Origin of the sequence: Pseudomonas sp. NPDC087614 (assembly GCF_044743485.1) — a bacterium.
Lineage (GTDB): Bacteria > Pseudomonadota > Gammaproteobacteria > Pseudomonadales > Pseudomonadaceae > Aquipseudomonas > Aquipseudomonas baetica_A.
Genome location: NZ_JBIUWN010000005.1, coordinates 1 through 111,239 on the forward strand (window position 1 = coordinate 1; position 111,239 = coordinate 111,239).

Genomic DNA, 111,239 nt, shown 5'->3' on the forward strand with positions numbered 1-111,239 from the left:
CTCGGCAACCCCTGCCTGATACAGGTTCATCGCCAAGTGGCGCGACCACGATCAGAAAGGGGTTGCCGAGCAGCGGAATGAAAGCCTGGCTGCCCAGCGGATGGCGTTCCAGCATGCAAACGGTCAGCGGCATGTCCTGCGCGTCGGCGCGGAAGATGCTGATGATCGCGTTGTCCTCAGGCTGGGCGGTTTCGACCGTCGAACCGTTGTTGATCATGAAGTGATCGCTGCCGTCGGTTTCGATCACGTCACCGAAAGGGGCGAAGGCTTCTTTGGTCAGCGGTTCAATCGTCAGTGTGCGCATGCTGTTCTTCTTATCCGAATACTATGTTGACTGTTCTGACGCCTTTGCGAGCAGGCTCGCTCCCACATTTGGAATGCAATCCCCTGTGGGAGCGAGCGTGCTCGCGAATGGCTTCACTGCTTACTTAGCGACCTTGCCCAGTACGCGCAGGCGACTCACACCACCATCAGGGAACACGTTCAGACGAATGTGAGTGATCGGGCCAAGTGCCTTGATCTGCTCGACGAAGGTGTGTTCGGCGTGCATTTCCAGCTTCTGGCTTGGCAGCAGTTCGCGCCAGAACAGCGACTGGGTTTCGATCTGGCTGTCGGTGCCGCCTTTCACGAATGCGCCCTGGATCGAGCAGGTGTCCGGGTAGTTGCCCTTGAAGTGCAGGGTGTCGACGATGATTTTTTCGATCTCGCCCGGGTGACCCAGCGCAACGATGACCCAGTCATTGCCCGGAGTACGACGACGTGCAGTTTCCCAGCCGTCGCCCATGTTGATGCCACGGCCCGGGTTGAGGATGTTGCTCATGCGGCCGAAGTGTTCATCGGAGCAGGCGAGGGCGCGGCCACCGTTGAGGGCTGCAGCCAGGTCGACTTGCTCGTTGTCGCCAACAGCAGACCAGTCGCGGAACGGCACGCCATACACGCGTAGACGGGCTACGCCGCCGTCCGGGTAGATGTTGAAGCGCAGGTGGCTGAACGCTTGATCGTGGCTGATTTCGTGGTAGTGGTGGCTGTTGCCCTGCAGCTCGACGGCCGACAGCACTTCAGTCCACTGGGTGTTTTCGTCAGGCTCGCCCGAGGCCAGGAAGCACGCTTCCAGCGAGGCCGATGGCGGGAAGTTGCCGGTGAAGAATGAAGTGTCGATGTCCACGCCTTTGATCGAGCCCGGTACGCCCAAACGAATCACCGCGCTGTCGTAGCCTTCAAAGCGCTTGCGACGCGATTCCCAGCCGTCCATCCACTTGCCGTTGTCATCGAACACGCCCTCCTTCCACACGGCCGGGGTCGGTTGGAACAGACGATTGGCGTCTGCGAACCAGTCATCGGTGACCGAGATGATTTTGGTGCCCAGACGGGCATCGGCCAGGTTGACGAACTTCTCGAAAGGTACGGCGTAAGCTTTCATTCTTCTTGTCTGCCTTTAATAAGTTGGCTGGGGATGCTTGCGAGGCCCTGGGCATTCTCCGCGTCTGACATGCTCGGGCCAGGCTTGCTAAAGAGTCAGTAAACGGAACAGGGCGATCTTGTTGATCTGCGCCAGCGCGCATTTGAATTCGGTGTCGACCGAGTTGTGAATGCGCGTTTCGAACGCTGCGAGGATCTGATGCCGGTTGCTGCCTTTTACCGCCATGATGAAGGGAAACTTGAACTTGGCTTTGTAGGCGTCGTTCAGCTCGGTGAAGCGCTGGAACTCTTCGGCCGTGCATTGGTGAATCCCCGCGCCCGACTGTTCTTCAGTACTGGCCGCGGTCAACTGGCCCTGAACGGCAGCTTTGCCGGCCAGGTCCGGGTGAGCGTTGATCAGTGCCAGTTGGCTGGCATGATCGGCGCTCAACAGGATGTCGCTCATGCGCTGGTGCAGGGTTTCGATCTCGTCGATCGAAGCGTCCGCGCCCAGGTCATAGGCCTTCTCGGCCACCCATGGCGAATGTTCGTAGATGTCGGCGAAGGCTTTGACGAAGGCGTCGCGGCTCAGGGTCGACGGTTGCAGGGTTTGAAAGCGGCTCATTGGGCGGCCTCTTGGTACGGGTGGGTTTCGTGCCAGTGACGTGCGATGTCGACGCGGCGGCTGAACCACACCTGTTCATGACTTTTGGCGTATTCGATAAAGCGTTTGAGCGATGCGAGGCGACCCGGACGGCCGATCAGACGGCAGTGCAGACCGATCGAGAGCATCTTCGGTGCTTCGGCGCCTTCGGCGTACAGCACGTCGAACGCGTCTTTGAGGTATTCGAAGAAATCGTCACCCTTGTTGAAACCCTGCACTTGGGTGAAGCGCATGTCGTTGGTGTCGAGGGTGTACGGGATCACCAGATGCGGCTTGCCGGTCGGGTTGTTCGGTTCCCAGTAAGGCAGGTCGTCGTCGTAGGTGTCGCAGTCGTAGAGGAAACCACCTTCTTCCATCACCAGGCGACGGGTGTTCGGGCCGGTGCGACCGGTGTACCAACCCAGTGGGCGTTCGCCGGTGATTTCGGTGAGGACGCGGATCGCTTCGAGCATGTGCTCGCGTTCCTGCGCTTCATCCATGTACTGGTAGTCGATCCAGCGATAGCCGTGGCTGCAGATCTCGTGGCCGGCATCGACCATCGCACGGATCACATCCGGATGGCGCTGGGCGGCCATGGCAACGGCGAAGATGGTCAGCGGAATGTCGAATGCCTTGAACAGCTTGAGGATCCGCCAGACGCCGGCGCGGCTGCCATACTCGTAAAGCGATTCCATGCTCATGTTGCGCGCGCCTTGCAGCGGCTGAGCGGCAACCATTTCAGACAGGAAGGCTTCGGATTCTTTGTCGCCGTGCAGAATGTTGCGCTCGCCGCCTTCTTCGTAATTGAGTACGAACGACAGGGCGATGCGGGCATTGCCCGGCCAGTGTGGGTGAGGAGGGTTACTGCCGTAACCGATCAGGTCGCGTGGGTAGTCAGCGCTCACTGCAGTCTTCCTTCTTATTCGTTGACAGAGTTGTGTGGCGGCCTGGCAGGCTGGCGTCACAGCGATGGGCTGATTGTATACAACTTTATTCTCAATTTGTAAGCCTGATTTTTTGCATTTTTCACCGACTGTCATCTTTTACGGCCAATGGCGTGAGCCTGCAAGAAACCTGCCTGGTCAGTCAGCTAATGGATCGCAGGCTCAATAGATAAGTGCGTAGGGGGCAGATCCTGGGCAAACGCCCGAGTGTCGGGGGTGAAGTGAAAAATGTCGTTTTTATTGTGTACAATTTTTTTGAAAAGTGTCTTAATCAGTCGCTCGCCGCAACTTTTCGTGCTCCGAATCGGTGCGGTCCCCTTTTCACCTGACTTCGGGAGGCGCGAAGTCTGACTGCTCTTTGCGGCCAGGCGCGCAGAATCAATGGGACGTTTGACAACTCACGTATTGGACGCTGCACACGGTTGCCCGGGCAGCTCGATCAAGGTCGAGCTCTACCGCGTTGAAGGTTCGCACCTGGAATTGGTCGCCAGTGCACTCACCAACAGCGATGGCCGGGTTGATGCGCCGCTGCTGCAAGGCGATGACTATCGTAGCGGGGTTTATCAGGTCCAGTTCCATGCGGGCGACTACTACCGCGCCCGTGGCGTTCAGTTGCCTGAGCCGGCATTTCTGGACGTGGTCGTGCTGCGCTTCGGCATCTCAGCCGAGCAGGATCACTACCATGTGCCATTGTTGATTTCGCCTTACAGCTATTCCACCTATCGGGGCAGCTGACCCCCAAGCAACTGCCCCTACCGGGAAGCGACTGCGCATATAGCTTCTTTGGTCTTTTGCCCGCTCACACTGCGGGCTTTTTTTCGCCAGGTGAGTGCAATCGTACCGCTCACCTGACAGCACCCTTTGAGATATTCTGAATGTTCTCCCAGCGACGCGCCGGAAGAACATCAGTATCAATGATCAGGCAGTGAAATCTTGAATAGATCTGGAGTCTGATGGGGGCATTGATTAAATACTTTCAGGTCGGAGTAACTTATTTTTCGAGACTTATTGCTGTCTAGAATCCACTTGCGCTCCGGTATGTTGAATTTTAGTTTTCCGGTACTGCCATCATTCATTGCAATGTGCTTGACCGGGAGTTCGCGTTGTTTAATGGCAGAAAGTTCCTTGGGAAGCTCGGTTTCAGCATCGACTGGTGGCACAAAAAAACGAGCGTCCAGACCGATAATGGAAAAATTTTCAAAAATGAGATTGACGGTATAAATGACGCCCATTGGCGCAATCACGAGGATTTCGTCAATAAGGTCTTCGGGATGCGAATATTGAGGTACATGAATCGTAGTCGTTCCAATATACAGTTTGTTATTTGCCAGGCTGATTGTGAATTCGCTGAGTTCAGTGGCATCAAGTTCCCAGGTCGTCGAGTTTCTCAACCTGTCTTTGGCGTTGGCCAGCCCGCCGGGAGTCGAAACTCGTAAAACTCTATTGTCAGACAGATGAAGAATATGGACGCCTCCCGCACCCTCTATGTTGTCGATGGCTATCTGTTCGCTCACAGGTAGTACCGTGGCGCAACGAACCAAACGGTCCACCTCCAGCGTCTCGGTTTCGGGGAGTTCAAAAACTGCATCGTCTTTCATTCGTAACGGAAAACGGTAGTCGTGGCTGGTAAGCGTATTTCCGCTGACGCTATGCTTATAGTGTTTCGGTGGGATGGCGTATTGTTTCTCAAGGTTAAGGGTGTGGGCTTTTTCATCCCTGAACACCAGCATGTATCCATGAGTGGACACTTTTTCCATGGCTTGTTTGAGTGCGGCGTCGAGTGTGGTTTCCGTATATTGTCCAAATCCGGAAATCTGCAGCAGATTTTTTCCAAAGTAAAACAGGAAATCACAGGAAACGTTGACTTTGTTTTTGTCGGCTGCCTTGTTCATCTCTGTGGATGGTGTTGTCGCAAATGCCACATGGGCGCTCGTCAATTCGGAACTGTCATAGTCGAGGAATATACGAGTGCCGTAATAAGAGCTGGGGTTGCGTTCGGTTACGAATTGAGTGTGTGAGTTAAAACGCTGAACGTAATAGTGTGTGTTGCGGTCGGTAGGAACACTGCACAGGGATTTGTGGAGGATGACCGTGTTCTCCGGGCGGCCGGCTTTGATGATTTCGGCTTTGATTTCAATGGGGTTGTAGTGTTCTATTGTTTCAGGAAGGTCAGGCTTCAGATAATAACCATCCCTGGTAATAATGGTCAGTTTGTTGTTTTTCAGGGCTCGATGTTCGCCAGACTCTTTGTAAACGTCATCGATGCATACCTTGTAGCGGCGCCCATAATGAAAATCGAACTTTAATATGATAATGAGACGGTGCCTGCGCAATTCCCATTTCTCAATATGATCCATTCTCCAGCCCAGCGAGATAATACTTTCCTCAACACCATCTTCTGTAATGCCTACTGAGCCCTCCGCCAGCGCCACATAATAAAAATCCGCTCCGGATTGGCCGAATGCGGACCCACCACCCTGCAGGTAAATTTGGTCATTACCCGCACCGGCGTAGATTTTGTCATTGCCTCTGGACTTGATTACATTGGATTCATCTGTGCCAGTGACAATACTCGTTCCGCCTGGCAGGGTTTCCACATTTTCAATACTGTCGAGTTGTGCTTTCAAGGAATATTTTTTTGAGCCTTCAATCCACGGTTCCGGACCGGGTGTGAAGACCCGCAAGGTGCCCGCCGACAGGTCGACATCGATGCCCCGACCGGATGTACGAAACAACTGTTCGCCCTCAAGAATCAACGTGTCGCTGCCTGCACCACCCTTAAGTGTGGAAAACTCAGCACTTTCGATATTGCTTTCGAGCACTTGAGCCGCATTCTCGGCGACGAATTTGTCATCTTTATCACCCCCTGTCAGATTCTTTGTCCCCGATCCGTAACAAAAGGTATTGGGTTTTTTCTCGACCCCGATAATCGTGTCGTCTCCCTCACCCATCAGCCAGATAACACCTTTATTTTCCCCTGGGGAGCCGAGTACTGCGCCGGGCGTTTGCGCGGTGACGCCGTTTCGTGCATCAATCGTATCGGCCAGACCCACTACTTCAGGTACGTAGACGATCGGCATGATATCCAGCCCCCATTTTCTTGCTTGCACTCTTCTTTTCTTCAGTCTGTCTTCGTAGTTGCCATGTACGATGGCCTCAGTGGTGTCCTTATGTGTCTGGTCAAGCATGTTTCTGGCTGCCGTATGCAACCGCTTGGCAGTTTCGATTTTTGCTTTGGCAAGTTCGTAGCGATTCTTGATGTCTTGATCGATTTCCATCAACGGCACAAACGAGAACCATCCGGTACGCAAGCGCTCCTCAGCGGTCAGCTCAATGTAGTCGTCGATTTCGTCAACCACACGAACTGCCCCGTAGATTTGTGAGCCGATGGCCATGAATAGACCACATGCAAGGCCGACGGGGCCTGCGGCAGAGAAGCCGGCCATGGCGGCGGCCCCCAGAATGACGGTCATGGCAGCACTGGCAACATTCAAACCTCCGCTGACGTAATGATCCATGGCTTCTTTGCCGGTTTTATTGCTGGCGGCATTGAACTCTTTGACTGCGCTATAGATATCGAACGGTAACGTCAGCGCTCCCCCAGCAAGCCCGCCTGAGCGGCTCAATCTGATTCCGGATCTGGTTTTGACGAAGTCCTTCATCGCACCATTGCCAGCCTCAAGCATGCGCTGCCCGGCTTTGGTGAGGGCAATGTCCGTGACAATCGACCCGACTTCCACCCCGACACCGACACTGTTGAAAATGATTTCATCCTTCTCATTCTTCTGGACGGCATCGTAAATACCCCGAATGCCCATGAAGATGCCGAAGGCCTGAATACCTACGCTTGCGCCGACGGTGGAATGATTTTTGATGATGATCCAGCTTGGACTGCTTTTCTTTTTTGAGTAAGCCACTCGCAGATCAAGATTTTGGGCGGAGTTCAGAAGCCGAGACATTTTTTTGTGGTAGCCACCTTCCTCGACTTTCACACCGGCTTCTTCTCTTATTACCGGAGGAGCAGTGGGCGGGCGCAAGTTGGCCATCTCGAACAGCAGTGAGGGGAGTAGATAGTCACCGCCGAAAGTAGAAATTTTCATGCGTTTCTCGATTTCGGGGTAGCTCAGTTGCAGGGAGTTTACGAATGATCGAGGGGGTGTACGAAACTGAGTGTTATGGCCAGTCAGCGGTTGACCATCAATAGTCGCACCCAAAGCATCCAGGCCGCGTCGAGTTATTGTGTAGGGGCCTATTTTAAAAGGGCCGAACAGATCGTCGAGCATCTTGAGTTGACCGGGTTTACGTCGACTGTTCTCGGGCGCCGTATTATTACCATCGTTGTCGATGTCAGCTTCGAAGTCCATCGTCGAGGCGGTTCGTTCGTTGGCATGAATTCCCATATCGAAAACGGCGATAGCGTCATCTTGTGGGTAGGTTTTTTCAACCGGGATGGGCGTTGACATCTAAACTTCCTTGTTGGTGATGTTTAACTTGAAAAGTATCGCTGGGCGCTGCTGCGGTAAAGCTGGTATTTGATGCAATAAGTTTTTTTGTTTTTTGTTTTTTTCGCAGCAGCTGACGATCGTGCGCTGTTTTTCGCAAGCGTGGTCTGGAAGGATATGACGCAGAGTTAGTGTTATGTGTTTTCTGCCGGGCGGGTCGCTTAATCGTTCTGATCAGCGCTCTCTTATGATGAACAGCGTTGTTTGCCCCAGAGCATCAGTTTGAACACCTCCGAGCAGATAGACAATTTTGTTTGCATCCATGTAACTGGCCAGAGGGTGCTGTTGCTGACCGATCCGGGTCTGCAACATGGCAGAGGTCAGTGTCAACCCCGGGGCGATGGGGCGCTTTAGCCTCCCACCGATAATGTCGGGAAGGTTCAATACGAATGCCGCGTCTATTGTTTCCCGGTGAAACAGCAAAACATCCTCGCTGTGCGGCTCAAATGTGGAACTGATGACATAACCGTCATCCTCCAGCACATGGCTGAACAGCAATCGCAAGCTGGATATTGCAGGCGCCTTTGCATACGCGTTCCAGTGGTGGGGGAATCGTCCTGGATCGAGATCCAGACGCTGCAGGCCCTCTCCCAATACCGCAGGAATTGCCAATGATGTACCGTGGCCTCTGCCTTGTTCGCTGAAGAGGTCGCGCAACATCAACAAGGGGTCAGCGAGTTCGCGTCGCGGGGGTTGCAGGAAGCTCCTGTCCGTCCAGTAGCTAAATGTCTGGTTCAAGACGGCCAACCCATGAGCGGTGATGATTTCGGATCGATTTGCCTGATTGAATATGGCCCGGGCAAGAAAACTTACAGACTGATCCGACAAGTATCTGAACGTCCGGGAAATATATTGAGTGATGGGCATTTCAAAAGGGAAACGCCGGTCCAGGACAATCCACCGATCATTTCTTTTGATCGCCCACTTTGGTTGCAAAGACGGATTGTCGCGGAGCATGTATTCGAAGGCGTCATACAACGCGGGCGAAAACAAAGGATGTTGCAAATAGGCGAGCCGCGAGTCGGAATTGAGCGTCTGCTGGACAATGCGATAATAAAGCTCGTCTATCTCGATGTGTTGGCCCAGTTGCGGTTGAATTCTTTTTCCCCAGTTGCGCCACAGCCCATAAGACAGATTAATGGCTTGCGGGTTGGCTGACAGCAGGCGCTCGGTCAACGTTTGTGTCTGGTGAGGGGCATCATCCAGATGCGGTGGCTTACTTGGGCCCGGTATCGGTTCTTCAGTGTCGGTTGGAAGGCGACGCCTGTCTTGCTGCGAACGCTCTGGTACGGGATCGGTTTCAGGGGCTTTGCGACGCCAGATTTTCGTTCCGGGGATCTGTTCAAAATAGATATCCGGCGAGTAGGTTGTCGTCGCGAATGCTTGCTGATACTCATCGGCGGCGTTTTTACGCACCATGACCGTTCCGTCTACCGTGTCAACGTAGGTTTTGCGATGTTTGTCATGTCTGATTCCGTCCGGCGTGTTCTCTGCGGGAGAGAGTTGGGCCGCGTCCCAAGGGTTCAGGAATACCGGTGCTTCTGGCGGCCGGGGGGCATCAGCGGTGGTATGTGGTCTGTCCGCCTCGGAATCTTTGGTCAGCCAGTCCGGGCGTTCGAAGGTCCAGGTCGGCTGGCGCTCGGATTTGTTCAGGAAAGGGCCAGGCAGCGTCGGCATGAAGTCGAAAGGCACTTGGTATCGGCCGTCGCCTTGGCGCTGGACAAGGATATGCCCCTCATTTTCGACGTGAGCATAGAGCTTGCCATCCGGACTGGTGAAAAGACCGCTGTCAGATCCGAGAGGATTCAACATGTGCAACCGATCGGCAGGCCACGTAATCGAGCGTAGAACGGTACTAACGGTTTTCGGGCGGGTATCAGGCATTTCGCTGACCCTTACAGAAGGCGGCGGCGAAGAGCTCCCGGTATAACCATGAGAGGGAATTGTGGGCGTTTGATTGTCCCCCGGCACTCTCCAGAACGCGCTATCGAAGTTCAGCCGATTACTTTCCAGAGTGCCCGGCGAAGGACTTCTGGGCGTTGGAGGTGTATGGGGCGCAGCTATACCGTGCACAGGCTTCGGTGGTTTGGCCATTAATATATTCTCTCTATTTAAATATAAGGTGCGTATTGTTCGATGCGGCGCTGAGGGCTAGCGCCATAAAGCGGCCACTAAAAAATAATCAAGACGTTTGGCCGATTGCAGTAAAGCATTCGCGCTAAATAGCGAGTTTCATCCCTCCCTCACGACAAAGAGCGTTGGTGTGTAAGGGGTTGATTCTTGTACGCCGCCGATTAAATAGACGATTTCGTTTTGTGCAAGATAACTGTCCAGTTTTTCTTTCTCCGGCGACTTTAGTTTGTTTCGAAACACTGGATTAGTGAGTTCTGAACCAGCAGTCGTGCTACGAGGAACAGTATCGCCGGTGAAGCGCGGAAGTTTTAATACGAACACCGCGGCAACACCTTGCCGGTGAAATATCAAAGCGTCTTCGCTGTGCTGCCGCGTGGAAGGGTTGATGCTATAGCCGCTCTGTTGCAGGACGAAACTGAACAAGTTATGCAAACCGGCGCTGGTCGGTGCGGCCGTGTAGGTGCCCCATTCCTGGGGAAAGCGCTGTGGATCAAAGTCCAAGCGCTGCAGAAGATCGGAGCCTTGGGCAGGCAGAGTTAGCAATCCGCCCGGCACGAGAGGGGAGGGCTGTGTTTGCAGCTTTGGCAACATCACCAACGGATCGGAAAGACTGTGCAAGACTTTCTCGTTAGTGACCCGGTCTGTCCAGTGACGGAGTGTCAGGGCCATCACCGAGATTCCATGGGCGTTGATCCCTTCAGGTCGGCTGGCTCGCGTAAATACGCCTCGGGCGACAGCGCTGGCCGAATGTTCCGACAGATAGTTGAAAGCGTCGCAGACGTATTGCGTCAAGGGTTTGGTAAACGGCGGATGGTTATCCAGAACTTTCCATTGGCCATCCCGTTTCAGCGCCCATTTTGGTTGGCGCGAAGGCTCATCGCGCAACATGTTTTCGAATGCGTCGAAGTGATCAGGTACGAATGCTGGATGTTGCAAATAGACCAGTCCGGTCTCTGGGCGTAAACCTTGGCTTACGATCACATAGTGCTGTCCGTCTATTTCGACAGACTCGCCTGTTTCCGGTCCTATGGATTTTCCCCAGTTTTTCCATTGGCCCAAGGACAAGTCCAGTGCGCTCGATTGTTGATGAAAAAGATTCTGCACCAGTGCACCGGCATCGGTCGCGACATGGGTTTCATCCGACACACGGAAGCGTTTACTTGGGCCCGCCGTTACTTCGGGCGTGTCGGCAAGGGCTTGATCAATCTCAGGGAGAGGGCGTTTCGAGGGGGTGTTGACAGGTTCAATTTGGCGCCAGAGGGTTGTATCGGGAATTTGTTCAACCCATTCACCGGACGGGCTCGATTCCCCTGCGTGGGTCTGGCGGTAACCGCCCTTGTCTTTGCGCACCATGACGATTCCTCCTTCCATTTCGACATATGCCTTTTTGAACTTGTCGTAGCGGATGCCTTCCGATGTGGCTGGATTTCTTTTCAGGTGGGCGGCCGATTTGTCATCGATGAATACCGGATGCTTTGGCCTGTCGCCAAGCGATGTATCGACAACCGGAACCTGATGGGGGGGTGGTGTGTCCTGGGTTCGCGCCACGGTTGCAGTGTGCCGCGAGGGCTGTGGATCTGGCAGGCGATTGATGATGACACTGGCGCGCGGGATGGATGTCCCTGGCGAGGCGATGGATGAGTGGGCAGTCGATATCGGATCCCCACCTACAGCGCCTGAGACGGATAAGGTGGGGTCGCTGTGGGTACCTGTAAGCGGCGACGGGCTTCTTGGTGTTGTCGTAGACGTCTGCGGCGAAGGCGAGCCTGGCGTTTTCTTGGATGGCTTTAACATTGCGTTGCTCCGATGAATTGTGGATTCATTTATCCGAAAGGACGCGCCGGGCAATAGAAGCGCAACTGCGAGGTTGCCTGCGGCGAGTCTTCAAGGGAGCGATGTTCAGTAAAATGGCGTCAGCGCGTGCGGTATATATGTCTTGATCCAAAAACAATGATGCAAGGCATTACCGGTTTGTAGAGGGCCGATATGACGCTCCCCTCGCCGTTGGCGGGCGAGGGGAGAACGACAGTCAGCGCTCTCTTATAATGACCACCGCTACCGGATTCGACGCAACCTTCGCCACCCCGCCTACCAGCCAGACCACTTTGTTTTGGGCCTCGGCGGTCTGAAGAGCGAGCAAGGCGGCACTGCCGATTCTTTGTGGCAAATTCGGATCAGCGAGTTCGTTGCCCGGGGTATGCGATAGACCTGGATCTCCGACCGTTCCCAGTTTGAGATAAAAGACCTCTTGATGATTTGTGCGTCTGAATACCAACGTAGGACTGCGGTGTTCATATGTCAGGGGAAAGATGTCGTAGCCGCTGCGAACCAGCAATGCGCCGACGAGGCGTCTGAGATTGAGGTCGCTTGGATAGGTCAGGTAGTGACGCCATTCGACCGGAAAGTGTGTTGGATCGAAGGTCAGCCGTTGTAAATCTCCATCACCCTGGGGGCGCAGCGGAAGGATCCTTTTGTTTCCGATATCCACGGATGTCACCACGGGCAGCATGTTCATCGGATCTGCGTAAGCGGGTGCGGTGGGAAACGGTTTTTGGTTCCACTGGTGCAAGACAGCCTGAATGTTGATCAGTCCGGTGCCTGTGATGGTGGGCGAGTTATCGGAGAGTTCAAACAGTTTCCTGGCGACGGCCCGCGAAGTGAAATCAGAGAAGTCCGGAAATGTATCGGCTACGGATTGCGACAGGGGCTTTTCAAAAAAACGTTTACCGGGACGGATTTCCCCCGGCTCGGTACCGATACGAAACGTTGCCACCGGTTGGCGTTCGGGATTTGTTTGCAGCATCTGCTCAAAGGCATCGAAATGTGTCGGAACAAATTCGGGGTGCTGTAGAAAGTACACTTTGGGCAGGCTGTTGGGGGCAGAGCCGATGGGCACGATGGGATAATGGAGCCAGCCGAGCTGGATGGAATCTGCGGATGATGGTGGGTTCAGATCGCCCCATGGTAACCAGAAGTAGGGTGTCTGGACCGATGAGGCACTGTTGTCGTTCACCGGCGGTGTAGAGTCCTCGGGCTCATTGAGTCGCGGTCGCTTGCTCGGGCCGGGCGAGGGTTCGTCAAATTCGGCGACGGCGCGAAGAGGGTCTGGTGCGAAGCTTTCGTCTGTTGTCGTGCTCTGCGCTTTTCGGCGCCAGAGTTTTGTCCCGGGAATGTGTTCAAAAAAAATGGCGGGTGAGTCACTTGTCGTGGCAAAGGCTTGCTGATATTCGCCATCGGCGTTTTGACGCACCATGACGGTTCCTTCTGCCGTATCGACATAGGTCTGTTTGAGCTTGTTGTAGCGGATTCCGTTCGCTGAGAGTTCAGCTTTGCTCAGCTTTGCTGCGTTTTCTGGTGAAAGGTAGGACGGTGTTTGCGGTTTTACGGCTTCAGCGCCCGAAGTCCGAGTAAGTTGCCAGCCCGGTTGTTCGATGCGCCAACTGGCCTGGCCTTGATTTTTCGTCAGAATCGGGCCTGGAACGCCCGGTGCAAAGGAGAGTGGAACGTAATATTGTCCTTGCCGATTCTGTTCTACAACGAACTGGCCCTCTGTTCCGATCTGGGCGTAGGTTCGCAGATCCGGCCCAGTGAACAATCCTGTGTTGTCTGCAAGCGGCACCAACTCGTTGAATCGGCTTTGAGGCCAGGCAATCTGGCTGCGAGCGGTGATGTAGCTATCAAGTTCGGCACCAGGCATCCTGCTCACTGTGACGTTGGCTACACGAGAGGTGGCGTCTTGAGAGATATTCGGAAAGTGCTGTGCGGACGTTGAATCGATGCCAGGCAGGTATACGTCCGGAAGGTGTGTTGTACCGCGGTTATCTGAGAGATAGTCCACAGATCGGGTCGTTGTACTTGTTGTACTTGTTGTACTTGTTGTACTCGTTGTACTCGTTGTACTCGTAGTACCGGATCCAGTTGTAGTAACAGGCGCTTTTTTTGTTGGCTTGATCATATAGGTTTATTCCATCCATTGGATTTTTTGAAAGCGGGAGAAACTGCCTTTTCGTGGCGTTCAGGCGCAGCCGATCAACGCGCGGTAATGCCTGAGCGCTTCAACCGCCGAGTGCGCAATAAGTTGTCGGTTTTAAATCGATTTTTGTGTGTTGGTGGGGCAGGCTAATTTATGGCGAAACCTGGCGTTGATAGACCCGGTGTCTGATGGGTGCAGCGATTCAAGACCTGCAGTTTCGCGTAATCAACAACTTCGCTGTCCAGCAGCCAACGGCGTCTGGCAAAGCTATAGCTGAGTATTCCGGCTCGATTGTCGATCACACTGATATGTCTGACCCTGATGTCCTTGTCGGCAATGGCGATGAATTCTTCGGGCAACGCTGTGGCCCAGTCGTCGGGGGCTTCGAAAAATCTGGCATCGAGGCCATCGAAATAAATTGTGTCGAAGGAGAGGTCGACAGTTTTGACAATGCCTTTCGCAGTGACGACACGCACTTGATCGACAAGATCTTCACTGTCGTAGTCTGGTAGATAGACCGTACACGTTCCAATCTGCAGTTGATTTTTCTCCAGTTTTATTTCGACATTGCCCAGTGCGCTGGCATCGAACTCCCACGTGGACGAAAAGCGCAATCTGTTGTTGGCCTTTGCCAGTGCGCCTGGCGTAGCGATTCTGATTATTAGGTCTGCCGCGAGATGGATCAGATATGTCGCCCCGTCACCTAGCAGACTTTCGATCGCGGTTTGTTCAGGATAAGACGTCAGCGTGGCGCAGGCGGATCTGGCGCTCAGTTGATAGGCTTCGTTCACGGGAAGTTCAAACAGGTACAGACCTGCGCGGTATTGCTCTGGAAGAGGGATCCGGGTTTTCCACTTCGTGAATGCGTACACCTTATAGTTTGCAGCCACGGGAGGCACGTCAGTTTTCAGTGTGAGATGAGCATTGAAAGCGACGCCGTCACTGAATGCAAAAACATATTGATGATCGGGGTAGAGCGCCATGGTTCTTAGCGTTTTCACGCTATTCATTGGATCGTTTCCACCCCTTGCCTGCGCGAACAACTTGATTGTTAATGTCTTTTTCCCAAAGTAATAGACCAGATCGCAACCCATTAACAGATCATGTTTTTTTGCCGATATTCTCGCCAGGAAGTGTGCTTCTGATTTAGTCAGTTCATCACTCGCGAAGTCCAGAAAAATTCTGGTGACAGCGTTGGTACGCTTTACTGCGTAAAACCGGGTGTGTTGTTGAGTTCTTGGAATGTAATAGCTGGCATCGTTGTTGTGCCGGATTATGCAATCGGATGTGTAAAGAATGACCGGACTTTGCGGTCGTCCTTTGCGGGTGATGACCACCTCGACGTCGATGGGTCTTTCGCTTTTGATTGATTCAGGAAGCTCAGGTACCAGATAAAAGCCGTCCTCGGTAATGAAGGTGAGTTTGTTGTTCTTTAATTGATAATCGTCACCGAGCCGTTTGTAGATGTCACGGATGATGACCTTGCTTCTGGGCCTGTCGTGGAAATCGAATTTCGAAGTGATGACCAGCGCGCTCTTCTCGATGATCCAGCTTTCAATCAGATCCATTCGCCAATTCAAGACAATGACGCTTTCTTGCTTACCGTCTTCGATGATGCAAATGCAGCCCGCTTCATGGGCAATGAAATACTCGTCTGCTCCGGATTCACCCGATGCCGTTGCACCTTTGTGAATCAAATGAATCTGGTCGTTTCCTGCACCAGCTCTGATGGTGTCGATGCCACGGGACTTGATGATGTTGCGTTGTGCTGTACCGGTGACGGTGCTTGTGGCATGCGCGACGGTTTCAACATTCTCGATACTTTCCAGAACGCTGTGGAGCGTACGTTTTTTTCCGCCTTCGGCCGATGGATCAGGGGTGATTACCTGGAGCCTCCCCGCCACCAGGTCGATGTCATACCCGGGTTGCTCCGCAGCACTAAGGTTATAAAGGCCGCCAAGGGACAAAGTGTCGTTGCCTGCTCCGCCCTTCAATGTCGAATAATGGTCATCCCTGGAAACATTCTTGAGTCGATCGGCAGCGCCTTCGAAGACGAATCGATCGTCTTTGTCCCCCCCTGTCAGCTCTTTTCTTCCGGTCTTGTAAAAAAAGGCGTTTGGTTTTTTTTCAACCCCTCGGATTGAGTCTTTACCGTCACTGATGAACCACAGGACCGCTTTGTGCTCTGCCGCGGAGCCCAGTTGCGCGCCCGGAGTGGCACCGCTAACACCTTCGCGGGCGTCAATGGTGTCATCGACTCCTGTTATTTGTGGAAGATTGACGGTTTGCCACCGGTCTTGTTTAGTCCACCAGTTACGTGCCCATATCCGAGTCGGCTTGAGGTTGACCTCAAAAGCACCATGAACGATGGCTTCGGTGGTGTCCTTCAGCTCGCCATCCAGCAGTTTCTTTGCCGCGTCCTTCATTTTCCTGGAGTGCTCGACCCTGGTTTTGGCAATGCTGTAGCGATCCTGCACATCGGCGTCAGGATCCATGAAACAGAACGAGAACCAGCCTGTGCGCCAGCGCTCATTGGTGGTGAGTTCGATGTAATCGTCAATATCGTCCACCAGTCTTACGGCAGCGTAAGCCTGAGCGCCAATGGCCAGAATCGCTCCCGCCGCGAGTCCGACCGGACCTGCAAAAGAAAAGCCTGCCATCGCTGCGCTGCCGAGTATCAGGGTCATGGCGGCACTCGTTAGGCTCAAACCGGCACTGATGTAATGATCCAGCGCTTCTTTCCCGGTTGCATTGTCTGCAGCGGTCAAGGATGTGACCGCGGCATGTAAATCGAAAGGCAGCGTCAGCGCTCCCCCGATCAACCCACCGGAACGACCCAATCTCACGGCGAATCGGGTTTTGGCGAAGTCCTTGTAGGCAAATTGGCCAACCTTGATCATTTGCGTGGCCATTTTAGTCACGGCCATGTCTACAGTTATGGAGCCCACTTCAGAGGTGATGCCCGCGCTATTGATTACGGCTTGCGCGGTGTCACTGTTTCTGACCGCATCGACCACCCCGCGCAAACCCATGAATATTCCAAAGGCTTGAATCCCGACACTTGAGCCGAGCAGGCAGTCGCTCTTGATCATTGACACCCAGCGAGGGCTGCTCTTGGACAGGTAGGCATGACGCAAATCGAGTTTTTGCGCGGAGCCTAGAAGTTTCGCAAGTGTGCTGTGGTATGTACCCTGATCAACATCGCTCGTGGGATTGTTTCCAAGCATCGGCGGGGCGTCTAATGGACGTCGGCTGGCAATTTCGAACAGCAGCGACGACAACAGGTAGCCCTCCGTGACCGTAGTTGATTTCATTCGGGTTTCTATATCGGGCGAGCTGAACTGTAACGAGTTGATGAAGGAGCGCTTGGGCGTTCGAAAGAAAGTGTTCTGACCATTCAGGTGTTGTCCGCCCGTCGTTGCGCCCAAAACGTCCAGGGAAACTCGTGTAATTGAAATAGAGCCGATATGAAGTGGACCGAACAGATCGTCGACGATTTTCAGCTGTTGTGTTTGGCGTTTGTTCGCGGTGGCGATTTCGCCATCAAAATCGATGGTCGAAGCTGTGCGCTCATTGGCATGAAAGCCTATATCGGTGATTACTACGGAGTCAGTTTGCTGGAACGAATCCGGTGTAAAAGTGGCCATTTGAACATCCTTGTTCTGCCCAATTATTTGTCGAATAGCGCGGTTATATTAGGTTTTGTTTTTTAGAGTTGTACATCCATGGGTTGTTGCGTTGTATTTCGCCCGACGCGGCAAGTTGAAATGCCCTTTAAATATCTCAGTGGCTGCTGAGTAACGATACGGCTCCTGCACTACCGAACAAACCGGCGCTGATCCGGTTGAACCAACTTTGTCCCTTGCCGCTGCGCAGATAGCGCGCAGCACCATGGGCGCCCAGTCCGTAGGCCAGTTTGCACAGCAGGTCCAGCAAGGTCCAGGTTGCAATCATCACCAGTAACTGCGGCAGGAAAGGCTGTTCGGCGCTGAGGAACTGTGGCAGAAACGCGGCGAAGAACAGAATGTCTTTCGGATTGCTCGCGCCCAGCACGAACGCGCGCCCGAACAGTGCACGAAAACGTGGGACAGCCGTCGCTTGTGGCACTTCGGCGCCTGTCGAAGGCTGGCGCGACTGCTGCCAGCTCTGCCAGGCAAGATAGAACAGGTAAAATGCGCCGATGATTTTCAGCGCGCTGAACAACTGTTCCGAAGCCAGTAGCAGGGCCCCCAGGCCAAGCGCGGATGCGCTGAGCAAACAGATCGAAGCAATCACGCCGCCGAGAAACGCCGGGTAAGAGCGCCGCAAACCGTAATTCAGGCTGTTGCTGATCATCAGCAACGACAGTGGCCCCGGAATCAGGATCACCACCAGTGCAGCGCCGCTGAACAGCAGCCAGGTTTCCAGACTCATCACTTTCCTCCTTTTTTGTTGTACTCAAGAATGTGCAAAAGCCCCACCCGCCAGGGTGAGGCTGTTTTGAAGCCAGAACCGCTTAACGCTTACAAGAAGATGAACTTGGCGATGAAGATCGCGCAGAGCACCCACAGGCTGACGGAAATTTCCTTGTACTTGCCGGTACCGGTCTTCAGCGCCACATAAGTGATGAAGCCCAGCGCAATACCGTCGGCGACCGAGAAGGTCAGCGGCATCATGATCGCGGTGACGATGGCAGGAATCGCGTCAGTGGCTTCGTCCCATTCGATGTGGGCCATGCCGCCCATCATCAGCATCGCAACGTAGATCAGTGCACCGGCGGTGGCGTAAGCGGGAATCATGCCAGCCAGTGGTGCGAAAAACATTGCCGCTATAAATAGCACACCTACGGTGACGGCGGTAAGACCAGTCCGACCGCCAGCGGCCACGCCGGCAGCACTTTCTACATAGCTGGTGACAGGCGGTACACCGACCACGGCACCGAAAACGCTGGAAGCACTGTCGGCTTTCATGGCGCGGGAGAGGTTTTCGATGCGACCGTCAGCGCCGACCAGATTGGCACGCTGGGCAACGCCCATCAGGGTACCTGCGGTGTCGAACATGTGCACAAAGAGGAAGGCCAGCACCACACTGATCATGCTGACGTTAAACACGCCAGCAACGTTCATCGCCATAAAGGTCGGCGCCAGGCTCGGCGGCGTCGACATGATGCCCTCGTAATGCACGATGCCCAGGCCCCAACCGGCCAGCGTCACGGTGATGATGCTGATGAGGATCGCGCCAAAAACTTTGTGGTAGCTGAGGATGGCGATCATCAGGAAGCAGATGGCGGCGAGCAGCGGGCCCGGTTCACGCAGGGAACCGAGTTTGATCAGCGTGGCCGGGCTGTCGACGACGATGCCTGCGGTTTTCAGGCCGATCAGGCCAAGGAAAAGACCGACCCCTGCGCCCATCGCAAAGCGCAGGCTCACAGGAATACTGTTGAGCAGCCATTCGCGAATCCGCGAGAAGGTCAGGATCATGAACAGCACGCCTGAGACGAACACTGCGCCCAGCGCCGTTTCCCAGTTGTAGCCCATGGTGCCGACCACGGTGTAGGTGAAGAAAGCGTTCAGGCCCATGCCCGGCGCCAGACCCACCGGCCAGTTGGCGTAAAGGCCCATCAACAGGCAGCCCAGCGCAGCGGCGATACAGGTGGCGACGAATGCCGCACCATGGTCAATCCCGGCATCGGCCATGATGTTCGGGTTGACGAAGATGATGTAAGCCATCGTGATGAAGGTTGTCAGACCGGCAATCAACTCGGTCTTCACCGTGGTGCCATGCAAGCTGAGTTTAAACAGGCGCTCCAGCAGGCCATTGCGTAACGGCGGCGAGAGATCCAGCGTCGATGCTTCGGATTTGCGGCTTTCCACAGCGAGTACTCCTCAAGAGTTTTATTGTTATTTCCAGGGCCGGACCCATGAGGGGTGGCAGCGGCCCTTTGAGGCATACGCGAATTTGTTGACCGTAAGGTCAGAAACTCGCACGCTGTGGATTATGCTTTTGTGTACAAATAAAGCAAATATTGTTTTTGATTTTGTTTACGAACGGTCCGACGATAGCGATATATCGCCACTGCGTGCCCTTCGCGAGCAAGCCAGACGATTCAATGGAGATGTGCCTGACTCTCACCCAAGGCCAGATTCACCGCCAACCACCCATTCACCGCTGTCTCCCCAGCCTCGGCGAACACCCGCTCCAGCAACTTCACCTGCTCACGGCGCAACGACTGTTCGAACTTCCTCCCTTCGGCCGTCAATTCCAGCAGGCGCTTACGCTTGTCAGCCTGCGATGCCACGCTGTCGACCAGATGCATTTCCTGCAACTGGCGCAGCGGCATGTTCAGCGCCTGCTTGCTCACCCCAAGCAAGGCCAGCAACTCCTTGACGCTCAAATTTGGATAACGAGCGATGAAAAACACAATCCGTTGATGCACCCGAGACAACCCGCGGCGCTCAAGCATTTCATCAGCCTTGGCGGTGAAGGCCTGATAACCGAAGAAGAACGCTTCCATGGCCTGTTGCTGACTGGTTGGGTTTTTAAGGTCAATCATGTTGACGTACTCGCTCGGGTTATCGTAATTTCAGTCAATAAGTTTGACCATTTTTCACATGCCTCGCTACCGGTGATTTCCATGGCTTTTTCCGAACGTGTCTCGCGCCTTAAAAGTTCTTTGATCCGTGAAATCCTCGCCGCCGCTCAGCGTCCGGAAGTGATGTCATTCGCCGGCGGCCTGCCTGCCGAGGCCATGTTGCCGAAAGTCGAATGGGGTGACATGCCGCTGTCCCTCGGCCAATACGGTATGAGCGAGGGTGAGCCGGCGCTGCGCGAAGCCCTGGCCGCAGAGGCGAGGGCGCTAGGCTTGGCGTGTGAGGCGAGTCAGGTGCTGGTGGTCAGTGGCTCCCAGCAGACTCTTGATTTGGCGGCCAAGCTGTACATCGACAAGGGCACCGAGATTCTTCTGGAAGCACCGACTTATCTGGCCGCTTTGCAGATATTCCAATTGTTTGGCGCCGAATGCCTGACCGTGCCGCAGGAGTCCGATGGCCCGAACCTGGCGCAATTGCGCAGTCGTCTGGAGCAACACCGTCCGGCGTTCATCTACTTGATCCCGACGTTCCAGAACCCATCCGCCGTGCGCTACAGCGAGGCCAAGCGTGCAGCCGTCGCCGCATTGCTCGATGAATTCGGTGTGACATTGATCGAAGACGAACCCTACCGCGAACTGACGTTCGACGGCGCCAGCGCCAAGCCGATTGCCGCACGGCTGCGCAATTCCAGTTGGATTTACACCGGCACGGTCTCGAAAACCTTGCTACCCGGTTTGCGTGTCGGCTACCTGATCGCCAGCCCGGATCTGTTTGCGCCTCTGCTCAAGCTCAAGCAATCGGCGGATCTGCACACCAATCGCATCGGTCAGTGGCAAGCACTGCAATGGATCGGCACTGAGCAATACCAGCAGCACTTGAGTGAGTTGCGCGGTTTTTACCGAGAACGGCGCGATGCCTTTCAGTCAGCGCTGGAAACGCACTTTTCGGATCTGGCGGACTGGAACACGCCGCAGGGTGGGCTGTTTTTCTGGTTGACGCTGAAACAGCCGCTGGACACGCGCACGTTGCTTAACGAGGCGTTGGCCAATGATGTGGCGTTCATGCCAGGGGAGCCGTTCTTTCCCGATCCCGATAAAAATCTCGGACATTTGCGTCTTAACTTCAGCCACATTGACGCGGCACGGCTGGATGAAGGGCTCAAGCGATTGGCGGCGGTGGTGCGTCAGGCGCAACGAGACAGGGCGGCCTGAACATTTTTGTCTGGATTTTTGTGCTGACTGGGCGGTCTTTTTCGCGAGCAACCCCGACCCCAAAGGGGAAATACTTTGAACGATGTGCGGGCTTGCTCGCGAAGGCGTCAGTCAGAACGGCACAAAAACTTCAGGCCGCAGCAAACCGCTTATCCAGATAATCAATGATCACCTTGGACTCATACATCCAGGTCGTCTGGCCATTCTCTTCAATCCGCAGGCACGGCACCTTGATTCGGCCACCCTGTTCCAGCAGTGTCTGGCGATCCTGCTCGTTGTTTTTCGCATCCTTGAGCGCCACCGGTACATTGAGGCGACGCAAAGTGCGACGGGTCTTCACGCAAAACGGGCAGGCGTGGAACTGATACAACGTCAGGTCCTTCGCAGCCGCTTCCACCTGTGCCTGAGCGGCGGCGGGGCGGTTTTTCTTGCCAGGGCGGGTGATGAAATCGATGAAAATGATCAGTTGGCCGAGGCCAACACGAAGTGCTTTAACGAACACGTTACAAGCCTCACAGAGATATTGAAGAAGGCGCGCAGCTTACCCGATTTTTCACGGGCGAAAAAAAACCGGCGATCAACGCCGGTTTTTTACTGTTGCCAATTACTTGATCAAGCTGAGGAATTCGCTGCGGGTGGCTGCGTTTTCACGGAACTCGCCGAGCATCACCGAAGTGATCATTGACGAATTCTGCTTCTCGACACCGCGCATCATCATGCACATGTGCTTGGCCTCGATCACCACGGCAACGCCCAGCGCGCCGGTGACTTGCTGCACCGCATCGGCGATCTGGCGGCTGAGGTTTTCCTGAATCTGCAGGCGGCGGGCGTACATGTCGACGATCCGTGCGACCTTCGACAAGCCCAGCACTTTGCCGCTCGGGATATAAGCAACATGCGCCTTGCCGATGAACGGCAGCAGATGGTGTTCGCACAACGAGTACAACTCGATGTCCTTGACCAGCACCATTTCGCTGTTATCGGAGCTGAACAGGGCACCGTTGGTGACCTCTTCGAGCGTCTGTTCATAACCGCGGCAGAGGTACTGCATGGCTTTGGCGGCACGCTTTGGCGTGTCGAGCAGGCCCTCGCGGGAGACGTCCTCGCCCAGTTGGCCGAGAATCGCGGTGTAGTTCTGTTCCAGTGTCACAGAGGCTGATTCCATAAGGGTTTCAGAGGGGTACTGTTTCTGTCTGTACCAATTTTGTACCAATCAAGCTGATTTCGAGCTGTCCGAGTTAACCCCAGTCGGTGCTGGAGTTGATCCATCGGGCGCAGGTCGATAGCAACTACTGAACGCTATGACCGAGCTGAGTGGCAATAAACGCAGGGTTCATACCCGCCATGAGGCACATGGTAGCGTAAGTGTGTCGGCAGTTGTATTGCCGGCGGGCGCGAATCCTCAAATCGGCCGGTGTGAACCTGAAGCCTTTGCCGAGCCCCCGGGACTGTCAGGCAAATTCAAAGAGACGGAACCGATCGGCATCAAATCGCACAACGGGGCCGGTAGTTCGACGAATCGCCGTCAAACGGTTTTCCTAGCTTGCGACCGGTTTTCCAAACAGGACTATACCGATGGCGATCAGCAACCCCACGGCAAATAGCGCCGCTTTGCCAGGTTCTTTACGGTCCAGTGACGACAGCAGCGCCTGTAGCGATTGCAACGCGTAGAAAATCACAAACGCCTTTGATGCATACGTGATGATTTCGTAAATACCAGCACTCCAAGTGATGCCGATTGCCACAAGCGCAGTCACGAGGCTGCCCACATTCACAGACAGGCGCTTGTGCGTCGCTTCAGCGAGCAGTCCGCTAGCGCCATTCATATCGGCAACGGCTGCCGATGATTGGGACGCAAGGGCTGCCGCGATCAATAGTGGGGTGACGGCGGCACCGACAGGGGCAAGCATGTCGATAATCGCCGTTTCCCCGCCTTCGGCGGAGGGGCTGCCGTGAAATAAATGCGTCAGGAGAAAAACGAACCCGACGTAGATAAATGTTGATATCCACTGGGCATAGCGCATTGTCCGCAGCCGGGTTTGTGTGTCGTATTCGGCGCCCAAATAACGGGATGTTTCAAAGCCTTGGACCAGTACGATCAGTCCCAATAGAACCTGGAGTTTTCCGAGTCCTTCCTGTGGCTCAACAGGCGAAGAGATTGTATGGCCGGTGGTTGTGAACAAAATCAGCGCAGCGAAAATTCCGAGAATGACGCAGAGCTTGAGGCCGACGGCGTAGACCTCGATACGCTCAAGCGCCCTGAGCCCGCCAGATAGTCCAATCACGCCAACAGTGGCAATCGCGATTGAAGCGACAATTTGCACCGCCAGTCGGCTTTCTACCTCCACGATTCGCATGCCGAAGGCAGCGAACAGATTCAGGTAGTAAGCGACAGATACGAAATAGGCGAGTGACAATGCGAAATCAGAAGCTCGCTCAATGAAAACAGACGTTGGAGGCAACGACTTCAAACCGGGTTGCACATAACGAATGTTATGGCGCATCACCGCCCCGTAGAGGTAACCCAAAGAGCAAAGCGCCGCCATGGCGAGCCAGGCCGCGCTACCAAACGTGTTTGCCAGAATTGGACCTACGACCAGAAACCCAGATCCAATAATCGAGGCCAGAGGAGTGACCGTGGCACGCCACAGTCGCATTCTGAGTACGCGAGGGTGGAAGAAAACACAGGCGACCAGAATTGAAACAAGAATAAGGCCGGCATTGCTGATCACTAACGTTGCTCCAGAATGATCAAGTGCTCACTTGGAGCCTGATCGTCGTCATTTCCAGTGATGTCGATCGAATGAAGGGTAGCTCAAGGGGTTTTCAGGGCGGTCATGCCAGGCGTTTTTCTTATCCTTGCCTGGCTAGGTGACGACTTAAAAAATGCCAAGCGAAACAGGGTGTTTGATTGGCGTCAGCGAGGGAGCGAATGATCAGATGGTTTACTGGTCTGGCTGGAGCGATGTCCCTTTCGATGAGCCGGTGTAACGGTTTTATTCGTCGCGACCTTCCATCATGGTGCGTTTAAGCATCACATAAACTGCGCCGGCCCCGCCGTGTCTGGCCTGGCACGAGCAGAAACCAAGCACTTGTGCGTGCTGGCGCAGCCAGGTGTTGACGTGGCTTTTGATCATCGGCCGCTTGCCGTCCAGGCGCACGGCCTTGCCGTGGGTGACGCGAACGCAGCGGATTTCGAATTTGGTCGCTTCGGCAAGAAACGCCCAGAGGGTTTCCCGGGCCTTTTCCACGTTCATGCCGTGCAGGTCGAGGCTGCCCTCGAACGGAATCTGCCCGACCTTGAGCTTGCGCATCTGACTTTCCTGCACCCCGTCGCGGGCCCACATCAACTCGTCTTCCGGGCCGACGTCAATCACGAACTGATCGGACAGGCCATCAACGGTGGTGGTGTCGGTGCGCACGGTAGCGGACTGGCGCAATTTGGCGATCTGCGCGCGGTCAGCTTTGGGTTTGCCGGTGTCGGCGCGGTCGTGCTTGATCGGCTTGACGCCTTGGATCGCACTTTTGAACAGGGAAAAATCGTCGTCTTGCATGTCAGCCTCCGCGAAGGGCGGCCAGTTTACCCAAGTCGAAACAAAACGGCCCGGCAAAAAGCCAGGCCATCGAGTCAGTCGTGTTTTTTCATCAGGTGCGGGGACATGTTCAATTCCCGCGATTGCCGTGCACGACGGCGGCAGCGACGCCACAGGGCGACACCGAAATACAGAAACAGCAAACCGACTGCCAGAATGATCGCGGAGCCCATTGGCGTGGCGTTCAAGTCGCCGAGCGCTGGCGGGCGCCCCAGCAGGCTGGCGGCCCCGGCCATTGCCAGCAGCACGCCGAATGTCGCCAGAATGGCTGCAATCGCCGCGCCGAATCGAAAACGCCAGTTGCTTTGGCCTTTGGGCCGCAAGCGGCGTGCGTCAAATCCATCGGATAACTTCATTCCGACCTTCCTCAATGGGTATCGGCCCTTCGACCGGGAGTTGACCGGGTTGTTCCTGAGGCTATGGCATTTGCGTCAAATGAGAGGCTTTTGTGGATGAGCGGCGGTGTGGGCCGCTCATCAGGGCGCGATCAGATGAGATCTTGTGTTTTGGCGAGGGTGGCAAAGTTGTCGGCCATGATCGCCATTTCCGCTTCTTGTACCACTTCGGCGCTGAGTACCCGGCCTTTGAACGGCAGGTCACGGGTGGCGCAAGCATCTTCAACGAGGGTGCAGCGAAAACCCAGGTTTTTCGCCGCACGCACGGTGGTGCTGACGCTGGAGTGGCTCATGAAACCGCAGACGATCAGGTCCAGCGAGCCAAGGTTTTGCAAGCGGTCGAGCAGTTCGGTGCCATGGAAGGCGCTCGGCAGCAGTTTGCCGATGATGGTTTCATCGCCCTGCGGTTCGAGGCCGGGGATGAATTCGCCGCGTTCGCCCTGTGGGTCGAACAGGCCACCGACGGTGCCGAGATGACGCACATGCACGATCGGCCGACCGGCTGCACGGGCCGCAGCGATCACTTGTTTGATGTTCGCGACGGCCGCATCCATGCCGCTCAGGGCCAGTGGGCCACTGAGATATTCTTTCTGGGCATCGATGATGACCACGGTGGCATGGCTCAGTGTGGCCGCTGCGTAACCGCGACCGCTGAGTTGAAACATCGTTTTTGGAACGGACATTCTGGGGCTCCTTGGGGTGGGGCTTTTGCGACATTGTCCTCTGGCTGAGCGGTTCTGTGAATCGCTACCATCGTAGGCACCGTCGTTGCTGGCTTGCAGCCTTGTCAAGTTACACGTTCTGTTCAATAGCTGATGCAAAAAACAGAAAACCCCTACCGCTGTGGCGGGATTTTTCCTGCGTCGTCGTGGCGCGTTTTGGCTGTTAGAATCGCCAGTCGTTTTTTCTGGAGTTCTGCCCCGTGATCACTTCCCGACTTCGTACCCTGCGCGACCACATCCGTTGGGCCGTCAGCCGCTTCCATGGGGAGGATCTGTTTTTCGGCCATGGCACCGACAATGCCTGGGACGAAGCCCGGCAACTGGTGCTGGGGGCATTGCATCTGCCGTGGGAAATCGCCGACAGCTATCTCGATTGCGCACTGGAAGATGACGAACTGGTCAATCTGCAACGCCTGCTCAAGCGTCGCATCGAAGAGCGTATCCCGACCGCTTACCTGTTGGGTGAGGCGTGGTTCTGCGGCATGTCGTTTATCGTCGACGAACGTGTATTGATCCCGCGTTCGCCGATTGGTGAGCTGATCGAAAACCATTTTGCGCCGTGGATTGGCAATGACCCTGCGCGAATTCTTGATCTGTGCACCGGTTCCGGTTGCATCGGCATTGCCTGCGCCTATGAGTTCCAGAACGCCGAAGTGGTGCTGGCGGATCTGTCGTTCGAAGCGCTGGAAGTGGCCAATCAGAACATCGAGCGCCATGGCGTCGATGAGCGTGTCTACACTGTGCAGGGCGATGGTTTCGAGGGGCTGCCGGGTCAGCGTTTCGACCTGATCGTGTCGAATCCGCCTTACGTCGATGCGCAAGATTTCGCCGACATGCCGGACGAATACCAGCACGAGCCGGAGCTGGCCCTGGCGTGCGGTGATGATGGTCTGAACCTGGTTCGGCGGATGCTCGCCGAAGCGGCGGATCACCTGACCGAGAAGGGGTTGCTGATTGTCGAAGTGGGTAACAGCCAGGTTCACGTCGAAGCGTTGTACCCGGAAGTCGACTTCGCCTGGCTCGAGTTCGAGCGCGGTGGGCATGGCGTGTTCATGTTGACGGCGCAGCAGTGCCGCGATCATCAAGCGCTATTCGCTTCTCGCGTCTGACCCCTGAACGCTTCGCGAGCAGGCTAGCTCCCACCTTTGGAATGCATGTTCCTGTGAGAGCGAGCCTGTTCGCCAATGGCAGCGCCGCAGTTTGAAGTTATCAGCGGTGCGTAGCAATCCAGATCAACAACCCCGCCTGAAACACCGCAAACGCCACCAGACAGGTAATAGTGAAGCGCAACCCGGCGTCTTCGCGCTTGAACTTGCTGACCTTTTCTTCCTGCTTCTGGAGCTTCACTTCCTGCTCGGCCAGATTCTGTTCGGCCTGCTGAAGCATTTGCGCGGCTTCAAGAATCTCGACGATCTGCAGCTTTTCGCTGTTCCAGTCGCCAATCAGATCACCGACCTGAGCATCCTTGATGCTGCCCTTCAAATGCTGGGCGTCGGCGTAGACCACATCAAATCCGTGCACCCGCAGAAAATGATCGCGGCGCAGTCGAGTGTCTTCGTTCAGCGCGTCCTTGTTGTTCAAGTCCATGCCGTCGACGGTGTAGGCGGGCCAGTGTTTTTTCGCCCAGGTAATGCCATTCGCGGCCATGAAGCGGCCGATGCCACGGTTTAACGGTTCAATCTGCAAGCCGCTGTCCGGGCCGAAACTCACACGTTTGGTGGTGTGATTGACCCACACGTCGAGATGATTTTGCTCTTTGCGAACACGCTGGCTCGGCAGCTTGATCGCCATGCGCATCAGGCTGTGTTCTTTGCTATTGCGCTCGGCATAGCCGAATTCGACAAAACGCAATGGCCGGCCACCGGTGTGGCGGTCGGTCTTCAACGGGGCCAGGCGGAGCATCTTGTGGTGCTCGACGTGGACATCCGCCCACGGCAGCTCGACCGCTGGCGGTGCGTCTTTTTCAGCGGTGGTGTCGGGTGAAGTCTGGGTATCAGTCATAACGGCGAGATCCTGTCCAAGCCCTGCTTGCCGCCAGCCAGTACGCTGGCGACAAAGGCTTATCGGCCGTTTCTTGCAAGACTGGAGGGCAAACAGCGCTTATCGGGTGCGAAGTCCGTCAATAAATTCGATGATTTTCGAGCCGAGTTCCGCTGCCAGAGGCAAATTCGGGTCTTTGTAGGAGGCCAATTGCCGCTTCACGTCGTTAGGCACGATGCGCATGACGTGGTTCATGCCTTCGATCACCACCAGTTCGGCGTCCGGTTTGGCGGCTTTGAGCAACTTTGCATCATGGACACCGACCTGAATGTCGTTGCTGCCCTGAACGATCAGTGCCGGCATCTTCAGTTGCGCGAACGCTGCGGCCGGATTCTGTCGGAATAGCGAGATCAGATACGGCTGCACGCTTGGCCGGAAAATCACCTGCAACGGCCCCGGTACATTGTCGTCGGTGCGGCCGGCCTTGAGGTTGTCGAGCAACTCGTTGCTGCGCAACATCAGCGGTGGTGGCAGGCTGCGCGCCAGTTGCTGGCGGATCACCTGATCGACCGGCCGCGCGCTGCCAGACAGGGAAATCACCGCCGCGGCATCCAGCTTCGGCGCGGCAAGGCTGGCAATCAGTGCGCCTTCACTGTGGCCAAGCAGGATGAGCTTGCCAAAACGCGGGTCGGCCTTGAGCTTCTGCCCCCACGCCACGGCGTCTGCCGCGTAGGCCTCCACCGACAGGTTGCGCTCGTCCGGCGTGGCCGCAAGGCTGGCGGCCACGCCGCGCTTGTCGTAGCGCACACTGGCAATGTGGTGTTTAGCCAGCACCCAGGCCAGCCGTTTAAGGCTGTCATTGCGCCCGCCGTCGGGGTTGTTTCCGTCACGATCCGTAGGCCCCGAGCCGGAAATGATCAGGACAACCGGTACAGGGTTGTCGGATTTTGGCAGCAACAGCGAACCGAAAAGCTCGCCGCTCCCCGTATCCAAAGTTACCGGGCGTTGTAGGACCGTCGCTTGGGCAAAGCCCGTAAACAGGGTAAGACTCAAAATCAAAACTCGCAGCATCATCACGCCATCATTCGCCAAGGTGCCGGTTGGACTCACCAACACCGCTAAGGTTCGAGGATGAACTAGTCGGTTAGCCTGCGTATACTGGCGCGCATTACGAATTTGGGTTTGATTTCACGGAGCGTCCTGCATGTCCGGCAATACCTACGGCAAGTTGTTCACTGTCACCACCGCTGGCGAAAGCCATGGTCCGGCGTTGGTCGCCATTGTCGACGGCTGCCCGCCGGGCCTGGAAATTTCCCTCGAGGACTTGCAGCGCGACCTCGACCGCCGCAAGCCCGGCACCAGTCGACATACCACCCAGCGCCAGGAAGCCGATGAAGTCGAAATCCTCTCCGGCGTGTTCGAAGGCCGCACGACCGGCTGCTCCATCGGTCTGCTGATCCGCAACACTGACCAGAAGTCCAAGGACTACTCGGCAATCAAGGACCTGTTCCGCCCGGCCCACGCCGACTACACCTACCACCACAAATACGGCGAGCGCGATTATCGTGGCGGCGGCCGTAGCTCGGCCCGCGAAACCGCCATGCGCGTGGCGGCAGGTGCAATTGCCAAGAAGTTTCTGGCCACCCAGGGCATTGTCATTCGCGGCTATATGAGCCAGCTCGGCCCGATCGAAATCCCGTTCAAGACCTGGGATTCGGTTGAAGAAAACGCGTTCTTCTGCCCGGATCCGGACAAAGTCCCGGAGCTGGAAGCCTATATGGATCAATTACGCCGTGATCAGGATTCGGTCGGGGCGAAGATCACCGTGGTCGCCGAAGGCGTCATGCCGGGTCTGGGCGAGCCGATTTTCGACCGTCTCGACGCCGAACTGGCGCACGCGCTGATGAGCATCAACGCGGTGAAGGGCGTGGAAATCGGCGCCGGTTTCGCCTGCGTTGCCCAGCGTGGTACCGAGCATCGCGATGAAATGACTGCGCAAGGTTTCCTCAGCAATAACGCCGGCGGCATTCTCGGCGGCATCTCGTCCGGTCAGCCGATCGTTGCCCATCTGGCGCTCAAACCAACGTCGAGCATCACCACCCCGGGCCGTTCGATTGACGTCGAAGGCAACGCGGTCGACGTGATCACCAAAGGTCGACACGACCCCTGCGTGGGCATCCGCGCCACACCGATTGCCGAAGCGATGATGGCCATCGTGCTGATGGACCACCTGCTGCGTCACCGTGGGCAGAACGCCGATGTGCGCGTGAGCACCCCGGTGCTGGGTCAGCTTTAATGGCAGACCACAAAGCCGTCGCGGCCTGACCGTGGCGGCGCTCCCTTACTGGCGGCTGTCCAGTTTCTATCTGTTCTATTTCGCCTTGCTCGGCTCGACGGCGCCGTTTCTGGCGCTGTACTTCGATCACCTCGGATTCAGCGCCGCGCGCATTGGCGAACTGGTCGCCATCCCGATGTTGATGCGCTGCGTGGCGCCTAACATCTGGGGCTGGCTTGGCGATTACACCGGCAGACGCCTGGCCATCGTGCGCTTCGGCGCGGTGTGTACGCTGCTGACCTTCTCGTTGATATTCGTCAGCAAAACCTACGCCTGGCTGGCGATGGTCATGGCGTTGCACGCGTTCTTCTGGCACGCGGTGTTGCCGCAGTTCGAAGTCATCACGCTGGCGCATTTGCAGGGGCAGACCTCCCGTTACAGCCAGATTCGCCTGTGGGGCTCAATCGGCTTCATCATCACCGTGGTTGTGTTGGGGCGCCTGTTCGAGTGGCTTAGTCTGGACATCTACCCGGCAGCGCTGGTGCTGATCATGGCGGGGATCGTGCTCAGCAGTTTGTGGGTACCGAACGCGCAACCGGCGCAGGGCAACCGGCCGACCGGGGAAGGTTTTCTCAAGCAACTGCGCCGTCCTGGCGTGCTGGCGTTTTACGCCAGCGTGGCACTGATGCAGATGAGTCACGGCCCGTATTACACGTTTTTGACGTTGCACCTTGAACGACTCGGCTACAGTCGCGGCGTGATCGGCATGCTCTGGGCCGTCGGTGTGGTCGCTGAAGTGCTGATGTTCATGGCCATGAGCCGGATTCTTTCACGCTTCTCCCTGCGCCGAGTCTTGATGGCAAGTTTTCTGCTGGCGGCGCTGCGCTGGGTGCTTCTGGGTTCGTTCGCCGAGTTTCTCTGGGTGCTGTTGTTGGCGCAGGTGCTGCACGCGGCGACCTTCGGCAGTTTTCACGCCGCTGCCATCGCGTTCGTGCAACGTAGCTTCGGCGCGCGCCAGCAAGGACAGGGCCAAGCGTTGTACGCCGCGCTGGCCGGCACCGGAGGCGCGCTCGGCGCACTGTATGCCGGTTACAGCTGGAATACCCTCGGCCCGGCATTGACCTTTAGTATTGCCAGTCTCGCGGCGCTCGCGGCTGCCGTTATCATTGCCACACGCATGCAAGAGGACAGCCTGTGAGCCTTGCGCGTGAACAACTCGCCCGGCCAATCGTCGACGCCGGGTGTTTTCTTTATGGTCGAGGCTGGTCTCAGTGGTATCTGAATTTTGTTTGAATGCGAGTTGAAGACCCGCAGCGTCATGAACCGCCAAGGCTGACTTCGCCAGAAGTCGCCCATTTACCTGATGAATTGCTGTGCCCGACCGGTCTGAAAGAGCCGGACGGCAAGGCCGATACCGAGGAATTGCCCCAATGAGCAGCCTGTTCGTTTATCACGTCTCAAGCCCCGACATCCCGAACAAAGTGTTGACGCATCTCGAAGACATCGCCGCGACTCTGGCCGAGCAGGGCGTGCGTTTCGACCGCTGGCAAGCCGCCACGAAGATCCAGCCCGGTGCAAGCCAGGAAGAAGTCATCAGCGCGTACCAAGAGCAGATCGACAAACTGATGACCGAGCGCGGTTACATCACGGTCGATGTGATCAGCCTCAATAGCGATCACCCGCAGAAAGCCGAACTGCGCGCCAAGTGCCTTGAAGAACACTGCCATGGCGAAGACGAAGTCCGTTTTTTCGTCGCCGGTCGTGGACTGTTTACCCTGCACATCGACGATTACGTCTACGCCGTACTCTGCGAAAAAAACGACCTGATCTCGGTGCCGGCCGGCACTAAACACTGGTTCGACATGGGTGAACATCCGCACTTCGTGGCGATCCGTCTGTTCAACAACCCCGAAGGCTGGGTCGCCACCTTCACTGGCGAAGACATCGCCGGCCGCTTCCCGCGTCTTGAGGACTGAGCCGAAGACGATAAACGTCATCCATAAAAAAACAGGCCGTGAAGCGCATCCTTCGCGGCCTGTTTTGTTTTACAGGGTCGAATCAATTACAGCGAGTGATACGTCGGCAGGGCAAAACGCTGCTGGCTCTGCAGCATTGCGATTTGTGGCAGTTCGCTGGCCTGTTCAGCCAGATCACGACGAATTGCGCTGATCGCCCACGACAATTGGTCGCCGGCATGCAGTTGCTGATACGTCAGCGCACGCTTGAACACTTTGCCGTCGCTGCTGCGCAGAGTCAGCAGGATCCCGCCATCGGGACGTGGCGCAGTGGTGACTTCGAAGTTGGAGAACAGGGAGGTAAATTTTTCTTGGATCAGGCTCATGTTTTTCAGCTCCGTATGCACTTGAATGGCAAGCATGCAGAGGAGGTTGCAGTGATTGTGCCAGCATGGTTTTTTTTAAAAATACTTATAAATCAATAGTTTATAAAATCGTGAATTTAAACGCGTCGTGCAATCTGCATGAACGGCCATCGTGCATCCTGCATTTTGCGGGATCGCTTGCGAATAAACGGAACCAAATCGCCCCCACAGGATCGCGGCTGCCGGCCAAGGTCCTGCGGATACAAAACATTGCAAAAACCGCGTGTACAGCTTGAGAAGCGCTGGCGTACTTTCGCTCTCGACCTTCGCCTGAAAGTGTCGGTCGCAGCCATCGATTGCCCGAAAAATAAGAATGCCGGCCAGCAAACCAGGGCCGAACGGGAGCTTCCATGAGTCACGCGCCAAGCGACACGATTACCTGGGGCATGATGCTCCGCAAACTGCCGATGATTGCCAAAGCCATTCCGCGAGTGGTCAAAGGCATGAAGGTGGCCAACGTCAAGGATCCGACCCAAAGCTGTGGCCTTGGCTGGACGTTCGAACAAGCGGCTCTGCGTAATCCCGATGGCCTGGCGTTATTGCAGAGCGATGTCTTGCTGACCTATTCGCAGGTCAACCAGTGGGCCAATCGCATCGCCCACTATCTGAACGGGCAGGGGATCGGCAAGGGTGATGTGGTGGCGGTGTTCATTGAAAACCGTCCGGAACTACTGGTGACGATTCTGGCATTGGCCAAGGTCGGCGCCGTCAGCGCACTGCTCAATACCTCGCAGACCCGCGATACGCTGATCCACAGTGTGAATCTGGTGGCACCGGTGGCGATTGTGGTCGGTGAAGAGTTGGTGCCGGCGTTTGCCGCGGTACGTGATCAAGTGACGATTACGCCAGAGCGCACCTGGTTCGTGGCGGACCACGACACTTACAGCCATCCGGGCATTGCGCCCCAGGGTTACGTCAACCTGATCAGCGCCAGTGTCGACGCTCGCAGCGATAATCCCCCGAGCAGCCAGCAGGTGTTTTTCGACGATCCGTGTTTCTACATCTACACCTCTGGCACGACTGGCCTGCCCAAGGCTGGTGTGTTCAAGCACGGTCGCTGGATGCGCAGTTCGGCCAGCTTCGGCATGATCGCCCTCGACATGGGCCCCGACGATGTCCTCTATTGCACCTTGCCGCTCTATCACGCGACCGGCCTCTGCGTGTGCTGGGGCTCGGCGATCAACGGCGCATCGGGTTTCGCCATCCGCCGCAAATTCAGCGCCAGTCAGTTCTGGAATGACGTGCGCCGCTATCGCGCCACCACTATCGGTTACGTCGGCGAGTTATGCCGTTATCTGGTCGATCAACCGGCCAGCGTCGATGACAATCGCCACGACGTGCGCAAGATGATCGGCAACGGCTTGCGTCCAGGCGCGTGGGCCGAGTTCAAGACGCGGTTCGCGGTCGATCATATCTGTGAACTGTATGCCGCGAGCGACGGCAATATCGGTTTTACCAACATCCTCAACTTCGACAACACCATCGGGTTTTCGCTGATGGCCTGGGAATTGGTGGCCTACGATCATGACAGCGGCGAGCCGATTCGCAGCGACGACGGTTTCATGCGCAAGGTCGGTAAGGGCGAGCAAGGTTTGCTGCTGGCGCGAATCGACGAGAAGGCGCCGCTGGACGGCTACACCGATCCGCAGAAGACCGCCAAAGTCGTGGTACACGATGTGTTCACCAAGGGCGACCGCTTCTTCAACACCGGTGATCTGTTGCGCAACATCGGTTTTGGTCATGCCCAGTTTGTTGATCGCCTCGGCGACACCTATCGCTGGAAAGGTGAAAACGTCTCCACCACCGAAGTTGAAAACCTGTTGCTGCAACATCCGCACATCTCCGAGGCCGTGGCCTACGGCGCGGAAATCCGCAACACCAACGGACGCGCCGGGATGGCGGCGATCACACCTGCCGAATCCCTCGCCACCCTGGACTTCGCCGAACTGCTGACGTTCGCCCGGCAACGCATGCCGGCCTACGCCGTCCCTCTGTTCCTGCGGGTGAAAGTGAAAATGGAAACCACCGGCACCTTCAAATACCAGAAAACGCGGTTGAAAAACGAAGGCTTCGACCCGGGCCTGACGGGAGATGACCCGATCTTCGCCTGGCTGCCTGGCACGCAGACGTATGTGCAGGTGACCGATCAAGTGCTGGCCGACATTCACCAGGGCAAATACCGCTATTGATTCTGGCTATAGCCTTTCTTGAGAAAAAGGGGGTGACAGCTATCGCCGCGCTCGGGAAACTGTCGGCTTTGCGATTAACCGAAAGTGGAGTTGCCCCATGTCCGACCAAAGCCGCCAGATGACCCCTGAAGAGGCTGCCGAATTCACCGAGCAGGTTTTCAACAAGGCGCGCGACGGTGATGCAGTGATGCTGGATCGACTGATCAGCGCCGGCCTGCCGGTGAACCTGAAAAACGCCAAAGGCGACACGTTGCTGATGTTGGCCAGTTACTACGGCCATGTGGAGGCGGTGCAGGTGCTGCTTAAACACAAGGCTGACCCGGAGATGCGCAATGGCAACGGCCAGAGCCCGATTGCCGGCGCAGCGTTCAAAGGTGATCTGGCCGTGGTCAAGACACTGGTGGAAGCGGGCGCCGAGATCGAAGGTTCGTCGTTCGACGGTCGTACCGCGTTGATGATGGCGGCAATGTTCAACCGCGTTGAAATCGTCGATTACCTGATCAGCAAAGGTGCCGATCCGCAAGCCAAGGACGCCAACGGCGTGACAGCACTGGACGCGGCTCGCACCATGGGTGCGGTCGACACCACCGCGCAGCTGGAAAAACTGTTGAGCTGAAATCAGCTCTGTTGAACTGTGGTGAGGGAGAGAATGCGCTATCCTTCGCGCCCTCGAAATTCACCTTCGCCACAGGATCTGCCCTCATGAAAGCCGCACTCGTCGAACTCATCAGCAAAATCAGCTCCGGCTGCATGGGCGAGGACGAGATCCTGAAAGTTGCCGACGAAGCCGCACAGGCCTACGCCGATGCCGGCGCTTTTCTGACGGCCAACCCGGACATCAACTACGACGACACTTTTCCGATCACGTTGGGCGAGTGGGTGGTGGTCGGCAGCCTGCCGGAAACCGTACTGTTTCAGGCCGACACCTACGTCGATCTGTTCGCGCAGATCGTTGCCTCGTTCGGTCCAGGGGTCGATTTCAACCTCAAGCCCAAGCAACTGGCCAAAACCGAAGCACTGACTGCGCTCAATCGCATTCAGGTGCAGATGAGCAGCCTGAACAAGGAAAACGGCGGTTACACGCTGATGAACTTCAGTCAGCTGCTCGACGACGAGCTGCAAGTCGTACTGGTTTACGGCAACGACGTGCCACGGGTGCTGGCGTTGTGCGCCGAAGTTGGCATCGCCGCTGCGCCATCGCTGGAGGCCTTGAAGGTCGCTGTCCACGTCTGAGGGCAATAAAAGGGAACCCTTCGCGCGACCGTCTATCCTAAAAGTGCATGCCACTATTCTGGAGCGACACCATGGGTTCGACGTTTAACGGTCTGATCGGTCTGATCATTCTTGCCCTCGATATCTGGGCCATCATCAACGTACTTAAAAGCGGCGCCGAGACCGGGATGAAAGTCCTCTGGGTGCTGCTGATCGTCCTTCTGCCGGTGCTGGGCCTGATCATCTGGGCGATTGCCGGGCCACGGGGGAATGTGCGGATCTGAGCCATTCTCGCGAACAACGCAAAACCTGTGAGGTTGTGTTAAGCCGATGGGGGCGCGAAGCGTCCCTTGAACCGGTGGGTGCGGTCTGACAGAAAACCCGTGATCTACGACTGCTTCTAAGTCGATCGGGAATAAATCCCCTTGCCACAAAAGCCTGCTTGCGCATTGGGTGTATTTTTTTTCATGTTCGCCCGATGCAATCCTTTTGAACGATCAATCCGGCCAAAAGTCGAGATAGAGGTAAGCCCATTTGCGGGTTTGATCGAGGAGGCACCGATGCAAAAGTGGAAAATCACTTTCGTGGACGATCATGGTGAAACTGTTGTTGAGGTCTTCGAGCGCGCCGAATGTCCCAGCGACGATGAGGCCGCTCGACTGATCAAGCAACGGCTCCTGCCTGTTGCCGCCGCACTGGATTTGAACGATCTGGAAGGCCGCACCGCCGATGCGGGTGTCAAAAGTCTGAAAACCCAGAACAGCATCGAAATCCGCAGCATCACCCCCATCTGAAATTCTTCCATCATTATCACGCCAGGCCTTGGCAGCAGCTCTATCTTGGGGCTACTCTGCAAGCGAGATCAGCGAACGGATCGCTAAGGTCTGGTCTTGTCAGCTACATGCTTGTTTCCCGCGTGCAACCAGTTTGCCGAAGTACTTAGGCCCAAGGCCCGGGGCGGGAATACGGAAAGTCTATCCATCATCCGAGGGGGACGATTCATGAGCACAGCCTATCAAGAAGACATCAGCAGCAACGTGCTGCGCCGCATGAAAGAAGGCGGTTTCGATTTTTCCCGATTCCATCCCATCGAGTTCTACGCCATTTTCCCGGACGAGGAGCGGGCGCGCAGGGCGGCAGGCAAGTTTCGCGGTGAATCCATCAATGCCCAGGTCAGTGCGCGCGACGACGGCGCCTGGTCTCTGGAATTAAGCAAAGTGATGTACGCGACTTATGACGATATTGGCGATTTCGAGCAGGGCTTCTCCGCCGTGGTCGAACCGTTGGGTGGCATCATCGAGGGCTGGGGCGTCAAGCAGGAGGTACGCAACCGCTACCGTTTGAACTGATCTCTGGTGTTTTTTGTTGAGCAACGGCTGACCTTCGGGTTGGCCGTTTTCATTTATGGATCTCTTTTGCTTTCAAAACGTTTCACGCACGCAAAAAAAAGCCACCGGAGAGGGTGGCGAAAAGGGAAGACCGATAAATCGATGAAACCGTTCAGGGCCAAGGCTTTAAGGGCTGCACTGACAGGCCGGATCAATTGAGCTGAAGACCTGCGCGTGGCAGCTCTTTCAGCGGATGCGCGGATTATTCGCCGCTCATGCCGAGCAGTGAAATCAACTCTGACTATGCTGGTGATAGACGACAACACTGCGTCGCAATGAGGCGGGGGCAATCAGGTTGGGGCATTTGTTGCACAGGAATGGTGCGGCACCTGCGGCGTGAATATCCAACTGATTGAAATCAAAGCGTTTATGCCGATGGCACGGGCCTTGCGAAGGCCTGTATGTCCGGGTGACAAGGAGTACGGCATGATCCGCACTTATTTTGATGAAATGTACGATGCCGGCGGCCAGATTCGCCCGCATTACCGGGAGTTTGCCCGGTGGTTGGCCGACACGCCTGACGAGCTGCTGGCCCAACGGCGACGCGAGGCCGATCTGCTGTTCCATCGTGCCGGGATTACCTTCACGCTCTACGGGGACGAGCAAGGCACAGAGCGCCTGATTCCTTTCGATACCATTCCGCGCAGCATCCCCGCCAGCGAATGGCGGATCGTCGAGCGCGGCTGCATCCAGCGGGTCAAGGCGTTGAACATGTTCCTCGCCGACCTTTACCACGAGCAGCGCATCATCAAGGCCGGGATCATTCCCGCCGAGCAGGTGCTGGCCAACGAGCAATATCAGTTGGCGATGCAAGGGCTGGATCTGCACCGCGATATTTATTCGCACATCTCTGGTGTCGATCTGGTGCGCGACGGCGACGGCACCTATTACGTGCTCGAAGACAACCTGCGCACACCGAGCGGCGTGAGCTACATGCTCGAAGACCGCAAGATGATGATGCGATTGTTCCCGGAGCTGTTCGCCGCGCAGCGCATCGCGCCGATCGACCACTACCCGAACCTGTTGCTCGACACCCTGAAAAGCTCAAGCCCGATTGATGACCCGAGTGTGGTGGTGTTGACGCCGGGGCGCTTCAACAGTGCATTCTTCGAGCATGCTTTTCTGGCCCGGGAAATGGGCGTGGAGCTGGTGGAGGGCGCCGATCTGTTCGTGCGCGACGACAAAGTCTTCATGCGCACCACCGATGGGCCAAAAGCGGTCGACGTGATCTACCGCCGTCTCGACGACGCGTTCCTTGATCCGCTGGCGTTCAATCCGGATTCGATGCTGGGTGTGCCGGGGCTGCTGTCGTCCTATCGTTCCGGCAACGTAGTGCTGGCCAACGCCATTGGCACCGGTGTGGCCGACGACAAGTCGGTGTATCCGTTCGTGACCGACATGATCCGTTTCTACCTCGATGAAGAACCGATCCTGAAGAACGTGCCGACCTGGCAATGCCGCAATCCGTCTGAACTTTCCCATGTGCTGGCCAATCTTGCGGATCTGGTGGTCAAGGAAACCCAAGGTTCGGGCGGTTACGGGATGCTGGTGGGGCCGGCAGCGACGACGGCGGAAATCGATGCATTCCGCGAGCGGATCAAAGCCAAGCCCCACGCGTACATCGCGCAACCGACATTGTCGCTGTCGACCTGTCCGACCTTTGTCGAAAACGGTATTGCGCCACGCCACATCGACCTGCGCCCGTTTGTCCTGTCCGGTCGCGAAACGCGGGTTGTGCCAGGCGGTTTGACCCGTGTCGCCCTGCGCGAAGGCTCTCTGGTGGTGAATTCCTCCCAGGGCGGCGGAACCAAGGACACCTGGGTGGTCGAGGATTGAAGGAAGTTTGCCATGTTAAGTAGAACTGCCTCGGATCTGTATTGGATGTCGCGTTACCTGGAGCGAGCGGAAAACCTCGCACGGATGCTCGATATCAGTTATTCGCTGTCGCTGATGCCGCAAGACGGCCGCGGCGATGGTCTGCACGAACTGGCCATGCCGCTGTTGATCACCGGCACACTCGACGATTATCTGGAGCGTCACGGCGCGCTGCATGCCGAACGATTGCTGCACTTTTTCGCCCTCGATGCCGCCAATCCGGCGAGCATCTACAGCTGTCTGGGCGCGGCGCGGGCCAGCGCTCACGCGGTACGTGGACGAATAACGGCTGACATGTGGGAAAACATCAACGCCACTTGGCTGGAGATTCGCGGGATCGCCGAACAGGGGCTGAGCCGCTATGGCATGAGCCGTTTCTGTGAATGGATCAAGGAGCGTTCACACCTGTTCCGTGGGGCGTCCTACGGCACGATCATGCGCAACGATGCGTTTCGCTTCATTCGCTTGGGGACCTTTATCGAGCGCGCGGACAACACCTTGCGCCTGCTCGATGCCCGCTACGAAATGGCGGGTGATCAGGCCGAAGCGGTCAGTGACGGCACTGCTCACGCCTACTATCAGTGGAGTGCTTTGCTCAGGGCTTTGTCGTCGTTTGAGGCCTACACCGAAATCTATCGCGATGCGCCGGGGGCGCGACATGTTGCCGAGTTGCTGCTGTTGCGCGCAGATGTGCCGCGTTCACTGCGTGCCTGCACCGAAGAGATCGATCAGATTCTCGCGCAGTTGCCCGGGGCCAACGGTCGGCCGGCACAACGCCTGGCCGCAGAAATGGACGCACGCCTGCGTTACACCGGCATCAACGAAATCCTCGAGGAAGGCCTGCACGCCTGGCTGACCGAATTCATCCCGCTGGTGCGCCAGTTGGGTAACGCCATTCACAGTTCCTACCTGGAGGCTGCATGAGACTTTCCATTAGCCACGAGACCACCTATCACTACGAAGATCAGGTGCGGGCGAGCATCCAGTACCTGCGGCTGACACCCCACGACAGCGAGCGTCAGCACGTATTGAGCTGGCAACTCGACCTGCCGCGCCCGGTGCGTGCGCAACTCGATCCGTTCGGCAACATCCTGCATGTACTGACCATGGACGAGCCGCACGAAGCGATCATCATCGGCGCCCGTGGTCAGGTGGATATCGATGAGTTGCGCGAGGCAGAGCACGAGAGCCAGTCCGCGTTACCGTTTCTGCGTTTTACTCGACTGACCGAGGCCGACGAGGCGCTGCGTGCGTTCGCCGAAAAAAACTGCAAGCAACGTCGCGACCGCACGGCGTTGATCGATTTGATGCATGGCTTGAACCAGCACATGACGTACACGCCGGGTTCCACTGAAGTGGATACCAGCGCCGCCGAGGCGTTCGCTGGCCGCTCAGGCGTTTGTCAGGATCACGCCCACGCGTTCCTGGCCTGCGCGCGTAGCCTGGGAATCCCGTCGCGGTATGTGTCGGGTTATTTGTACAGCGAGGATTGTGAACATCTGGCCAGCCATGCCTGGGCTGAGGCGTGGCTGGATGACGCCTGGTACAGCTTTGACGTGACCAATCAACTGGCGCGCCCTGAGCGACATCTTAAGCTGGCGGTGGGGCTGGATTATCTGGACGCCTGCCCGGTGCGCGGGATGCGCCGTGGTGGCGGGTGTGAGCAGATGCATGCGAAGGTGTTCGTGTCGCCGACGCCGGCGCCGGTTGTCTCCGTGCAACAGCAATAGGATTCGGGATGCCGCAAACGCTGGCAACCCAGCTGCGCTGATTTTGAATCAGCATTGATCCTGCGGGAGCAGGCTTGCTCGCGAAGAGATCAGTACCGACAACACAAGGCTCAGGGCTTAACCTTGCGCCCAGCCATGTGCTGCAGATACCCGATCAGCATTTGCAAATGCTGGTCGGGCAACACCTCAACTGAAAACCCCGGCATCTTCGCCTGCGGCCACTGACGCAAACTTTGCGGGTCACGAATGTAGCGTTTGAGGAAGTCCGCGCCGAAATACTCGGTCGGGTTAAACGGAATATTCAGATCCGGCCCGAACTGCGCATCTCCCGCACCATTCAATCGGTGGCACGCCAGACAATTTTTCTGAAACAGCGCAAAACCCTGATTCACCGGATCATCGGCTTTCAGCGCAGGGTCAGGCAGCAGGGCAGGGAAGCGTTCGGCCACCGGCGCCATGCGCTTGATGCTTGCCACTTCGAACGGCCATTGCTCCGGGCTGATATTTCCCGCTTGTGGATCGGTCCACACCAGATAGAACGGCCCGGCGCTGTGCTTGCCCTCGGACAGAGGTGGCCATTGTTGGGCCGGATCTTCGATCGCCAGCCATGCGCGCGCGCCTTTGGTGCCGAGCAAGGGCGCAGCAGCCAGTTCGGCGGCAAACCCATCGAGTGCCACTGCTTGCAAGTGATCGTCGGGTTTGATCCCCGTGAGCAAACTAGCCATGGGCACGGCGCGATAGGTCATGTCCTTCTTGTAGGACACATCATTTTTGATCGTGAGGGTTTGTACTTGAGGATGTTTGAGCAACTCCTCGGTCTGCCAGGTGCGGCTGATTTGGCCAAGCCGCAGATCCAGTTGTGCCGCAGCCAAAGGCATGCTCAACAGCAATGCCAAGAACACAATAAGCGCTTTCAAATGATCGTCATCATTGTTGTGGGAGTGCGCAAAGGTTGGCACAAACACGCCGGCCCGGGTAGCGGGCCAGTCACATGTTTAGTGGCGACAAGCCGCGCCTGACGCTTGAGTTCAACCGATGACCCTGGTCAGGTTCGGCAAAATCAACAACAGCGTCGTGGCGAAAAGAATGAGTCCTGCTTGACGAACTTTCGGTTGTTTGAACATGGCTTGACCGCCTTTATTGTTATTTCCTGATGCTTGCCTGCATATCCATGACGGCAAGCGCTGCACATCCTGTTGAAGCACGCCTGCCCCGGCAAAACCCGACGACCATGACGTACTTGTCTTACATTAGGGCCCGCGTCACGCTTGGCTTAGACCCATTTCATATGTAGTTCATGTCGGTAGCGATTAAAAAGGCATGAGGCTTATTGCCAGCTTCTTTGCCGCCCGCTTGCTAGACAACTCGCCGACCTGAACCGGTTCACCCGGCGGCTGATGACCGTCCGTCTGAGCGTGTGCGTCAAGCGTATTGAGCGCTGGGGTCATTGAATCCGTAGGCGCTCGGGTCAAGAGTGAAGGCACAAGAAATCACTCACCGCACAGGTTCGAGGACGTCATGACCCAAGCTTTGATTTTCGATGCGTTACGCACGCCCCGCGGCAAAGGCAAGGCCGATGGCGCACTGCACAGCGTCAAACCGGTGAATCTGGTGGCCGGCCTGCTGAGTGCTTTGCAAGAGCGAACCTTGCTGGACACCCGCCAGGTCGATGATGTCGTACTCGGCTGCGTCACGCCGATGGGTGATCAAGGCGCTGACATTGCTAAAACGGCCGTGCAGGTGGCCGATTGGGACGTGAGCGTGGCGGGCGTGCAGATCAACCGCTTCTGCGCTTCGGGGCTGGAAGCGGTGAACCTCGGCGCCATGAAAGTGCGCTCGGGTTTTGAAGACCTGGTGGTGGTCGGGGGCGTTGAATCGATGTCGCGTGTGCCGATGGGCAGCGATGGCGGTGCCTGGGCGCTGGATCCGCAGACCAACCTGCACAGCCACTTCACGCCGCAGGGCGTTGGTGCCGATCTGATCGCCACCCTCGAAGGCTTCAGTCGCCAGGACGTCGATGCCTACGCGTTGCACTCGCAACAGAAAGCGGCGCGGGCCAGAGCTGATGGTTCGTTCAATAAGTCGCTGGTGCCCGTTCAGGATCAGAACGGCATCATCCTGCTTGATCACGATGAGTTCATTCGTGCCGAATCGACTCTCGAAGGGCTGGGCAAACTCAAGCCGAGTTTCGAAATGATGGGGCTGATGGGCTTCGACGCCACGGCGTTGCGGGTCTACAGCCATGTCGAGCGGATCAACCATGTACACACACCCGGCAACAGTTCCGGCATTGTCGACGGCGCGGCGCTGATGCTGATCGGCTCCGAAGCCAAGGGCCGGGCGCTGGGCCTGCAGCCTCGGGCGCGAATTGTCGCCACGGCGGTTACCAGCACTGATCCGACCATCATGCTCACCGGCCCCGCGCCGGCCACCCGCAAGGCGTTGGCCAAAGCGCGATTGCGCGTAGAGGAAATCGATCTGTTCGAGGTCAACGAAGCGTTTGCGTCGGTGGTCCTGAAATTCATCAAGGACATGGCCGTCGATCCGGACAAGGTCAACGTCAACGGCGGCTCCATCGCCATGGGCCACCCACTGGGCGCCACCGGTTGCGCGATCCTCGGCACCTTGCTCGATGAACTGGAAGCCCGACGCCTGCGCTATGGCCTGGCGACGCTGTGCGTCGGCGGCGGCATGGGCATTGCCACCATCATCGAACGACTCTGAGCCCCGAATTCAAGGAACCTTGTTATGAGCGAAGCCATTCGTTACGAAAAAGGCCAGGACGGGATCGTCGTGCTGACCATCGACATGCCGGGCCAGAGCGCCAACACCATGAACGCCCTCTATCGCGAGGCTATGGCCGCTTGCGTCGCCCGGCTTGTCACTGAAAAAGACCGCATTGCTGGCGTCATCATCACCTCGGCGAAGAAAACCTTCTTTGCAGGTGGCGACCTCAATGAGCTGATCAAGGTTGGTAAGCCAGAAGCCAAAGCGTTCTACGACATGGTGCTGTCCCTCAAGGGGCAATTGCGCATTCTGGAAACCTTGGGCAAACCGGTGGTTGCGGCGATCAACGGTGCGGCGCTCGGTGGCGGCTGGGAAATCTGCCTGGCTTGTCATCATCGCGTCGCTTTGGATGACGCGTCGGTGCAACTCGGTTTGCCGGAAGTCACCCTCGGCCTGCTGCCGGGTGGCGGCGGGGTCGTGCGCATGGTGCGAATGCTTGGTATCGAGAAGGCGCTGCCTTATCTGCTGGAGGGTAAAAAAGTGCGTCCGCAGCAAGCGTTGCAAGCCGGTTTGATTGATGAGCTGGCGGCGAATCGCGATGAACTGCTGGCCAAGGCACGCGCCTGGATTGTCGCCAATCCGGAGGCGGTACAGCGCTGGGACGTCAAGGGGTACCAGATTCCCGGCGGTACGCCGTCGAACCCGAAAGTGGCGCAGATGCTGGCAATTGCGCCGTCATTACTGCGGACGAAAACCCAAGGCACGCTGCCAGCGCCGGAAAAGATTCTGTGTGCGGCGGTTGAAGGCGCTCAGGTGGATTTCGATACCGCGCATCTGATCGAAACCCGCTATTTCACCGAGCTGACCACGGGGCAGATTTCGAAAAACCTGATCGGCACGTTCTGGTTTCAGCTCAATGAGATCAATGCCGGTGGGTCGCGGCCGCAGGGGCTTGCGCCATATAAAACGCAGAAAGTCGGCGTACTCGGTGCGGGGATGATGGGCGCCGGGATCGCTTTTGTCAGCGCCTCGGCGGGCATTGACGTGGTGCTCAAGGACATCAACCTGACCGCGGCCGAGAAGGGCAAAGCGCATTCGGCGGCGCTGCTGGACAAAAAAGTCGCCCGCGGGCAAATGAGTGCTGAACAGCGCGAAGCGGTGCTGACGCGGATTCATGCCACTGAAACCGATGTCGACCTGGCGGGTTGTGATCTGATCATCGAAGCGGTATTCGAGGATCGCGAACTCAAAGCGCAGGTGTCTTCGGCAGCTCAGAAGGTTGTTGGCGCTGATGCCGTGATCGCTTCCAATACTTCAACCTTGCCGATCACCGGTCTGGCGAGTGCCGTCCCCGATCAGAGCAAATTCATCGGCCTGCACTTCTTCAGCCCTGTGGAGAAAATGCCGCTGGTGGAAATCATCAGAGGCGCGCAGACCAGCGACGAAACCCTCGCCCGTGGTTTTGATTTCGTACTGCAAATCAAGAAAACGCCGATTGTGGTCAACGACAGTCGCGGCTTCTTCACGTCGCGCGTGTTCGGCACCTTCACCAATGAAGGCATCGCCATGCTCGGTGAAGGCGTAAGCGCAGCGATGATCGAGACTGAAGCGCGCAAGGCCGGTATGCCGGTCGGGCCTCTGGCGATATCTGACGAAGTTTCCCTCAGCCTGATGAGCCATATCCGCCAACAAACGGCCAAAGACCTGCAAGCTGAAGGGAAACCGCTGATTGAGCACCCGGCCTTCGCCGTGATTGATTTGCTGCTCAACGAATACAAGCGCCCCGGCAAAGCGGCTGGCGGCGGTTTTTATGATTATCCGGCCGGTGGACAGAAGCATTTGTGGCCGCAACTCAAGACCCGTTTCGAGAAGGCTGATGGGCAGATCTCGCCGAAGGATGTACGTGACCGTCTGTTGTTCGTGCAGGCCATCGAAACCGTGCGCTGTGTGGAGGAGGGTGTGCTGACCTCAACGGCGGACGCCAATATTGGTTCGATCTTTGGCATTGGTTTTGCGGCGTGGACCGGTGGTGCGTTGCAATTCATCAATCAATACGGGGTGAAAGACTTCGTTGCCCGTGCGCAGTATCTGGCGGAGCAATATGGCGAGCGTTTTGCACCACCGGCGTTGTTGTTGGAGAAGGCTGCGAAAGGCGAGCTGTTTTAAGTGATGGGGAGAAGGCTGCGGGGCTTGCCTTGTCTGGGTGTTTCAGGGCAGGCTCTGGGTGTTCATTATTCCCATCATGTGTCAGGTATTTTTTATGTCGCTACGCATCTGCATTCTGGAAACCGACATCCTGCGTCCGGAACTGGTCGATCAATATCAGGGTTACGGGCAGATGTTTCAGCGCCTGTTCTCGCAGCAACCGATCGCCGCCGAGTTCGCCGTCTACAACGTGATGCAGGGCGAATACCCGAGCGACGACCTGACGTTCGATGCGTACCTGGTCACCGGCAGCAAGGCTGATTCCTTCGGTACCGACCCGTGGATTCAAACCCTCAAGCAATACCTGCTGAGCCGCTACGAACGTGGCGACAAACTGCTCGGTGTGTGCTTTGGCCACCAACTGCTGGCACTGCTGCTGGGTGGCAAGAGCGAACGCGCGGCTCAGGGTTGGGGCGTTGGTACCCACAACTACAAACTCGCGGCCAGGGCGCCGTGGATGAACCCGGTGCGTGAGGAACTCACACTGCTGATCAGCCACCAGGATCAGGTGACGGCGCTACCGGAAAACGCCACGGTCATCGCTTCCAGCGACTTCTGCCCGTTTGCGGCGTACCACATCAATGATCAGGTGCTGTGCTTCCAGGGCCATCCGGAATTCATTCACGATTATTCGCGTGCGCTGCTCGAACTGCGTCAGGACGCGTTGGGTACGCAGATTTACAGCAAAGGCGTGGCCAGCCTTGAGCAGGAGCATCATGGCGCTACGGTCGCGGAGTGGATGATGCGCTTTGTGGCGCACAAGCCAGAAGCTAAAGCTGTTTAAAATCTGACGCGGCATCTGTGGTAAGGGAGCATTCCCTTACCACAGCACTACAACCAGCCTGATTTCTTGAAACTTGCCCACAAACTCACACATCCCACCGTAATAAACCCCAGAACACCGAAGTAACCGTAGTGCCAGCTCAACTCGGGCATGTTCTGAAAATTCATCCCGTAGATCCCCGCCACTGCCGTCGGGAACGCCAGAATCGCGGCCCACGCCGCAAATTTACGCTGCACCACGCTTTGTCTTGACGCTTCAAGCAATACACCGACTTCGATGGTCTGGCTGGCGATTTCCGCCAGTGTAGTCAGGTCTTCCATCTGTCTTGTGACGTGGATTTGCACATCGCGGAAGTACGGGCGCATGTTCTTGTCGATAAACGGAAAGCTCAGTCGTTGCAGTTCTTCGCCGATTTCCACCATCGGCGCCGCGTACCGGCGCAGGCGCACTACGTCGCGGCGCAATCCATGAAGCCTTTGAATGTCGTGTTCGTTCAGCGCACTGCACAGCACATTGCGCTCAAGTTCATCAATTTCGGCATGGATCGCCTCGCCTACGGGCTGGTAGTTCTCGATCACAAAGTCGAGTAGCGCATAGAGGACGAAGTCTTCTCCATGCTCCAGCAACAGTGGGCGTGCTTCACACCTTTGACGCACATGGGCGTACGACGCCGAGTGGCCGTTGCGCGCGGTAATGATGTAGCCCTTGCCGGCGAAGATGTGGGTTTCGATGAATTGCAAAATCCCGTGTTCGCGGATTGGCGAGTACGTAACGATAAACAATGCGTCGCCAAAGGTTTCCAGTTTTGGCCGGCTGTGTTTTTCCAGGGCATCTTCGATGGCCAGTTCGTGCAGGTTGAACTGGCGTTGCAGGTTGGACAATTCCTGTGCGTTCGGCTCTTCGAGGCCGATCCAGACAAAGTGGCCGGTTTTGGCGGCCCAGGCGGCGCCTTCATCAAGGGAAATATTGGTGACTTTCTTACCCGCGCTGTACACCGCAGCAGCAACAACTCGACCCATGGTGGTGGTTCACTTCTTCTTGGCAGATGACAGGGATTGCACGGCTTCAGCTTAGCCGTGTCGCTGCTTGAGAGTCAGTGAAATCAGCACAGTTCACCGCATAAAAGAAAACCCGCACGGGGCGGGTTTATTTGGTCAGGCGGCTTGCAGTTGCCGATCCATCGATTCGATGCATTCGCGCATTTGCTCGCGGCACTGGCTGATGAGCATGGGCATGTCGTCCATGGTCAGTCCAGCGGTAGGAATTGCCGGCAACGAGCGTATGAGAACTTTCCCGCTGCGCCAGCGATTCAAACGCATGTGCCTGATGTAGCTGCTGACACACACTGGAACGATCGGTACGCCCGCGGCAATCGCCATCTGGAACGCGCCTTTCTTGAACGGCAACAGTTCTTCACCGAGGTTACGCGTGCCCTCCGGGAACACCCAGATCGACGTGTCTTCGTTCTGCAAGGTATGCGTGGTGGTGAGCATTGACTGGCGCGCTTTGTGCGCATTGCCACGGTCAATCAAAACGTTGCCGGCCAGCCAGAACAATTGCCCGAACAGCGGCACCCACTTCAGGCTCTTCTTGCCGATGCAGACGGTGCGGCGCGGCACGACATTGCCGAACACGAACAAATCATAGTTGGATTGATGATTGGCGATGATCACGCAACTGTCAGGCTTGCTCATCAAGCCGCTGACGTCGGACTTCACTCGCAGACGCAAAATGCACATCGCCGGCAAGGCGTAGAGGCGGGCGCATATACGGCTGTTGTCCGGATTGAATGGGCGGCACAACCCGAGGATCACCCCCAGCACGCCGGCTAAAATAAAGTGCAGGCTCATCAATAACATACGAAACACGAACAGCATTTTAAGGCCCCACCGGCACAAAAGGTGGCGCAGTGTACGGGTGTGCACTGTTTTCGGCAATTGCCGCTATAGAGGCAGGAGATAGGCGATGTTTAAGCGCATGTTTCGGATTTGTTTGTCAGACGCGTCCTAGAGCAGCCGTGGCGCTTTCAACGGAGCTTGCAGGAAAAAGCCCGACACGACGGCCGGGCTTTTCTTCAATGCTGGAACCGGGTGATTAACCCAGATGCTCCTGATCCTGGATGATGGCGTTATCCAGGGTTTCCAGCAGAGCCTTACGCACCTTCAGCTTGGTGTTTTTGTGCGCAGTCATGTTGATCTTCTTCAACTGACGCGCGGCAGCGAGTGCGGCACCTTGCAACTCCTCGGCGCAAACCACCTTGTCGAGGAAACCGGCATCCACAGCGCTTTTCGGATCAAACATCTCACCGTTGATCACCGAACGGTGGAATGCCGAACGACGCAGTCGATCACGCGCCAGTTCGATACCGGCGTGGTGCATGGTCATGCCGATCTGCACTTCGTTCAGACCAATGCTGAATGGGCCATCGACGCCGATGCGGTAGTCGGCGGACAACAGAATGAAGGCACCCTTGGCCACGGCATGACCCGGGCAAGCGACGATCACCGGGAACGGGTGAGAGAGCAGACGGCGAGCCAACGTCGAACCTGCGGTCACCAGCGACACGGCTTCTTTAGGGCCAGCGGTCATCACCTTCAGGTCATAACCACCCGACAGAATGCCCGGCTGACCGGTAATGATCACGATGGCACGATCAGTCACAGCCTGATCCAGCGCCGCATTGAACGCCGCAATCACGTCCGGGGAAATGGCATTGACCTTGCCGTTGCTCAAGGTCAGGGTCGCGATACCGTCTTCGAGGTGGTAGGAAATCAACTCACTCATGACGCTATTCCTTGTAAGAAAGATGGGCAGACGTTACTCACCGACGCAAGCCAGGTAAAGCGCCGTGACTGACCCGCCAGTCACCGTTTCCCGGCTTGCCCAGCGTAGCGCGCCACATGGCTGACGCTTCGCCTTCTATATAGAAAGGCCGCGCCCACCGAAGATTGGCCGGTTTGCCATGGCCTGTCGGAGCGTGGAAACGACTTCTTCTCTTAACCGCATGAAAATTCTGAAAAAAAGTTTGCCATCGGAAAAGCTTTCGACTACATTAGCGCGCCTCGACAGACAGAACATGTTTGAAGAGATACGGTGAAGTGTCCGAGTGGCTTAAGGAGCACGCCTGGAAAGTGTGTATACAGGAAACTGTATCGAGAGTTCGAATCTCTCCTTCACCGCCACATTCAGTAAACACAAACCCCTGATTTTCCTAGAGAAAGTCGGGGGTTTGTGGTTTTTGGCGTCTGGAAAATGGCGATATGGGACTGATATGGGACTGAGCGGGTAAAGCCGGACTACCAAGCTATATTGAGGAGCTTGGTCGTGATCAATGTTCACCGGACATATAAAAGTGGCGTCACGTTACTCATAAATCCGTCCTGTGTTTAATCGGCCCCCACACCAGGCCCCGGTCTGGGGGGCTTTTTGTGACCTGCCGCGTGCCGGAATCCCGTGGACATGTGTGGGGAGTGTCAGTCTGCCGGTTTGTAGAGCCAACCGTTACACAATGCAAGTAACACGCACCGATGCGTCCTCGGCCGCGACGTCAGCGTGCGTGCAAATATTCAGGCGCCGTTGGGCTAAAGTGATGCTTGGGTTGGCAGATAACCCGGCTCAAGCGCTGTTTCTTTATTTATCACCACGGACGGTTGCAACCCATTATCAGGGGGCGTCATGACCGACTTTCCAAAAACATCCGCCTCACCCGGAGGCTGCCAGGGCTGCAAAAACCAAGACGCGCCGGATCTGGATTTCGCCTTTGCGTTTCAGCCCATTGTGGATCTGCGCGATCAAACAACCTTTGCCCATGAAGCCTTGGTTCGCGGCGTGAATGGTGAGGGGGCGTTGTCAGTTCTGGAGCAGGTAGACGATCAAAATCGTTATCGATTCGATCAACTGTGTCGTGTTCGGGCTATTTCCACGGCGGCTCAGTTAGGTATGACCGAGTACCTGTCGATCAACTTTTTGCCGAATGCCGTTTACCGTCCGGAATTGTGCATTCGCAGCACGCTTGAAGCGGCGCGCGCTCACGGGTTCCCGCTGGATCGCTTGATCTTCGAGGCGGTTGAGGGCGAGCACGTTGAAAAGAACAGCCATCTGACGAACATCTTGCGTGAGTACCGTGAGTTTGGTTTCAAGACGGCGATCGACGACTTTGGCGCAGGCTATTCCGGTCTTAACTTATTGGCGGACTTTCAGCCGGACTTGATCAAGCTGGATATGGCGTTGATCCGGGATATCCACCTTGACCGAGTTCGCCAGACCATCGTGCGTAACGTTGTGAACATGTGTAGAGAGTTGGGCGTCGAGGTGATCGCCGAGGGCATAGAAGAGGCGCAGGAAAGAGACTTTCTCGCTGATTGCGGCATTTATCTGATGCAGGGTTTCTGGTTCGCCAAACCTGCTTTCAAGTCACTGGCGCAGATTCCAAAGGGGGCGTGGCTCAAGCGCTGAGCGTCTTCAGCTCGCACTGATCCGCTCGATAACGGGGGCCAGCGCCGAGCGTTTGTGTAGCCACTCAGCCTTGGTAATCCCCAATAGCACGACGTCAACCCGCACTCCATCTTTCACCACGTTCTGTCGCCGCACGCCTTCCACTTCGAACCCGAACTTCTGGTGCATTTTGACCACCGCCGAATTCATCGCCAGCACTTCGCAATTCAGCTTTTCCAGCCCCGCGACGTCAAAGGCGTAATCCAGCATCCAGAACTCAACAACACTGCCCAGTCCTTTACCCTGCAATCTGACATCCAGATAAAACGACCAATCGGCGGTTTTGTGCATTGCATTGATCGCATTCAACGAAACAACCCCGGCCGCTTGTTGATCCTTGATCACTACAAAAACCTGCTGCCGTGGGTTGGCCTGCAAGGAGGCCAGCCAGTTGGCATGTTCCTGTTCGGTGATTTCGTGGGAGGTGTACATGTACTTGCGCACGTCTTGCTGATTGCGCAGGTGGCGGACGTGGGCCTGGAGGTCGGGGCTGGCTTCGGTCAAGGGAAGAAATTGCATGCAGATGTCCTTGTCTGGCGCTGTGATTCTGAACTGGCGCTGTCGATCACGAAAGTTTCATGTTGCCGGGTACGGCGCGGGCCTAGGATGCTGACACAAGATCGTTGCTTTCCATCCCGAGGGGAATCGTGCCATGAGTCTGAACGTCGTCAAAGTGTTGTTGATTGCGGCTGTGTCGGTGTTGAGTGCGTGTTCGGGGGCGGGAGGGTTGACCACGACAAGTTGTTTCTCCAGCGACTGTCAGTCGCCGCAGGGGCGTAATGCCAACACCTTGAAGTTTGGCGGGAGCAATATGGCTAACAGCTTCAACCAATACAGCTCCGGCCTGTTGCATGACGACTGAGGATTACTGCTCAGGTGTTACGGCAATCCATTCACTCAGCACTTTCTGATATTGGCCAGTGACCTTGCTCAGATGCAGCCACTGATCGACGTACAGTTTCCAGCTGATGTCATCGCGCGGCAGCAGGTAGGCTTTTTCCCCGTACTGCATGAATTGGTGCGGGTTGACCGCACACAAGCCGGGTTTGAGCTTCTGCTGATAACGCGCTTCCGAGGCGTCGGTGATCATTACGTCGGCCTTGTTGTCGAGCAGTTGCTCAAAGATCGTCACGTTGTCGTGCAGGGCCAGTTGTGCCTTGGGCAGGAAGGCATGAACGAAGGCTTCGTTGGTGCCGCCGGCAGGCTCGACCAGTCTTACGTTGGGCTGGTTGATCTGTTCGAGGGTCTGGTACTTGGCTTGATCGGCGCAACGCACCAGCGGGATCTTGCCGTCGACGTCAAGGGTGTTGCTGAAATAGGCCTTTTTCTGCCGTTCCAGGGTCACCGAAATCCCGCCCATGCCGATGTCGCACTTACCGGCCTGCATGTCGGGCATCAGGGTTTTCCAAGTGGTCTGCACCCATTGGACTTTGACGCCGAGGCTTTCGGCCAGCGAGCGCGCCATGCTGATGTCGATGCCTTCGAATTCGCCGTCGTCGCGCTTGAAAGTGTAGGGCTTGTAGTCGCCGGTGGTGCAGACGCGCAGTTGGCCTTGTTGCTGGAGGGTGTCCAGATGTGACGATTGTTCTGAAGCCTGAGCGCTGAAGGTCAGGGGCAGGGCCAGCAGGGTACCGAGCAGGATTGTGGTTGTTCTCATGGCTGTCGAGCTTCCAAGGGATCGGAGCGAGAAGTTAACCACGTTCTTGGCGCTGATCCCTATCGGTACGATGCACTTACAAGCCTAATCCCTCCTGCACCACCTGCAACAGGTTGTTTTCCGTCAGTGCAATCGCATCCAGTTGCTGCCCGGTTTCCATCGACTGCAACCACCAATGGCTTTCGTGGTGCTCATCGACGGTGCGCAGCAGGGAAGTGTCTTTGCCTGGCAGGGTAATCTGCACACGACCGCAACCATCCTCGGTAAAGCGTGCGATGGGATCAAACGTGAGGCTGTGGTGGTTGGCCTCGATCATCAGTTGGTCGATGGCGTAATCATGGGTTTGACCGTCGGGCGAACTTTCGCAAACGTGGGTAGGGTTGCGTCGAATCTTCAGGCCGACTTCGGTCACTGGCTGCAACCACGCCTCGATGCGGTGGTACAGGTCATAGACCTGCGCCGGCCAGCAATCGATCTCCAGTTCCGCGCAGGTAATGTCGTCCGCGGGGGTGTGCCGGGTTTGCTTGAGCTTCGCGGCGAGTTCGTCTGCTTTACTCATTTCGGATCCCTGTGTTTGATGTCTGCTTATTAATCGTAGACCTTTCAACGGAGTACAGCGTTGCCTTGCGTCATGCGCTTGCAACACAAGCGTGTCGAAATCATGGCGGACCCAGTCGGGGCAGGATCGAAAACCACGGACGCAAGCGTCCCAAGGAGCGGGTGTATGAAAAAGCTGTTTACAATTTTGGCGGTGATTGCGCTGACGGCCGGTAGTATCGGCCTGAGTTCGGCGCGCCAATCCCAGGCCAGCAAGGTGCAGGCGGAATCAGTGGCGGGGGTGTTTGATTACTACCTGCTGTCGTTGTCCTGGTCGCCGACGTTTTGCCTTACACACAAGGACGACGTGCAGTGTTCCGGCAAAGGTTACGGTTTCGTGCTGCATGGTCTGTGGCCGCAATACGCCAAGGGCGGCTGGCCAGAATTCTGCCCGCCGATGGCTACGCTGTCGGCAGAGCAGAGCAGCAAGGGCATGACGCTGTTCCCGACCCGCAAATTGCTTGATCACGAATGGTCGAAACATGGCACGTGCAGTGGTCTCGGCGCGATGGGCTATCTGGATGCGGCGGATAAAGCGGTGGGCGCGGTGAAAATCCCGCAAGAGCTGCAACCGTTCAGTACGTCCTATTACTTTGAGGCGCAGGAGATTTCCGACTTGTTCCGCAAGGCTAACCCGGGGATTGCGGCGGATGGCATCGCGGTGATTTGCAGCGGCCCGGAATTGTCGGAGGTACGCGTGTGCATGGGTAAAGACCTGCAGCCTGGCGCCTGTGGCAAGGGTGTGAAAACTCAGTGCCGGGCAGGGGATATTCGGGTTCCGCCGTCGCGGTGATGTGATCGGCAATTGTTCAAGGAACGGCGCCTGAATGGGCGCCTTTTTTGCTTGAAGGTAATGGCTTCTTAGGGGGCAGCCCTTCGCTGCACCTGCTCTCGATGTGTTCGACTTCGTCGAACGGCCGCTGCGCTCCGACCCCCGGATCAATCCCGGAACGAAGCCTGCCGACGGGCCTTTGAGGTCAAGCGCTGTACGCGAGCTAACGCTCGTTGTGTGTACGCAAATTAAAACTGTAGGCGCCAGCCTGTTGGCGATGGTGGCCTGCCAGCCGACCAGTCTCTGGCGGGTGCCCCCATTCCCTGTAGAGGCTGCCGAAGGGTGCGATCTTTTGATCTGCGTTGGCCTTTGACTTGGAGCCCACCGTAGCGAGGGAACACTGAGTCTTGGCGAGATGAAGTACGTCCGGAAAAAGTGACCCGCTGTAAGAGCGGAACCGCCAGCCGCAACACCCAAAAAACGGATATTCACAAAGGCTACAAGAGCATGGTCGGCCCAACGGCCGCCTCGCTCAATCAAGCAAGAAAAACGCCGACAGATGTCGGCGCTTTAGTGAGTGCTGAACGTATTACCAGTTGTAGGTCACGTCGGCGGTCATGGTACGGCCTTCGCCGTAGTAGCAGTCGAGGGTGCTGTTGCACGCGGCAACGTACTTCTCGTCGGTGAGGTTCTGCAGGTTGGCTTGCAGCTTCACGCCTTTGATGTGCAGCGGCGATTTTTCCAGGTCATAGGAGACCATGGCGTCATACACGGTGTAGGACGGGATCTGGAACGAGTTCGACTCGTAGTCCGAACCGTAGCTGCTGCGCACGTAGCGTGCACCCAGACCCATACCGAAACCGGCCAGGGCAGTGGAGTTGTCGAAGTCGTAGTTGACCCAAGCGGACGCGGTCAGTGGTGGACGCATCGCCAGGGTGCGACCTTCACGACCGTCGTTGTCTTTCTCCCACTTGGTCTGGTTACGTGACACCGCAGCCATTACGCGCAGGTTGCGGGTGACATTGACCTTGCCTTCCAACTCGACACCACGCGAGCGCACGGTCCCGCTCTGAGTGCTGAAACCCGGATTGTTGAGGTCCGAGGTGAGCATGTTGTCCTGGTCGATCTGGTAGGCCGAAACCTGGATGAAGCCATCGATGGACGTCGGCTCGTACTTGATACCGACTTCGTACTGCTTGCCGGTGGTGGGTTCGTATGCGCCGCCGCTCATGTCGGTACCGGTTTGCGGCAGGAACGATTCGGCGTAGCTCACGTATGGCGTGATGCCGTTCTCAAACTCATAACCAAGGCCGGCACGACCGGTGAACTTCTCGTCCTTCTGGTTGGTGTGGCCGCGAGTCAGTGGTTGCTTGTTATCCGTTTCAGCGAAGTCATAACGACCGCCGAGTGTCAGGAACCACTGGTTCCAGCGCAGTTGATCCTGAGCGTACAGGCCGGTCTGCGTGATGGTGTTGTCCCATTTGTAAGGCTGGCGGAAATTGATCTGGCTGCCATATACCGGGTTGTACAGGTCGATACCCGGCGCGGTGCGGTCATAGAGGCCAAGGAACTGCGAGTTGAAGTGGTAGTAGTCCACGCCCAACAGCACGGTGTGGTCGATATCGGCAGTCTTGAACTTGGCCTGGGCGATGTTATCGATGCCGTAAACCTTGTTGTGCTGCGACCAGTCCACCGCGTAACGGTTCTGGTAGCTATTGTCGTTAAGGCCGGTGACCGGGTTGGTCGGGAACGAATAACCGTGCAGCGGCGCCACGTACTGGTCGTTGACGTCGGCGTAACGAGCGTTCTGTTTCAGGGTCCAGACGTCGTTGAGTTCGTGGGCGATTTCGTAACCGAGGACGAACTGCTCGCGGTGGTACTTGTTCACGTCCGGCTCGCCAATGAACCGGCTGCGGCTGATACGCCCGTTCGAGGTGCTCTTGACCGTGCCGAACGCAGGTAAACCCTGGGCTTCCGGTACGTCGTGGTCTTTCTGGTACTGGCCGAAGACAGTGATGGTGGTGCGGTCGTTCGGTAGCCAGGTCAGGCTTGGCGCCAGCAACATGCGGTTCTGGCTGGCATAGTCGATGGCCGAGTTGCTGTCGTTGAACACGCCGGTCAGGCGATAGAGGAACTCGCCCTGATCGTCAATCGGGCCGCCGAAGTCGAAGGCACCGTATTTACGGTCATAGCTGCCGCCACCGATCTTCACTTCGTGCAGCGCAGTGGCGGTCGGACGCTTGCTGACCATGTTGACGATACCGCCAGGCTGGTTCTGGCCGTAAAGCACCGACGCAGGGCCCTTGAGCACTTCGACGCGCTCCAGGGTGTACGGGTCGATCTGCAGCGAACCGCCGGTGCTGCCGCCGCCATAAGGCATGTGCAGGCCATCGAGGTACAGCGGGGTAGGGGAAAAGCCACGGGAGGTTGGCTCGTCGAAAATCTTCACCCGGTCTGCAAAACCGCCGCCGGTCATGCCTGGTGTGTAGAGCAGGGCTTCGGTCACCGACTTCGAACCGCGCATCTTGATTTCGTCTTGAGTCACGACGTTGATGGTCTGCGGAATTTCCTTGATCGCCGTATCGGTTTTCGAACCCGAGGCGCTGCGCTTGGCGACGATCCCGGCAACCGGACCCCAGGCTGATTCCGCGGAGGCGGAAATGTTGGTCGGTGCCAGATCCAGGCTGGCGCCGTTGGCGTTGCGGGCGCGCAATGCGACGTTGTTGCCCTGCACGCTGTAGGCGATGTCGGTGCCATTGAGCAACTGGGCGATCGCGGCCGTTGGTTCCAGGTTGCCGTTGACGGCGGTGCTGCGCAGGCCACTCACTTCATCCGGGCTGTACAGCACCTGGAGGTTGGTCTGGCGGCCGAATTCCTGCAAAGCGCTCCCCAGCGACTGAGCAGGAATATTGATCGCCACGGCGGCGGCCTGGGCCTGGCCTGCCAATGGCAGGGTCAGAGCCATGGCGCACAGCGCTGGCAACGTGGAACCTAAGGAGCGGCGGATCAGCAGAGCCTTGGCGAGCGGGTGGAGTCCGTGCGGTGCGGGCATTGTTCTTCTACTCTTCAAAGTGTTGACTGAGAACTATTTCTATTAACTGTAAGTAAGACGTTGAGCCTTCCGAAAACCGGAAAGACTCAACGCACTTTTTTTACAAATTTTTCACAATCAGGCGGGTTGAAGCTCGGTGACCACTTTGCCGGCGTTCATGCGCACCAGTTGATCGGCGACATCGAAGTAACGATCGTCGTGGGAAATGACGATGATGGTTTTGCCCAGACGCTTGAGGTCAGGCAGCAGTTCGGTATAGAAGATGCGGCGGAAGGTCGGGTCCTGGTCGGCGGCCCACTCGTCGAACACCAGTACCGGCCGTTCTTCCAGCCACGCGTTGATCAGGGCCAGACGCTTGCGTTGGCCGGTCGAGAGGTCGGTGGTCGTGAACGAACCGTCGCGCACGCTGACCTTGTGAGCGATTTCCAGACGCTCCAGATATTTGTTGGCATCTTGCGGAATGTGCGTGTCGCCCTGCACCACGTCGTCGAACAGGTAGTAGTCGGCGAAAATCGTGGTGAACAGTTGACGGTAATCGTCACGGGTGGTGGCGTCGATGATCTGCTCGTTGAGGCGGATTTCACCTTGCTGCGGCGCGTACAGGCCCAGCAGCAGTTTGATCAGGGTGGTTTTGCCGCAGCCGTTCTCGCCCACGATGAAGAGGATGTCACCCTGTTCGATCTTCAGGTTCACCGGCCCGAGACGGAATGGGATCGCGCCTTGTACGGTCGGAAAACTGTACGAGACGTCGGTCAGCTCCAGGCTCTGCACCGTTGTCTTTTCATGGCCTTGATCGTTGAGCAGCAGGTGCGGTTCGGGTGAGGAAAACTGCTCGGACAACTCGGCGATACGGCGGAACGCGATCTGCGCGCGACTGACAATCGGCAGCGCGGCAATGATGTGTTCGAGCGGGCCTTTCATATACAGCAGCACCAGTACAAAGCCGCTCATGACCGCTTTGTCGGCGCTCGGCCACAGCGATTGCAGGCCCAGCGCAAGACCGATCACGACGAAGAACAGCATCGAACCGAGCGTCTTGGCGATCACGAATATGTTCACCGATCGCACCTGAATGTCGCAGATCTTGTCCGCCGTGCCTTCAATGCCCGAGACAAACATGCGGTGCCGGCGCGGACGGTGGATGCGCAGTTCCTTGGCGCCCTCGGCGAGCGCGTGGTAGTGCTTCTGCAATTCGTCTTCGTAGTCGCGGGCCTTCATGAAACCCTGCATGCCACGCCCGCGAGCAATGTACTGAACGACCGTGCCGATCAGAATGGCGACCACCGTCAGCAAAAACATCGGCCACGACAGCATCGCCAGATAACCCATGCACCCGAGGGTCACGGTCATCGAAATCGCCAGCGGGGCGAATGCGAACGCGAAGTCGCTGATGGTATCGACGTCGTGGGTCAACACCGGAATCAGGCGATGGCTGCGGTAGCGCTCGATCTGCTCGATCGGCGCCGAGAGGACTTTCTCGCCCAGTTCCTTGCGCAGCTTGGCGATGATGTGTTGGCCGACATAGTTGGTGCCAATGTCGGAAAAAATCGAGGTGGTCAGGGCTAGCAGACACAGGCCGGCGAAGACCGCGACCATGGTGTTGCTCAGGTCGCCTTCGCTGTGCAGCACGCTGTTGATGGTTGCCAGTAACGCGGTGACGCTCAGACCACCGACCATGCCGAGCAGGATCGCGCCGGTGACGATCAGCCGAAAGGGTTTGAGCAGGGCGAACAATTCATTGATCACCCCGCGTGTTGGTTTGCTCATGGAGGTTCCCTGCTTGAGAGAGCGGCGAAGGCCGGCATTGACTCGCGGGCTTCGTCTGGATGACTTAGAGGGCGGTGGCGCGCCGTGTCGGTTGGCGCCCACCTGTAAAACGACTGGCAGGACGGCTAATTTAGCCGGGCGATAGCGCTACAGATCGCGGGCGACGCGAAAGCCGATCCAGTCGCCGCGCGTGTCGGTGTAGGTCGCGTTGCGATTGCCGGAGCGCGAGAACACTGGCGCCTCACCCCAGTCGTTGCCGCGTATGCGGCGCACTTCGCATTTGCCGCTCGACCAGGCACTGCCATCGCTGGGCGCACCGACGTAGTTTTCGTTGTAGCAATCGGCTGTCCATTCATAGATGTTGCCGTGCATGTCGTAGACGCCGAAGGCGTTGGCCGGGAAGCTGCCGGCCGGCGCAGTGAAGTTGTAGCCATCGGCGGCGCCGTAGGTGTTGGCGTGTTTGGCGATGCTGTATTCCTTGCCTTCATCGAACGGGAAGGGGAAGGGGCCGCTGCTGCCGGAGCGGGCGGCGTATTCACGCAGGGATTCGCTGACCAGTCGATATGGCTTGCCGGTTTTCTTCGACAGCCACGCCACGTACGCCTCGACTTCAGGGAAGTCCATGCACACCGCCGGATGCTTGTCGGTGTACTGCTTTTTTGGGTCGCTGCCCTGATAGTCGGGAACGCCAGCCTTGCAGGCGCGACCGGGGCGGGTGTCACCGTCGGGCATGTTGTAACCGGTGTCGGTGAGGTAGGCGTTCCACTGGCCCTTCAAAATCTGAAAGCGGCTGATCGCCAGCGGGTTGGCAAACGTCACCGGGTGCATCGGGCCTTCGTCAGGTTCGCGGCCGACTTCGTCATCCGGAGTGCCCATGGTGAACGTGCCGGTGGGCAGTACGACCATTTCCGGGCAGTCCTTGCAGTCCTTGAACACCTTGCCCGGCGCAGGTGGCGTGGCGGCGTGGGCGGCGCCTGGCAGCAGGCTGATGGCGAGGGCGGTGAGCATCAGCGCCGGCACGGCCTTCAAGGAAAAACGACGCAGTTCACTGTTCATTGCGGGGTCTCGCTAAAAGGAAAAAGGGATCGCGCGGGATCAAAGGGCTTGGTCGAGCACGGCCAGCAGTCGGTCGATCTGGGCTTCGTCGTTGAGCAGCCCCGGAGCGGTGCGGATGACCGGGCCGACATCGCGGTTGACGGCATCGGCCACCACACGATTGCTCATCAGGTGCGCAGCGATCTTGTCGTTGTCCTCGTCCTTGACCCGGAAGAACGTGAAGCCGGCGGACAGCTCAGGGCTCAATGGCGTGACGAGTTCAATTGACGGGCGTTGTTGCAGGCGTTTTTTCAGGTAGCTGTTAAGCGCGTGAATGCGCGCCTCGACCTCTGCCTTGCCCAATTGCAGGTGCAACTTGAACGCTTCGTCCAGCGCCCAACGGTGTTCGAACGCGTGATAGCCACCGGGGGTCATGGTGGTGGAAAACGTTGTCGCTTCGGAGAACGTTGGAATGATCGGTGTGATGTACCTGACCTCTTCGAAGCGGCTGCAAATGAGGCCGGTGCCGCGCGGGCCGAACATCCATTTGTGGGTGCCGGCGATAAAAAAATCGCAGTTCATCTGCTTGAAACTCAGGTCGTCCACGCCAAATCCGTGAACGCCATCCACCACATAAATGATTCGGTTAGCGTCACTGCGCCCACGGTTGTGTTTGTCGACGAGGGCGCCGATCTCGCCGATCGGCAGTTTCAGGCCGCTGCCCGAATGCACCCAGCACATCCCCAGCACGCGGGTTTCGGGGCGAATGGCGCTGTCGATGGCGGCCAGGATTTCAGCTTTGCTGGTGCGGTGCACATCTTTGAACAGAGGGATTTTGCGCACCCGCGTGCCGTCGCGTTCGGTGCGCAAAGCGAGGATGGTGTGAGTCGCGTAATGCTCGTGGACGGTGGTGAGGATTTCCTGATCGGCGCGCACATGTACGCCGCCGTAAATCGTCGCCAAGCCTTCGGTGGTGCTGCCGGTCAGCGCGATCTGCTTCGCGTTGACTTGCAGGTAAAGACCCGCCCAGATCCGCACGTTTTCTTCGCGCTGTTCGATCACACCCAGATCCCAGTCCATCGCCAGGCCAGGGTTCTTGTCGAGGGCGGAGCGGTGCATTTCGATGGCGTCGCGCACGGGTTTGGGGTGCGAGGTGACCAAAAAATTGGAGAAGTGCAGGTAATCCGGATCCTGATCGAACAGTTGCTGCAACTGCGCCCACTTGTTGCGTGGCAGCGGCGCGGCTGCTGAGGCGCTGGCGACACTCGGCAGGCTCGCCCCCAGTGGCAGCGCCGCCGCGAGAATCCCCGCCTGCTTCAGAAAGTCACGACGATTGCTCATGGCTTGGCGGTTTCCTGCGCCGTGGCCAGCGAAGGTTTCGCGGCTTTTTCGACCTGATCCCAGACTCGCAGGAAATTGCCTCCCCAGAGCTTGGCGATGTCGGCTTCGGAATAACCGCGCGAGATCAGCTCGGCGGTGACGTTGCGGATCTCTGCCACGTTCTCGAAACCTTTGACGCCGCCGCCTTCATTGAAGTCGGAGCTGATGCCGACGTGATCGATGCCAATCTTGCGCACCGCGTAATCAATGGCGTCCCCCAGATCCTTGAGGCTGGCTTTCGGCTCTTGTTCGAGGATCCCGTAGAGGCGGCCGGCGTACTGGCCGAACTTCTGCTCGGACCACGCGGCAATGATCGGATCGCCGGGCATCAGCGCCATGGCTAGATTCGGCAATGGCGGCAGGTCGAACGCCTTGCGCATTTCGTTGAGTTTGTTCTGGGTTTCCAGAGTCAGCGGACGCAGGTACTGCGAGAACGCGACGATCTGGACGACGCCGCCGCTGTTCTTGATCAACTGCATTTCCTTGTCGCTGAGGTTGCGCGCAATGTCGACCATCGCTCGCGGCGCCGAATGCGAAGCCACCAGTGGCGTGCGGCTCAGTTGCGCGACTTGCTCAAGGGCCTTGGTCGACATCTGCGATACGTCGATGATCACACCCAGATCGTTCAGGCGCTTGACCGCTTGCCTGCCCAGATCCGAGAGGCCATCGAGGGCGTCCGGCGAGTCATTGAGGAACGGCAGCGGACGCGACGAATCGGCCCAGTCGTTGTTGCCGATGTAGCTGAAGCCGAACATGCGCATGCCGCGTGCCGTCCACATGTCCAGCAGGCTCAGGTCGTGGCCCAGTGGATAGGCGTTGAGCATGCTGATGAAAATCACGAACTTGCCTTCGCCGTGCAGGCGCCGGAAATCGTCCGGGGTGTAGGCGATGGCGACCTGATTGGGATAGTCACGGACCATGCCGGAAATGATCTTGAAGCGGATCTCCTGCTGGTTGCGCGCCTCTTCGACGAAGCCGGGCGTCGGTTTGTGAGGCGCATTCGGACCGTTCCACATTTCCGGCCAGCCGAAGATGGTCAGCGCAGCGCCCGACAGACGTCCACGGTTGGCCTTGGCCAGATCGAACTGGCCGTCACCGTCCTTGTCGGCTTCGTGGCCGTCGGTGCCGAAATTTTGCGTCAGGCTGACATGGCTGTCGAAGGAGAGTATGCGTTCGTGCAGCTCATCGGCCTGTTTCATGACTTTGACCGGGTAGCCGAGGTCGTCCTTGAACCCGTGTTGCCAAACGGCAAAGCCTGCGCCGGCGCTGATTGCCAGGGCCAGTGGCAGGCCGATCAATAGAGCCTTTTTCGAACGTGGTTTTGTCATTGCCATCTCAGTCAGGTTCGCCATCGAGGTGCAGGCGCGGGGGCCTTTGCTATCTGGGAAGAACGAGTAGTCGGCAGGGAAATTTAGGCGCGTGAACCTCTGGCAAAAGCGGCGCCTTAAATTTGCCGCAGCAACAAACGTTCTAGCTTGGATAAAGCCTGCTTCATGGCTGACACAGGTAGGGCAATGAAGATTTCTCGACGATGGTTCATGGCGGGCCTGGCGCTGACGGGCGCTGCCGTGCCGGCGGCTTATTTTGGGCATCGTGAATGGACGAAGCCGGACCCGACGATCACGCCTGGCGAAGCATCATTCGACGTCGCCGACAGGGCCGGGCAACGCTTGGCGAATGCGTTGCGCGGGGTTTGGGACATCCGTTTCGAAGGGCGCGACGCAGGTCTTGAAGGCTTGCCGCTGAAGGGGCTGCAAGTGTTTCTGGACATTGGCCAGAAGGGCCGAGGCGTGTGCGGCTTTCTCGATACGCCCGAACGCTTGCGCTCTGGCGACAGGCCTTGTTACCGAATTCTTGGCGATCTCGCCGGGGCCGATGCCGCGAAGTTGAGTTGGCGGCTGATCGGCGCTGATGGCCAGATCAGCTATGAGCTGGAAATGATCCTCGATGAAGTCTGGGCCGACTTCGGCAATGCCGGCAGTGGCACCCTCAGCGGCAAAGCGCTGCGACTTGATCGGGCGTTGAGCCTGCCAGCGCAGGACAACCGCTTCGTGGCGGTCAAGCGCCTGTTTCCCGAATCGCGCGAGCGCACACCGTTGAACGCGACGTTGCTGGCCTGGCTGATCTCTCCTGAACATCGCCTGTTCCACCAGTTGTGGCATGCAACCCGGGACAAGTGGCACAAGCTTCCCGAAGACAAGCGCGAGGCGTTGCGCGGCATTGGCTGGCAACCCGGCCCGCGTGACAAGGAGCGTGATGCCCGTGGCCCGCGCAAGGATCGCAACGGTTCGGGCGTGGACTTTTTCTTCATGCACCGGCACATGCTCGGGACGGCGCGATCGATGCAGGATCTGCCCTCCTGGGAATACTTCCCGCTGCCGCAGCCGGAGTTGATCCGCGACCGCATCGGTTTTGCCCGTTACTTCGATAATCATGACGGCACGGCTTTGCCACCGACGTGGACGGCCACAGGCGATGACGAGTTCAGTCAATGGGTTAGCGACATCAAGACCGCCGAAACTTACGAAAGCAATTTCCAGGTCTGGGAGTCGCAGTACCGTGATCCGGCGTATCTGGCAAAACTCACGCTGGGGCAGTTTGGCTCGGAAGTCGAGTTGGGCCTGCATGACTGGCTGCACATGCGTTGGGCTTCGGTGCCGCGCGATCCGTCCAATGGTCAACCGGTGCCGTTTGCCCGCGATCCTGCGGACTTCGCCGCACGCTGGTACAACGCCGAAAACGACTTTCTTGGCGATCCGTTCTCGTCCCACGTCAATCCGGTGTTTTGGCATTTTCATGGCTGGATCGATGACCGGATCGAAGACTGGTTCCGCGCTCACGAGCGTTTCCATCCGGGTGAAGTCACGCGCCTGCAAGTCAACGGCGTGCATTGGTTCGCACCGGGGCGCTGGGTCGAGGTCGATGATCCGTGGCTGGGGCCGATCACCCATGGTTGCAGCACCACGCCGGGATTGCAGAGGGGAAAAACCGTCGAAATGGACCCGGAAACCATGAAACTGGCGCTGCGCATCACCTTCATCACCGACGAGGACAAGCTCGCCGGCCTGTTCCGTCGCGTGCCGCAACGACCATGGTATGCGCGCAATCTGAAGCCTAAAACCAGCCCGGCTTGAGGGCTGCGTCATGGTTATTTCGCGAGCAGGCAGGCAGCGAAATTACAGCGCCTGCCACCCACCCCCAAGTGCCTTGTATAACGCAATGCTCGCCTGCACCCGCGACAGCCGCAGTTGTACGTTCTGATCCTGCGCCGCATACAACGTGCGCTGGGTTTCCAGTACCGTCAGCAAGTCTTCGGCGCCGGCCTGATAGCGGCTTTGGGCGATGTTGAAGGCGGTCTGCGCCTGGCTTAATTCTTCGTTCTGCCACAACCGCTGCTCATCAAGGCGCCGAATGCTGTTGAGGGCTTTCTCCACATCAGCGAAGCCATTGATGATCGCGCCACGATAGTTCTCCAGCAGTTCTTGCTGGCGTGCCGTGGCCTTGTCGCGTTCAGCGCCGAGACGGCCGTTATTGAAAACGGGTGCGACCAATCCGGCGGTGAGGTTATAGAACGGGCTGCGGAACAGGTCGTCGAACTGGTTGGCGCCTGAGCCGAGCTGAGCCGTCAGGGTCAGCGCCGGCAGCATGGCCGCGCGGGCGACTTTGACGTCGGCCTCGGCGCCAGCCAGTTGCGCTTCGGCGCGAGCGATGTCCGGACGACGGCTGAGCAGCTCGCTGGGAACCCCAGCAGCAATGTCCGGCCAGTGCAGGTGATCGAAGGATTCTTTCGGCGACAGTTGCTGCGCCGGTTGGCCGAGCAGGGCGGCCAGGCTGATCAGTGCTTCCTGGGCCTCCTGTTGCACGCGCGGCAGTTGCCATTGTTGCGCGGCGACCTGGCTCTTCTGCTGCGCCAGTTCCAGCGCGGTGGCCGAGCCTGAGTCAAAGCGCGTCTGCACCCGTTTCAGCACGCTTTGCGCGTTGGCCAGATTCAGCTCGGCGATGCGGCTTTGCTCGCGCAGCGACAGGGTTTTTGCATAGGTATTGGCAACGCCGCTGAGCAGTGTCAGCTCCACGGTCGCACGATCGAATTCACTGGCCTGCAGGGTGAATTGCGCACTGTCGCGGGACGCGCGTTTGCCGCCCCAGAAGTCGATTTCGTAAGTGGCACTCAGATTTGTATCGAAGTAATCCACGGCCTTGTTGCTGCTGTTGGCGTCCAGTTGGCTATAGCCGTTACCGCGCAGCAGTTTTTGCCGATTGGCGTTGAGCCCGGCTTTGACTTCTGGCAGCAATGAGCCGCCGGCGATCACCGTGTCGGCCTGCGCCTGACGCACCCGGGCAACGGCCGCCGCGAGGTCGAAGCTGCCGGCGCGTGCCTGTTCGATCAGGCTGTCGAGTTCCGGGCTGCCGAACTGCGTCCACCACTGTGCATTGTTGCGGGCGGCGCTGGCGGCTTGTGGCGATTGCCACGTCGCCGGTGGCAGCAGGCCGCTGTCCGGGCGCTGGACGGGATTGGCGCAGGCGCAGAGGATCAGGCACACGGTCAACAAACTGAGGCGTGGTTTCATAGATCGATCATTCACTGGTAAGGGCTGTGACCGGGTCGAGCCGGGCAGCTTTGCGGGCCGGCATGAAGCCGAAGACAACACCGGTGATCAGGGCGCAAGCGAAGGCGCCAAGCACCGCGGTCAAGGAAAACGCCACGGCGACTTCGCTGAGCACCAGCACGCCGCCGACGATCAGCGCCAAGGCGATGCCGGCGATGCCGCCGACCACCGAGAGCATCACCGCCTCGGTGAGGAACTGGCGCAGGATGTCACGCTGCCTGGCGCCGGTGGCCATGCGGATACCGATCTCGCGAGTGCGTTCGCGCACAGTCATGAGCATGATGTTCATCACGCCGATACCGCCCACCAGCAGCGAGATCGCGGCAATCGAACCGAGCATCAGTGACAGTGTGTTCTGCGTACGCGCCTCGGCCTGGATCATCGCGGCGTTGTTGGTCAGTTCGAAATCTTTCTTGCCGTTGTGCAGGCGCAGCATCAGTTGTTCGATGGCCTGTTCGGCTTCCTTGACCCGGCGGGCGTCGGTGGCAGCGATGGCCACGTATTCGGGATCGCGGGTGCCGAACAGGCGCACGCTGGCCGCCGAATAGGGCACGGCGATGCGGTCGTCGCTGTCGGAGTCGCCGGAGCTGGCACCTTTTTCCGCCAGCACGCCGACCACCTGGAAGGGCACGTTCTCGATCAGGATGTATTGGCCGATGGGGTTGCTCACACCCTTGAGCAATTTACTGCGGACCTTGTGGCCGATCACTGCAACGGCCGCTGCGCTCGCTTCGTCGGCGTCGGTGAAATAACTGCCTTGCACCACGGGCCAGTTGAAGATTGCCGGGAAGTTTGTGTCGTTACCGCCGACATAGCTCATATGGTCGACGTTGCCGTAACGTACGCCGGCCTCGGCGCCATTGACGGGCATGATTCGCTGCACTTGCGGCAGGCTCGCCAGTGCATGGACGTCGTCGAGGGTGACGATTCCCGGCGGCGTGCGCGGATTGGGCGCGGAGCCGCTCAGATAAATGATGTTAGAGCCGAATGCGCCCATTTGCGCCATGACCTGGCGCTTGCTGCCTTCGCCTACCGCCAGCATTACCACCACTGACGCCACGCCAATGATGATCCCGAGCAGGGTCAGGGCGGTGCGGAAGCGGTTGATCCACATCACCCGCCATGCCGCGTGCAAGGCGTCCACCAGCTCACCTTTCCAGGCGCCGGTGGCCTCGGCACCCTCGGCCAGACGCTTGCGCAAATCCACCGCCTGCAAGGCGCCGGGGTTGGCCGTGGTCTGTGCCTCGGGATTGTCTCGGGCGCTGTCGCTGATGATCAGACCGTCGCGGATTTCGATGATGCGTTTGGCCCGCGCTGCCACTTCGCGATCGTGAGTGATGAGGATCACCACATGACCCAGGCTCGCCAACTCGTCGAGCAGCGCCATGACCTCTTTGCCGCTGTGGCTGTCGAGGGCCCCGGTGGGTTCGTCGGCGAGAATGATGTGGCCGCCGTTCATCAAGGCGCGGGCGATCGAGACCCGCTGCTGCTGGCCGCCGGAGAGTTGATGGGGGCGGTTGCCCAGGTGTGAAGCGAGGCCGAGACGATCAAGCAGGGCGGCGGCGCGGGCATGGCGTTCGGCGGCCGGCGTGCCGGCGTAGATGGCCGGCATCTCGACGTTTTCCTGAGCCGAGCCGGACGGAATCAAATGGTAGCCCTGAAACACGAATCCGAAGGCCTCGCGGCGCAGCCAGGCCAACTCATCGCTGTTCAGGCCGGCAACATGTTCTGCGGCGAAGCGATACTCACCTGACGTTGGCCTGTCCAGACAGCCGAGGATGTTCATCAGCGTCGATTTGCCGGAGCCGGAAGCGCCGATGATCGCCACGAACTCGCCGGCCTGGATCGTCAGATCGATACCGCGCAACACGTGGACTTCAGGCGCGTCGCCGCCGCCGTAGGATTTGCAGATGTCCTTCAGATCAATCAGAGGCGTTTGCATTCAGTCTCCGCTACCGACAGCGGGGCCGATCAGCAAGTGATCACCTTCGCTCAAACCATCGAGAATCTGCACCTTGAGCCGGTCGCTGATGCCAGTGCGCACCTCGCGGGATTCAATGTTGCCGTTGGCGGCGACTATCTGAGCGGTCTGCAGGTTGGCCGTGTCGCGGCCTTGCAATGCCGCGACCGGTGCAGTGAGGACGTCTTTGGCTTGATTGGCGACGAAGAATACTTGGGTGGTCATCTCGGCCATCAGGGCGTTGTCGGTGTTGTCGACGTCGAGCAGCACGGTGTACAGCACGACGCGGGCGCTGCCGCTTTTGCTGCTGGCCGGGCTGCCGCCGCCCTGGCTGGTCTGATCCAGCGGTTTGGGTGGCACTGGCAGAATCTGCCGCACAGTGCTGCTCCAGCGCCGGTGGCCGCCGCTGAGGGTGGTGAAGTACGCGCTCATGCCCGGTTTGACATGACCGATGTCGGCTTCGGACACCTCGGCCCACACCGTCATTGGCGAGAGCTTGGCGATGCGCAGGATCAATGGTGTCTGTTGCTGGGCATTGAGGGTCTGGCCTTCGCGCGCATCGAGAGCGACCACGGTACCGGCCATTGGCGCATAAATGCGGGTGTAGCCAAGTTCGGCCTGATCGCTGCGCAGGCTGGCTTCGGCCTGACGGATCTGCGCCTGGAACATGTCGATGCGGGCCTGCGTGGCTTTCAGCTCGGCGCGGGCGGTCTGCACGTCTTCTTCGCGGGTCGCGCCGCCGGCGGCGAGATGCTGCTGGCGCTGGTACTTCTGTTGCGCCAGTTCATGCTGGGCGCGTTGTTCCTGCAATTGCGCCTTTAGATTCTCGACGGAGAAGCGCCCGGCATCGAGCTTGGCCCGCTGCGTCGACGGGTCGATTTCCACCAGCAACTGGCCTTCCTTGACCACATCGCCGACTTCGACGTGGATCTTCTGTATCTGGCCCGAAGCCTGCGCGCCCACATCCACATAGCGGCGTGGTTGCAGGGTGCCGAGTGCAGTGACGCTGCTTTCGATATCGTCACGGGTGACTTGCACGGTGGCGAATCTATCCCGACCCGGCGGCATGATCTGCCACGCGGCGTAAGCGACAACGGGGATCAGACAAAGGACTACAAGCAGGGCGCGTCGGGCGGGGCGGGGACGTTTCATGCAGGGTTCCGGCCAGTGGAAATCGGCCCGTCGTTCGGCTGGCACACGGATTCGGGCAGCGCTGAACGCCGTCGCAGGGCGCGACAGACACGGGGAGCTGTCCTGTAAACGAGGAAAGTGCAGGGGAATTTAAGCGCGGACACACCCAGTAACAGCTATAGAACAGGACTATTTATCGGGCAAAGACAAACGCTACTTTAAATCTATATGAGAATTACTATAAATTACGCACCTTACGTTGCCACTATCTTGCTACCGCTCATCGCGGGGTGATCGATCAGTGTGCTCAAGGACACAAACCGCACCTTTTGCGGCCGGGAGTCATGTTGGAAAACTACTATCGCGAGCTGGTGTGTTTCCTGAACGCCAAGCTGGGCAACCGTCAGGTTGCCGAGGATGTGGTGCATGACGCTTATCTGCGGGTGCTGGAGCGTTCCAGCGACACACCCATCGAGCAACCCCGGGCCTTCCTTTATCGTACGGCGTTGAATCTGGTCATCGATGATCATCGACGCAACGCGCTGCGCCAGGTCGAGCCGCTGGAAGTGCTCGACAACGAAGAGCGCTATTTCACGCCTTCCCCCCATGGCACCCTCGATCACGGCCAGCGTCTGGAAATGCTCCAGCGTGCGCTGGCTGAACTGTCGCCCGCCTGCCGCGACAGTTTTCTATTGCGCAAGATCGACGGCCTGTCGCACCCGGAAATCGCCGCACAGCTCGGTATTTCCAAGGCCCTGGTGGAAAAGCACATCGTCAATGCGATGAAACATTGCCGTCTGCGGATCAAACAATGGGATGCCCATTGAGCCGTCGTCGTTAAATTTTATTTCACTGTTCTCGTTCCTACTCAACAGACGACCTGCCGTCCTGCTCAAGGCCGGTCAGGTCACTTAGGCTTTCCTTTCCCCACTGTTGAGGGGTTCATCCAGAGGACACTGGAAATGACACAGGCAATTGCATCGCCCATCGTTCACGACCTGATCGGCGTCGGTTTCGGCCCTTCGAACCTGGCGCTGGCCATCGCTCTGCAAGAGCGCGGCCCGAGCCAGGGCGAGCTGGATGTGCTGTTCCTCGACAAGCAGGCCAACTACAGCTGGCACGGCAATACCCTGTCGACTCAGAGCGAGCTGCAGATTTCCTTCCTCAAGGATCTGGTGACCCTGCGCAATCCGACCAGCCCGTACTCGTTCGTCAATTACCTCAAGTATCACGGCCGCCTTGTGGACTTCATCAACCTCGGCACCTTCTACCCGTGCCGCATGGAGTACAACGACTACCTGCGCTGGGTCGCCGGGCAGTTCACCGAGCAGAGCCGTTATGGCGAAGAAGTGCTGACCATTGAGCCTGTGCTGCACAACCATCAGGTCGAAGCGCTGCGCGTGATTTCCCGCGACAGTCAAGGTCAGCAACATGCGCGGACCACCCGTTCGGTGGTGGTCAGTGCCGGCGGCACGCCGCGTATTCCCGAGGCGTTCAAGGCGCTCAAGGGCGACAGCCGCGTGTTCCACCATTCGCAATACTTGTCACAGATGGCCAGGCAGCCGTGCGTGAACAATCAGCCGATGAGCATTGCGATCATCGGTGGCGGGCAGAGCGCGGCGGAAGCCTTCATTGATCTGAACGATTCGTTCCCGTCGGTGCAGGTCGACATGATCCTGCGCGGCTCGGCCCTCAAGCCAGCCGACGACAGCCCGTTCGTCAACGAAGTGTTCGCGCCGGAGTTCACTGACCTGGTGTTCCAGCAAAACAACGCCGAGCGTGAGCGTCTGGTCAACGAGTACCACAACACCAACTACTCGGTGGTCGACATCGATTTGATCGAGCGCATCTACGGCATCTTCTATCGTCAGAAGGTGTCCGGGATTGCCCGCCATGCCTTCCGCACCCTGACCACCGTCGAAAACGCCACCGCCACCGAAAACGGTATCGAGCTGACCGTGCGCAACAACGCCACCGGCGAGGTAACCGTTCGCCTTTACGACGCCGTGGTGCTGGCCACCGGTTACGAGCGGCAGATGCACCGCAAACTGCTGGCGCCGCTGGAAGAATACCTGGGCGAGTTCGAGGTCGATCGCCACTACAAAGTGATCACCGATGAGCGCTGCAAGGCAGGCATCTACATGCAGGGTTTTTGCCAGGCCAGCCATGGTTTGAGCGACACACTGCTGTCGGTGCTGCCGATTCGTGCCGATGAAATTGCCGGCTCGTTGTATGAGCATGGCAAGCATCGTGGGCATCGTTCGATGGCGGATCTGTTGTTGGCGACTGCCAGCTAGATTCTGCTGCGACTGATTCATCGCCTTCGCGAGCAAGCCCGCTCCCACACTGTTTTTCTGTGTAGGCAGGAGAAAATGTGGAAGCAGGCTTGCTCGCGAAGGGGCCATTTGAAGCAACACAAATTCTGAATCCTGAACCCTTCCTGAAGAGCCCTGTAATTCCCCGACACACCTCCTTTTGCCGGTTTACTCTCCAGATATCGGGGCGTAAGCTTCGCGCGTTTTCATCAATAGCGGAGACCCACAGTGGGTACTTGTTCGAGTGACAGTTGTCGGCCGGTCTCGATAACCGGCAGATTCTCGGCAAGATAACGCGCCTCTTTTGTGCCGTTGTCTCGCCGTAAAAGCGAGCAGCGGCATCCCGTGCATGGCCCGTCCTGGGTCATGTCTGGACGTTCCTTCTCATCGACACTGAAAGAGCGTGATTTCGACTCATCGTCGTCATCGCAGCCCTATCGACACGCCTGTCTTTTCTGACCGGCGCGCCAAGCCTTGCCGTGCCGGTTTTTCCGGCGGCACAGGCGCGGCCGTACCTGCTTGACGGTTTCCCGGCTGACCATAGGGGCAACAGCCATGAAACTTACGCTCAAGGAATTTTTCGCAGGCTTTCTGCGGACCCGTCACTTCGCCCGGCACTTCCGTCGTCTGGCGTTGCTGGAATCGATCACCGACACCACGGTCAGCCGTGAAGTCCCCCCTACTCTGGCCAACACGCTGGTCGATGCTGCCCATTGCGACAGTGGTGCATTGCTGTCTTCACTGGGCACCCATTGCGACGGCCTCACCGACTTGGAAGTCGATGCGCTGCGTGCGCAGTACGGTTTCAACGAAGTCGAACACGAGCAACCGCTGCCATGGTGGACCCATCTGTGGCACTGCTACAAAAACCCGTTCAACCTGCTGCTGACACTGCTGGCGTTGATCTCGTGGCTGACCGAAGATCTGCAAGCCGCCGTGGTGATTTTCTCCATGGTGGTGCTGTCGACGCTGTTGCGCTTCTGGCAGGAAAGCAAATCCAACCAGGCGGCTGATGCGCTCAAGGCGATGGTCAGCAACACCGCCACCGTCATGCGCCGTGATGAGCCACGCACTGAAGTGCCGATCAAACAACTGGTGCCCGGCGATCTGATCGTGTTGTCGGCCGGTGACATGATTCCTGCCGATTGCCGCGTGCTCAGCGCCAAAGACCTGTTTGTCAGTCAGGCGGCGATGACCGGCGAGTCGATGCCAGTGGAGAAATTCCCACGTCAGGCGGATCGCGACACGCGCAACCCGCTGGAGCTGGACAACATTTTGTTCATGGGCACCAACGTGGTCTCGGGCACGGCGGTGGCGGTGATTCTCACCACGGGTAACAGCACGTATTTCGGTGCGCTGGCGCAACGCGTGGGCGCGACGGATCGGGCCGTTACCTCGTTCCAGCAAGGCGTCAACAAAGTCAGTTGGCTGTTGATCCGCTTCATGTTCGTGATGGCGCCGCTGGTGTTGTTCATCAACGGTTTCACCAAGGGTGACTGGACGCAAGCGCTGCTGTTCGCGCTATCGATTGCCGTGGGCCTGACCCCGGAAATGCTGCCAATGATCGTCACCTCGACGTTGGCCAAAGGCGCGGTATTCCTGTCGCGCAAAAAAGTCATCGTCAAACGCCTCGATGCGATCCAGAACTTCGGCGCCATGGACGTGCTGTGCACCGACAAGACCGGCACCCTGACCCAAGACAAGATCTTTCTGGCGCGCCACGTCGACGTCTGGGGTGAAGACTCGGACGACGTGCTGGAAATGGCTTATCTCAACAGCTATTACCAGACCGGCCTGAAAAACCTGTTGGATGTGGCGGTGCTGGAACACGTCGAAGTCCATCGTGAACTGAAGGTCGGCACGGCGTTTCGCAAGGTCGATGAGATCCCTTTCGACTTCGACCGTCGGCGCATGTCAGTGGTGGTCGAAGGGCGTGGTCAGGCGCATCAATTGATCTGCAAAGGCGCGGTCGAAGAAGTGCTGGCGGTGTGCTCTCGTGTGCGTCACGGCGACGTCGATGAAGCCTTGAGCGATGAATTGCTGACCCGGATTCGTCAGGTCACCGCCGCATTCAACGCTGAGGGCATGCGCGTGGTAGCGGTGGCAGCCCGATCGATGCCTGAAGGTCGCGACACTTACAGCCTGGCCGATGAGGCGCAGCTGACGCTGATCGGCTACGTGGCGTTCCTCGATCCACCGAAAGAAAGCACCGCGCCAGCGCTCAAGGCCTTGGCCGAACATGGCATCGCCGTGAAGGTGCTGACCGGCGACAACGAGTTGGTGACCGCAAAAATCTGCCGCGAAGTCGGCCTGGCGCAACAGGGCCTGTTGCTGGGCAACGACGTCGAGCGCATGAGCGATGCCGAACTGGCGGTGGCCGTGGAAACCACCAATGTCTTCGCCAAGCTGACGCCATCGCACAAGGAGCGCATCGTGCGCACCCTCAAAGGCAATGGGCATGTGGTCGGGTTCATGGGCGATGGCATCAACGATGCGCCGGCACTGCGCACCGCTGATATCGGTATCTCGGTGGACAGCGCGGTGGACATCGCCAAAGAAGCGGCGGACATCATCCTCCTGGAAAAGAGTCTGATGGTGCTGGAGGAGGGCGTGCTTGAAGGGCGCCGAACCTTCGCCAACATGCTCAAGTACATCAAAATGACCGCCAGTTCGAACTTCGGCAACGTCTTCTCGGTGTTGGTCGCCAGTGCATTCATTCCGTTTCTGCCGATGCTGCCGATGCATCTGCTGGTGCAGAACCTGCTCTACGACATTTCGCAGATCGCCATCCCGTTCGACAACGTCGATGACGAAATGCTGAAAAAACCACAACGCTGGCAGCCGGGCGACGTCGGGCGTTTCATGCTGTTCTTCGGCCCGATCAGTTCGATCTTTGACATCACCACGTTCGCCTTGATGTGGTACGTGTTCGATGCCAACACCCCCGATCACCAGACGCTGTTCCAGTCCGGCTGGTTCGTGGTCGGGCTGCTGACCCAGACGCTGATCGTGCACATGATCCGCACGCCGAAGATTCCGTTCCTGCAAAGCCGTGCCGCCATGCCGCTGCTGGTGATGACCGGGATCATCATGGCGGTCGGCATCTTCCTGCCGATGGGGCCGTTGGCGCATTACTTCAAACTGCAGGCGCTGCCATCGCTGTACTTCGTGTTCCTGCCGGTGATTTTGCTGGCGTACATGGCCCTGACCCAAGCGGTCAAAGGCTTCTACATCCGCCGGTTCGGCTGGCAGTAACACCACCGTACCTGTGGGAGCGGGCTTGCTCCCACAGGAGGGATGCGTTCTCAAGGAGGACTTCATCATGCAAGCCATCAACAACCTCAATCTCACCTCGCTGCTCGACACTCTCGTCAGCCTCAGCGCGGCTTTCATTCTCGGAGGCCTGATCGGCTTCGAGCGCCAGTACCGGCAACGCACCGCCGGCCTGCGCACCAATGTGCTGGTCGCCGTTGGCGCGGCAATTTTCGTCGACATGGCCAACCGTCTTGCCGGCGCTGAAGGCGCGGTGCGCGTGGTTGCCTACGTGGTCTCCGGCATCGGTTTTCTCGGTGCCGGGGTGATCATGCGCGAAGAGGGCAACGTGCGTGGCCTGAACACCGCCGCGACCCTGTGGACATCGGCTGCGGTCGGCGCCTGCGCGGGTGCCGACCTGCTCGCCGAAGCGGTGCTCGGCACGCTGTTCATCCTTGCGGCCAACACCTTGCTGCGGCCGATCGTCAACAACATCAACCGTCAGCCGCTGGATGTGGTCTCGGCCGAAGTCACCAACATCGTCTACGTCATCGCCCGACGCTCGCAGCAAAAAGCCGTATTTGCCTTGCTCGAAGCGGAGCTTGAACGCAGTAACTACCCGGCCAGCGATGTCGACGTGCATGCCTTTGGCGCCGATGAAATCGAGATCGAGGCGACGCTGGCAACCACCTCGGTCGATGGTGACGAGCTGGACGCACTGGTGGCGCGGATCTCGACGTCGACGCTGGTGGTGCAGGCGTTCTGGAGTCCGAGTACAACCGATTAGCGCTGGGAAATATCCTACATCTCGAAGAGAAAGAACTTACATTTTCACTCGTAGGCATCACTCATTATTTTCCCCGGAGCAGAGATGCCCTGCGTCCTGAATAATCAGTGAGGCATTACTTTTTTCACAACTGTTGGGCCAGGAAAATACCGGCGGCGATGGCCAAAAGTATGGGGGCTTCAGTTGTCGAAATAAGCCATGGTTTATTTGTTACAGCGATAAGCCAGATTGCCGCTCGTGAGTTATTTGGGAAGCCAGGCCGCTGCGCCTGATAAATAACTATCCCTAGAGATGCCTACGATGAATAAGTTTTTCGCTGTGACTACCGCTGCTGTTGCCATGAGTCTTGCTTCTTTCGCCAATGCTGCGCCAGCAACCGGCAACCCAGGCACCGTGCGTTTTATCGGTGAAATCGTTTCCGGTGCATGTGGTATCGACGCCAACTCCCTGGATCAAACAGTTTCGCTGGGTCAGGTGCCGTCGAACCGTTTCAAGGCTACGGGTGATCGCTCCGACCCGGTCAAGTTCGACATCGTCCTGACCGACTGCGACACCACCACCCAGAAGAACGCCCGCTTCACCTTCAGCGGCGTGCAGGACCCATCGGTTCCTGCACTGTTCGCCACCACTGGCCTGGCCCAGAACGTCGGCATCCGCCTGCAGGCAAGCGCCGGTGAAATGCTCGATAACGGCAAGGAGCAGGTTGCGCCAGTCGTTCTGCAAGACGGTAACAACACCGTGACCTTCGCTGCGATGTACGAAGCCACCGCGGCTGCTGTGACCACCGGTGAAGCGGACAGCGTTGCCAACTTCACCGTTGCGTACAACTGATACGCCCGTATCGATTGTTTTAAGAAAAAGGGGCGATAGCCCCTTTTTTCTTATCTGTCAGAGCACTGTTTAAAGGGTATTGCCCGTGTACTGCCGCACACTTTTCGTGTCTTGCGTATTGATCCTCTCTGCGCGCTATTCAAATGCCGTGGAGTTCAATTCGGAGTTTCTGAATATTGATCGTAAAGACAATATCAGCCTCGGACAGTTTACCCATGCCCAATACACTGTGCCCGGCAGTTACTTGCTGGACATTACTGTCAATCAGCGTTACTTCGGCAGCCGCTCTATTGAATTTAAAAGTGCTGACGATCCGCAGGAAAGTTACGCCTGCCTGCCTGAAGAACTGGTGGCGATGTTCGGTCTGAAACCGGAGGTGTTGAAGGGCCTGCCAAGGCTGGCTGACGGCCAGTGCGTTGATTTGCGCGGAATCGACAACGCCAGCATCAAGTACATCAAAAGTCTGGGCCGACTTTCGATCAGTCTGCCGCAGGCGACGTTTGAATATGACGATCCCAATTACATCCCCCCGGCTGCCTGGAGCGAGGGGCTGGACGGTGCGTTGCTCGATTACCGGGTGATCGCCAACAGCCGCCAGTCCACGGCGTCCGGTGATTCCCGCTCGTTGCAAAGTTACGGCACCGCCGGGTTGAACATTGACGCCTGGCGGATTCGTGCCGATTACCAGGCCCGGCAAGAGTCCGGTCAGCAGAGCGGTGACATCAACAGCAAAGCGTTCCAGTTGAACCGTCTGTATGCCTATCGCGCCTTGCCGGCCATTCGCTCGAAACTGTCGGTGGGCGAAGACTATTTGAATTCCGATGTATTCGACACGTTCGCGTTGCGTGGTGCCACGCTGAGTAGCGACGACCGCATGTTACCGCCCAGTCTGCGCGGCTATGCGCCGTTGATCAGTGGTTTGGCGCGGACCAACGCGACCGTGACCGTGTCGCAGCAGGGCCGAGTGTTGTACTCGACCACGGTCACGCCTGGCGCATTCAGCCTTCAGGATTTGAACAGCAGCGCCCAGGGCACGCTGGATGTCACCGTGCGCGAAGAGGACGGTACCGAACAGACCTTCACGGTCACCACGGCGGCGGTACCGTTTTTGTCCCGCGAGGGCGAGTTGCGCTACAAGGTCTCGGCTGGGCAGCCGCGGCTCAACGGTGCCGGCGGCACCGAGCCCGGGTTTATTGCTTCAGAGTTGGCCTACGGTTTGCCACGGGACTGGACGGTGTATGGCGGCGTGCTTGCAGCCTCGGATTACCTGTCGGATGCCATCGGCGTCGGCAAGGATCTGGGCGTGTTCGGCGCATTGTCGGCAGATGTCACCACCTCGCGGGCCAAGCTGCGCTGGAGTGGCGAAACGGTGGTGGGTAACTCGTACCGGATCAACTATTCCAAGCGTTTTGATGCCATTGGCACAGACCTGCGGTTTCTCGGTTATCGCTTTTCAGACAAGACGTTTACCAACTTCTCGCAGTTTGTCGGCGACCCTGATTCCTATTCGCTGAACTCGGGTAAACAGCGCTATTCGGTAACGCTGGCCAAGCATTTTTCCTGGCTGTCGACGAGTGTCTCCTACGACCATTCCACCTATTGGGACGCGGCGCCCTCCGAGCGTTTCGGTCTGTCGCTGGCGCGCAGTTTTTCAATCGGTAACGTCAAGAACATCAACGCCAACCTGTCCGCGTATCAAACCCGCAATACGCGGCAGAACGACTCGCAGATCTATCTCGGGGTTTCCATTCCGCTGGGCGGTAACTCGATGCTGTCGAGCAACGTGCAGCGCGCGGGGACCGGTGCCTCGTCGGGCAACGTCGGTTATAGCCACGACGACGGCGATGGCCTGAATTATCAGGTGTATGGCGGGATCGGCGACAACCGTTACGTCAACGCTTATGTCGGCAAGCGTGCATCCACCTATCGGGCCAACGCTTCTGCTACAACCGATGGCAGCACCTACCGTTCGCTGACCGGCGAGTTCGACAGTTCGCTGGTCTCCACCCGCTATGGCGTGACGGCTCATGGCAACGGTTCAAATGGCGATACCCGGCTGCTGGTGTCGACCGATGGCGTGCCGGACGTGGCGTTCAGTGGTCAGACCCGCTCCAACCAGGCCGGTTACGCGGTGATGGACGGTTTGCCATCGTTCCAGGCCTATGACGCGCGGATCAACATGGAAAAATTGCCGCTCAACACCGAAGTCTCCAACCCGATCCAGCGTCTGGCGCTGACCGAGGGCGCTATCGGCTATGTGAATTTTTCCACTGCCCGTGGGCACAACGCTTACGTGATGCTGACCCGTGGCAATGGCAAGCCGGTGCCTTTCGGCGCGTCGGTGCAGGACAAACACACAAACAAGGAAGTGGGCATCGTCGGTGAAGGCGGGGTGACTTATCTGCTGGGCGTCAAAGCGCAGGCTGAGTTGGTCGCGGTGTGGGACGACGTCGATCGTTGTGCCCTTGCCGCACTGCCTGAAGAAGACGTCGTGACCAATATCGCCAAACCCGTGCGCTGCCTTTAATCCGGGCCGGAACCTGACCTGGTCTTTATCCTTGCGGAGAACCTTTATGCAATCTCTTTCATTGTCCACAACCCGTGGCCTGTTCAATCGTTTAGGCCTCATTGCAGGTCTGTGTGTTCCGTTATTGGCCAACGCGGCGGTGGTGCCGGATCGAACGCGAATCGTGTTCGAGGAGAGCGCGCCGTCAGTCAGCGTCACGCTCAGCAACAAGAACGCGCAGTTGCCTTTTGTCGTGCAGTCCTGGATCGAAAACGAAGCCGGCCAGAAAGTCACGACGCCGTTCATGGTACTGCCGCCATTGCAGCGCATTGAGCCCAGTGAAAGCAGTGTGCTGCGCATCGTGAAACTGCCTGAACTGGCGTTGCCCAAAGATCGCGAATCGGTGTTTTACCTCAACGTGCGCGAGATTCCACCCAAGACCCAGGCCGTCAATTCGATGCAGATCGCCCTTCAGTCGAAGATCAAGCTGTTCTATCGCCCGGCCTCGGTCAAACGTGAACGTGGAGATGATCTGGCACTGGGTCTGAAGCTGAAAATCGATCCGGGCAGTAAACAACTGTGGGTGGACAACCCGACGCCGTTTCACATCACCGTGGTCGGGCTGCTGGCCGGTGAGCAAAAGACCCGGATGCCGATCGACACGATCATGATCGCGCCCTACGCCAACGCACGCTTTCCATTGACCAGCACGGCGTTCACCTCGCTGCGGGTATCGAACATGAACGACTTCGGTGGGCAGACCGATACGCTGTTCAATTGCGTGGCGAATGTCTGCACAGGCGTCAAGCCATGAAGCGCACACCGCTCAGTCTGTGCCTGGCGATGCTGTTGTTGATGTTTTCTCAGGCGTCCTGGGCGATGTTGTGCAAATCGCTGAATGACGGCTCTTACCTGAGTGAATACATCGGCCCGGTGTCGGTGCCCGATACGGTGCCGGACGGTACGATCATCTGGCGCTCGAAAACGCATGTGGTGCCCGCCAAGTGCTGGAAGGTTCACGACATCCATTTTGCCGAAGATGACCCGATCTATTTCTACGGCAACCCGGCCGGATTGAACGCGACGCCCTGGGGCATTGAATTTGGTCTGGTGTACAAGGGGGTGACAGCCTGGGACGGTGACTGGAGCGCCAACCCGAACCAAGGGGTGAATACCGGTTTTATTTCACGGGGCTGCCCCTCGGCCTCCAATGATGCAGAGATGTTGCCGTGTTCGTTGGTCAGTCCGAGCATCGCGTTTCAGGTGGTCATCCGCAAACGCGGGCTGTTACCCCTGCAGCGACCCTCACAAGATACGTACGACGTTTTCCAGTTCGACGGGTTGTATGGACTCAATGGCGGGCCGGGCAACCCGTTTGGCAATTTCCGTTTTCAACTCAGCGGCCTGCAAAACATTGTCGGCACCGCGTGCAGCGTTGATGTGACGGTAACCCCTGAGCCGGGAATCGTCGATTTCGGGGTCATCCAGAAAACCGCCAACGGCCTCTCACCGCCCAATCCGACCCGGCCGTTCAGCCTGGCGCTGGAGAAACGATGCAGCACGGCGATCAACCTGGGCGCCACATTGGTCACCACTCAGCAGCAGGGTGATTACACGATTGTGCCGGCCAGTGATAGCCAGTTCGGCATTCAGGTGCGCGACTCACGCAACCAACTGGTGCCGATCAACGAACCCTTTGCGCTGGTCAATTTCCCGGCGGACGTGACTCATATCGACGTGCCGTTCAGTGCTTCAGTCGTATCGTTGGGCGATCCCAAGGTCGGGCCTTTCGAAGCGATCATGGTGGTGCAGATCATCTATTACTGAGGCAGGCAGCCGTTGCCAACGCCGCCATTTTTCTGCATGCGCTGTTTCTGGGAATTTTCCTACATGACTGTCGGATAAGTCCTTCGCAGCAGGCTCTTGGCTGTCGCCAATATGCCTGCTCTGAGGTCGATTAAGCGATGAATTGACGATGGCTTCCCCACGTGTTCTGGTGTTGGAAAATCAAGGTTTTGCGCGCAGCGTGCTGGTCAAGATGCTGCAGCGCCTGGGCGTACACGACGTGGTCCAAGCCACAGATGGCGAACATGCGATGGTGCAGATGCACCTGTATGGCGGCGTCGACATCGTGCTGTGCGACCTGACCGATCGCGGGCTCGATTGCCTTGAGTTTCTGCGGCGCGCCAGTCAGAGCGGTATGGTGCGCGCGGTGGTGCTGTGCAGCGAACTGCAACCGGAGTTGCATCGTGCGTTGGGGCACATGCAATCGCTGGCAGGGCTGCAACTGCTGGGGATACTCCGTCGACCGATTCAACTGCGCTCGGTGCATCGTTTGTTGCACCGCTACAGCCGCGCGCGGGCAGTGCCGGTGCCGAACATGCTGCGCAGAGAACTGCCTACTGAAGAGGAAGTGCGGCGTGGGCTGGCGTTGGGCGAGTTCCGTGCCTGGTTTCAACCGCAGGTCGAACTTCGAACCGGCGCAGCCGTCGGCGTCGAAGCGCTTGCGCGATGGCAGCATCCGGCGCGGGGTGTGTTGCTGCCCAGTGAGTTCCTGGCGGCGGTGCTGGCGTATGACTTGATTGACCAGATGTTCAAACACCTGCTGGAACAGGGTTTGAGCCTGATGGGCATCTTGCGTCGCCAAGGCGTCAATCTGACGCTTGCGTTCAACCTGCATGCCTCGCAACTGGCGAACGGTGAACTGATCGAGCACATCAAACGGGCACTCGAGCGACATGCTTTCAAGGGCTCGACGTTGATGTTCGAATTCGCGGAAAACGGCTTGCTCGACAGCGCCCCCGGCATCCATGAAAACCTCCTGCGATTGAGACTGTTGGGCTGCGGTTTGTCGGTCGATGACTTCGGGGTGGGCTTCTCATCACTCAAGCTGCTCTGCCAGCTACCGTTCAATCAGATCAAGCTCGATGGACGCTTCGTCCAGCGTCTGGATCGCCAGCGCAATCGTGCCATGGTGACCTGCACGCAGGGGCTGGCGCAGTCGCTGGACATGAGGCTGGTGATTGAGGGGGTCAGTAGTCCGCGGATTCGCGAGGGGCTGCTGGAACTGGGGTGTGAGACCGGCCAAGGGTTTCACCTGGCCAGGCCCATGAATGGGCACGATTTGTTGCAGTGGCTGAAAACGCTGGAAAGCGCACGGTGAACTTTTCACCGTTTACTCCGATGTATTTGCAGAATTTTCCTACACTTCATTCGCGCTCGTGTATTTTCGCTGCACGTACCGAATGGCTTGCTGTCCCACTCACACTCATGGCCTTGACGATGTCGGTTGCCGGCGTGCTCTCCAGAGGTTTTTATGCTTAAAGCGATAGTTGTGGACGATCATCCGTTCATTCGCTCTTCGGTCAAGATGCTGCTCAAACAGGAACAGTTCGACGTCGTGGCCGAGGCGGACAACGGCGCCGACGCTGTGCAACTGGCCCGTGAACACGCTCCGGACCTGATAATTCTGGATATCGCCATGCCCAAGCTCGATGGGCTGGAAGTGATTTCGCGTATCAGTGCACTGGGGCTGTCGAGCAAGGTGCTGGTGCTGACCTCGCAATCGGCGCTTTTCTATTCCATGCGCTGCATGAAGGCCGGCGCCGCTGGCTATATCTCCAAAACCAACGATCTTGATGAGCTGATCAAAGCCATCAAGGCTGTGATGGACGGCTATACCTTCTTTCCCAATCTGGCCACCAGTTCGGTGCGGCGAAGCGATGTTGATGCCACCGATCTTGAACTCATCCAGAGCCTGTCCGATCGTGAGCTGACGATCCTGCAACAGTTATCCAACGGGCTGAGCAACAAGGAAATTGGTGAAGCGATGTTGCTGAGCAACAAAACCGTCAGCACTTACAAGACCCGGCTGATCGAGAAGCTCAAGGTCAAGTCGGTGGTGTACCTCGCCGATTTTGCCAAGCGCAATAACCTTGTCTAGATGAATACTTCTTTCAGAAAGTGCTTCGCGGGGCTGTTGCTGTCTGGTTTGCTGCTAGCCGGCAATGCTTTTGCCGCTGAGCCTGAAACATTGCAATTGCTTGGGCGTTCGACGGTCGATGAATATGCGGTTTCACTCGACGAGTCGGACTGGAGCTGGTTGCGGCATCGCAAAGCATTGTTGCTGGGCGCTTCGGCTCCCGATTACTCACCGTTTGGCATTACCACCAATGACAATGACTACGAAGGTCTGACGGCCGACTATGCGCAGTTGATCGCTCAGTTGCTGCATATCAAGGTCGAGGTGCGCCGGTTTGAGTCGCGCGACGAGGTGCTGGCTGCGCTTAAAAACGGTGAGATCGATTTGCTTGGCACCGCCAATGGTTACGAGGCAGTTGATCCCGACCTGGCAGTTTCCAGGCCCTACGCCGACGATCAGCCGACGTTGCTGACCCGCATCGGCGAGAACCAGGATCTGCCGGTGGATCTGGCTGGCAAGCGTGTGGCGATGCTCTATCACTACTTGCCACCAGAAGTGGTGAAGGCGTTCTATCCCAAGGCCACCCTCCAGTTGTATCCCTCGACCTTGAGCGCTATCGGTGCGGTGGCGTTCAGTCAGGCGGACGTGTACCTGGGCGACTCGATCAGCTCCAACTACCTGATCAGCAAGAATTACCTCAATAACGTACAGCTCAGTGATTTCTCGCGGCTGGAAGTGCAGCCATTCGGCTTTGCTGTGTCTCGTGGCAACGACCGACTGTTGCGTATCCTCAATGCAGCGCTGGACACGATTCCCACCACTGAGCGCATGAGTATTTTGCGCCGATGGAGTGCGGGGGGCGCGACCATGCCCGGGCGACAGACCCTGCACTTCAGCGTCAGCGAGCAACGCTGGCTGGAGCGTCACCCCAGGATAAAAGTGGCGATCAATGAGAACTTTCTTCCGCTGACGTTCTTCGACAATGAAGGCAATTTTCGTGGCATCAGTGCCGATGTGCTGGCCAAGATCAGTCTGCGCACCGGCCTGAAGTTCGACGTACAACGTGCTGAGTCGGTCGGTGATCTGGTCGATCAGGTAACCAGCGGCAAGGCCGACATGCTCGCCGCGTTTACCCCCAGTACCGAGCGTGAAGGCGCTTTACGTTTCACCCGGCCTTATCTGACCAACCCGTTCGTACTGGTCACGGCCAGCGGCGAGGGGACTCCCCAGACCCTTGACCAAATGGCCGGCAAGCGTCTGGCATTGATTCACGGCAACGTGTTGCGCGAATACCTTGTAGAGCAGTTTCCCCAAGTGCACTTGGTGACGGCGAAAAATGCTGCCGATGCGATGAACATGGTTGCCAAGGGCGAGGTCGATGGTGCGATCAACTCCTTGCTCAATGCCCGATACTTGATCTCCCGCCAGTATCGCGGCCGGCTGCAAATCACCAGCACCGTGGGGACCCGGCAGGCGCGTATAGCGCTGGCGACCGATCGCGGTGCGCTGGAGTTGTACTCGATTCTCGACAAGGCGCTGTTGAGCATTTCCCCTGAAGAAATGGATGAGCTGACCAACCGCTGGCGCACTGAAGTGGTGGTCGACGACAGTTATTGGCTGCGCCATCGCAGCACGATCATTCAAGGGTTCGTCATCGCCGGTGTGTTGTTGCTAGTGGCGTTCGGGTGGATTGCTTACCTGCGCATGCTGATGCGCAAGCGGCGCCAGGCTGAAATCGCTCTCAACGACCAGATGGAGTTCATGCGCGTGTTGATCGACGGCACGCCGCACCCGATCTATGTGCGCGACCGCGAAGGACGGCTGGTGACGTGTAACAGCGGTTACCTGCAAGTGTTTGGCGTTGAGCGCGAGTCAGTGATCGGTAAAACCGTGACCGACGGTGTGCTGAGTGACGCTGTCGAGGCACAGGGCTATGCGAACGATTACCGGCAAGTCATGGATGAAGGCGTGCCGCGAATTGAGGACCGCAAGCTCAGTCTGGCAGACGGTCGCCTACTGACCATTTATCACTGGATGCTGCCCTACCGTGGCAGTGATGGCGAAGTCAGCGGCATGATTTCCGGCTGGATCGATGTCAGTGAACGTCTGCAACTGTTGCACGAACTGCGCATTGCCAAGGACGGCGCCGACGATGCCAACCGGGCCAAGACCACGTTCCTGGCGACCATGAGTCATGAGATCCGCACACCGATGAATGCCGTGATCGGAATGCTTGAACTGGCCATGAAAAAAGCCGATCAGGGCGTCATGGATCGTTTCGCCATCGAGGTGGCCTCGGGCGCGGCGCGGGGCTTGCTCGATCTTATTGGCGACATTCTCGACATCGCACGGATCGAATCCGGCCGGTTGTCGCTGGCACCGGAGCGGGCCAATCTGCGTGAGCTGATCGAGTCGGTGGTGCGGATATTCGAAGGCTTGGCGCGACAAAAACAACTGCGCCTGCAACTGGATCTGGATGCGCTGACCAACGTAGACGTCTTGATCGATCCGCTGCGCTTCAAGCAAGTGCTGTCGAACCTGTTGAGCAATGCGATCAAATTCACCGAGGTGGGTCACGTCGTATTGCGCGTGCGGGTAGAACCTGCGGCTGACCAGGATCGGTTGGCGCTATGCCTGCGGGTCGAAGACAGTGGTCGCGGGATATCCGTCGAAGACCAGCAACGGCTGTTCACGCCGTTCACCCAGGCTGGCAACCATGGCCAGTCTGCGCAGGGTGGTTCCGGGCTGGGTCTGGTGATCAGCCGCACCTTGTGCGAAATGATGGGTGGCTCGCTGACGATGCACAGTTTGCTTGGGCAGGGCACACAGATTGAGGTGCGCCTGAGTTTGCCCACCTTGCAGCCCTTGGCCCGCGTTGCGGTGGCCGAGATTGAACCGGTTGCGGTCAGTCGTGCGCTGAATATCCTGGTGATCGATGACTATCCGGCCAACCGTTTGTTGTTGTCCCAGCAACTGACTTATCTGGGACACCGGGTCACGGACGCTGAAGACGGCGCCCATGGTTTGCGGGCCTGGCGCAACGAGTCTTTCGATGTGGTCATCACCGATTGCAACATGCCGATCATGAACGGCTACGAACTGGCGCGGGCGATACGCGACGAAGAAACCGCACGAGCGTTGCCACGCAGCCTGGTGCTGGGCTTCACCGCCAATGCACAGGCCGAGGAGAAAGTGCGTTGTGCGGATGCGGGCATGGACGATTGCCTGTTCAAGCCCATCAGCCTCAAGGATCTGAACGCGCGTCTGGCTTCGGTTACGCCTCACGCCCGACCTGCAACTGAAGATGAAAATGCCGGCATGGCGGACGGTGGCGTTGATTTTGATGTGAGCAGTCTTGAGCAACTGACCCGCGGTGACCGGGCGTCAATCAAGAGCCTGCTGACGGATCTGGCCACCAGTAATGACGACGACATGGCCAAACTTTTGCGCTTGTTCTCACAGCATGATTTGCCAGGGTTGGCTGACCTTGCACACCGGGTCAAGGGGGGCGCGCGGATCATCAAGGCGCAGTCGCTGATTCAGGCCTGTGAAGCCTTGGAAACCGCCAGCGAAGGTCTGGATTCGGCAGTGTTGACCGAGGCGGTAGACGCGCTGCAGCAAGCCATGGAACGCCTTGCTGCGCAATTGGAAACCTACCTGGAGCACTGATCGCAGGTCGCTGGAATTTTTAAGGTTTGAACGTCGATATTTGCGAATTTTCCTACATTCGCCAATGACCCTCCCTCGTTAACGTGCAGTGGACTCAGCGTAAGGCTGATTCAGACAACGGGCGATCGACAGGGGCCGTCAGCGCAACGCTGAAGGCCCCTGTCGAAGCGCCGCACGCAACGAGAAAGGTCATTGCTTTCCGGTAACCCCGAACCCTTCACGCTGCGTGTCATCCCACTTTTTTATTGTTTGGAGCAGTTGATGAACGTTCAACATCTGTCTTCCCGTGCGCGACTGTCGATCAGCGTGCTGGTTGTAGCGGCAGCCTTGAGTGCCTGTGCCAGCGCACCGATTCCGGAGCAACAGATTTCGCTGTCCAAAGAGGCGGTCAATCGTGCCGTTTCGGCAGATGCGACCCAATATGCCCCGCTGGAAATGAAGGCGGCGCAGGACAAGATGTTCCTGATGGAGCGCGCCTTGGGCGAGAAAAATTACCCGCAAGCCAAAGTGCTGGCCGAGCAGATCGAAGCTGACGCCAACCTGGCCGAGCGCAAGGCGCGGGCTGTGAAGTGGCAGAAGCAATTGACGGACGCCCGTAGCGGCATCCAGGTGCTCAAGCAGGAAATGCTGCAAGACCCGGTGACCGGTTTCAATCCGCCTGCCAGTGCTCAATAAGGAAAAGCCCCATGCAGACTTTCAAATTACTGCCAGCCGTTTCCCTGTCGGCCCTGATGCTTGCCGGTTGCGCTACACCGCCGGAAAACCCGCAATTGCTGCAAGCCCGTGCGCAATTTGCCTCCCTGCAACAAAAAGCCGAGTCAAACACCCTAGCGGCGATCGAAACCAAGGATGCGTTCACTGCGCTGAACAAGGCCGATCAGGCTTCCCTGAAGGATCGCAAGGCGCCGGATGTTGATCAGTTGGCCTATTTGGCCAGCCAGAAAATTGCTGTGGCCGAGCAGACCATTGTGGGGCGCCAGGCTGAAGCCGGTCTGAAGAAGATCGACGCCGAACGCACTCAGGTGCAACTCGATGTCCGTACCCAGCAGCTCAAGGCCTTGCAAGCGCTGAAGGCCAAGAAGACCGATCGCGGAGAGGTGGTGACCTTCGGTGACGTGTTGTTCGACACTGGCAAGGCTGATTTGAAGTACGGCAGCCAGCGTCAGTTCCAGCAACTGGCTGACTTCCTTGCCAACAACCCGGAGCGCAAGGTACGGGTGGAAGGCTTTACTGACAATGTCGGCAACGAGGCCTCCAATCAGGTGCTGTCCGAGCGCCGCGCGTCTTCTGTCGCCAGTGCGCTGTCGCAATTGGGGGTGGATCGTCGGCGTATCGTGACCCAGGGCTTTGGCGAGGAATTCCCGGTGGCTGACAACGGCAGCGCGGCAGGACGCCAACACAATCGGCGGGTCGAAGTGATTCTGTCCAATGGGGCAGAGGTGGTGGGCGCGCGCCACTGATTGCACTCGTAAAGCCGTATACCCGCTCTCTCATGAGGAGAGCGGGTTTGCTGCAAGTGTTGTGCTTACGCTAGACGAATGCTTGTGATACCGCTCATTTGCTTCGGAAATTTCCTACAAATGTAGGGAAATTTCCTACTCGGCAAGTTCTCTTCGATCTCTAAATTACAGACCTCAACTGAGCCGGCGGCCTTCCATCAGTCGCCGCTCAGCCCCTATGCCATTGGCATTTCCACTGTCGATCCGGCAGTACGAATGAGGTACTGAACATGAAGATGATCAACTCCAAACAGAACACCGCATTGACACTTTCGCCCCTTGCCCTGGCCATTTTCCTGTTGCTGCCGGCACAGGCGAATGCGTTCACTTCAACGGTTGATAACGGCGCTGTAGTCGATGGTGAAACCGTGGTCGGTGGCACGCAGATTATCGGCACCAACGGTACGGCCAACAACACGTTGATCGAAGTCACCGGGAGTCAGACGGTTTTTCAGAACGGCGTGTCGAATGACGCCACTGTCAACGGCGTCCAGGACGTTCAGAGTGGCATTGCCAACCGCAGCATCGTTAACTCCGGCGGCTCTCAGGTGGTGGGCATCTCCGGTGTGGCCAACGACACTATTCTGAAAGGTGGCGCACAGACGGTGCAAACCACGACAGGGCGGGCCAACCGTACCGTGATCAATCAGAATGGCGTTCAGACCCTGACTGTCGGGGGCTCTGCAGCTGACACCGTCATCAATAGTGGCGGGCTGCAGGTGTTGACCAATCAGGGCGTGGCGCGAGACACCCTGATCAACAGCGGTGGGGAGCAGAGTCTGCAAATAGGCATGTTCGGCGGCACGGTGGCAACCGGTACACGCATCGACGGTGGCTTGCAGAGTGTCTATGACACCGCCACGGTCAACAACAGCACCGTGAGCAATGGCGGGCGAATCAATCTCTACAAGGGCGCGCAGGCCAACGGGCTGGTCGCGGACGCAGGCGGTACCGTTAATGTCATGGAGAACGGCGTGAAAACCGTTGACTCCCTGACACTCAATGGCGGCAGTGTTGCCTTTGTGCCAAGTACGGATGGCAGCTTCAAGACATTCACTGTCAATGCATTGTCCGGCAGCGGCAACATCCTGATGAACACCGATATCGCCAATCAGCAAAGCGATTTGCTGGTGGTGCAGGGGGCTGGCCTGGCGAGTGGCGATCATACGTTGATCGTGGGTGACTCCGGTCATGAACCCGCGGCTATGGACGGGCGTCTGGTGCTGGTCGATACCCAGGGCGGCAGTGCGAAATTTGGACTCTACGGTGGCCATGTCGATGCCGGCGCGTTCCGCTACACCTTGCAGCAACAGGGTGATGACTGGGTGCTGGCCAGTGGCAGCAGCGATCCCGTCGTTCCGGTCACGCCTGCCGATCCAGAACAGCCTGTCGCCCCGGTAACACCTGTCAATCCAGTGACGCCTGTCGATCCAGCCAAACCACTGGAGCCGGTGACGCCGCCGACGCCGGTCAACCCACGGCCGGAAAACCTCTCAAAGGGCACTAACGCCGCCATCGCCGCGCACACGGCTGGCGCCAGTCTGTGGAGTGCGCAAATGAATGCGCTGGTCAAACGTCTGGGTGAATTGCGCATGGGGCAGGACGACGGTGGTATCTGGACGCGTGCCATCGGTAAGCGCTTCGATGTCAGCGAGAACTCCAGCCGTGCTTACACCCAGGACGTCAGTGGTCTGGAAATCGGTGCTGATAAGGCATTCGCGCTCGACAGCGGCAAAGTCTATGTCGGTGCCATGGTCGGCACGGCCCGTTCGGACCTGAACTTCGGCGAGGGCGCCTCGGGTGAGATCGAGAGCCGCATGTTCGGCCTCTATGCCACCTATTTGAACGACAACGGCGTCTATGTGGACAGCGTGTTGAAGTACAGCCGCTTCGATAACGACATCAAAACCCCGAGCAATCTGGGTGATTCGGTAAAAGGTTCCTACAGCACCAATGGTGTGGGTGCCGACATCGAGATCGGCAAACGCATCGCGCTCAAAGATGGCTGGTTCGTTGAGCCGCAGGTGGAAATCACGGCCACTCAGACTCAGGGCGCGAGCTATACCGCCAGCAACGGTCTGCGGGTCAAGACCGATAATCTGAATTCGCTGCAAAGTCGTGTCGGTTCGCTCTTTGGTCGCAGTCTGGAACTGAGTAACGGTATGAAGGCCCAGCCATACGTCAAAGCATCCTTCATTACCGAGCACGCGGGCAGCAGCAAGGTCACCGTCAACGGCAATAAATTCGATGCGAAATTGCCGGGTAGCCGTGTGGAAGTCGGGTTCGGTGGCGTGTTGCAAGTCACGGAGAAAAGCAAGATTTCTCTGGATGCCGAGTACGCCAAGGGCAATGGTATCGAACAACCGTTCGGTGTCAGCTTGGGTTATCGCTATCTCTGGTAAGAAAAAAGGCGGCGCCGGGTAGTCCCAGCGCGTCTTTATTAAGGGAATTCGTATGCGTCTTGGGCGATTTTCAGAACTTTCTTACATAGATCGTCGAGCCTTTTGATTAGCGTGATCTACCTTCACGCCATTGTTGAAATCACATGCCCTACAAATGCTGGCGAATCCTGATCGTCGAAGATCAGCCTTATCTGCGTAGCAGAATCGAGAAGTCTCTCAAGGAGCTGGGTTGCCGCAGGCTTACTCCCGCACAGTCCTTTCGGGAGTTGCTGGGCTTGACTCATTACTCGCACGATCCTTTCGAAGGCTTTGAACTGATGATCATCAATGGCGAACTGTTAGCGGCTACGGGGATTGATCCGGTGCGATTCTTCCTCAGCAACCCGCAGATTCGCCACGGTGTGATCCATGACGCACGTCGGGGTCAGTTAAGGGCTGAGATGATCCATGCCAGCCAGCGACGTCAATTGAGCCTCATACAGACGCCTGACCGGCAGTCCCTGGACGCCGTGCTTATGTCTCTTCGCGCTTAGGAAATTTCCTACGCATTTTGGGATCTTTCTTAGAGTATTCAGGCCTCTGATTCCACAAAATTGTGTTGCCCCTCAACAGATGAGTCGATCGCCATGCCCACTTTGCCGCTCCGTGTCCTGGTTCTAGAAGATCACACCTTCCAGCGTTCCGTAGCGGTGAGCATGCTCCAATCGCTGGGATGCCGAGAGGTGTTCGAGGCCGGTGACGGCGCCCAGGCCCTGGCGGTGCTGGAAACCGTCGGGCCGGTGGATGTTGCCCTGTGCGACTTACAAATGGAGGGCATGGACGGCCTCGAGTTTTTGCAGCGGGTGGGCGCTTCGGGGCAGGTCAAGTCGGTCATCATCAGCAGCTCGCTGTCGGCCGATCTGCGGCGGGCGGTGCATCAAATGGTGACGTTGCTTGGACTCGAATTGTTGGGCGATGTGGGCAAACCATTGCATGTGCAGGTGTTGCAGGATTTGTTGAGAAAGGCCCTCGTCAGGCCGGTCAGTCAGCCGCCACCGATCAGCGCCAATACGCTGGCCAACGAAGACGCGGTGCGCGAGGCCTTGGCTGAGCGGCAGTTACACGCCTGGTATCAACCCAAATTCAATCTGCTGACCGGAGACGCCAGTGGTGTCGAAGTCCTGTGCCGCTGGCAGCATCCGACGCAGGGGATCATTTCGCCGGCGGTTTTCATGCCTGTGCTGGAGCGATGCGGCTTGCTCGACGAATTGTTGTTTTACCAAATAGATGAGGCGTTGACGTTGCAGTGCAGCGCCAGGGCGCAAGGCTTTGTGTTGAACATGGCGTTCAATCTGCAGGCCTCTCAACTTGCCAGCAGCGATTTGACGGCAACCATCCGGAACATACTGGCCAGTCACGCGGCTCCCGGTTCAAATCTGACCTTCGAACTGACCGAAAGCGGCCTGCTGGAAGCACCGGCCACCAGCCTGGAAAGCCTGGTGCGCTTACGAATGATGGGCTGTCGCTTGTCTATCGATGACTTCGGCGCTGGATTTTCCTCGTTGCAACGCCTGTGTCAGTTGCCCTTCAACGAGATCAAGCTTGACGCTGATTTCATTCGTAACCTTGAGCACGAGCCACGTTGCCGGGCGGCGATCAGCAGCACGCTGGCGCTGGGCGAGACCCTGGGCATGACAGTGGTGATCGAGGGCATCGAGACCGATGTGCAGCGCCGTGAACTGTTGGCACTCGGTTGCACGCAAGGTCAGGGCTACTGGTACGCACGGCCGATGGCCGGGGCCGATTTCTTGAGGTGGCTGCAACAGCGCAGCGTGGTGCAGAGCTCGGAAAAATGAGCGGTTTTTTAGGAAAATTCTTACAGATAGCGTCTCGGGGCTTGCGTAGGCTTGCCGCCTTCAGAAACCGTCACCACCAGGAGATCAAGCATGATCAATAAAACCCTGCGCATCCTGATCGCCGACTCGCAGCATTTTCACCGGATGAACGTCGAACGTCTGTTCAATGGCCTCGATTACTACCGTGTTGCCCCTGTGCAGAGCCTTGTCGAGTTGCTGACCCTTGTGGAGTACGGCTGTGAACCGTTTGACGTGGTCGTCATCAATGCCGAACTGACGGCCGGCTCACTGGACCTGCCGGGTTTTCTGCTGGAAAACCCGCAGGTCCGTCACGCGTTGATATACAACGATCCTTCGGCGCCGCTGCAGTTGGCTTCGGGGTTCGCCCAGGAAAACGTGCAAGTCAGTCACGCGGCGTTACCCAATGCGCAAGCGATCAGGCACTTGATGTCGCGGGTCGAGGCATCCACCGAGCATCAATCGTCAGCCTGGAACCAGGATCAGTTTGTGCGAAGTCGAGCCCACGCATAAAAATACGTTTGCCGCAACTGTCAGGTCTGACAGGTGATTCGCTTTCCGTTCCGTGCAACAGTCGCTGCGCAACCACTGAGTCTGGATGAGCCCATGCCGGTGGTCCTATCGCCAGATTTTGCACTGGGAGTGGGTATGAAGTCTGCGCTGATCGTCGACGATCATCCGGTGGTGCGCGCCGCCATCCGAATCGTGCTGCAAACCGAGGGTTTCAAGCAGATCCACGAGGCGTCCAGTGGCAACGAGGTGCTGCCATTGATCCGTGAGCACAAACCCCGACTGGTCGTGCTAGACCTGCGTTTGCCGGTGCTTGACGGGTTGGATGTACTGGCGCGAATCAAGGCCAGCGACCTTGACTGCCGAATTCTGGTCTTCAGTTCCCACGATCCCTTGTTTTACCAGGAACGTTGTCTGCGTGCGGGGGCGATGGCCTACGTGACCAAGACCAATCAGTTGCAACAACTGCATAAAGCCATTCAGGCGGTGATGTCGGGCTACACCTATTTTTCCGCGCTGCCGGACAATGTCAGCGCACTGAACGCCGTGCAAACCACGGAAAAGCAGATGGTCGATCAACTCTCTGACCGGGAGTTGAGCATTTTTGTGCAACTGGGGCAGGGCAGAGCCAACAAGACGATTGCCGAGGACATGCACCTGAGTCACAAGACCGTCAGTACCTACAAAACCCGTCTGATGAAGAAGCTTGGGGTCAGCTCGGCGGTGCACTTGCGCGATTTCGCCAAGCGCAATCATTTGCTCTGAGCGCCGGGTCATGAGGCTGGTATTACGGATTTGCTGGCTGTGGCTGAGCCTTGTGGCCGCCTGTTGGGCGAGTGAACCGCCGCAGCGGCTGGAGGTGCTGACCCGCACCGATCTGCAAAGCGTCCAGCTTGCTCTGGACGAGCAGGATCGGCAAAGGCTGCGTCAGCACGCGGTGTTGCGCATGGGCGTGTCCGGGCCTGACTATCCGCCGTTCGAGATCACCCGCAATCAGCATGAACTGGAAGGGCTCACGGCCGATTACGCCGATCTGCTGGCGCAACTGCTCGGCATCGGCATCGAGGTCCGGCGCTATGCCAACCGCAATGCGGTGATGGCTGCGCTCAAACGCGGTGATGTCGATCTGTTGGGTACGTCCAACAGTTTTGAGGTCGCTGACCCGCAAATCATGCTGTCTCGGGCCTATGCCGACGACCAGCCGATGCTGGTGACCCGGCTCGGTGAAACGTTGCCGGTGAATCTGGCCGGCAAGCGTGTCGCCATGGTCGAAGACTATCTGCCGCTGGCGAGCGTGCAGGCGTTTTATCCCGAAGCGCTCGTGCAGCGCTACCCTTCGGCGATGGATGCCCTCGGCGCAGTGGCGTTTGGCGCAGATGACGTTTATCTGGGCGACTTCATCAGTGCCAACTACTTGATCAACACCAATTATCGCAACGACTTGCAATTGGCCGGGCCGTCGGGGCTTGATGCCAATCCGTTCGGCTTTGCGCTGTTGCGAACCGATGTGCGCCTCAGGCGCCTCGTCGACAAGGCGTTGGCGAGCATTCCCATGGAGCATCGTCTGCGCATAGAACAGCGTTGGAGCGCGGGTCTCGCCGAGATGGCCGAACAGACGCAGGTGCAACTCAGTACCGCAGAGCTGCAATGGCTGGGCCAACACCCTGTGGTGCGAGTCGGCGGCATCGAAGATTTCGCCCCGCTGACGTTCTTTGATGCAGATGGCCGTTTCAGTGGGCTTTCGGCGCAATTGCTGAACTTGATCAGCCAGCGTAGCGGGCTGCATTTCGAGATCGTGCGCGGGGGCTCGCTGGACCGGCAGATCGAGCAACTGAAGACCGAGGCGCTTGACGTGTTGCCCGTGGTGACACCCAGCAGTGAGCGTGAAACCGAACTGCAGTTCACCCGGGCCTATCTGAACAATCCCTTTGTGCTGGTCAGTGCGGCCACTGCGCAGAGCCCTCGCAATCTCGACGACTTGGCGGGCAAGCGCATGGCGATTTATCGTGGTCACCCATTGCGCGCTTATCTGCTGGGGCGCGTACCCGCGATTCACCTGGTCGAAGTCAAAAGTCCCGCCGAAGGTATGGCGCTGATCGCCAAAGGCCAAGTGGACGCGACGGTCAGCTCGTTGCTGGTGGCGCGTTATCTGATTGCCCGCCAGTACCGCTCGCGTCTGCGCATTACCGGTACCGTGGGTGATCAACCCGCCCGTATCGCGCTGGCCACTTCGCCGCAGGCGCCAATACTGCATTCGATCCTGAACAAGGCACTGCTGAGCATCGCCCCGCAGCAGATGGACGAACTGGTCGAGCGCTGGGGGCACGATGTGGTGGTGGAGGATAGCTATTGGCTGCGTCATCGCCGCATGATTGTCCTGGGATTTGTCGCGGCGGCGAGCCTGCTGTTACTGGCATTGGTCTGGATCGGTTTTCAGCGCAGGCAAATCCGCCAGCGTCAGCAATGGTTGCAGCAATTGCAGGAAGCCAAGGACGTTGCGGACGACGCCAATCGGGCCAAGACCACTTTTCTGGCGACCATGAGCCACGAGATCCGCACACCGATGAATGCGTTGATCGGCATGCTCGAACTGGCGCTGAAAAGGGCCGATGAAGGCGTGACTGATCGCTTGGCGATTCAGGTGGCCTCCAACGCCGGGCAACAATTGCTGGCCCTGATCGGCGACATTCTCGACATTGCACGTATTGAAAACGGGCATTTGTCCCTGGCCCCCGAACGGGCCAATCTGCGTGAACTGGTGGTGTCGGTATGCCGGGTTTTCGAAGGGCTGGCGCGCCAGAAGCGCTTGCTGTGGCAGATCGAGCTAGATGCCGGCAGTGACGTCGATGTGTTGATTGACCCGACGCGCTTCAAGCAAGTGCTGTCGAATCTGCTGAGCAACGCGATCAAGTTCACCGAGGAGGGCGAGGTGCGACTGTGGCTTGCGGTGACCGCAACATCGGCTGAGCGACTGGCGGTGAGAGTGGTCATCGAAGACAGCGGAATCGGTATCCGCGCACAGGATCGGCAACGGCTGTTCAGTCCGTTCGTTCAGGCCAGCAATAACGCGCAATCGGTGCGCAGCGGTTCCGGGCTGGGCCTGGTGATCAGTCGCAGCCTCTGCGAAATGATGGGCGGCGCGTTACGGCTGGACAGCGAACCCGGCCACGGAACGCAAGTTGAAGTCAGCCTTGAGTTGCCGCTGCTGGTCGCGCTCGCGCAGAACCCGGCGACCGCTCAAATCCTGGGCGCGCCGGTACACGCCCTGAGCGTTCTCGTGGTGGACGATCATCCGGTGAACCGATTGTTACTCGGCTGGCAGTTGAGTGAGCTGGGGCATGTCACGGTCGACACTGAGGACGGCCATCAAGCGCTGGAGTGTTGGCGGGCACAGCCGTTCGATGTGGTGATCACCGACTGCAACATGCCCCGGCGCAACGGCTATGAACTGGCACGATCAATCCGTGACGAAGAAGCCGCGAGCGGCCGTGCCTCTTGCCTGATTCTGGGTTTCACCGCCAACGCGCAGGTCGAGGAGAAGGTTCGCTGTCTTGAAGCCGGCATGGACGAATGTCTGTTCAAACCGATCCGTTTGCACGATCTGCAGCAGGCCCTGAATGGCGCGAGCCAATGCGCGAGCGATGTCGATTCGACCGAGCATATTGCCCTGACAGAAATCGACTTGAGCACACTGGAGCAAATGGCCGGCGATGATCTCGCGTTGATCGCGCGCCTGCGTGACGAAGTGTTGAACAGTCTGCATCACGACCTGCAACGACTTGACGATTTGAACGCCAGGGACGACCACGCTGGGCTGCGCGAACTGGCCCATCACATCAAGGGCGGAGCACAGATGGTGGGCGCGGAGCGGGTAGTGTCGGCGTGCGCTGATCTTGAGCAGGCTTGTCGAGAGGCCGAAGCCGTCGTCATTATCGTGGCGATCAATGCGTTGCGCGCGGCCATGCACGGCCTCGCGCAACGTCTTCAGGCCTGAGCCGATTAATCCCAGTCGGGCGCAAGGCCTTTGGGGCTGGTCAGGCGATGGCCGCGATCCAGCGTGGCGATTTGCGCCATGTCGGCGTCGCTCAAGGTCAGTGTGGCTGCGCCGAGGTTGCTTTGCAGGTTGGTGCGTTTGGTCGATGACGGGATCACCGCATACCCCGATTGCATGGCCCAGGCTAGCGTGACTTGCGCCGGGGTGGCGTGCAGGCGTTCGGCAATTTGTTCAATCACGGGATCCTTGAGCACTTCACCGTAAGCCAGGGTCATGTACGACGTGATCTGGATGCCCTGGCTGTTGGCGAACGCGGCCACTGTGCGGTTTTGCAGGTAGGGATGCAGCTCGATCTGGTTGGTTGCGATGTGCTCGGCGCCGACGGTAGCAATCGCTTGTTTCATCAGGTCGATGGTGAAGTTGGAAACGCCGATCTGCCGGGTCAGGCCCTGACGCTTGGCTTCAAGCAGGGCGCCCATGAACGCCTCGACCGGTACTTGACCATCCGGCGAAGGCCAGTGGATCAGCGTCAGGTCGAGGTAATCGGTCTGCAGTTTTTGCAGGCTTTCCTTGAGGCTGTCGATCAAGCGATCCTTGGCAAAGTTGGCGACCCAGATCTTGCTGGTGATGAACAGGTCTTCGCGGGCGATGCCGCTGGCAGCGATGGCTTGGCCGACGTCGGCTTCGTTTTCGTAGATCTGCGCGGTGTCGATCACCCGGTAGCCGAGTTCAAGGGCGGTACTCACCGAATCAATGACCACCTGGCCTTGCAGGCGAAACGTACCAAGACCGAAAGCGGGAACAGACATGAAGGACTCCAGGGTTGCAGTGGGAATGGACAGGAGTATCCGCGTCTGCATCCACAGGAAAAACCGTGGATGGGACAAAGCACCTTTGACCTCAGGGCATGAATCTTTTCGGATGTTTGTGTTGTCTGGGCCTTTCGCCAGTGCATCGTTCAGGAGATAGAACGCAGAGGCCGATTTTTGCCGTCTAGTGCATTAATAGTCATGGATTTAAGCTTAATCCATCGCCTCACTCACCCTATTGGAGCCCTCCATGAAAAACATCATCGGTATCTACACCAGCCCTCGGGGCCATTGGGTCGGCGATGGTTTTCCGGTTCGCACACTGTTTTCCTACGACAGCATGGGCAAACACATCAGCCCGTTCCTGCTGCTCGATCATGCCGGTCCCGCCGAATTCACCCCGACCACCGAGCGACGCGGCGTCGGCCAGCATCCTCATCGCGGTTTTGAAACCGTGACCATTGTTTACGACGGCGAAGTGCAGCACCGCGACTCGACCGGCAGCGGCGGCACCATCGGCCCCGGCGATGTGCAATGGATGACGGCTGCTTCCGGGATTTTGCATGAGGAATTCCACTCCGAGAATTTCGCCAAAACCGGCGGCAGTCTGGAGATGGTCCAGTTGTGGGTCAACCTGCCGGCCAAAGACAAAATGGCCGCGCCGGGTTACCAGACGATTCTCGATAGCGAGATCCCGAACATCGAGCTCAAGGACAACGCCGGCAGCCTGCGCCTGATCGCCGGTGAGTTCGAAGGCCATCAAGGCCCGTCGCGCACCTTCACGCCAATCGATGTGTGGGACTTGCGTCTGAACGCCGGCAAGTTGCTGACGCTCGATCTGCATGAGGGCCGTAACACCGCATTGGTGGTGTTGAAAGGTTCGGTGCAGGTCAACGGTCTGCAAATTGCGTGCGAAGGGCAGTTGGTGCTGTTCGAGCGCCACGGCCATCAACTGACCCTCGAAGCCAGCCAGGACGCGGTGGTGTTGCTGCTCAGCGGCGAGCCGATCGACGAACCGATCGTCGGCCATGGCCCGTTCGTGATGAACACCGAGCAGGAAATTCATCAGGCCTTTGCCGATTTCCAGTCCGGACGGTTTGGTCGAATGCACGCTTGACGCCTTAATCGCTAAAAACTTTGTGGGAGCAAGCTTGTTCCCACGGGTTTCTTGTTGTCAGTGAATTCGTGCTCATTTTCTGAAGTCAATGACTCCTACACTGTCCCCAATCTGTGCGATCTTCTCGCGATTGGCCCCCCGTCGGAGTTGTTTGATGCTGTCTCTGCTGACCGAACACCCTTTGTTTTGCGCGTTGATCCTGATCCTGCTCGACCTCGGGCTGTGGCGTCTGATCAGCGCCCGTGGCAGTGAGTGGAAATTGCTGGTGCGGGTGCTGATTTTCAGTGTGTTCAGTGCGCTGCTCTTCAACGAAGGTCTCAACCCGCTGGAGCCTGCACCCTGGGCGGACAATGTGCCGCTGCACTTGTCGGCGACCGGGTTGCAGATTGCCTGGTGGCTGTTCGGCGCACGCACCCTGACGGTGTTGATCGGCGCGGTGATGATGCAGAGGGTCGGGCACACCGGGCGTTTGCTACAGGACTTGTTGGGTGCCGTGATCTTTCTGATCGCGATCATTGCGGCGTTGGCCTACGTGCTGGATCTGCCGGTCAAAGGTGTGCTGGCGACGTCTGGCGCTTTGGCAATCATCGTCGGTCTGGCCTTGCAGAGCACGTTGAGCGATGTATTTTCCGGGATCGTCCTCAACACCACCAAGCCGTATCAACTCGATGACTGGATCTCCATCGACGGCACCGAAGGTCGGGTCACCGACATCGACTGGCGCGCCACCCGCCTGCAAACCAGCCAGAGCAACATGGCGGTGATTCCCAACTCGCTGGCGGCCAAGGCCAAGATCATCAACTTCAGCCGGCCGAGCAACATGTTCGGCGTGGCCGTCAGTGTGCAAGTCAGCCCGCACGCGCGACCGAGCACGGTGATCGATGCGCTGGAGCGCGCGATGCAGGGCTGTCGTCAGCTTCTGGACACCCCAGCGCCGAGTGTGGCGCTCAAAAATGCTGGCAGCGATGGGGCAGAGTACGAAATCAATGGTTTCGTCGCGTCGATGGGCGAGAAACGTGTGGTGCGCAATCAACTGTTCGACCTGGCGTATCGGCACTTGCAGGCATCCGGGGTCAATCTGCTGTCGAGGGCCGAGCCTGTCGTGCCGGGCAATCTCTCGCGGCCGCGGGCGTTGCTCGACAGCTCACCGATTTTCTCGACGTTGCGTCAGGAAGAGAAAGACACCTTCAGCCAGAACATGACCCTGCAATCCTTCCGCGCCGGCGAGCAGATTCTGGGCGCCGGGGAGGTCAGCGATCACCTGTACATCATTGAATCCGGCGTGGTCACTGTGGCGCTGACCCGCCATGGCGCACCGTTCGAGTCCGCACGCATGGGGCCGGGCGAAGTGATCGGCGAGGCCGGCATTCTTTCCGATTCGTCGGTGCCCGCCACATTTACCGCCAAGACCTTTTGCGCGTTGTACCGCATCGAGAAGACTTACCTGAAACCGTGCCTGGATGCCCGCCACGACATCAGCGACGCGATGCAAACCTTGCTCGATTACCGTCTGTACAAAGCGCAATCCCTGACCGAGGACGCGCCGGTCATCGTGCCGAAAAAAGGCTTTTTGCAATGGTTGCGTCATCGCGCCTGAGTGGCTTGGCACTGGTGCGATTGCCTGCGGTATTTGTGTCTCAAGGATCGCCTCGGCATCTTTTGGGTTATTTTAGTCAGCCATCGGCGGAGCGATCCGCAGCCATATGCAAAAGGACTGGGCAATGAGCGAACCACGCCTGACAAATCTGAAAGGTTACCTGCGACGTCTCGGCTTCGATGCTCCACCCGCGCCGACGCTGGAGACCCTGCGCCAATTGCAGTTGCGCCACACGGGCGCGTTTGTCTTCGAGAACCTGTCGACGATCGGCGGTGAACCGGTGTTGATCGACCTTGCCTCTGTAGAGCAGAAAGTCCTGCACGATGGCCGTGGCGGTTACTGCTACGAACTCAATCACCTGTTTTTTGCCCTGTTGCTTGAATTGGGCTTCGATGCCCGGGCCATCAGTGGGCGAGTGGTGATGAATCAGCCTGAAGGTACCTGGACCGCACGTACGCACCGTCTGAGTCTGGTGACGTTGGATGGCGTGCGCTACATCACCGATGTCGGCTTCGGTGGCATGGTGCCAACTGCACCGTTGATGCTCGACACAGAGGCCGAACAAACCACGCCACACGAACCGTATCGCATCGAAAACCGTGCCGATGGCTACATGCTGCGCGCCAACGTTGCAGGTGAATGGCGCCCCATGTACCTGTTTGACCTGCAACGCCAGGAAGACATCGATTACACCATAGGCAACTGGTACGTCTCGACCCACCCGGAATCGCCGTTCTGCCAACGCCTTATGGTCGCGCGCACGGGTAACGGCTGGCGCAAGACGCTGAACAACGGCAGTTTCGCGATCCATCGCATGGGCTCCGCCAGTGAACGGCGGGAGGTGACGGATGTTGATGAGTTGATCGAGTTGTTGCAGCAGGAATTCGATCTTCGCCTGCCTCAACAACCGCGCCTGAGCCACGCGCTGGGGCGGATGATTGTCCCCGCCTGAAGCCTAGGGCTTCGCCTCTGGCTCCAGTACCCGGCGTATCTCCCCGACGGCCGCCGACAGCTTTTTCTCAAGACTCTTGAGGTCGGCGGCAGTAATACCTTTCTTGAACTGCCCGCAGTGGCCTGACTCGGCCGGGCCCTGACTCTCTGTGCCATTGAGCAAGGCGTGGCGCAGGGTGTTATTGATCACCGTCTGATACCCAAACCCCTCGTTTTCCGCCACGGTGCGAGCGGCCTCGATGACCGCGTCGTCGAGCATGATGGTGATGCGGGTTTTACCCTTGGTGGACGCCACGGCGCCGCGTTTGCCTTGAGAGAAGTCAAATTCGTCTTTCATCGATCAAGCCTCTAAAGAATATTGGCGACGCTCGCTTGGGGTGGCGACACGCGCAGAAATAATTCGAATGACATTGGCTTCGCGGTAACTGTACGCAACGACCAGCAAACGTCCCTTACCGTCGAGGCCCAGGGTGATCCAGCGTGGCTCTGCATGGTCGTTGTCCTCAATCGTCAGTGCGCATTCGTCGTGAAAGACCGGTTCGGTCTCGGCGAGGCTGACACCTTTGTGCTTGAGTTTGTTGGCCGCGTTCTTGCTTTTGTCGTACTGAATGTCGAATGACTTCATTATGCATACTTTATATGTATAAAAAAGGGCGCGACCACACCGTCGGTCGCCATGAGCACTTCAGCCTAGTGGGTGATGACGCAAGGTCAGACGGGGATGTGTTGCCGGATTTGTGGGGGGATGCGAGCAGCGGGATAGAAGGTTGGGTGGCTACCTATCCATTATGTGACTGGTAAGTTGTATACAACTCTATGGACATTTGTCACGACTATTGAATACAGTGTGCGCATAACAAAAACCAGGGACCCCCCCACCATGAAAACGCCCCATGTTTCACACCAACGGCCCGAGGATGAAAATCTCGGGGTCGGCGCGAATATGGCTTACGGCCTGCAACATGTTCTGACCATGTACGGCGGTATCGTTGCGGTGCCACTGATCATCGGTCAGGCAGCCGGGCTTTCGCCGGCAGACATTGGTTTGCTGATCGCTGCTTCGTTGTTTGCGGGGGGGCTGGCAACACTGCTGCAAACCCTGGGTCTGCCGTTCTTTGGCTGTCAGTTGCCGCTGGTACAAGGTGTGTCGTTCTCCGGCGTTGCGACCATGGTCGCGATCGTCAGCAGTGGCGGGGAGGGTGGCTTCCAGTCGGTGCTTGGCGCTGTGATTGCCGCATCCTTGATCGGCCTGCTGATCACTCCGGTGTTCTCGCGAATTACCAAGTTCTTTCCTCCCTTGGTGACCGGCATTGTGATCACCACTATCGGCCTGACGCTGATGCCGGTGGCCGCACGCTGGGCCATGGGCGGCAACAGCCACGCGCCGGACTTCGGCAGCATGCAAAACATCGGGCTGGCGGCGGTTACGCTGGTGCTGGTGTTGCTGTTGAGCAAGGTGGGCAGCTCCACGATCTCGCGTCTGTCGATCCTGTTGGCCATGGTGATTGGCACGGTACTGGCGGTATTGCTTGGCATGGCGGACTTCTCCAGCGTCACTCAAGGCCCGATGTTCGGCTTCCCGACGCCATTCCACTTCGGCATGCCGACGTTCCACTTCGCCGCGATCCTGTCGATGTGCATCGTGGTCATGGTGACGCTGGTAGAGACGTCGGCAGACATCCTCGCGGTCGGTGAGATCATCGGCACCAAGGTCGACTCCAAGCGTCTGGGCAATGGTCTGCGTGCGGACATGTTGTCGAGCATGTTTGCGCCGATCTTCGGCTCCTTCACGCAAAGCGCCTTCGCCCAGAACGTCGGGCTGGTGGCGGTGACAGGCATCAAAAGCCGTTATGTGGTGGCCACCGGCGGTATCTTCCTGGTGATCCTCGGCCTGTTGCCGTTCATGGGGCGGGTGATTGCGGCAGTACCGACATCGGTACTCGGCGGCGCAGGTATCGTGCTGTTCGGCACCGTCGCGGCGAGCGGTATTCGCACCCTGTCGAAGGTGGATTACCGCAACAACGTCAATCTGATCATTGTGGCCACCTCAATCGGTTTCGGCATGATTCCGATTGCCGCGCCGAACTTCTACGATCACTTCCCGAGCTGGTTCGCGACCATTTTCCACTCGGGCATCAGCTCGTCGGCGATCATGGCGATCGCGCTCAACCTGGCGTTCAACCACTTCACCACCGGCAACTCGGACCAGCAATCGGTGTTTGCAGCGGCGGAAGAGCGCACCCTGCGCTATCGTGATCTGGCGGCGCTGCGTGAGGGCGATTACTTCAGCGACGGCAAACTGCATGACTGCGATGGCAAGGAAGTGCCAGTGATCGAGCCTGATGCGGAGCATGACCATGGCCAAGGTGCGCCGAAGGTACAGGCGAAAAGCAGTGAGCATGTCTGACCGCTGACTGAATGCATAAGGCCGATCTGGAGACCGATCGGCCTTTTCGTTTCAAGGGAATAAGATATTTTCGAGCGGCCACAAAAAAGCCCCTGAATCTTTCGATTCAGGGGCTTTGCTATTTGGCTCCACAACCTGGACTCGAACCAGGGACCCAATGATTAACAGTCATTTGCTCTACCAACTGAGCTATTGCGGAATTGGTGCGTATGTTACTGATTCAAAAAGAGAAGTCAAGCATCGATTAGCAAAATAAGTGATTCACCGAGACGGACGGTGGTTTATCCGCGATTGGCGGTTACCAGAACAGCGCCGGAGGTCTACCATGGCCGCCCGGAAGTGATATCACGCGCTGCCGGCCATTCGCCGAAAAGGTACGCGCCATGAATCACTCGAGTTTCAAATTCCGCACAAGTGAGGTGTACGCATGAGCATTGCGCAAATCAGCCTGCCCAAAGGCGTCGGTCCACACGCCGAAAAACTCTTCGACGCGATCACTCAAGCCAGCAACGCTGAAGCGTTGAACCGTGCCGGTGGTAAGGCTGAGGGTTTTGTCCTCGGCCTGGAAAGCACCAAGGCGATCAAAAGCCAAATCGCCGAATCGCTGTATGTCGCCTATGACGATGCTGCCAGTCAGCGAGCGACTGAACTGGCTTAACTGCCGAAAGTCAGGGTGCCGAGCATCAGTGTGGTGTAAGCCGCAGTGGCCGCCAGTTGCACCAGCCATAGCGCCAGGCCACCGAGGAATACGCCGGCTGCGACTTGCAGGACCAGGTTATTGCCGCGTTTGGCCGGCTGGCGTGGAATGAAGTCATCCAGATCGTCACGGTCAGCGCGCAGGTTGTCGTTTTTCATGTGGGTTCTCTTCAGAAAACTCGGATATACACAAAACTTAATTGTGTGCAGTCTAGAGGGTATCGGGATTATTCCGGGGCAATAAAAAACGGGAAGCCCTAAGGCTTCCCGTTTTTCATCACGCTGCGAAATCAGATGACCTGAACAATCGCATCCGTTACAGCCTTGATGTTGCTCTGGTTCAATGCCGCCACGCAGATGCGGCCAGTGTCCAGGGCGTAGATGCCAAACTCGTTGCGCAGGCGGTGAACCTGTTCGGTGGTCAGGCCGGAGTAGGAGAACATGCCGCGTTGGCGACCGACGAAGCTGAAGTCACGCTGTGGCGCTTTTTGCGCCAGCAGGTCGACCATTTGCTCACGCATGCCGCGAATGCGCAGACGCATTTCTGCCAGTTCGGCTTCCCACTGAGCGCGCAGCTGCGGGCTGTTCAGCACGGCAGCCACGATGCTTGCACCGTGAGTTGGCGGGTTGGAGTAGTTGGTACGGATGACGCGCTTGACCTGCGACAGCACGCGTGCGCTTTCTTCTTTCGACTCGCTGATGATCGACAGGGCGCCAACGCGCTCGCCGTACAGGGAGAACGACTTGGAGAACGAACTCGACACAAAGAACGTCAGACCGGATTCAGCGAACAGACGCACGGCAGCGGCGTCTTCGTCGATACCGTCACCGAAACCCTGGTAAGCCATGTCGAGGAACGGCACGTGACCTTTGGCTTTGACCACGTCCAGCACGTTGTTCCAGTCCGCCGGAGTCAGGTCGACACCGGTCGGGTTGTGGCAGCAAGCGTGCAGCACAACGATAGAGCCGTTCGGCAGGGCGTTGAGGTCTTCGAGCATGCCGGCACGGTTCACATCGTGGGTGGCAGCGTCGTAGTAACGGTAGTTTTGCACCGCAAAACCGGCGGTTTCGAACAGCGCGCGGTGGTTTTCCCAGCTCGGATCGCTGATCGCCACGACAGCGTTCGGCAGCAGTTGCTTGAGGAAGTCAGCACCGATTTTCAGTGCGCCAGTCCCGCCGACGGCTTGAGTGGTGATGACGCGACCGGCGCCGATCAGCGGCGAGTCGTTGCCAAACAGCAGCTTTTGCACGGCCTGGTCGTAGGCAGCGATGCCATCGATCGGCAGGTAACCGCGCGAAGCGTGTTGAGCTGCGCGAACGGTTTCAGCTTCGATCACGGCGCGCAGAAGTGGAATTCGCCCCTCTTCGTTGCAGTAAACACCAACGCCCAGGTTGACCTTGGTGGTTCGGGTATCGGCGTTGAATGCTTCGTTGAGGCCCAGGATTGGATCGCGGGGTGCCATTTCGACAGCAGAGAACAGGCTCATTATTACGGCGGCTCTGAATGGAGAGTGGAGGGACGTGTCGCGCTCCAGCCGAATGCACTAGAGCGGTGCACAAACGGGGAGCTAGTATAGAGGCCATCACCGAGCAATGGCGACAGGCGAATTGGCTTTTGAGGTAAGTTTTTCTGATTATTTCTCGACCGTTAGTCTAATGGTCGTGTCAGAGTCTCTACCCGATGTAGGACGTTTGCCTTGAAAGGTGAGGCAATCGCCACCACATTGAGCAAAATCCAGGTTTTTTCTTGCGCGACAGCGGTCGTTTGCGCTCGTCCCCGTGGTGCTCCGCTTTGTTCGGAATGCCGCGATCCCAGAGGTGTTTATGTCCGAATTCCAGCTAGTCACCCGCTTCGAGCCCGCTGGCGATCAGCCAGAAGCCATCCGCCAATTGGTGGAGGGCATCGAAGCAGGGCTGGCGCACCAGACGCTGCTCGGTGTGACCGGCTCGGGCAAGACCTTCAGCATCGCCAATGTCATCTCGCAGATACAGCGCCCGACGCTGGTGCTGGCGCCGAACAAAACCCTCGCAGCGCAGTTGTACGGTGAGTTCAAGGCGTTCTTCCCGAACAACGCCGTCGAATACTTCGTTTCGTACTACGACTACTACCAGCCCGAAGCCTATGTGCCGTCGTCCGACACCTTCATCGAGAAGGATGCGTCGATCAACGACCACATCGAGCAGATGCGGCTGTCCGCGACCAAAGCGCTGCTGGAGCGCAAGGACGCGATCATCGTCACCACGGTGTCGTGCATCTACGGTCTGGGCAGCCCGGAAACCTATTTGAAGATGGTGCTGCACGTCGATCGCGGCGACAAACTCGATCAGCGCGCGCTGCTACGGCGTCTGGCTGACCTGCAATACACTCGCAATGACATGGATTTTGCCCGCGCGACCTTCCGCGTGCGCGGCGACGTGATCGACATCTACCCGGCGGAATCGGATCTGGAAGCGATCCGCATCGAACTGTTCGACGACGAGGTCGAGAGCATTTGCGCGTTCGACCCGCTGACCGGCGAAGTCATCCGCAAGATGCCGCGCTTCACCTTCTACCCGAAGAGCCACTATGTAACGCCGCGCGAGACTTTGCTCGACGCCATCGAGCACATCAAAGTTGAGTTGCAGGAGCGTCTGGAATACCTGCGCAGCAACAACAAACTGGTGGAGGCTCAGCGTCTGGAGCAACGTACCCGTTTCGATTTGGAGATGATCCTCGAGTTGGGCTACTGCAATGGCATCGAAAACTATTCGCGCTATTTGTCCGGGCGTCCGGCGGGTGCGGCGCCGCCGACCCTCTACGATTACTTGCCGGCCGATGCCTTGCTGGTGATCGATGAATCACACGTCAGCGTCCCGCAGGTCGGCGCGATGTATAAGGGCGACCGTTCGCGTAAAGAGACCCTGGTGGAATACGGTTTCCGTTTGCCATCAGCGCTGGACAACCGACCAATGCGTTTCGACGAGTGGGAAGGGGTCAGTCCGCAGACGATTTTCGTCTCGGCCACGCCGGGTAACTACGAAGCCGAACATGCGGGGCGGGTAGTGGAGCAAGTGGTGCGTCCGACCGGGTTGGTCGACCCGCAAGTGGAGGTGCGCCCGGCACTTACTCAGGTCGATGATCTACTCTCGGAAATCACCAAGCGCGTGGCGGTGGAGGAGCGGGTGCTGGTGACCACGCTGACCAAGCGCATGGCCGAAGACCTTACTGATTACCTCGCCGACCACGGCGTGCGCGTGCGCTATCTGCACTCGGATATCGACACGGTCGAACGGGTCGAGATCATCCGCGATCTGCGTCTCGGCACTTTTGATGTGCTGGTCGGGATCAACCTGCTGCGTGAAGGCCTGGACATGCCGGAAGTGTCGCTGGTGGCGATTCTTGATGCCGACAAGGAAGGCTTCCTGCGTTCCGAGCGCTCGCTGATCCAGACCATCGGCCGCGCCGCGCGTAACCTCAATGGCCGGGCGATTCTCTATGCCGATCGCATGACCGGTTCGATGGAGCGAGCGATTGGCGAAACCGAGCGACGTCGCGACAAGCAAATCGCGTTCAACCTGGAAAACGGTATCACCCCGAAAGGTGTGTTCAAGGATGTTGCTGACATCATGGAAGGCGCCACCGTGCCGGGCTCACGCAGCAAGAAGCGCAAGGGCATGGCCAAGGCCGCCGAGGAGAACGCCAAGTACGAAGCCCAATTGCGTTCACCAAGCGAGATCACCAAACGTATTCGTGCGCTGGAAGAGAAGATGTATCAGTTGGCGCGGGATCTGGAGTTTGAAGCGGCGGCGCAGATGCGTGATGAGATTGCCAAACTGCGCGAGCGGCTTTTGGCTGTTTGATGGGTGGTTTTAGGGCCCCTTCGCGAGCAAGCCCGCTCCCACACTGGATCTGTGTTGTTCACATAAGTCCTGTGGGCTTGCTCGCGAAGGGGGGGCTACAGACACCCTGACAATCAGTGAGCCTCCCCAGCCTTCAGGCCTTGCGGCAATTTTTTGGTCAGTAAAATCGCCAGCATACTGATCCCCAGCGCAATCCCGACAAAATGAAACGCATCGTTATAGGCCATGATCGCTGCCTGTTGATGGACAATCTCACTCAACTTGCCCAGCGCCGCTGTATCACTGCCAAACCGATCCGCCATCGATGCCAGCCGCTCGGCCACTTGCGGATTGGTCGGCACCACCGCTTCGCGCAAGTAATCGAAGTAGGTCTTGGTTCGCGCATCCAATAGCGTCGCGAGCAAGGCAATGCCGATGGCGCCGCCGAGGTTGCGCAGAATGTTGAACAGGCTCGACGCAGAACCGGCATCCTGCGGCAGGATATAAGCCGTGGCGATCAGCGAAATGGTCACCATGATCAGCGGCTGGCCCAGCGCCCGAATGATCTGGATTTGATTGAACTGCGGCCCGGCAAAGTCCGGGTTGAGCACTCCCGAAGAAAAACTCGCCAGGCCGAACAGTCCGAACCCCAACGTGCACAGCCACTTCGGCGAGACAAACTTCATCAGCTTCGGCACCAGCGGAATCAGAAACAACTGTGGCACGCCCATCCACATGATCACTTCGCCGATCTGCAGGGCGTTGTAATTCTGGATCTGCGCCAGATACAAGGGCAGCAGATAGATCGAGCCATACAGTCCGACACCCATGCCAAGGCTGGAAATGCTCGACAGGCCAAAGTTGCGGTTGCGCAGGATGCCCAGGTTGATCAGCGGATTGGGTTTGGAAATCTGCACGATGACGAAGGTGATCAGACTCAGCAGCGCGATGCTGCCCAGGGTCACGATCAGGTTTGATTCGAGCCAGTCCTTGCGATGGCCTTCTTCAAGAAATACCTGCAAGCAACCGAGGCCGACGCCCAGGGTGAGAATGCCGATGTAGTCGGTGCTTTTCAGCAGTTCCCAGTGCGCTTCTTTCTTCTCCAGCCCGTACATCAGCCCGGCGATCATGATCAGCCCCGGCGGAATGTTGATGTAGAAGATGTATTCCCAACCCCAATTTTCCGTGAGCCAGCCGCCGAGCGTGGGGCCTATGGACGGTGCAAAAGTGGCGGTCATGGCGAACATGGCCATGCCTTTGGCGCGATGGTGTTCGGGAAGCTTTATCAGCGTCAGGGTGAAGGCCAGCGGGATCAGCGCGCCACCGGTGAAGCCTTGCATGGCGCGAAAAACGATCATGCTCTCCAGGCTCCAGGCCATCGAGCACAACAACGAAGACGCCAGAAAACCCAGCGACACCCACACCGCCAGGCGCCGCGCCGAGAGCAACTGCACCAGCCATGCGGTCAGCGGGATCATGATGATTTCCGCGACCAGATACGAGGTGGAAATCCACGAACCTTCTTCCAGTGTCGCCGACAGTGCGCCCTGAATATCCTTGAGCGAGGAGTTGGTGATCTGGATGTCGAGCACCGCCATAAAGGCGCCGAGCATCACGCTCATCACCGCGATCCAGTCCCGCCGGGTCGGTTCGCCGACCGGACGGATCAGTGAATCACCGGCCATTGTCCGGGGCGTCTTTGATGTTCACGGTAGCGGTGACGGACATGCCCGGACGGATCTTGCCGTGCAGCGGATTATCTGCCTTGAAGGTCAGTTTCACCGGGATCCGTTGCACGACTTTGGTGAAGTTGCCGGTGGCATTGTCCGGCGGCAGCAGGCTGAACTGCGCACCGGAAGCGGCGAACAGGCTGTCGACCCGCGCCTCGATCGGCGTGTCGCTGTAGGCGTCGAAGGTCAGCTCGGCTTTTTGTCCGGGCTGCATGTGGCCGATCTGAGTCTCCTTGAAGTTGGCCTGCACCCAGATGTCTTCGTCCGGGACGATCGACAGCAGATAGGCGCCGGCCTGCACAATCTGGCCGTTACGCGCCGCGCGCTGGCCGACCAGACCACTGATCGGGGCATGAATGTCGCTGCGGGTCAGATTGAGTTCGGCCTGAGCGAGATCGGCGCGGGCGTTGGCGATCTGAGCGTCGAGGCGTTTGATTTCGGCGGTCAGTGCGTTGACTTGCTGGCGCTGGCTTTGTGCGTCGGCCTGTGCCTTGGCCACTTGCGAGCGGGCGATGTGGGTGTCGGCGGAAAGGGTGGTCACACGCTCTTCGGAGACATAGCCGGGTTTGCGCAGGGTTTGCGCCCGGGACAGGTCGATCTGCGAGCGGCCCAGGGTTGCCTGGGAGGCTGCCACCTGTGCATCGCTCGAGGCGATCAGGCTGGCCTGCTGAGTCAGCTTGCTCTGGGCTTGCAGTCGCTCGGCTTCGCGGGTGGCGAGGGCGGCGTTGGCCCGATCCACGGCCAGGCGGAAGTCTTCTCTTTCGAGGCGCACCAGCAATTGGCCTTTTTCCACATGCTGGTTGTCCTGCACCAGCACTTGATCGATGCGCGCGCTCAACTGACTCGACACGCGGGTTATCTCGCCCTGGACATAGGCGTTATCGGTGCTTTCATAAAAGCGCCCCTTGAAAAACCAGTGGGCGAAGAAGCCCCCGGCGATCAATAGGGCCAACAGCAGTAAAATCAGCAGGCGACGCTTGAGTTGGGCAGGCATGGGCAAACTGTAGTCGAGGAATTGTAAGGAAAGTTATCAGGAGGCGAATCTGGCACGAAGCCGATAAACGGTAAATGCCATCGGCTGATATTCGGCCATTCACCAGGGCTTACGAGCATTCCAGACGCAAACTTGGCTTAAATGCCCTGCCCGCTGGAGCGGGGCGGGTGTCGCCTGTTACCATTCGCGGCTTGATTGTTCTTTGCTTTTCATTCTTTTCGAGACATGCCATGACCACCGTCCGCACTCGCATCGCGCCATCGCCTACCGGGGACCCCCCCGGAGGTAGCGCATAAATA

91 protein-coding genes, 2 tRNA genes and 2 pseudogenes are annotated in these 111,239 nt (G+C 57.9%); 50 read left to right on the forward strand and 45 right to left on the reverse strand.

Annotated elements, in window-relative coordinates:
- The 4 genes from ACIOWA_RS02910 to puuE form a co-directional block, all read right to left on the reverse strand.
- On the reverse strand, positions 1 to 304 hold a 304-nt coding region (locus ACIOWA_RS02910; protein WP_401158093.1), incomplete at its 3' end, for an ureidoglycolate lyase.
- A 120-nt stretch (positions 305 to 424) separates the two neighbouring features.
- On the reverse strand, positions 425 to 1,420 hold the full coding sequence (gene alc / locus ACIOWA_RS02915; RefSeq protein ID WP_401158095.1) for an allantoicase: 996 nt from the start codon (positions 1,418 to 1,420) through the stop codon (positions 425 to 427).
- 87 nt (positions 1,421 to 1,507) lie between these two features.
- Positions 1,508 to 2,023, reverse strand: a complete 516-nt coding sequence (gene uraD / locus ACIOWA_RS02920) for a 2-oxo-4-hydroxy-4-carboxy-5-ureidoimidazoline decarboxylase (RefSeq protein WP_339433963.1) — start codon at positions 2,021 to 2,023, stop codon at positions 1,508 to 1,510.
- Positions 2,020 to 2,946, reverse strand: a complete 927-nt coding sequence (puuE, locus tag ACIOWA_RS02925) for an allantoinase PuuE (protein WP_339466485.1) — start codon at positions 2,944 to 2,946, stop codon at positions 2,020 to 2,022. Before puuE ends, uraD begins: the two co-directional genes overlap by 4 nt.
- Before the next feature lie 420 nt (positions 2,947 to 3,366).
- On the opposite strand from puuE, the gene uraH reads away from it, so the two are divergent.
- Positions 3,367 to 3,720 (forward strand): hydroxyisourate hydrolase, encoded by a 354-nt coding sequence (uraH, locus tag ACIOWA_RS02930; protein ID WP_339433965.1) that lies wholly within the window; start codon positions 3,367 to 3,369, stop codon positions 3,718 to 3,720.
- Positions 3,721 to 3,896: 176 nt separating this feature from the next.
- Here uraH and ACIOWA_RS02935 read toward each other — a convergent pair whose 3' ends face one another.
- The 8 genes from ACIOWA_RS02935 to ACIOWA_RS02970 form a co-directional block, all read right to left on the reverse strand.
- Entirely contained in the window at positions 3,897 to 7,448 is a 3,552-nt protein-coding gene (locus ACIOWA_RS02935) for a calcium-binding protein (RefSeq protein ID WP_401158098.1), read from the reverse strand.
- Positions 7,449 to 7,661: 213 nt separating this feature from the next.
- Positions 7,662 to 9,371 (reverse strand): hypothetical protein, encoded by a 1,710-nt coding sequence (locus tag ACIOWA_RS02940; RefSeq protein ID WP_401158100.1) that lies wholly within the window; start codon positions 9,369 to 9,371, stop codon positions 7,662 to 7,664.
- 348 nt (positions 9,372 to 9,719) lie between these two features.
- A complete protein-coding gene (locus tag ACIOWA_RS02945) occupies positions 9,720 to 11,414 on the reverse strand; it encodes a hypothetical protein (RefSeq protein WP_401158102.1) in 1,695 nt (564 codons plus the stop codon).
- 235 nt (positions 11,415 to 11,649) lie between these two features.
- Positions 11,650 to 13,317, reverse strand: coding sequence for a hypothetical protein (locus ACIOWA_RS02950; protein WP_401158104.1), 1,668 nt, complete (start codon positions 13,315 to 13,317; stop codon positions 11,650 to 11,652).
- Between the two features lie 422 nt (positions 13,318 to 13,739).
- Positions 13,740 to 17,240: a calcium-binding protein gene (locus ACIOWA_RS02955; protein ID WP_339433857.1), complete on the reverse strand. Its 3,501-nt coding sequence runs from the start codon at positions 17,238 to 17,240 to the stop codon at positions 13,740 to 13,742.
- Positions 17,241 to 17,376: 136 nt separating this feature from the next.
- Positions 17,377 to 18,006, reverse strand: a complete 630-nt coding sequence (locus ACIOWA_RS02960; RefSeq protein WP_339433858.1) for a LysE family translocator — start codon at positions 18,004 to 18,006, stop codon at positions 17,377 to 17,379.
- An 89-nt stretch (positions 18,007 to 18,095) separates the two neighbouring features.
- Positions 18,096 to 19,445, reverse strand: coding sequence for an NCS2 family permease (locus ACIOWA_RS02965; protein WP_339433859.1), 1,350 nt, complete (start codon positions 19,443 to 19,445; stop codon positions 18,096 to 18,098).
- Positions 19,446 to 19,678: 233 nt separating this feature from the next.
- Positions 19,679 to 20,125 carry a MarR family transcriptional regulator gene (locus ACIOWA_RS02970; RefSeq protein WP_339433860.1) on the reverse strand — a complete coding sequence of 149 codons (447 nt, stop codon included), beginning with the start codon at positions 20,123 to 20,125 and terminating at the stop codon, positions 19,679 to 19,681.
- A gap of 81 nt (positions 20,126 to 20,206) precedes the next feature.
- On the opposite strand from ACIOWA_RS02970, the gene ACIOWA_RS02975 reads away from it, so the two are divergent.
- A complete protein-coding gene (locus tag ACIOWA_RS02975) occupies positions 20,207 to 21,373 on the forward strand; it encodes a PLP-dependent aminotransferase family protein (protein WP_339466494.1) in 1,167 nt (388 codons plus the stop codon).
- 130 nt (positions 21,374 to 21,503) lie between these two features.
- Here ACIOWA_RS02975 and ACIOWA_RS02980 read toward each other — a convergent pair whose 3' ends face one another.
- From ACIOWA_RS02980 to ACIOWA_RS03010, 7 genes and pseudogenes are all read right to left on the reverse strand, one after another.
- The gene (locus ACIOWA_RS02980; protein ID WP_339433862.1) at positions 21,504 to 21,875 is read right to left on the reverse strand and encodes a glutathione S-transferase N-terminal domain-containing protein; all 372 of its coding nucleotides are present in this window, start codon (positions 21,873 to 21,875) and stop codon (positions 21,504 to 21,506) included.
- Between the two features lie 102 nt (positions 21,876 to 21,977).
- Positions 21,978 to 22,523 (reverse strand): GTP cyclohydrolase I FolE, encoded by a 546-nt coding sequence (gene folE, locus ACIOWA_RS02985; RefSeq protein ID WP_010456659.1) that lies wholly within the window; start codon positions 22,521 to 22,523, stop codon positions 21,978 to 21,980.
- Positions 22,524 to 22,611: 88 nt separating this feature from the next.
- Positions 22,612 to 22,779: pseudogene (locus ACIOWA_RS02990) on the reverse strand (site-specific integrase); the annotation flags it as partial.
- A 132-nt stretch (positions 22,780 to 22,911) separates the two neighbouring features.
- The gene (locus tag ACIOWA_RS02995; protein WP_401158109.1) at positions 22,912 to 24,105 is read right to left on the reverse strand and encodes a hypothetical protein; all 1,194 of its coding nucleotides are present in this window, start codon (positions 24,103 to 24,105) and stop codon (positions 22,912 to 22,914) included.
- A 264-nt stretch (positions 24,106 to 24,369) separates the two neighbouring features.
- The gene (locus tag ACIOWA_RS03000; protein ID WP_221733919.1) at positions 24,370 to 24,927 is read right to left on the reverse strand and encodes a Smr/MutS family protein; all 558 of its coding nucleotides are present in this window, start codon (positions 24,925 to 24,927) and stop codon (positions 24,370 to 24,372) included.
- 74 nt (positions 24,928 to 25,001) lie between these two features.
- Entirely contained in the window at positions 25,002 to 25,322 is a 321-nt protein-coding gene (locus tag ACIOWA_RS03005; protein ID WP_007914024.1) for a hypothetical protein, read from the reverse strand.
- Positions 25,323 to 25,453: 131 nt separating this feature from the next.
- Entirely contained in the window at positions 25,454 to 26,044 is a 591-nt protein-coding gene (locus tag ACIOWA_RS03010; protein WP_339433864.1) for a cysteine hydrolase family protein, read from the reverse strand.
- Between the two features lie 239 nt (positions 26,045 to 26,283).
- On the opposite strand from ACIOWA_RS03010, the gene prmB reads away from it, so the two are divergent.
- Positions 26,284 to 27,192: a 50S ribosomal protein L3 N(5)-glutamine methyltransferase gene (prmB, locus tag ACIOWA_RS03015; RefSeq protein WP_339433865.1), complete on the forward strand. Its 909-nt coding sequence runs from the start codon at positions 26,284 to 26,286 to the stop codon at positions 27,190 to 27,192.
- Between the two features lie 100 nt (positions 27,193 to 27,292).
- Here prmB and ACIOWA_RS03020 read toward each other — a convergent pair whose 3' ends face one another.
- Both ACIOWA_RS03020 and ACIOWA_RS03025 read right to left on the reverse strand, forming a co-directional pair.
- Positions 27,293 to 28,084: a hypothetical protein gene (locus tag ACIOWA_RS03020; protein WP_339495716.1), complete on the reverse strand. Its 792-nt coding sequence runs from the start codon at positions 28,082 to 28,084 to the stop codon at positions 27,293 to 27,295.
- Positions 28,085 to 28,183: 99 nt separating this feature from the next.
- Entirely contained in the window at positions 28,184 to 29,137 is a 954-nt protein-coding gene (locus tag ACIOWA_RS03025) for an alpha/beta hydrolase (protein ID WP_401158112.1), read from the reverse strand.
- 130 nt (positions 29,138 to 29,267) lie between these two features.
- Between ACIOWA_RS03025 and aroC the strand changes: the two genes are divergently transcribed.
- The 5 genes and pseudogenes from aroC to ACIOWA_RS03050 all read left to right on the forward strand — a co-directional run bounded on the left by aroC (position 29,268) and on the right by ACIOWA_RS03050 (position 32,314).
- Positions 29,268 to 30,359, forward strand: a complete 1,092-nt coding sequence (aroC, locus tag ACIOWA_RS03030; RefSeq protein WP_339433868.1) for a chorismate synthase — start codon at positions 29,268 to 29,270, stop codon at positions 30,357 to 30,359.
- A 31-nt stretch (positions 30,360 to 30,390) separates the two neighbouring features.
- Positions 30,391 to 31,536 carry an MFS transporter gene (locus ACIOWA_RS03035; RefSeq protein ID WP_339495715.1) on the forward strand — a complete coding sequence of 382 codons (1,146 nt, stop codon included), beginning with the start codon at positions 30,391 to 30,393 and terminating at the stop codon, positions 31,534 to 31,536.
- Positions 31,533 to 31,607, forward strand: a pseudogene (locus ACIOWA_RS03040) (methylthioribulose-1-phosphate dehydratase); the annotation flags it as partial. The gene ACIOWA_RS03035 and the pseudogene ACIOWA_RS03040, both read left to right, overlap by 4 nt.
- A 24-nt stretch (positions 31,608 to 31,631) precedes the next feature.
- Positions 31,632 to 31,772 carry a hypothetical protein gene (locus ACIOWA_RS03045; RefSeq protein WP_221733912.1) on the forward strand — a complete coding sequence of 47 codons (141 nt, stop codon included), beginning with the start codon at positions 31,632 to 31,634 and terminating at the stop codon, positions 31,770 to 31,772.
- Positions 31,769 to 32,314: a 1,2-dihydroxy-3-keto-5-methylthiopentene dioxygenase gene (locus tag ACIOWA_RS03050; protein WP_401158115.1), complete on the forward strand. Its 546-nt coding sequence runs from the start codon at positions 31,769 to 31,771 to the stop codon at positions 32,312 to 32,314. The genes ACIOWA_RS03045 and ACIOWA_RS03050 overlap by 4 nt, the downstream gene beginning before the upstream one ends.
- Before the next feature lie 86 nt (positions 32,315 to 32,400).
- On the opposite strand, the gene ACIOWA_RS03055 is transcribed toward ACIOWA_RS03050, so the two are convergent.
- Complete coding sequence (locus ACIOWA_RS03055; RefSeq protein WP_129391315.1) at positions 32,401 to 32,679, reverse strand: DUF3509 domain-containing protein; 279 nt, start codon at positions 32,677 to 32,679, stop codon at positions 32,401 to 32,403.
- 389 nt (positions 32,680 to 33,068) lie between these two features.
- On the opposite strand from ACIOWA_RS03055, the gene ACIOWA_RS03060 reads away from it, so the two are divergent.
- The 9 genes from ACIOWA_RS03060 (at position 33,069) to ACIOWA_RS03100 (ending at position 41,112) form a co-directional block, all read left to right on the forward strand.
- The gene (locus tag ACIOWA_RS03060) at positions 33,069 to 34,907 is read left to right on the forward strand and encodes a long-chain-acyl-CoA synthetase (RefSeq protein ID WP_401158117.1); all 1,839 of its coding nucleotides are present in this window, start codon (positions 33,069 to 33,071) and stop codon (positions 34,905 to 34,907) included.
- A 97-nt stretch (positions 34,908 to 35,004) separates the two neighbouring features.
- Positions 35,005 to 35,523, forward strand: coding sequence for an ankyrin repeat domain-containing protein (locus tag ACIOWA_RS03065; protein WP_339465584.1), 519 nt, complete (start codon positions 35,005 to 35,007; stop codon positions 35,521 to 35,523).
- 86 nt (positions 35,524 to 35,609) lie between these two features.
- Positions 35,610 to 36,140, forward strand: coding sequence for a hypothetical protein (locus tag ACIOWA_RS03070; protein ID WP_221733908.1), 531 nt, complete (start codon positions 35,610 to 35,612; stop codon positions 36,138 to 36,140).
- A 71-nt stretch (positions 36,141 to 36,211) separates the two neighbouring features.
- Entirely contained in the window at positions 36,212 to 36,403 is a 192-nt protein-coding gene (locus ACIOWA_RS03075) for a PLDc N-terminal domain-containing protein (RefSeq protein ID WP_221733907.1), read from the forward strand.
- Positions 36,404 to 36,679: 276 nt separating this feature from the next.
- Positions 36,680 to 36,913, forward strand: coding sequence for a hypothetical protein (locus tag ACIOWA_RS03080; protein WP_221733906.1), 234 nt, complete (start codon positions 36,680 to 36,682; stop codon positions 36,911 to 36,913).
- Positions 36,914 to 37,120: 207 nt separating this feature from the next.
- Positions 37,121 to 37,468: a ribonuclease E inhibitor RraB gene (locus tag ACIOWA_RS03085; RefSeq protein ID WP_003223226.1), complete on the forward strand. Its 348-nt coding sequence runs from the start codon at positions 37,121 to 37,123 to the stop codon at positions 37,466 to 37,468.
- 465 nt (positions 37,469 to 37,933) lie between these two features.
- Complete coding sequence (locus tag ACIOWA_RS03090; protein WP_339433874.1) at positions 37,934 to 39,343, forward strand: circularly permuted type 2 ATP-grasp protein; 1,410 nt, start codon at positions 37,934 to 37,936, stop codon at positions 39,341 to 39,343.
- Positions 39,344 to 39,355: 12 nt separating this feature from the next.
- Positions 39,356 to 40,306, forward strand: a complete 951-nt coding sequence (locus ACIOWA_RS03095; RefSeq protein WP_007914063.1) for an alpha-E domain-containing protein — start codon at positions 39,356 to 39,358, stop codon at positions 40,304 to 40,306.
- Positions 40,303 to 41,112: a transglutaminase family protein gene (locus tag ACIOWA_RS03100; RefSeq protein ID WP_339465582.1), complete on the forward strand. Its 810-nt coding sequence runs from the start codon at positions 40,303 to 40,305 to the stop codon at positions 41,110 to 41,112. Before ACIOWA_RS03095 ends, ACIOWA_RS03100 begins: the two co-directional genes overlap by 4 nt.
- A 110-nt stretch (positions 41,113 to 41,222) precedes the next feature.
- Here the strand turns inward: ACIOWA_RS03100 and ACIOWA_RS03105 are convergent, their stop codons facing one another.
- Entirely contained in the window at positions 41,223 to 41,990 is a 768-nt protein-coding gene (locus tag ACIOWA_RS03105) for a c-type cytochrome (protein WP_401158216.1), read from the reverse strand.
- A 640-nt stretch (positions 41,991 to 42,630) separates the two neighbouring features.
- Here ACIOWA_RS03105 and ACIOWA_RS03110 point away from each other — a divergent pair.
- The 3 genes from ACIOWA_RS03110 (at position 42,631) to ACIOWA_RS03120 (ending at position 46,828) form a co-directional block, all read left to right on the forward strand.
- The gene (locus tag ACIOWA_RS03110) at positions 42,631 to 43,836 is read left to right on the forward strand and encodes an acetyl-CoA C-acetyltransferase (RefSeq protein WP_401158121.1); all 1,206 of its coding nucleotides are present in this window, start codon (positions 42,631 to 42,633) and stop codon (positions 43,834 to 43,836) included.
- A gap of 24 nt (positions 43,837 to 43,860) precedes the next feature.
- Positions 43,861 to 46,005, forward strand: a complete 2,145-nt coding sequence (locus tag ACIOWA_RS03115; protein WP_401158123.1) for a 3-hydroxyacyl-CoA dehydrogenase NAD-binding domain-containing protein — start codon at positions 43,861 to 43,863, stop codon at positions 46,003 to 46,005.
- Between the two features lie 94 nt (positions 46,006 to 46,099).
- The gene (locus ACIOWA_RS03120; protein WP_339433877.1) at positions 46,100 to 46,828 is read left to right on the forward strand and encodes an amidotransferase; all 729 of its coding nucleotides are present in this window, start codon (positions 46,100 to 46,102) and stop codon (positions 46,826 to 46,828) included.
- Between the two features lie 47 nt (positions 46,829 to 46,875).
- Here the strand turns inward: ACIOWA_RS03120 and ACIOWA_RS03125 are convergent, their stop codons facing one another.
- The 3 genes from ACIOWA_RS03125 to ACIOWA_RS03135 form a co-directional block, all read right to left on the reverse strand.
- Positions 46,876 to 47,847: a magnesium and cobalt transport protein CorA gene (locus ACIOWA_RS03125; RefSeq protein ID WP_401158125.1), complete on the reverse strand. Its 972-nt coding sequence runs from the start codon at positions 47,845 to 47,847 to the stop codon at positions 46,876 to 46,878.
- 135 nt (positions 47,848 to 47,982) lie between these two features.
- Entirely contained in the window at positions 47,983 to 48,705 is a 723-nt protein-coding gene (locus ACIOWA_RS03130) for a 1-acylglycerol-3-phosphate O-acyltransferase (protein ID WP_401158127.1), read from the reverse strand.
- A 217-nt stretch (positions 48,706 to 48,922) separates the two neighbouring features.
- Positions 48,923 to 49,612, reverse strand: a complete 690-nt coding sequence (locus ACIOWA_RS03135) for a crotonase/enoyl-CoA hydratase family protein (RefSeq protein WP_221733898.1) — start codon at positions 49,610 to 49,612, stop codon at positions 48,923 to 48,925.
- 308 nt (positions 49,613 to 49,920) lie between these two features.
- Between ACIOWA_RS03135 and ACIOWA_RS03140 the strand changes: the two genes are divergently transcribed.
- Together ACIOWA_RS03140 and ACIOWA_RS03145 are read left to right on the forward strand one after the other, a co-directional pair.
- Positions 49,921 to 50,010 (forward strand) — tRNA-Ser (locus ACIOWA_RS03140).
- 493 nt (positions 50,011 to 50,503) lie between these two features.
- Complete coding sequence (locus ACIOWA_RS03145) at positions 50,504 to 51,283, forward strand: EAL domain-containing protein (protein ID WP_401158129.1); 780 nt, start codon at positions 50,504 to 50,506, stop codon at positions 51,281 to 51,283.
- Between the two features lie 6 nt (positions 51,284 to 51,289).
- Here ACIOWA_RS03145 and pseH read toward each other — a convergent pair whose 3' ends face one another.
- Positions 51,290 to 51,841: a UDP-4-amino-4,6-dideoxy-N-acetyl-beta-L-altrosamine N-acetyltransferase gene (gene pseH, locus ACIOWA_RS03150; RefSeq protein ID WP_401158131.1), complete on the reverse strand. Its 552-nt coding sequence runs from the start codon at positions 51,839 to 51,841 to the stop codon at positions 51,290 to 51,292.
- 133 nt (positions 51,842 to 51,974) lie between these two features.
- Between pseH and ACIOWA_RS03155 the strand changes: the two genes are divergently transcribed.
- On the forward strand, positions 51,975 to 52,184 hold the full coding sequence (locus tag ACIOWA_RS03155) for a hypothetical protein (protein ID WP_221733855.1): 210 nt from the start codon (positions 51,975 to 51,977) through the stop codon (positions 52,182 to 52,184).
- 3 nt (positions 52,185 to 52,187) lie between these two features.
- Here ACIOWA_RS03155 and ACIOWA_RS03160 read toward each other — a convergent pair whose 3' ends face one another.
- Together ACIOWA_RS03160 and ACIOWA_RS03165 are read right to left on the reverse strand one after the other, a co-directional pair.
- Positions 52,188 to 52,979 (reverse strand): transporter substrate-binding domain-containing protein, encoded by a 792-nt coding sequence (locus tag ACIOWA_RS03160; RefSeq protein WP_339433464.1) that lies wholly within the window; start codon positions 52,977 to 52,979, stop codon positions 52,188 to 52,190.
- Between the two features lie 76 nt (positions 52,980 to 53,055).
- A complete protein-coding gene (locus ACIOWA_RS03165; RefSeq protein ID WP_339538354.1) occupies positions 53,056 to 53,538 on the reverse strand; it encodes a hypothetical protein in 483 nt (160 codons plus the stop codon).
- Positions 53,539 to 53,703: 165 nt separating this feature from the next.
- Between ACIOWA_RS03165 and ACIOWA_RS03170 the strand changes: the two genes are divergently transcribed.
- Complete coding sequence (locus ACIOWA_RS03170) at positions 53,704 to 54,369, forward strand: ribonuclease T2 (RefSeq protein ID WP_339433462.1); 666 nt, start codon at positions 53,704 to 53,706, stop codon at positions 54,367 to 54,369.
- 568 nt (positions 54,370 to 54,937) lie between these two features.
- Here ACIOWA_RS03170 and ACIOWA_RS03175 read toward each other — a convergent pair.
- The 5 genes from ACIOWA_RS03175 to pvdM all read right to left on the reverse strand — a co-directional run bounded on the left by ACIOWA_RS03175 (position 54,938) and on the right by pvdM (position 62,910).
- Positions 54,938 to 57,400, reverse strand: coding sequence for a TonB-dependent siderophore receptor (locus ACIOWA_RS03175; protein WP_401158134.1), 2,463 nt, complete (start codon positions 57,398 to 57,400; stop codon positions 54,938 to 54,940).
- A gap of 117 nt (positions 57,401 to 57,517) precedes the next feature.
- Positions 57,518 to 59,167: a cyclic peptide export ABC transporter gene (locus tag ACIOWA_RS03180; RefSeq protein WP_401158136.1), complete on the reverse strand. Its 1,650-nt coding sequence runs from the start codon at positions 59,165 to 59,167 to the stop codon at positions 57,518 to 57,520.
- 147 nt (positions 59,168 to 59,314) lie between these two features.
- Complete coding sequence (locus ACIOWA_RS03185; RefSeq protein ID WP_401158138.1) at positions 59,315 to 60,223, reverse strand: formylglycine-generating enzyme family protein; 909 nt, start codon at positions 60,221 to 60,223, stop codon at positions 59,315 to 59,317.
- A 39-nt stretch (positions 60,224 to 60,262) separates the two neighbouring features.
- Positions 60,263 to 61,543 (reverse strand): aminotransferase class V-fold PLP-dependent enzyme, encoded by a 1,281-nt coding sequence (locus ACIOWA_RS03190; protein ID WP_401158140.1) that lies wholly within the window; start codon positions 61,541 to 61,543, stop codon positions 60,263 to 60,265.
- On the reverse strand, positions 61,540 to 62,910 hold the full coding sequence (gene pvdM, locus ACIOWA_RS03195) for a pyoverdine-tailoring dipeptidase-like protein PvdM (protein ID WP_401158142.1): 1,371 nt from the start codon (positions 62,908 to 62,910) through the stop codon (positions 61,540 to 61,542). Before pvdM ends, ACIOWA_RS03190 begins: the two co-directional genes overlap by 4 nt.
- Before the next feature lie 186 nt (positions 62,911 to 63,096).
- On the opposite strand from pvdM, the gene ACIOWA_RS03200 reads away from it, so the two are divergent.
- Positions 63,097 to 64,716, forward strand: coding sequence for a PvdJ/PvdD/PvdP-like protein (locus ACIOWA_RS03200; protein ID WP_401158144.1), 1,620 nt, complete (start codon positions 63,097 to 63,099; stop codon positions 64,714 to 64,716).
- A gap of 42 nt (positions 64,717 to 64,758) precedes the next feature.
- On the opposite strand, the gene ACIOWA_RS03205 is transcribed toward ACIOWA_RS03200, so the two are convergent.
- Genes ACIOWA_RS03205 through ACIOWA_RS03215 form a run of 3 tightly spaced genes read right to left on the reverse strand, consistent with a single transcriptional unit; the run spans position 64,759 to position 69,301 of the window.
- On the reverse strand, positions 64,759 to 66,150 hold the full coding sequence (locus ACIOWA_RS03205) for an efflux transporter outer membrane subunit (RefSeq protein WP_401158146.1): 1,392 nt from the start codon (positions 66,148 to 66,150) through the stop codon (positions 64,759 to 64,761).
- Positions 66,151 to 66,157: 7 nt separating this feature from the next.
- Entirely contained in the window at positions 66,158 to 68,131 is a 1,974-nt protein-coding gene (locus ACIOWA_RS03210) for a MacB family efflux pump subunit (RefSeq protein WP_401158148.1), read from the reverse strand.
- Positions 68,132 to 69,301 (reverse strand): efflux RND transporter periplasmic adaptor subunit, encoded by a 1,170-nt coding sequence (locus tag ACIOWA_RS03215; RefSeq protein ID WP_401158150.1) that lies wholly within the window; start codon positions 69,299 to 69,301, stop codon positions 68,132 to 68,134.
- A gap of 323 nt (positions 69,302 to 69,624) precedes the next feature.
- Between ACIOWA_RS03215 and ACIOWA_RS03220 the strand changes: the two genes are divergently transcribed.
- The 19 genes from ACIOWA_RS03220 to ACIOWA_RS03310 all read left to right on the forward strand — a co-directional run bounded on the left by ACIOWA_RS03220 (position 69,625) and on the right by ACIOWA_RS03310 (position 96,820).
- On the forward strand, positions 69,625 to 70,107 hold the full coding sequence (locus tag ACIOWA_RS03220; RefSeq protein WP_339538348.1) for a sigma-70 family RNA polymerase sigma factor: 483 nt from the start codon (positions 69,625 to 69,627) through the stop codon (positions 70,105 to 70,107).
- A 135-nt stretch (positions 70,108 to 70,242) separates the two neighbouring features.
- Positions 70,243 to 71,577 carry a SidA/IucD/PvdA family monooxygenase gene (locus tag ACIOWA_RS03225; RefSeq protein WP_339465557.1) on the forward strand — a complete coding sequence of 445 codons (1,335 nt, stop codon included), beginning with the start codon at positions 70,243 to 70,245 and terminating at the stop codon, positions 71,575 to 71,577.
- A 573-nt stretch (positions 71,578 to 72,150) separates the two neighbouring features.
- Positions 72,151 to 74,850: a magnesium-translocating P-type ATPase gene (gene mgtA / locus ACIOWA_RS03230; protein WP_401158152.1), complete on the forward strand. Its 2,700-nt coding sequence runs from the start codon at positions 72,151 to 72,153 to the stop codon at positions 74,848 to 74,850.
- Positions 74,851 to 74,917: 67 nt separating this feature from the next.
- Complete coding sequence (locus ACIOWA_RS03235) at positions 74,918 to 75,634, forward strand: MgtC/SapB family protein (protein WP_123533034.1); 717 nt, start codon at positions 74,918 to 74,920, stop codon at positions 75,632 to 75,634.
- A gap of 300 nt (positions 75,635 to 75,934) precedes the next feature.
- On the forward strand, positions 75,935 to 76,465 hold the full coding sequence (locus ACIOWA_RS03240; protein ID WP_123448617.1) for a fimbrial protein: 531 nt from the start codon (positions 75,935 to 75,937) through the stop codon (positions 76,463 to 76,465).
- A gap of 148 nt (positions 76,466 to 76,613) precedes the next feature.
- A complete protein-coding gene (locus ACIOWA_RS03245) occupies positions 76,614 to 78,992 on the forward strand; it encodes a fimbria/pilus outer membrane usher protein (protein ID WP_401158219.1) in 2,379 nt (792 codons plus the stop codon).
- Between the two features lie 46 nt (positions 78,993 to 79,038).
- A complete protein-coding gene (locus tag ACIOWA_RS03250; protein WP_401158154.1) occupies positions 79,039 to 79,785 on the forward strand; it encodes a molecular chaperone in 747 nt (248 codons plus the stop codon).
- Complete coding sequence (locus tag ACIOWA_RS03255) at positions 79,782 to 80,798, forward strand: fimbrial protein (protein WP_401158156.1); 1,017 nt, start codon at positions 79,782 to 79,784, stop codon at positions 80,796 to 80,798. The genes ACIOWA_RS03250 and ACIOWA_RS03255 overlap by 4 nt, the downstream gene beginning before the upstream one ends.
- A gap of 148 nt (positions 80,799 to 80,946) precedes the next feature.
- Positions 80,947 to 82,134 carry an EAL domain-containing protein gene (locus tag ACIOWA_RS03260; RefSeq protein WP_401158159.1) on the forward strand — a complete coding sequence of 396 codons (1,188 nt, stop codon included), beginning with the start codon at positions 80,947 to 80,949 and terminating at the stop codon, positions 82,132 to 82,134.
- 153 nt (positions 82,135 to 82,287) lie between these two features.
- Positions 82,288 to 82,914: a response regulator transcription factor gene (locus ACIOWA_RS03265; RefSeq protein ID WP_221732934.1), complete on the forward strand. Its 627-nt coding sequence runs from the start codon at positions 82,288 to 82,290 to the stop codon at positions 82,912 to 82,914.
- On the forward strand, positions 82,915 to 86,562 hold the full coding sequence (locus ACIOWA_RS03270) for a transporter substrate-binding domain-containing protein (protein ID WP_401158161.1): 3,648 nt from the start codon (positions 82,915 to 82,917) through the stop codon (positions 86,560 to 86,562).
- A 261-nt stretch (positions 86,563 to 86,823) separates the two neighbouring features.
- Entirely contained in the window at positions 86,824 to 87,237 is a 414-nt protein-coding gene (locus ACIOWA_RS03275; protein WP_401158163.1) for a DUF4398 domain-containing protein, read from the forward strand.
- An 11-nt stretch (positions 87,238 to 87,248) separates the two neighbouring features.
- A complete protein-coding gene (locus ACIOWA_RS03280) occupies positions 87,249 to 88,022 on the forward strand; it encodes an OmpA family protein (RefSeq protein WP_401158165.1) in 774 nt (257 codons plus the stop codon).
- 269 nt (positions 88,023 to 88,291) lie between these two features.
- Positions 88,292 to 90,463, forward strand: a complete 2,172-nt coding sequence (locus ACIOWA_RS03285; protein WP_401158168.1) for an autotransporter outer membrane beta-barrel domain-containing protein — start codon at positions 88,292 to 88,294, stop codon at positions 90,461 to 90,463.
- A gap of 143 nt (positions 90,464 to 90,606) precedes the next feature.
- Positions 90,607 to 90,996 (forward strand): hypothetical protein, encoded by a 390-nt coding sequence (locus ACIOWA_RS03290; RefSeq protein WP_401158170.1) that lies wholly within the window; start codon positions 90,607 to 90,609, stop codon positions 90,994 to 90,996.
- 93 nt (positions 90,997 to 91,089) lie between these two features.
- On the forward strand, positions 91,090 to 92,298 hold the full coding sequence (locus ACIOWA_RS03295) for an EAL domain-containing protein (RefSeq protein WP_401158172.1): 1,209 nt from the start codon (positions 91,090 to 91,092) through the stop codon (positions 92,296 to 92,298).
- 90 nt (positions 92,299 to 92,388) lie between these two features.
- Positions 92,389 to 92,829 (forward strand): chemotaxis protein CheY, encoded by a 441-nt coding sequence (locus ACIOWA_RS03300; RefSeq protein ID WP_339465554.1) that lies wholly within the window; start codon positions 92,389 to 92,391, stop codon positions 92,827 to 92,829.
- A 135-nt stretch (positions 92,830 to 92,964) separates the two neighbouring features.
- A complete protein-coding gene (locus ACIOWA_RS03305) occupies positions 92,965 to 93,591 on the forward strand; it encodes a response regulator transcription factor (protein WP_339433448.1) in 627 nt (208 codons plus the stop codon).
- A gap of 10 nt (positions 93,592 to 93,601) precedes the next feature.
- Positions 93,602 to 96,820 carry a transporter substrate-binding domain-containing protein gene (locus ACIOWA_RS03310; RefSeq protein WP_401158175.1) on the forward strand — a complete coding sequence of 1,073 codons (3,219 nt, stop codon included), beginning with the start codon at positions 93,602 to 93,604 and terminating at the stop codon, positions 96,818 to 96,820.
- A 5-nt stretch (positions 96,821 to 96,825) separates the two neighbouring features.
- On the opposite strand, the gene dkgB is transcribed toward ACIOWA_RS03310, so the two are convergent.
- Positions 96,826 to 97,629, reverse strand: coding sequence for a 2,5-didehydrogluconate reductase DkgB (dkgB, locus tag ACIOWA_RS03315; RefSeq protein WP_339494577.1), 804 nt, complete (start codon positions 97,627 to 97,629; stop codon positions 96,826 to 96,828).
- A 250-nt stretch (positions 97,630 to 97,879) separates the two neighbouring features.
- On the opposite strand from dkgB, the gene ACIOWA_RS03320 reads away from it, so the two are divergent.
- The 3 genes from ACIOWA_RS03320 to ACIOWA_RS03330 all read left to right on the forward strand — a co-directional run bounded on the left by ACIOWA_RS03320 (position 97,880) and on the right by ACIOWA_RS03330 (position 101,295).
- Entirely contained in the window at positions 97,880 to 98,746 is an 867-nt protein-coding gene (locus tag ACIOWA_RS03320; protein ID WP_401158177.1) for a pirin family protein, read from the forward strand.
- 154 nt (positions 98,747 to 98,900) lie between these two features.
- On the forward strand, positions 98,901 to 100,343 hold the full coding sequence (locus ACIOWA_RS03325) for a mechanosensitive ion channel domain-containing protein (RefSeq protein WP_401158179.1): 1,443 nt from the start codon (positions 98,901 to 98,903) through the stop codon (positions 100,341 to 100,343).
- Between the two features lie 124 nt (positions 100,344 to 100,467).
- Complete coding sequence (locus ACIOWA_RS03330) at positions 100,468 to 101,295, forward strand: arylamine N-acetyltransferase (RefSeq protein WP_401158181.1); 828 nt, start codon at positions 100,468 to 100,470, stop codon at positions 101,293 to 101,295.
- A gap of 3 nt (positions 101,296 to 101,298) precedes the next feature.
- Here the strand turns inward: ACIOWA_RS03330 and ACIOWA_RS03335 are convergent, their stop codons facing one another.
- Together ACIOWA_RS03335 and ACIOWA_RS03340 are read right to left on the reverse strand one after the other, a co-directional pair.
- The gene (locus tag ACIOWA_RS03335) at positions 101,299 to 101,631 is read right to left on the reverse strand and encodes a BrnA antitoxin family protein (protein WP_221732920.1); all 333 of its coding nucleotides are present in this window, start codon (positions 101,629 to 101,631) and stop codon (positions 101,299 to 101,301) included.
- A gap of 3 nt (positions 101,632 to 101,634) precedes the next feature.
- The gene (locus ACIOWA_RS03340) at positions 101,635 to 101,919 is read right to left on the reverse strand and encodes a BrnT family toxin (protein WP_221732919.1); all 285 of its coding nucleotides are present in this window, start codon (positions 101,917 to 101,919) and stop codon (positions 101,635 to 101,637) included.
- A 255-nt stretch (positions 101,920 to 102,174) separates the two neighbouring features.
- On the opposite strand from ACIOWA_RS03340, the gene ACIOWA_RS03345 reads away from it, so the two are divergent.
- The gene (locus ACIOWA_RS03345; protein ID WP_401158185.1) at positions 102,175 to 103,701 is read left to right on the forward strand and encodes a nucleobase:cation symporter-2 family protein; all 1,527 of its coding nucleotides are present in this window, start codon (positions 102,175 to 102,177) and stop codon (positions 103,699 to 103,701) included.
- A 123-nt stretch (positions 103,702 to 103,824) separates the two neighbouring features.
- Here the strand turns inward: ACIOWA_RS03345 and ACIOWA_RS03350 are convergent.
- Positions 103,825 to 103,900, reverse strand: a tRNA-Asn gene (locus tag ACIOWA_RS03350).
- 228 nt (positions 103,901 to 104,128) lie between these two features.
- Here ACIOWA_RS03350 and ACIOWA_RS03355 point away from each other — a divergent pair.
- Positions 104,129 to 104,359: a hypothetical protein gene (locus tag ACIOWA_RS03355; protein WP_339433441.1), complete on the forward strand. Its 231-nt coding sequence runs from the start codon at positions 104,129 to 104,131 to the stop codon at positions 104,357 to 104,359.
- Here the strand turns inward: ACIOWA_RS03355 and ACIOWA_RS03360 are convergent.
- On the reverse strand, positions 104,356 to 104,556 hold the full coding sequence (locus ACIOWA_RS03360) for a hypothetical protein (protein WP_339433440.1): 201 nt from the start codon (positions 104,554 to 104,556) through the stop codon (positions 104,356 to 104,358). The two genes, ACIOWA_RS03355 and ACIOWA_RS03360, sit on opposite strands and share 4 nt — an antisense overlap.
- Positions 104,557 to 104,687: 131 nt before the next feature.
- Complete coding sequence (locus ACIOWA_RS03365) at positions 104,688 to 105,884, reverse strand: amino acid aminotransferase (RefSeq protein WP_339465544.1); 1,197 nt, start codon at positions 105,882 to 105,884, stop codon at positions 104,688 to 104,690.
- A gap of 337 nt (positions 105,885 to 106,221) precedes the next feature.
- On the opposite strand from ACIOWA_RS03365, the gene uvrB reads away from it, so the two are divergent.
- Entirely contained in the window at positions 106,222 to 108,237 is a 2,016-nt protein-coding gene (gene uvrB, locus ACIOWA_RS03370; protein WP_339433438.1) for an excinuclease ABC subunit UvrB, read from the forward strand.
- Between the two features lie 113 nt (positions 108,238 to 108,350).
- On the opposite strand, the gene ACIOWA_RS03375 is transcribed toward uvrB, so the two are convergent.
- Both ACIOWA_RS03375 and ACIOWA_RS03380 read right to left on the reverse strand, forming a co-directional pair.
- Complete coding sequence (locus ACIOWA_RS03375; RefSeq protein ID WP_401158221.1) at positions 108,351 to 109,841, reverse strand: MDR family MFS transporter; 1,491 nt, start codon at positions 109,839 to 109,841, stop codon at positions 108,351 to 108,353.
- 49 nt (positions 109,842 to 109,890) lie between these two features.
- Positions 109,891 to 110,940 carry an HlyD family secretion protein gene (locus tag ACIOWA_RS03380; protein WP_401158188.1) on the reverse strand — a complete coding sequence of 350 codons (1,050 nt, stop codon included), beginning with the start codon at positions 110,938 to 110,940 and terminating at the stop codon, positions 109,891 to 109,893.
- Positions 110,941 to 111,239: the final 299 nt, after the last annotated feature.

Bases quoted from the DNA above. Each gene is read 5' to 3' on its own strand.
- ACIOWA_RS03365 (WP_339465544.1), bottom strand. From the start codon at position 105,884: ATGAGCCTGTTCTCTGCTGTCGAAATGGCACCCCGCGATCCAATCCTG.
- ACIOWA_RS03050 (WP_401158115.1), top strand. From the start codon at position 31,769: ATGAGCAGCCTGTTCGTTTATCACGTCTCAAGCCCCGACATCCCGAAC.
- ACIOWA_RS03235 (WP_123533034.1), top strand. From the start codon at position 74,918: ATGCAAGCCATCAACAACCTCAATCTCACCTCGCTGCTCGACACTCTC.
- ACIOWA_RS03110 (WP_401158121.1), top strand. From the start codon at position 42,631: ATGACCCAAGCTTTGATTTTCGATGCGTTACGCACGCCCCGCGGCAAA.
- ACIOWA_RS02950 (WP_401158104.1), bottom strand. From the start codon at position 13,317: ATGCCTGGTGCCGAACTTGATAGCTACATCACCGCTCGCAGCCAGATT.
- uvrB (WP_339433438.1), top strand. From the start codon at position 106,222: ATGTCCGAATTCCAGCTAGTCACCCGCTTCGAGCCCGCTGGCGATCAG.
- ACIOWA_RS02935 (WP_401158098.1), bottom strand. From the start codon at position 7,448: ATGTCAACGCCCATCCCGGTTGAAAAAACCTACCCACAAGATGACGCT.
- ACIOWA_RS03290 (WP_401158170.1), top strand. From the start codon at position 90,607: ATGCCCTACAAATGCTGGCGAATCCTGATCGTCGAAGATCAGCCTTAT.
- ACIOWA_RS03355 (WP_339433441.1), top strand. From the start codon at position 104,129: ATGAGCATTGCGCAAATCAGCCTGCCCAAAGGCGTCGGTCCACACGCC.
- ACIOWA_RS03070 (WP_221733908.1), top strand. From the start codon at position 35,610: ATGAAAGCCGCACTCGTCGAACTCATCAGCAAAATCAGCTCCGGCTGC.
- ACIOWA_RS03360 (WP_339433440.1), bottom strand. From the start codon at position 104,556: ATGAAAAACGACAACCTGCGCGCTGACCGTGACGATCTGGATGACTTC.
- ACIOWA_RS02940 (WP_401158100.1), bottom strand. From the start codon at position 9,371: ATGCCTGATACCCGCCCGAAAACCGTTAGTACCGTTCTACGCTCGATT.
- ACIOWA_RS03060 (WP_401158117.1), top strand. From the start codon at position 33,069: ATGAGTCACGCGCCAAGCGACACGATTACCTGGGGCATGATGCTCCGC.
- ACIOWA_RS03120 (WP_339433877.1), top strand. From the start codon at position 46,100: ATGTCGCTACGCATCTGCATTCTGGAAACCGACATCCTGCGTCCGGAA.
- ACIOWA_RS03160 (WP_339433464.1), bottom strand. From the start codon at position 52,979: ATGAGAACAACCACAATCCTGCTCGGTACCCTGCTGGCCCTGCCCCTG.
- ACIOWA_RS03095 (WP_007914063.1), top strand. From the start codon at position 39,356: ATGTTAAGTAGAACTGCCTCGGATCTGTATTGGATGTCGCGTTACCTG.
- uraH (WP_339433965.1), top strand. From the start codon at position 3,367: ATGGGACGTTTGACAACTCACGTATTGGACGCTGCACACGGTTGCCCG.
- ACIOWA_RS03105 (WP_401158216.1), bottom strand. From the start codon at position 41,990: ATGCCTTTGGCTGCGGCACAACTGGATCTGCGGCTTGGCCAAATCAGC.
- ACIOWA_RS03255 (WP_401158156.1), top strand. From the start codon at position 79,782: ATGAAGCGCACACCGCTCAGTCTGTGCCTGGCGATGCTGTTGTTGATG.
- ACIOWA_RS03180 (WP_401158136.1), bottom strand. From the start codon at position 59,167: ATGAGCAAACCAACACGCGGGGTGATCAATGAATTGTTCGCCCTGCTC.
- ACIOWA_RS03190 (WP_401158140.1), bottom strand. From the start codon at position 61,543: ATGAGCAATCGTCGTGACTTTCTGAAGCAGGCGGGGATTCTCGCGGCG.
- ACIOWA_RS03250 (WP_401158154.1), top strand. From the start codon at position 79,039: ATGCAATCTCTTTCATTGTCCACAACCCGTGGCCTGTTCAATCGTTTA.
- uraD (WP_339433963.1), bottom strand. From the start codon at position 2,023: ATGAGCCGCTTTCAAACCCTGCAACCGTCGACCCTGAGCCGCGACGCC.
- ACIOWA_RS03215 (WP_401158150.1), bottom strand. From the start codon at position 69,301: ATGAAACGTCCCCGCCCCGCCCGACGCGCCCTGCTTGTAGTCCTTTGT.
- pvdM (WP_401158142.1), bottom strand. From the start codon at position 62,910: ATGACAAAACCACGTTCGAAAAAGGCTCTATTGATCGGCCTGCCACTG.
- ACIOWA_RS03310 (WP_401158175.1), top strand. From the start codon at position 93,602: ATGAGGCTGGTATTACGGATTTGCTGGCTGTGGCTGAGCCTTGTGGCC.
- ACIOWA_RS03335 (WP_221732920.1), bottom strand. From the start codon at position 101,631: ATGAAAGACGAATTTGACTTCTCTCAAGGCAAACGCGGCGCCGTGGCG.
- ACIOWA_RS03285 (WP_401158168.1), top strand. From the start codon at position 88,292: ATGAAGATGATCAACTCCAAACAGAACACCGCATTGACACTTTCGCCC.
- ACIOWA_RS03145 (WP_401158129.1), top strand. From the start codon at position 50,504: ATGACCGACTTTCCAAAAACATCCGCCTCACCCGGAGGCTGCCAGGGC.
- ACIOWA_RS03025 (WP_401158112.1), bottom strand. From the start codon at position 29,137: ATGATGCTGCGAGTTTTGATTTTGAGTCTTACCCTGTTTACGGGCTTT.
- ACIOWA_RS03020 (WP_339495716.1), bottom strand. From the start codon at position 28,084: ATGACTGATACCCAGACTTCACCCGACACCACCGCTGAAAAAGACGCA.
- ACIOWA_RS03090 (WP_339433874.1), top strand. From the start codon at position 37,934: ATGATCCGCACTTATTTTGATGAAATGTACGATGCCGGCGGCCAGATT.
- ACIOWA_RS03220 (WP_339538348.1), top strand. From the start codon at position 69,625: ATGTTGGAAAACTACTATCGCGAGCTGGTGTGTTTCCTGAACGCCAAG.
- ACIOWA_RS03380 (WP_401158188.1), bottom strand. From the start codon at position 110,940: ATGCCTGCCCAACTCAAGCGTCGCCTGCTGATTTTACTGCTGTTGGCC.
- dkgB (WP_339494577.1), bottom strand. From the start codon at position 97,629: ATGTCTGTTCCCGCTTTCGGTCTTGGTACGTTTCGCCTGCAAGGCCAG.
- ACIOWA_RS02955 (WP_339433857.1), bottom strand. From the start codon at position 17,240: ATGGCCACTTTTACACCGGATTCGTTCCAGCAAACTGACTCCGTAGTA.
- ACIOWA_RS03075 (WP_221733907.1), top strand. From the start codon at position 36,212: ATGGGTTCGACGTTTAACGGTCTGATCGGTCTGATCATTCTTGCCCTC.
- ACIOWA_RS03330 (WP_401158181.1), top strand. From the start codon at position 100,468: ATGAGCGAACCACGCCTGACAAATCTGAAAGGTTACCTGCGACGTCTC.
- ACIOWA_RS03115 (WP_401158123.1), top strand. From the start codon at position 43,861: ATGAGCGAAGCCATTCGTTACGAAAAAGGCCAGGACGGGATCGTCGTG.
- alc (WP_401158095.1), bottom strand. From the start codon at position 1,420: ATGAAAGCTTACGCCGTACCTTTCGAGAAGTTCGTCAACCTGGCCGAT.
- ACIOWA_RS03340 (WP_221732919.1), bottom strand. From the start codon at position 101,919: ATGAAGTCATTCGACATTCAGTACGACAAAAGCAAGAACGCGGCCAAC.
- ACIOWA_RS03125 (WP_401158125.1), bottom strand. From the start codon at position 47,847: ATGGGTCGAGTTGTTGCTGCTGCGGTGTACAGCGCGGGTAAGAAAGTC.
- ACIOWA_RS03225 (WP_339465557.1), top strand. From the start codon at position 70,243: ATGACACAGGCAATTGCATCGCCCATCGTTCACGACCTGATCGGCGTC.
- ACIOWA_RS03170 (WP_339433462.1), top strand. From the start codon at position 53,704: ATGAAAAAGCTGTTTACAATTTTGGCGGTGATTGCGCTGACGGCCGGT.
- ACIOWA_RS02945 (WP_401158102.1), bottom strand. From the start codon at position 11,414: ATGTTAAAGCCATCCAAGAAAACGCCAGGCTCGCCTTCGCCGCAGACG.
- ACIOWA_RS03000 (WP_221733919.1), bottom strand. From the start codon at position 24,927: ATGCAAGACGACGATTTTTCCCTGTTCAAAAGTGCGATCCAAGGCGTC.
- ACIOWA_RS03010 (WP_339433864.1), bottom strand. From the start codon at position 26,044: ATGTCCGTTCCAAAAACGATGTTTCAACTCAGCGGTCGCGGTTACGCA.
- ACIOWA_RS03260 (WP_401158159.1), top strand. From the start codon at position 80,947: ATGGCTTCCCCACGTGTTCTGGTGTTGGAAAATCAAGGTTTTGCGCGC.
- ACIOWA_RS03320 (WP_401158177.1), top strand. From the start codon at position 97,880: ATGAAAAACATCATCGGTATCTACACCAGCCCTCGGGGCCATTGGGTC.
- ACIOWA_RS03240 (WP_123448617.1), top strand. From the start codon at position 75,935: ATGAATAAGTTTTTCGCTGTGACTACCGCTGCTGTTGCCATGAGTCTT.
- ACIOWA_RS03100 (WP_339465582.1), top strand. From the start codon at position 40,303: ATGAGACTTTCCATTAGCCACGAGACCACCTATCACTACGAAGATCAG.
- ACIOWA_RS03325 (WP_401158179.1), top strand. From the start codon at position 98,901: ATGCTGTCTCTGCTGACCGAACACCCTTTGTTTTGCGCGTTGATCCTG.
- ACIOWA_RS03080 (WP_221733906.1), top strand. From the start codon at position 36,680: ATGCAAAAGTGGAAAATCACTTTCGTGGACGATCATGGTGAAACTGTT.
- pseH (WP_401158131.1), bottom strand. From the start codon at position 51,841: ATGCAATTTCTTCCCTTGACCGAAGCCAGCCCCGACCTCCAGGCCCAC.
- ACIOWA_RS03155 (WP_221733855.1), top strand. From the start codon at position 51,975: ATGAGTCTGAACGTCGTCAAAGTGTTGTTGATTGCGGCTGTGTCGGTG.
- mgtA (WP_401158152.1), top strand. From the start codon at position 72,151: ATGAAACTTACGCTCAAGGAATTTTTCGCAGGCTTTCTGCGGACCCGT.
- ACIOWA_RS03085 (WP_003223226.1), top strand. From the start codon at position 37,121: ATGAGCACAGCCTATCAAGAAGACATCAGCAGCAACGTGCTGCGCCGC.
- ACIOWA_RS03270 (WP_401158161.1), top strand. From the start codon at position 82,915: ATGAATACTTCTTTCAGAAAGTGCTTCGCGGGGCTGTTGCTGTCTGGT.
- ACIOWA_RS03130 (WP_401158127.1), bottom strand. From the start codon at position 48,705: ATGCTGTTCGTGTTTCGTATGTTATTGATGAGCCTGCACTTTATTTTA.
- ACIOWA_RS02970 (WP_339433860.1), bottom strand. From the start codon at position 20,125: ATGATTGACCTTAAAAACCCAACCAGTCAGCAACAGGCCATGGAAGCG.
- ACIOWA_RS03165 (WP_339538354.1), bottom strand. From the start codon at position 53,538: ATGAGTAAAGCAGACGAACTCGCCGCGAAGCTCAAGCAAACCCGGCAC.
- ACIOWA_RS03210 (WP_401158148.1), bottom strand. From the start codon at position 68,131: ATGCAAACGCCTCTGATTGATCTGAAGGACATCTGCAAATCCTACGGC.
- ACIOWA_RS03065 (WP_339465584.1), top strand. From the start codon at position 35,005: ATGTCCGACCAAAGCCGCCAGATGACCCCTGAAGAGGCTGCCGAATTC.
- ACIOWA_RS03045 (WP_221733912.1), top strand. From the start codon at position 31,632: ATGCGAGTTGAAGACCCGCAGCGTCATGAACCGCCAAGGCTGACTTCG.
- ACIOWA_RS03280 (WP_401158165.1), top strand. From the start codon at position 87,249: ATGCAGACTTTCAAATTACTGCCAGCCGTTTCCCTGTCGGCCCTGATG.
- ACIOWA_RS03200 (WP_401158144.1), top strand. From the start codon at position 63,097: ATGAAGATTTCTCGACGATGGTTCATGGCGGGCCTGGCGCTGACGGGC.
- ACIOWA_RS03300 (WP_339465554.1), top strand. From the start codon at position 92,389: ATGATCAATAAAACCCTGCGCATCCTGATCGCCGACTCGCAGCATTTT.
- ACIOWA_RS03005 (WP_007914024.1), bottom strand. From the start codon at position 25,322: ATGAAGTTATCCGATGGATTTGACGCACGCCGCTTGCGGCCCAAAGGC.
- ACIOWA_RS02975 (WP_339466494.1), top strand. From the start codon at position 20,207: ATGGCTTTTTCCGAACGTGTCTCGCGCCTTAAAAGTTCTTTGATCCGT.
- ACIOWA_RS02960 (WP_339433858.1), bottom strand. From the start codon at position 18,006: ATGAGTCTGGAAACCTGGCTGCTGTTCAGCGGCGCTGCACTGGTGGTG.
- ACIOWA_RS03135 (WP_221733898.1), bottom strand. From the start codon at position 49,612: ATGAGTGAGTTGATTTCCTACCACCTCGAAGACGGTATCGCGACCCTG.
- ACIOWA_RS03305 (WP_339433448.1), top strand. From the start codon at position 92,965: ATGAAGTCTGCGCTGATCGTCGACGATCATCCGGTGGTGCGCGCCGCC.
- aroC (WP_339433868.1), top strand. From the start codon at position 29,268: ATGTCCGGCAATACCTACGGCAAGTTGTTCACTGTCACCACCGCTGGC.
- ACIOWA_RS03205 (WP_401158146.1), bottom strand. From the start codon at position 66,150: ATGAAACCACGCCTCAGTTTGTTGACCGTGTGCCTGATCCTCTGCGCC.
- ACIOWA_RS03185 (WP_401158138.1), bottom strand. From the start codon at position 60,223: ATGAACAGTGAACTGCGTCGTTTTTCCTTGAAGGCCGTGCCGGCGCTG.
- ACIOWA_RS03295 (WP_401158172.1), top strand. From the start codon at position 91,090: ATGCCCACTTTGCCGCTCCGTGTCCTGGTTCTAGAAGATCACACCTTC.
- ACIOWA_RS03265 (WP_221732934.1), top strand. From the start codon at position 82,288: ATGCTTAAAGCGATAGTTGTGGACGATCATCCGTTCATTCGCTCTTCG.
- ACIOWA_RS03345 (WP_401158185.1), top strand. From the start codon at position 102,175: ATGAAAACGCCCCATGTTTCACACCAACGGCCCGAGGATGAAAATCTC.
- ACIOWA_RS03275 (WP_401158163.1), top strand. From the start codon at position 86,824: ATGAACGTTCAACATCTGTCTTCCCGTGCGCGACTGTCGATCAGCGTG.
- ACIOWA_RS03175 (WP_401158134.1), bottom strand. From the start codon at position 57,400: ATGCCCGCACCGCACGGACTCCACCCGCTCGCCAAGGCTCTGCTGATC.
- ACIOWA_RS03055 (WP_129391315.1), bottom strand. From the start codon at position 32,679: ATGAGCCTGATCCAAGAAAAATTTACCTCCCTGTTCTCCAACTTCGAA.